The 115,343-nt window shown below is 63.3% G+C and carries 99 protein-coding genes, 1 tRNA gene, 1 pseudogene and 1 riboswitch (2 of these 102 running past the window's edge); of the genes and pseudogenes, 55 read left to right on the forward strand and 46 right to left on the reverse strand.

Going from position 1 to position 115,343, the window contains the following annotated elements:
• A protein-coding gene (locus tag R3355_RS06750; protein ID WP_318946660.1) for a sigma-E factor negative regulatory protein crosses the window boundary here: on the reverse strand, positions 1–353 show its 5' portion. Its footprint begins 238 nt before the window's first position; 353 of the gene's 591 nt are visible here — the first part of the coding sequence; the start codon lies at positions 351–353; its stop codon lies off the left edge, out of view.
• Positions 354–388: 35 nt separating this feature from the next.
• Complete coding sequence (rpoE, locus tag R3355_RS06755; RefSeq protein ID WP_318946618.1) at positions 389–970, reverse strand: RNA polymerase sigma factor RpoE; 582 nt, start codon at positions 968–970, stop codon at positions 389–391.
• Positions 971–1,349: 379 nt separating this feature from the next.
• On the opposite strand from rpoE, the gene nadB reads away from it, so the two are divergent.
• Positions 1,350–2,966, forward strand: a complete 1,617-nt coding sequence (gene nadB, locus R3355_RS06760; RefSeq protein ID WP_318946619.1) for an L-aspartate oxidase — start codon at positions 1,350–1,352, stop codon at positions 2,964–2,966.
• Here the strand turns inward: nadB and R3355_RS06765 are convergent.
• Together R3355_RS06765 and R3355_RS06770 are read right to left on the reverse strand one after the other, a co-directional pair.
• Positions 2,935–3,387, reverse strand: coding sequence for a protein YgfX (locus tag R3355_RS06765; RefSeq protein WP_318960585.1), 453 nt, complete (start codon positions 3,385–3,387; stop codon positions 2,935–2,937). The two genes, nadB and R3355_RS06765, sit on opposite strands and share 32 nt — an antisense overlap.
• Positions 3,371–3,625, reverse strand: coding sequence for a succinate dehydrogenase assembly factor 2 (locus tag R3355_RS06770; RefSeq protein WP_318946621.1), 255 nt, complete (start codon positions 3,623–3,625; stop codon positions 3,371–3,373). Before R3355_RS06770 ends, R3355_RS06765 begins: the two co-directional genes overlap by 17 nt.
• A gap of 205 nt (positions 3,626–3,830) precedes the next feature.
• Here R3355_RS06770 and R3355_RS06775 point away from each other — a divergent pair, with 205 nt between their 5' ends.
• Positions 3,831–4,772 carry a folate-binding protein YgfZ gene (locus R3355_RS06775; protein ID WP_318960586.1) on the forward strand — a complete coding sequence of 314 codons (942 nt, stop codon included), beginning with the start codon at positions 3,831–3,833 and terminating at the stop codon, positions 4,770–4,772.
• Between the two features lie 39 nt (positions 4,773–4,811).
• Positions 4,812–5,648 (forward strand): HDOD domain-containing protein, encoded by an 837-nt coding sequence (locus tag R3355_RS06780; RefSeq protein WP_318946623.1) that lies wholly within the window; start codon positions 4,812–4,814, stop codon positions 5,646–5,648.
• 117 nt (positions 5,649–5,765) lie between these two features.
• Here the strand turns inward: R3355_RS06780 and R3355_RS06785 are convergent, their stop codons facing one another.
• Both R3355_RS06785 and R3355_RS06790 read right to left on the reverse strand, forming a co-directional pair.
• Complete coding sequence (locus R3355_RS06785) at positions 5,766–7,157, reverse strand: sensor histidine kinase (protein WP_318960587.1); 1,392 nt, start codon at positions 7,155–7,157, stop codon at positions 5,766–5,768.
• A 17-nt stretch (positions 7,158–7,174) separates the two neighbouring features.
• A complete protein-coding gene (locus tag R3355_RS06790) occupies positions 7,175–7,846 on the reverse strand; it encodes a response regulator (protein WP_318960588.1) in 672 nt (223 codons plus the stop codon).
• A gap of 471 nt (positions 7,847–8,317) precedes the next feature.
• Between R3355_RS06790 and R3355_RS06795 the strand changes: the two genes are divergently transcribed.
• The 6 genes from R3355_RS06795 (at position 8,318) to R3355_RS06820 (ending at position 14,712) form a co-directional block, all read left to right on the forward strand.
• Entirely contained in the window at positions 8,318–9,583 is a 1,266-nt protein-coding gene (locus tag R3355_RS06795; RefSeq protein WP_318960589.1) for an OprD family porin, read from the forward strand.
• Between the two features lie 29 nt (positions 9,584–9,612).
• Entirely contained in the window at positions 9,613–10,593 is a 981-nt protein-coding gene (locus tag R3355_RS06800; protein ID WP_318960590.1) for a tripartite tricarboxylate transporter substrate binding protein, read from the forward strand.
• Positions 10,594–10,709: 116 nt separating this feature from the next.
• Complete coding sequence (locus R3355_RS06805) at positions 10,710–11,153, forward strand: tripartite tricarboxylate transporter TctB family protein (RefSeq protein WP_318960591.1); 444 nt, start codon at positions 10,710–10,712, stop codon at positions 11,151–11,153.
• Between the two features lie 2 nt (positions 11,154–11,155).
• Positions 11,156–12,664, forward strand: coding sequence for a tripartite tricarboxylate transporter permease (locus R3355_RS06810; RefSeq protein WP_318960592.1), 1,509 nt, complete (start codon positions 11,156–11,158; stop codon positions 12,662–12,664).
• Positions 12,657–13,688, forward strand: a complete 1,032-nt coding sequence (locus R3355_RS06815; RefSeq protein ID WP_318960593.1) for an AbrB family transcriptional regulator — start codon at positions 12,657–12,659, stop codon at positions 13,686–13,688. The genes R3355_RS06810 and R3355_RS06815 overlap by 8 nt, the downstream gene beginning before the upstream one ends.
• Before the next feature lie 127 nt (positions 13,689–13,815).
• Positions 13,816–14,712: a DUF6279 family lipoprotein gene (locus tag R3355_RS06820; protein WP_318960594.1), complete on the forward strand. Its 897-nt coding sequence runs from the start codon at positions 13,816–13,818 to the stop codon at positions 14,710–14,712.
• Here the strand turns inward: R3355_RS06820 and ung are convergent.
• Entirely contained in the window at positions 14,684–15,376 is a 693-nt protein-coding gene (gene ung / locus R3355_RS06825) for a uracil-DNA glycosylase (RefSeq protein WP_318960595.1), read from the reverse strand. The two genes, R3355_RS06820 and ung, sit on opposite strands and share 29 nt — an antisense overlap.
• 158 nt (positions 15,377–15,534) lie before the next feature.
• Between ung and R3355_RS06830 the strand changes: the two genes are divergently transcribed.
• The gene (locus tag R3355_RS06830) at positions 15,535–15,948 is read left to right on the forward strand and encodes a PaaI family thioesterase (RefSeq protein ID WP_318960596.1); all 414 of its coding nucleotides are present in this window, start codon (positions 15,535–15,537) and stop codon (positions 15,946–15,948) included.
• 59 nt (positions 15,949–16,007) lie between these two features.
• Here R3355_RS06830 and R3355_RS06835 read toward each other — a convergent pair whose 3' ends face one another.
• Entirely contained in the window at positions 16,008–16,889 is an 882-nt protein-coding gene (locus R3355_RS06835) for an AraC family transcriptional regulator (protein ID WP_318960597.1), read from the reverse strand.
• Positions 16,890–17,019: 130 nt separating this feature from the next.
• Here R3355_RS06835 and R3355_RS06840 point away from each other — a divergent pair, with 130 nt between their 5' ends.
• The 25 genes from R3355_RS06840 (at position 17,020) to R3355_RS06960 (ending at position 48,674) form a co-directional block, all read left to right on the forward strand.
• Positions 17,020–18,513 carry a CoA-acylating methylmalonate-semialdehyde dehydrogenase gene (locus R3355_RS06840; RefSeq protein ID WP_318946638.1) on the forward strand — a complete coding sequence of 498 codons (1,494 nt, stop codon included), beginning with the start codon at positions 17,020–17,022 and terminating at the stop codon, positions 18,511–18,513.
• A gap of 100 nt (positions 18,514–18,613) precedes the next feature.
• Entirely contained in the window at positions 18,614–19,861 is a 1,248-nt protein-coding gene (locus R3355_RS06845; RefSeq protein WP_318960598.1) for a substrate-binding protein, read from the forward strand.
• A gap of 6 nt (positions 19,862–19,867) precedes the next feature.
• Positions 19,868–21,034 (forward strand): isobutyryl-CoA dehydrogenase, encoded by a 1,167-nt coding sequence (locus tag R3355_RS06850; protein WP_318960599.1) that lies wholly within the window; start codon positions 19,868–19,870, stop codon positions 21,032–21,034.
• 126 nt (positions 21,035–21,160) lie between these two features.
• Positions 21,161–21,979 (forward strand): enoyl-CoA hydratase, encoded by an 819-nt coding sequence (locus R3355_RS06855; protein WP_318946641.1) that lies wholly within the window; start codon positions 21,161–21,163, stop codon positions 21,977–21,979.
• 86 nt (positions 21,980–22,065) lie between these two features.
• Entirely contained in the window at positions 22,066–23,169 is a 1,104-nt protein-coding gene (locus R3355_RS06860) for an enoyl-CoA hydratase/isomerase family protein (RefSeq protein ID WP_318960600.1), read from the forward strand.
• Between the two features lie 93 nt (positions 23,170–23,262).
• Positions 23,263–24,150 (forward strand): 3-hydroxyisobutyrate dehydrogenase, encoded by an 888-nt coding sequence (mmsB, locus tag R3355_RS06865; RefSeq protein WP_318960601.1) that lies wholly within the window; start codon positions 23,263–23,265, stop codon positions 24,148–24,150.
• 381 nt (positions 24,151–24,531) lie between these two features.
• Positions 24,532–25,311 (forward strand): peroxide stress protein YaaA, encoded by a 780-nt coding sequence (gene yaaA / locus R3355_RS06870; RefSeq protein WP_318960602.1) that lies wholly within the window; start codon positions 24,532–24,534, stop codon positions 25,309–25,311.
• Between the two features lie 619 nt (positions 25,312–25,930).
• Positions 25,931–27,241 carry a UDP-glucose/GDP-mannose dehydrogenase family protein gene (locus tag R3355_RS06875; protein ID WP_318960603.1) on the forward strand — a complete coding sequence of 437 codons (1,311 nt, stop codon included), beginning with the start codon at positions 25,931–25,933 and terminating at the stop codon, positions 27,239–27,241.
• A 132-nt stretch (positions 27,242–27,373) separates the two neighbouring features.
• Positions 27,374–28,861, forward strand: a complete 1,488-nt coding sequence (gene alg8 / locus R3355_RS06880) for a mannuronan synthase (protein ID WP_318960604.1) — start codon at positions 27,374–27,376, stop codon at positions 28,859–28,861.
• Positions 28,862–28,904: 43 nt separating this feature from the next.
• The gene (locus R3355_RS06885) at positions 28,905–30,071 is read left to right on the forward strand and encodes a PilZ domain-containing protein (RefSeq protein ID WP_318960605.1); all 1,167 of its coding nucleotides are present in this window, start codon (positions 28,905–28,907) and stop codon (positions 30,069–30,071) included.
• Between the two features lie 13 nt (positions 30,072–30,084).
• Positions 30,085–31,473, forward strand: coding sequence for an alginate biosynthesis TPR repeat lipoprotein AlgK (gene algK, locus R3355_RS06890; RefSeq protein ID WP_318960606.1), 1,389 nt, complete (start codon positions 30,085–30,087; stop codon positions 31,471–31,473).
• A 14-nt stretch (positions 31,474–31,487) separates the two neighbouring features.
• Positions 31,488–32,990, forward strand: a complete 1,503-nt coding sequence (locus R3355_RS06895) for an alginate export family protein (RefSeq protein WP_318960674.1) — start codon at positions 31,488–31,490, stop codon at positions 32,988–32,990.
• Between the two features lie 10 nt (positions 32,991–33,000).
• Positions 33,001–34,608 carry a mannuronan 5-epimerase AlgG gene (gene algG / locus R3355_RS06900; protein WP_318960607.1) on the forward strand — a complete coding sequence of 536 codons (1,608 nt, stop codon included), beginning with the start codon at positions 33,001–33,003 and terminating at the stop codon, positions 34,606–34,608.
• Between the two features lie 15 nt (positions 34,609–34,623).
• The gene (locus R3355_RS06905; protein ID WP_318960608.1) at positions 34,624–36,072 is read left to right on the forward strand and encodes an alginate O-acetyltransferase; all 1,449 of its coding nucleotides are present in this window, start codon (positions 34,624–34,626) and stop codon (positions 36,070–36,072) included.
• A gap of 7 nt (positions 36,073–36,079) precedes the next feature.
• On the forward strand, positions 36,080–37,177 hold the full coding sequence (locus R3355_RS06910) for a mannuronate-specific alginate lyase (protein WP_318960609.1): 1,098 nt from the start codon (positions 36,080–36,082) through the stop codon (positions 37,175–37,177).
• Positions 37,178–37,380: 203 nt separating this feature from the next.
• Positions 37,381–38,925: an MBOAT family protein gene (locus R3355_RS06915; RefSeq protein WP_318960610.1), complete on the forward strand. Its 1,545-nt coding sequence runs from the start codon at positions 37,381–37,383 to the stop codon at positions 38,923–38,925.
• Between the two features lie 12 nt (positions 38,926–38,937).
• Positions 38,938–40,080: an alginate O-acetyltransferase gene (locus R3355_RS06920; RefSeq protein ID WP_318960611.1), complete on the forward strand. Its 1,143-nt coding sequence runs from the start codon at positions 38,938–38,940 to the stop codon at positions 40,078–40,080.
• A 92-nt stretch (positions 40,081–40,172) separates the two neighbouring features.
• Positions 40,173–40,820 carry an alginate O-acetyltransferase AlgF gene (locus tag R3355_RS06925; RefSeq protein WP_318960612.1) on the forward strand — a complete coding sequence of 216 codons (648 nt, stop codon included), beginning with the start codon at positions 40,173–40,175 and terminating at the stop codon, positions 40,818–40,820.
• Positions 40,821–40,995: 175 nt separating this feature from the next.
• Positions 40,996–42,435 (forward strand): mannose-1-phosphate guanylyltransferase/mannose-6-phosphate isomerase, encoded by a 1,440-nt coding sequence (locus R3355_RS06930; protein ID WP_318960613.1) that lies wholly within the window; start codon positions 40,996–40,998, stop codon positions 42,433–42,435.
• 144 nt (positions 42,436–42,579) lie between these two features.
• Positions 42,580–43,044 (forward strand): multidrug transporter, encoded by a 465-nt coding sequence (locus R3355_RS06935; protein WP_318960614.1) that lies wholly within the window; start codon positions 42,580–42,582, stop codon positions 43,042–43,044.
• A 212-nt stretch (positions 43,045–43,256) separates the two neighbouring features.
• Entirely contained in the window at positions 43,257–44,087 is an 831-nt protein-coding gene (locus R3355_RS06940; protein WP_318960615.1) for an SDR family oxidoreductase, read from the forward strand.
• Complete coding sequence (locus R3355_RS06945; RefSeq protein ID WP_318960616.1) at positions 44,088–44,492, forward strand: hypothetical protein; 405 nt, start codon at positions 44,088–44,090, stop codon at positions 44,490–44,492.
• 101 nt (positions 44,493–44,593) lie between these two features.
• Positions 44,594–45,259 carry a DUF2459 domain-containing protein gene (locus R3355_RS06950; protein ID WP_318960617.1) on the forward strand — a complete coding sequence of 222 codons (666 nt, stop codon included), beginning with the start codon at positions 44,594–44,596 and terminating at the stop codon, positions 45,257–45,259.
• A 247-nt stretch (positions 45,260–45,506) separates the two neighbouring features.
• Positions 45,507–45,983, forward strand: a complete 477-nt coding sequence (locus tag R3355_RS06955; protein WP_318960618.1) for a cupin domain-containing protein — start codon at positions 45,507–45,509, stop codon at positions 45,981–45,983.
• A gap of 276 nt (positions 45,984–46,259) precedes the next feature.
• The gene (locus R3355_RS06960) at positions 46,260–48,674 is read left to right on the forward strand and encodes an EAL domain-containing protein (protein WP_318960619.1); all 2,415 of its coding nucleotides are present in this window, start codon (positions 46,260–46,262) and stop codon (positions 48,672–48,674) included.
• A gap of 93 nt (positions 48,675–48,767) precedes the next feature.
• On the opposite strand, the gene R3355_RS06965 is transcribed toward R3355_RS06960, so the two are convergent.
• The gene (locus R3355_RS06965; protein ID WP_318960620.1) at positions 48,768–49,667 is read right to left on the reverse strand and encodes a DMT family transporter; all 900 of its coding nucleotides are present in this window, start codon (positions 49,665–49,667) and stop codon (positions 48,768–48,770) included.
• Positions 49,668–49,974: 307 nt separating this feature from the next.
• Between R3355_RS06965 and R3355_RS06970 the strand changes: the two genes are divergently transcribed.
• Both R3355_RS06970 and R3355_RS06975 read left to right on the forward strand, forming a co-directional pair.
• Positions 49,975–50,394, forward strand: a complete 420-nt coding sequence (locus R3355_RS06970; protein WP_318960621.1) for a glycine zipper 2TM domain-containing protein — start codon at positions 49,975–49,977, stop codon at positions 50,392–50,394.
• A 342-nt stretch (positions 50,395–50,736) separates the two neighbouring features.
• On the forward strand, positions 50,737–51,207 hold the full coding sequence (locus tag R3355_RS06975; protein ID WP_318960622.1) for a hemerythrin domain-containing protein: 471 nt from the start codon (positions 50,737–50,739) through the stop codon (positions 51,205–51,207).
• A gap of 129 nt (positions 51,208–51,336) precedes the next feature.
• Here the strand turns inward: R3355_RS06975 and R3355_RS06980 are convergent, their stop codons facing one another.
• Together R3355_RS06980 and R3355_RS06985 are read right to left on the reverse strand one after the other, a co-directional pair.
• Positions 51,337–51,828: a hypothetical protein gene (locus tag R3355_RS06980; protein WP_318960623.1), complete on the reverse strand. Its 492-nt coding sequence runs from the start codon at positions 51,826–51,828 to the stop codon at positions 51,337–51,339.
• 99 nt (positions 51,829–51,927) lie between these two features.
• Positions 51,928–52,047, reverse strand: a complete 120-nt coding sequence (locus R3355_RS06985) for a hypothetical protein (RefSeq protein WP_413243487.1) — start codon at positions 52,045–52,047, stop codon at positions 51,928–51,930.
• 401 nt (positions 52,048–52,448) lie between these two features.
• A riboswitch (guanidine-I (ykkC/yxkD leader) is annotated at positions 52,449–52,562 on the forward strand.
• A 66-nt stretch (positions 52,563–52,628) separates the two neighbouring features.
• On the opposite strand from R3355_RS06985, the gene R3355_RS06990 reads away from it, so the two are divergent.
• From R3355_RS06990 to R3355_RS07045, 12 genes are all read left to right on the forward strand, one after another.
• A complete protein-coding gene (locus R3355_RS06990; RefSeq protein WP_318960624.1) occupies positions 52,629–53,696 on the forward strand; it encodes a putative urea ABC transporter substrate-binding protein in 1,068 nt (355 codons plus the stop codon).
• A 185-nt stretch (positions 53,697–53,881) separates the two neighbouring features.
• On the forward strand, positions 53,882–54,697 hold the full coding sequence (locus tag R3355_RS06995; RefSeq protein ID WP_318960625.1) for an ABC transporter permease: 816 nt from the start codon (positions 53,882–53,884) through the stop codon (positions 54,695–54,697).
• Positions 54,694–55,503: an ABC transporter ATP-binding protein gene (locus R3355_RS07000; protein WP_318960626.1), complete on the forward strand. Its 810-nt coding sequence runs from the start codon at positions 54,694–54,696 to the stop codon at positions 55,501–55,503. Before R3355_RS06995 ends, R3355_RS07000 begins: the two co-directional genes overlap by 4 nt.
• 10 nt (positions 55,504–55,513) lie before the next feature.
• Positions 55,514–56,242 carry an urea amidolyase associated protein UAAP1 gene (locus tag R3355_RS07005; RefSeq protein WP_318960627.1) on the forward strand — a complete coding sequence of 243 codons (729 nt, stop codon included), beginning with the start codon at positions 55,514–55,516 and terminating at the stop codon, positions 56,240–56,242.
• Between the two features lie 11 nt (positions 56,243–56,253).
• The gene (locus R3355_RS07010) at positions 56,254–56,889 is read left to right on the forward strand and encodes an urea amidolyase associated protein UAAP2 (protein ID WP_318960628.1); all 636 of its coding nucleotides are present in this window, start codon (positions 56,254–56,256) and stop codon (positions 56,887–56,889) included.
• A gap of 205 nt (positions 56,890–57,094) precedes the next feature.
• Positions 57,095–60,739, forward strand: coding sequence for an urea carboxylase (gene uca / locus R3355_RS07015; protein ID WP_318960629.1), 3,645 nt, complete (start codon positions 57,095–57,097; stop codon positions 60,737–60,739).
• A gap of 114 nt (positions 60,740–60,853) precedes the next feature.
• Positions 60,854–62,659, forward strand: coding sequence for an allophanate hydrolase (atzF, locus tag R3355_RS07020; protein ID WP_318960630.1), 1,806 nt, complete (start codon positions 60,854–60,856; stop codon positions 62,657–62,659).
• 220 nt (positions 62,660–62,879) lie between these two features.
• Positions 62,880–64,352, forward strand: coding sequence for a diguanylate cyclase (locus R3355_RS07025; protein ID WP_318960631.1), 1,473 nt, complete (start codon positions 62,880–62,882; stop codon positions 64,350–64,352).
• Positions 64,349–64,561: a cysteine-rich CWC family protein gene (locus R3355_RS07030; protein WP_318960632.1), complete on the forward strand. Its 213-nt coding sequence runs from the start codon at positions 64,349–64,351 to the stop codon at positions 64,559–64,561. Before R3355_RS07025 ends, R3355_RS07030 begins: the two co-directional genes overlap by 4 nt.
• A 2-nt stretch (positions 64,562–64,563) precedes the next feature.
• On the forward strand, positions 64,564–65,265 hold the full coding sequence (locus R3355_RS07035) for a pseudouridine synthase (protein ID WP_318960633.1): 702 nt from the start codon (positions 64,564–64,566) through the stop codon (positions 65,263–65,265).
• A gap of 400 nt (positions 65,266–65,665) precedes the next feature.
• Positions 65,666–66,550: an alpha/beta hydrolase gene (locus tag R3355_RS07040; RefSeq protein ID WP_318960634.1), complete on the forward strand. Its 885-nt coding sequence runs from the start codon at positions 65,666–65,668 to the stop codon at positions 66,548–66,550.
• A 94-nt stretch (positions 66,551–66,644) separates the two neighbouring features.
• Positions 66,645–66,718: transfer RNA gene (locus R3355_RS07045), tRNA-Gly, on the forward strand.
• 448 nt (positions 66,719–67,166) lie between these two features.
• Here R3355_RS07045 and R3355_RS07050 read toward each other — a convergent pair.
• Together R3355_RS07050 and R3355_RS07055 are read right to left on the reverse strand one after the other, a co-directional pair.
• A complete protein-coding gene (locus R3355_RS07050) occupies positions 67,167–67,928 on the reverse strand; it encodes an ABC transporter permease (RefSeq protein WP_318949839.1) in 762 nt (253 codons plus the stop codon).
• Positions 67,925–68,854 (reverse strand): ABC transporter ATP-binding protein, encoded by a 930-nt coding sequence (locus R3355_RS07055; protein WP_318960635.1) that lies wholly within the window; start codon positions 68,852–68,854, stop codon positions 67,925–67,927. The genes R3355_RS07050 and R3355_RS07055 overlap by 4 nt, the downstream gene beginning before the upstream one ends.
• A gap of 119 nt (positions 68,855–68,973) precedes the next feature.
• On the opposite strand from R3355_RS07055, the gene R3355_RS07060 reads away from it, so the two are divergent.
• Positions 68,974–73,494 carry a DEAD/DEAH box helicase gene (locus tag R3355_RS07060; RefSeq protein WP_413243488.1) on the forward strand — a complete coding sequence of 1,507 codons (4,521 nt, stop codon included), beginning with the start codon at positions 68,974–68,976 and terminating at the stop codon, positions 73,492–73,494.
• A 100-nt stretch (positions 73,495–73,594) separates the two neighbouring features.
• Here the strand turns inward: R3355_RS07060 and R3355_RS07065 are convergent, their stop codons facing one another.
• On the reverse strand, positions 73,595–74,485 hold the full coding sequence (locus R3355_RS07065) for a LysR family transcriptional regulator (RefSeq protein ID WP_318960637.1): 891 nt from the start codon (positions 74,483–74,485) through the stop codon (positions 73,595–73,597).
• A 143-nt stretch (positions 74,486–74,628) separates the two neighbouring features.
• Between R3355_RS07065 and R3355_RS07070 the strand changes: the two genes are divergently transcribed.
• Both R3355_RS07070 and R3355_RS07075 read left to right on the forward strand, forming a co-directional pair.
• A complete protein-coding gene (locus R3355_RS07070) occupies positions 74,629–76,056 on the forward strand; it encodes an MFS transporter (RefSeq protein ID WP_318960638.1) in 1,428 nt (475 codons plus the stop codon).
• A gap of 159 nt (positions 76,057–76,215) precedes the next feature.
• Positions 76,216–76,403 (forward strand): annotated as a pseudogene (locus R3355_RS07075) (transposase domain-containing protein); the annotation flags it as partial.
• A 182-nt stretch (positions 76,404–76,585) separates the two neighbouring features.
• Here R3355_RS07075 and rpoS read toward each other — a convergent pair.
• From rpoS to R3355_RS07120, 9 genes are all read right to left on the reverse strand, one after another.
• Complete coding sequence (gene rpoS / locus R3355_RS07080) at positions 76,586–77,590, reverse strand: RNA polymerase sigma factor RpoS (protein WP_318947280.1); 1,005 nt, start codon at positions 77,588–77,590, stop codon at positions 76,586–76,588.
• A 105-nt stretch (positions 77,591–77,695) separates the two neighbouring features.
• Entirely contained in the window at positions 77,696–78,556 is an 861-nt protein-coding gene (locus tag R3355_RS07085) for a peptidoglycan DD-metalloendopeptidase family protein (RefSeq protein ID WP_413243486.1), read from the reverse strand.
• A gap of 56 nt (positions 78,557–78,612) precedes the next feature.
• Entirely contained in the window at positions 78,613–79,551 is a 939-nt protein-coding gene (locus R3355_RS07090; RefSeq protein ID WP_318960639.1) for a DUF368 domain-containing protein, read from the reverse strand.
• Between the two features lie 26 nt (positions 79,552–79,577).
• Entirely contained in the window at positions 79,578–80,213 is a 636-nt protein-coding gene (locus R3355_RS07095) for a protein-L-isoaspartate(D-aspartate) O-methyltransferase (protein ID WP_318960676.1), read from the reverse strand.
• A 38-nt stretch (positions 80,214–80,251) separates the two neighbouring features.
• On the reverse strand, positions 80,252–81,001 hold the full coding sequence (surE, locus tag R3355_RS07100) for a 5'/3'-nucleotidase SurE (protein WP_318947283.1): 750 nt from the start codon (positions 80,999–81,001) through the stop codon (positions 80,252–80,254).
• On the reverse strand, positions 80,989–82,047 hold the full coding sequence (gene truD / locus R3355_RS07105; protein ID WP_318960640.1) for a tRNA pseudouridine(13) synthase TruD: 1,059 nt from the start codon (positions 82,045–82,047) through the stop codon (positions 80,989–80,991). The genes surE and truD overlap by 13 nt, the downstream gene beginning before the upstream one ends.
• Positions 82,044–82,517, reverse strand: coding sequence for a 2-C-methyl-D-erythritol 2,4-cyclodiphosphate synthase (ispF, locus tag R3355_RS07110; protein WP_318960677.1), 474 nt, complete (start codon positions 82,515–82,517; stop codon positions 82,044–82,046). Before ispF ends, truD begins: the two co-directional genes overlap by 4 nt.
• A gap of 152 nt (positions 82,518–82,669) precedes the next feature.
• A complete protein-coding gene (gene fghA, locus R3355_RS07115; protein ID WP_318960641.1) occupies positions 82,670–83,512 on the reverse strand; it encodes an S-formylglutathione hydrolase in 843 nt (280 codons plus the stop codon).
• Between the two features lie 41 nt (positions 83,513–83,553).
• Entirely contained in the window at positions 83,554–84,666 is a 1,113-nt protein-coding gene (locus R3355_RS07120) for an S-(hydroxymethyl)glutathione dehydrogenase/class III alcohol dehydrogenase (protein ID WP_318960642.1), read from the reverse strand.
• A gap of 254 nt (positions 84,667–84,920) precedes the next feature.
• Between R3355_RS07120 and R3355_RS07125 the strand changes: the two genes are divergently transcribed.
• On the forward strand, positions 84,921–85,811 hold the full coding sequence (locus tag R3355_RS07125; protein WP_318960643.1) for a LysR substrate-binding domain-containing protein: 891 nt from the start codon (positions 84,921–84,923) through the stop codon (positions 85,809–85,811).
• A 175-nt stretch (positions 85,812–85,986) separates the two neighbouring features.
• On the opposite strand, the gene ispD is transcribed toward R3355_RS07125, so the two are convergent.
• The 23 genes from ispD to rpsB form a co-directional block, all read right to left on the reverse strand.
• A complete protein-coding gene (gene ispD / locus R3355_RS07130) occupies positions 85,987–86,697 on the reverse strand; it encodes a 2-C-methyl-D-erythritol 4-phosphate cytidylyltransferase (protein ID WP_318960644.1) in 711 nt (236 codons plus the stop codon).
• A 175-nt stretch (positions 86,698–86,872) separates the two neighbouring features.
• Positions 86,873–87,151 (reverse strand): cell division protein FtsB, encoded by a 279-nt coding sequence (gene ftsB, locus R3355_RS07135; protein ID WP_318947289.1) that lies wholly within the window; start codon positions 87,149–87,151, stop codon positions 86,873–86,875.
• A 106-nt stretch (positions 87,152–87,257) separates the two neighbouring features.
• Positions 87,258–88,547, reverse strand: coding sequence for a phosphopyruvate hydratase (eno, locus tag R3355_RS07140; RefSeq protein ID WP_318960645.1), 1,290 nt, complete (start codon positions 88,545–88,547; stop codon positions 87,258–87,260).
• Between the two features lie 141 nt (positions 88,548–88,688).
• A complete protein-coding gene (gene kdsA / locus R3355_RS07145; protein ID WP_318947291.1) occupies positions 88,689–89,534 on the reverse strand; it encodes a 3-deoxy-8-phosphooctulonate synthase in 846 nt (281 codons plus the stop codon).
• Positions 89,535–89,538: 4 nt separating this feature from the next.
• Positions 89,539–91,170: a CTP synthase gene (locus R3355_RS07150; protein WP_318947292.1), complete on the reverse strand. Its 1,632-nt coding sequence runs from the start codon at positions 91,168–91,170 to the stop codon at positions 89,539–89,541.
• Positions 91,171–91,347: 177 nt separating this feature from the next.
• The gene (gene tilS / locus R3355_RS07155) at positions 91,348–92,664 is read right to left on the reverse strand and encodes a tRNA lysidine(34) synthetase TilS (protein WP_318960646.1); all 1,317 of its coding nucleotides are present in this window, start codon (positions 92,662–92,664) and stop codon (positions 91,348–91,350) included.
• A gap of 95 nt (positions 92,665–92,759) precedes the next feature.
• Positions 92,760–93,710: an acetyl-CoA carboxylase carboxyl transferase subunit alpha gene (gene accA, locus R3355_RS07160; protein WP_318947294.1), complete on the reverse strand. Its 951-nt coding sequence runs from the start codon at positions 93,708–93,710 to the stop codon at positions 92,760–92,762.
• A gap of 187 nt (positions 93,711–93,897) precedes the next feature.
• Positions 93,898–97,416, reverse strand: coding sequence for a DNA polymerase III subunit alpha (gene dnaE, locus R3355_RS07165; RefSeq protein ID WP_318960647.1), 3,519 nt, complete (start codon positions 97,414–97,416; stop codon positions 93,898–93,900).
• 120 nt (positions 97,417–97,536) lie between these two features.
• Positions 97,537–98,133 (reverse strand): ribonuclease HII, encoded by a 597-nt coding sequence (gene rnhB / locus R3355_RS07170; RefSeq protein ID WP_318960648.1) that lies wholly within the window; start codon positions 98,131–98,133, stop codon positions 97,537–97,539.
• Complete coding sequence (gene lpxB / locus R3355_RS07175) at positions 98,133–99,266, reverse strand: lipid-A-disaccharide synthase (protein ID WP_318960649.1); 1,134 nt, start codon at positions 99,264–99,266, stop codon at positions 98,133–98,135. The genes rnhB and lpxB overlap by 1 nt, the downstream gene beginning before the upstream one ends.
• Positions 99,267–99,269: 3 nt before the next feature.
• Positions 99,270–100,046, reverse strand: a complete 777-nt coding sequence (lpxA, locus tag R3355_RS07180; protein ID WP_318947298.1) for an acyl-ACP--UDP-N-acetylglucosamine O-acyltransferase — start codon at positions 100,044–100,046, stop codon at positions 99,270–99,272.
• Positions 100,043–100,483: a 3-hydroxyacyl-ACP dehydratase FabZ gene (fabZ, locus tag R3355_RS07185; protein ID WP_090500253.1), complete on the reverse strand. Its 441-nt coding sequence runs from the start codon at positions 100,481–100,483 to the stop codon at positions 100,043–100,045. The genes lpxA and fabZ overlap by 4 nt, the downstream gene beginning before the upstream one ends.
• Before the next feature lie 47 nt (positions 100,484–100,530).
• Positions 100,531–101,589, reverse strand: coding sequence for a UDP-3-O-(3-hydroxymyristoyl)glucosamine N-acyltransferase (lpxD, locus tag R3355_RS07190; RefSeq protein WP_318960650.1), 1,059 nt, complete (start codon positions 101,587–101,589; stop codon positions 100,531–100,533).
• 2 nt (positions 101,590–101,591) lie between these two features.
• The gene (locus tag R3355_RS07195; protein WP_318947300.1) at positions 101,592–102,095 is read right to left on the reverse strand and encodes an OmpH family outer membrane protein; all 504 of its coding nucleotides are present in this window, start codon (positions 102,093–102,095) and stop codon (positions 101,592–101,594) included.
• Positions 102,096–102,142: 47 nt separating this feature from the next.
• A complete protein-coding gene (gene bamA, locus R3355_RS07200; protein WP_318947301.1) occupies positions 102,143–104,503 on the reverse strand; it encodes an outer membrane protein assembly factor BamA in 2,361 nt (786 codons plus the stop codon).
• 106 nt (positions 104,504–104,609) lie between these two features.
• The gene (gene rseP / locus R3355_RS07205; protein WP_318960651.1) at positions 104,610–105,962 is read right to left on the reverse strand and encodes an RIP metalloprotease RseP; all 1,353 of its coding nucleotides are present in this window, start codon (positions 105,960–105,962) and stop codon (positions 104,610–104,612) included.
• Positions 105,963–106,032: 70 nt separating this feature from the next.
• Complete coding sequence (gene ispC / locus R3355_RS07210; protein WP_318960652.1) at positions 106,033–107,220, reverse strand: 1-deoxy-D-xylulose-5-phosphate reductoisomerase; 1,188 nt, start codon at positions 107,218–107,220, stop codon at positions 106,033–106,035.
• Complete coding sequence (locus R3355_RS07215) at positions 107,217–108,032, reverse strand: phosphatidate cytidylyltransferase (protein WP_318960653.1); 816 nt, start codon at positions 108,030–108,032, stop codon at positions 107,217–107,219. Before R3355_RS07215 ends, ispC begins: the two co-directional genes overlap by 4 nt.
• Positions 108,032–108,787: a polyprenyl diphosphate synthase gene (gene uppS / locus R3355_RS07220; RefSeq protein WP_318947305.1), complete on the reverse strand. Its 756-nt coding sequence runs from the start codon at positions 108,785–108,787 to the stop codon at positions 108,032–108,034. Before uppS ends, R3355_RS07215 begins: the two co-directional genes overlap by 1 nt.
• Positions 108,788–108,803: 16 nt before the next feature.
• Positions 108,804–109,361, reverse strand: coding sequence for a ribosome recycling factor (gene frr, locus R3355_RS07225; RefSeq protein ID WP_318947306.1), 558 nt, complete (start codon positions 109,359–109,361; stop codon positions 108,804–108,806).
• Positions 109,358–110,101: a UMP kinase gene (gene pyrH / locus R3355_RS07230; protein ID WP_172147861.1), complete on the reverse strand. Its 744-nt coding sequence runs from the start codon at positions 110,099–110,101 to the stop codon at positions 109,358–109,360. Before pyrH ends, frr begins: the two co-directional genes overlap by 4 nt.
• Before the next feature lie 194 nt (positions 110,102–110,295).
• On the reverse strand, positions 110,296–111,165 hold the full coding sequence (gene tsf / locus R3355_RS07235) for a translation elongation factor Ts (RefSeq protein WP_318947308.1): 870 nt from the start codon (positions 111,163–111,165) through the stop codon (positions 110,296–110,298).
• A gap of 176 nt (positions 111,166–111,341) precedes the next feature.
• Positions 111,342–112,091: a 30S ribosomal protein S2 gene (rpsB, locus tag R3355_RS07240; protein ID WP_318960654.1), complete on the reverse strand. Its 750-nt coding sequence runs from the start codon at positions 112,089–112,091 to the stop codon at positions 111,342–111,344.
• A gap of 271 nt (positions 112,092–112,362) precedes the next feature.
• Between rpsB and map the strand changes: the two genes are divergently transcribed.
• On the forward strand, positions 112,363–113,145 hold the full coding sequence (gene map, locus R3355_RS07245; RefSeq protein WP_318960655.1) for a type I methionyl aminopeptidase: 783 nt from the start codon (positions 112,363–112,365) through the stop codon (positions 113,143–113,145).
• Positions 113,146–113,177: 32 nt separating this feature from the next.
• On the forward strand, positions 113,178–115,343 hold the 5' portion of the coding sequence (locus tag R3355_RS07250; protein ID WP_318960656.1) for a [protein-PII] uridylyltransferase. It continues 537 nt past the right edge of the window; only the first 2,166 of its 2,703 coding nucleotides appear in the window; it begins with the start codon at positions 113,178–113,180; its stop codon lies beyond the right edge, outside the window.

The raw sequence follows: 115,343 nt of genomic DNA on the forward strand, positions 1-115,343 counted from the left end.
GCCAATTGCGTAGCTGCTACCTCATCCTGATTGTACAAGCGCACTCCGGCCAGAACGGCAACCGTAACAGAAGCAGCCACGGCGAAGCGACCAAGCGAACGCCACGGACCGCGAACGACCTTGCTCTGCACCGGCAACGCTTCGCTGGCCAACGCCGCAGACACGGCTGCAGCAATATCCAGACGCGGCTCCAGCAGTTCCTTGTGCATCACCGCACGAGCAATCTGATAGCGCGACCAGGTTGCACGCAACTCGGCGTCGTCGCTCGCACTGAGCACACGCCGCAGTTCCATTTCGTCCGCTTCATTATCCATAACTGCGGACAGCGATTCCTGCAGGACTTCACGACTCATGGCGGTTCCTCTCTTGGCTAGCGCCGCTGTCTTAATCAACTTTCCTGCAACAGGGGTTGCAAGCATTTATCTACGGCCTCACGAGCTCGAAAAATTCGCGAACGCACGGTACCGACTGGACACTGCATGACGTTTGCAATGTCCTCGTAACTCAGACCATCAAATTCACGCAAGGTTAGCGCCATACGCAAATCTTCTGGCAATTGCTGGATGGCCCGATGCACGGTGGCTTCGATTTCATCCCGCAACAGCAGTCGTTCCGGGGACTCAATGTCCTTGAGGGCGTGATCGCCATCATAGAACTCCGCATCCTCGGCACTTACATCACTCTCAGGCGGCCGCCGACCACGCGACACCAGATGATTCTTCGCCGTATTGATGGCAATGCGATACAGCCACGTATAGAACGCACTGTCACCGCGAAAATTCCCCAACGCTCGATACGCCTTGACGAAGGCTTCCTGCGCCACGTCTTGCGCTTCATGGGTGTCGTGCACAAACCGCACGATCAACCCGAGAATCTTGTGCTGATACTTCAGCACCAACAAATCGAATGCTCGCTTATCACCACGCTGTACGCGCTCGACCAGCTGCTGATCTTCTTCCTGAGCTAGCATCAACACTCCTCATTGAGTCCGAAGGAGTGCAGCGTCAGCCAATCAACCGGCTTGCCAAAATAGACTCGGACGTTGCGCAAAAGTTCTCCCCTTCAAACAAGCTTCCTGCAAAACGCTATATGTCTTGCACGGAGTGACGCAGCAGTGACCTGAAGCCCCTGCTGCGCAAATAGTCTTAGATCACCCATCTGCCAACAATTGAAAAGCCGATGAAAGCCCTCAACCTATCCGACAAACAAGCAGTGTCCCTCTGAGGGCGACCTCTTATTGAACCTTGGCGACTAAGAAAGTTCCCCAGCACCACGGTAGGTCATAAGCCGGCTATTGTGCCGCTCGCCCCCTCTATATACTAGGGGCCGCTTACCTGCAGGATCACGACATGAGCCAACACTACCAACACGACGTTCTGGTCATCGGCAGCGGGGCCGCCGGTTTGACGCTGGCGCTGACCCTGCCCGAGCACCTGCGCATTGCCGTGCTGAGCAAGGGCAACCTGGCCAATGGCTCGACTTACTGGGCCCAAGGCGGCGTGGCAGCGGTGCTGGACGACATGGATACCGTCGAATCGCATGTCGAGGACACCCTCAATGCAGGTGCCGGCCTGTGTCGCGAAGAAGCGGTGCGGTTCACCGTGGAGCATAGCCGAGAAGCGATTCAATGGCTGATCGACCAGGGCGTGCCCTTCACCCGCGACGATCAGACCGCCCACGAAGATGGCGGCTTCGAGTTTCACCTGACCCGCGAAGGCGGTCACAGCCACCGACGCATCATCCATGCTGCCGATGCCACCGGTGCGGCGATTTTTACGACCCTGCTCGAGCAAGCCAGGCAGCGGGCCAATGTCGAGCTGCTGGAACAGCGTGTTGCGGTTGATCTGATCACCGAGCGCAAACTCGGCCTCGATGGCCAGCGCTGCCTGGGCGCCTATGTACTGAACAGGACCAGCGGTGAAGTCGACACTTTCAGTGCGCGCTTCGTCATCCTCGCCACCGGCGGCGCGGCCAAGGTGTATCTGTACACCAGCAACCCGGACGGCGCCTGCGGCGACGGCATCGCCATGGCCTGGCGCGCCGGCTGCCGGGTCGGCAACCTGGAGTTCAACCAGTTCCACCCGACCTGCCTGTACCACCCGAAGGCCAAAAGCTTTCTGGTCACCGAAGCCCTGCGCGGCGAAGGCGCGCTGCTCAAACTGCCGGGCGGCGAACGCTTCATGCAGCGCTTCGATGCACGCGCCGAACTGGCCCCGCGCGATATCGTGGCCCGCGCCATCGACCACGAAATGAAGCGCCTCGGCGCTGACTGCGTGTACCTGGACATCAGCCACAAACCGGCCGACTTCATCAAGACACACTTCCCCACCGTGTATGAACGCTGCCTCGACTTCGGCATCGACATCACTCGCGAGCCGATCCCGGTAGTCCCAGCCGCGCATTACACCTGTGGCGGCGTAGTGGTCGAGCAGAACGGCGCTACCGACGTTCCCGGCCTCTATGCCATCGGCGAGACCAGTTTCACCGGCCTGCACGGGGCCAATCGCATGGCCAGCAACTCGCTGCTGGAGTGTTTCGTCTACGCCCGCGCGGCAGCGGCCGACATCATCCAGAAGCTCGGTGACGTGAGTGCGCCGAGCAACCTGCCGACCTGGGACGCCAGCCAGGTGACCGACTCGGATGAAGATGTAATCATCGCGCACAACTGGGATGAGCTGCGGCGCTTCATGTGGGACTACGTCGGCATCGTGCGCACCAACAAGCGCCTGCAACGCGCCGAACACCGGGTGCGCCTGCTCCTCGACGAGATCGACGAGTTCTATAGCAATTACAAGGTCAGCCGCGACCTGATCGAACTGAGGAACCTGGCCCAGGTGGCCGAACTGATGATCCGCTCGGCGATGGAGCGCAAGGAATCTCGCGGCCTGCATTACACCCTGGACTACCCGCAGCAGCTGCCCGAGGCCAAAGACACTATTCTGCAGCCACCCACCTACGGCGACTGAATTTCAGGCGCACGCGCAAGCGCCTGTGCATATCCCGCGGCAGGGCATCATGCGGGATGCACAGGCCGCGCACCCGGCGCTCACCCGCCAGGCGAAAGCGCAGTACCACAACCAGCGGCAACGCCAGGCTGTCGGGGCGCAACTGGATGACCTGCCAGCCGCCTGACGCACTCCACAACTGCCAGCCATCGGCCGTGCAGCGCAACCCGCCGAACGCCTGGGGCGCACTCAACAGGATATGCCGCGGCAATACCCAGACGGCATGCCCCAGGCACAGTAAGACGCCCAACGACAGCGCCCACAGCGGAATCTCGACCAGCGACAAGCTGAGCAGCGCTAGCGCCTGAACCAACCCGTAGAGCAGCAGCAAGCGCCGCGACGGCTGCCAGCGGCACTCGAAACTGTCACTTGGGCTGGACACGGTCCAGGATCATGCGAACCATGCGCTGCAGATCGGCATCTTCGGATTCGGCACGCTGCATGAACCAGCCGAACATATCCTGATCCTCACACTCGAGCAGCTTGCGGTAACACTCGCGGTCTTCAGCATCGAGGGTCGGATAGACCTCCTTGACGAATGGCACCAGCAGTACATCCAGTTCCAGCATGCCGCGGCGGCTGTGCCAGTAAAGGCGATTGAGTTCTGTCGAATCGACCATGGAGCGGTTCCTTGATAGAGCCTGGCGGGAGAAAGCGCCGCAGTATAACAGTCGGCCGCAAGACGGGTGGCCGCCCCCAGCAAGCCAATCCAGGGAGGTTCGCCTTCAAGCTTTTTCCTGGCTTTTGCACAAAGCCTGTAGCTTGAGGCTTGTGGCTGCTTTTATGATGACGCCCCTCACTTTCATCCAGCGATTGTTTATCCCTATGGCCGATTCCGCGTTTTTCTCCACCCTCAGCCACGAAGGCGTCCTCGCCGTTCGTGGTTCTGATGCGAGCAAATTCCTCCAGGGCCAACTGACCTGCAACCTCAATTACCTGAGCGATGTCAGCTCCAGCCTCGGAGCCCGCTGCACCCCCAAAGGCCGCATGCTGTCGAGCTTCCGCATTGTCAGCGTGGCCGACGGCTTCCTGCTGGCAATGGCCAGTGAACTGGTCGAGCCGCAACTGCTCGACCTGCAGAAGTACGCGGCATTCAGCAAGTCCAAGCTGATCGACGAAAGCGCCGACTGGGTGCGTTTTGGCCTGCATGACGGCGATGCCGCTCTGGCCAGCCTGGGCCTCGACCTGCCACGCCACGCCGACAGCGTGGCGCGAGCCAACGACCTGCTGGCGCTGCGTCTGAGCGACGGCCGCGCCGAACTCTGGGCACCGGCCAGCCAGGCCGAGAGCCTGCACACCCAATTGGCCGCACAGCTGGCGCACACCTCTCTCAATCAATGGCTACTGGCCCAGGTGCGCGCCGGTATCGGTCAGGTACTGGGCCCAACCCGCGAACTGTTCATCCCGCAAATGCTCAACCTGCAGGCATTGGGCGGTGTCAGCTTCAAGAAGGGCTGCTACACCGGCCAGGAAATCGTTGCGCGCATGCAGTACCTCGGCAAACTCAAGCGCCGCCTGTATCGCCTGGCGGTAGACGGCGAGCAACTGCCCGCACCGGCCACCGAACTGTTTTCCCCCGAGCGCAACAGCAGCGTCGGCGAAGTGGTGCTGGCCGCGCAGAGCGACAACGGCTTCGAGCTGCTGGCGGTATTGCTGGAAGACGCGGTCAGTGACGGACGCATTCACCTCGGCACCCCACAAGGCCTGCCACTCAGACTGCTGGATCTGCCCTACACCCTGGACAGCACCCGCGAAATCCAGCGTTAACCCCCTGCATCTGCAGCCGATTACCGAAGAGACCTGCCCATGAGCAAGCTTGCCGAGAAAGTCCAACAGGAACTGATCAAGGCCATCGACAACGATGACCTGGTACTGCCGACCCTGCCGGAAGTCGCCCTGAAAGTCCGTGAAGCGGCGGAAGACCCGGATATCGGCATTCCGCAGATCAGCAAGGTAATCGGCAACGATGCGGCGCTGACCGCCCGCATCATCAAGGTGGTGAACAGCCCACTGCTGCGCACCAACAAGGAAATCACCGACCTGCAGATGGCCGTCAGCCGCCTGGGCATCAACTACACCTGCAACCTGGCCACCGGCCTGGCGATGGAGCAGATGTTCCAGGCCACTTCGGACGTGGTCGACCGCAAGATGCGCGAAGTCTGGAACAAGAGCACGGAAATCGCCGGGATCTGTCACGTGCTGTGCAAGCACTACACCCGCTTGATGCCGGACCAGGCGACCCTCGCCGGCCTGGTGCACCAGATCGGCGTGCTGCCGATCCTCACCTACGCCGAAGACCACAACGAACTGCTGTCCGACTCGATCAGCCTCAACCACGTGATCGAGCAGATTCACCCACTAATCGGTGACAAGATCCTGCGCACCTGGGACTTCCCCGAACTGATCGCCATGGTGCCGAGCCAACACCTGGACTTCACCCGCGACAGTGCCAAGGTCGACTACGTCGACATCGTCCAGGTCGCCATCCTGCAAAGCTACCTGGGCAGCCAACACCCCTACACCCAACTGGACTGGAGCCAGATCCCGGCATTCCGCAAACTCGGCCTGGATCCGGGCCAGAACCTGAATGACGACGAAGATCTCTCCGCCGCCATGGAAGCGGCCATGGGCATGCTGCAGTAAAACGCAGATTCATGGGGCGGCTTGCGGGCCGCCTGGACGAGTGACGCCACGCCAAGGCAAGGTCACCGGCAGCTCGTCTCAGACGGGTGTGAACATCGAGCGTTCTGCTACAAACGCTCAGACAACCTCGCCGGCGAACTCGACGCGCACCAGCAACCCCTGCGGCTGGACCTGATGCAGGCTGATGCGCGCTTGATGGGCACGGCAGATCTCGCCGACGATGGCCAGACCCAGACCGGCGCCCGAACCCTGCACACCGCGCCGATAAAAACGCTCGAAGACCTTCTCGCGCTCCTCTGCGGGGATCCCCGGGCCATCGTCCTGGACCTCGAGGACGCCTGGTGCCAGCACCCGCAGGATCACGTTGCCCCCAGCCGGGGTATGCGCCAAGGCGTTATCCACCAGGTTGCACAGCAGCTCATTGAGCAGGGTCGGCTCGCCGCGCAGCCACACCCGCTGCTCGGCCTCCAACGCCAGGGCGACCCCGCGGGCATGGGCCAAAGGGGCCAAGGCCAACCCCAGCTCTCGGGCCAACTGGCTGAGATCCAGGCGTTGCGCGCCGCCTTCGGCGATCGCCCGCGCGCCGCTTTCGATGCGCGCCAGCGAGAGCAGCTGGTTGGCCAGGTGGGTCAACTTGTCGGTGTTCTGCGCGGCCTCTTCCAGAGTGCTGCGCCAAACGGCCGGCTCCTGCGCACGCAGGCCCAGCTCGACCCGCGCCTTGAGCGCCGCCAAGGGTGTGCGCAGTTCGTGGGCAGCTTCGGCGATAAATTGCGACTGACGCGCGAACAGGCCATGCAGACGCTCGTTGAACTGATTCAACGCATTCACCAGCGGGCGCAACTCGCGCGGCAGTTCGGCATCCGGCAGCGGCCGCAGATCGTCACTGGCGCGCGCGGCCACGCTGCGCCGCAGCGCCTCCAGCGGACGCAGGGTAGCGCTCACCGCCAGCCACACCAGGAGCAATGCGCTGCATGCCAGCAAGCCCATGCGCCACAGCGTGCCGACCAGCAACTCACGGATCATGCGTTCGCGCGCACCCAGGGTCTCGGCCACCCGGATCTCGGCGATGCCATTGAGCAGTGGCTCGCTGACCGGTTGCAGCAAGCTGACCACGCGCACGCCCTGGCGGCGATAGACGCCATCGTAGAAATGCGCCAGCGCCGGGTAATCGTCGGTGCGCGGGGTACCGGCAGGCGCAGCCGGCAGGTCTTCGTAACCGGACACCAGCTGCCCGCGCGGGTCAAGCACCTGGTAGTAGATGCGCCCGGCGCTGTCGTAGGCGAAGGTATCCAGGGCGACATAAGGCACATTGGCCTTGAGCCTGCCGTCATCGGCATACAGGCCCTGGGCAATCGCCCGCGCCGACGCCAGCAGGGTACGGTCATAGGCGGTATCGGCGGCGCGCCGGGCGCTCCAGTAGGCACTCAGACTGCTGACGAGCAGGATCAGCGCCAGCAACAGCGCCAGACGCCGCAGCAGCCGCCCGCGCAGGCTACCGATTTTAGCCATCCAGCCGCCTCCAGTACTCAGTCACCGACCGCCTCCAACAAATAACCCAGGCCACGGAAGGTGACGATGCGCGCGCCGCTACCCTCGAGCTTCTTGCGCAGGCGATGGACGTAGATCTCGATCGAATCGGCGCTGGCCTCCTCGTCCAGGCCGAACACCTGGGCCGCCAGTTGTTCCTTGCTCATCACCCGCCCCGGCCGGGCAATCATCGCCTCCAGCACCGCCTGCTCGCGGGAAGTCAGGCTGAGGCTTTCCCCCCGTGCGCTGAAGCGTCGGGTAGCCAGGTCGTAGACCAGTTCGCCACAGCGCTGCTGCTGTTCGCCGCCGAGTACGCTGCGCCGTAGCAACGCCTTGACCCGCGCCTCCAGCTCGCTCAGCTCGAAGGGTTTGGCCAGGTAGTCATCGGCGCCGAGGTTGAGCCCATGCACGCGATCCTTGACCTCGCCACGGGCCGTCAGCATCAGCACCGGCAGGGTCTTGCCGCGTGCGCGCAGACGCGCCAGCACCTGAAAGCCATCGAGGCGCGGCAAGCCGATATCGAGAATCGCCAGGGCGTACTCCTCGCTGGCCAGGGCCAGGTCGGCGGCCACCCCATCGTGCAGCACGTCCACCGTCCAGCCCGCGCCTTTGAGGGCCTGAGCCACGCTTGCCGCCAGTTGCGGATGGTCTTCGACCAGCAGAATTCGCACCGCCACCTCCCTCCGGGTTCGAGTCAACGGCCGCTATCGGCCACGCAGCCCGGGCCGCAGTTTACAGGCACGAGGCGCCCTGTGAATGGCCTTAATGCCGGCGACCAGCCGCCACGGCAAAACTTTGTGGCCTGCCATCCCTGGCGCCCACCCTGCGGGCCGTCGCAAGCGACGTCAAAAAACGCTCCAGGCGTTTTTTTGTGGCCTGCCATCCCTGGCATCCACCCTGCGGGCCGTCGCAAGCGACGTCCAAAAACCCTCCCGGCGTTTTTTGTGGCCTGCCATCCCTGGCATCCACCCTGCGGGCCGTCGCAGGCGACGTCCAAAATCGCTCCAGGCGTTTTTTTCAGCGCTGAAAGCTTGGCGAAAGCTTGACCTCATAGGATCAGTCCCAGGTGGCTCGATCCACCTACCTGAACGGTCCGTACAGTGGTGTGCGGCCGTGACAAAAACAACAATGGAGACCACCCGATGCCGATCGCATCCCGTCAGGCCCTGCTGCCTGCGAACCTGCTAAGCCTAGCCGTATCCGCGGCGCTGCTCGCGCCTGCCGCCCAGGCCGCTTTTGTCGAAGACAGCAGCGCCAACCTGGTCATGACCAATATCTACCTGAATCGTGATTTCCGCGAAGGCACTGGCCAGAACAAGCGCGAAGAATGGGGCCAGGGTTTCCTCCTCGACATCCAGTCCGGCTACACCGAAGGCACTGTCGGCTTCGGCCTCGACGCCCTGGGCATGCTCGGGGTCAAGCTCGACTCCGGCGGCGGGCGCACCGGCACCGACCTGTTGCCGGTGCAGGACGACGGCGGCACCCCGGACGAATTCAGCCGCCTGGGCCTGACCGCCAAGGTCAAGGCCTCCAACACCGAACTGCGCTACGGCTCGCACGTACCCGAACTACCGGTGGTCAAGGCCAGCGACAGCCGCCTGATGCCGCAGGTGTTCGAGGGCGGCCTGCTCACCTCCAGCGAGCTGGACGGCCTGACCTTCACCGGCGGACGCCTGGACAAGGTCATCGACCGCTCCTCGACCAACTCCGAGGATCTGCTGCTCAACAGCAAGAACAAGCGCTTCCCCGGCGGCGTGAGCGCCGATCACTTGGACCTGGCCGGCCTCGACTACCAGTTCAACAAGAACCTGAAAGGCCGCTACTTCTACGCTGAACTGGACGACATCTACCGGCAGAACTTCTTCAACCTGCTCGCCAGCTATCCAATGGGCGGCGGCACACTGGCCGCCGATCTGCGCCTGATGCTCAGCGACGACACCGGCGCGGCGAATGCCGGCGAGGTCGACAACCGCGCCCTGAACGGTGTGCTCAGCTACGCCCACAGCGGCCACAAGCTCAGCCTCGCCTACCAGAAAATGAGCGGCGACACCGGCTATGCCTATATCGACGGCAGCGACCCCTACCTGGTCAACTTCGTGCAGATCAACGACTTTGCCAACCCCGATGAGAAGTCCTGGCAGGCCCGCTACGACTACAACTTCGCGGCGCTCGGCCTGCCCGGCCTGAGCGTGCTCGCCCGCTACATCCGCGGCGACGATGCCACCGTGATCGGCAGCGACAAGAGCGGCGGCGAATGGGAACGCGACCTGGAACTCAAGTACGTGGTCCAGAGCGGCCCGGCGAAGAACCTCTACGTGCGCCTGCGCAACGCCAACTTCCGCTCCGACTTCGCCCGCGATGCAACCGAGAACCGCGTGATCGTCGGCTACACACTGCCGATTTGGTAATCCACAATAACAATCGAGAGGATTCAACCATGAAAACTGCCTTTACCCGTATCGCCCTGGCCACTGCCTGCATGGCCTTCGCCGGCCAACTGCTGGCCGCCGAACCCAAGCGCCCCGAGTGCATAGCCCCGGCCAAGCCCGGCGGCGGCTTCGACCTGACCTGCAAGCTGGCGCAAAGCGGCTTGAAAGACAGCGGCCTGCTGAAAGCACCGATGCGCGTCACCTATATGCCCGGCGGCGTCGGTGCGGTGGCCTATAACGCGGTGATCGCCCAGCGCGCCGATGATCCGGGCACCATTGTCGCCTTCTCCAGCGGCTCCCTGCTCAACCTGGCCCAGGGCAAGTTCGGTCGTTACGACGAAACCGGCGTGCGCTGGCTGGCGGCAGTGGGTACCGACTACGGCGCCATCACCGTGCGTGCCGACTCGCCCTACCAGAACCTCGACCAGCTGGTAAAAGCGCTGAAGAAAGACCCGTCGAGCATCGTCTTCGGCGCCGGCGCCACCATCGGCGGCCAGGACTGGATGCAGACCGCGCTGATCGCCCGCCTGGCCGGCATCGATCCGAAGAACCTGCGTTACGTCGCCTTCGAAGGCGGCGGCGAAACCCTCACCGCCATGCTCGGCGGCCACGTGCAGGTGACCAGCAGCGGCCTGGGTGAAGTCACCCCGCAACTGGAAGCGAAAAAGGTGCGCATCCTCGCGGTACTCTCCGATGAGCGGCTGCCGGGCAATCTCGCCGACATCCCGACCGCCAAGGAGCAGGGCTACGACATCAGCTGGCCGGTGATCCGCGGCTTCTATGTCGGCCCCGAGGTCAGCGACGAGCAGTACGACTGGTGGAAACAGCAGTTCGACACCATGCTCGCCAGCGAAGACTTCGCCAAGTTGCGTGAACAACGCGACCTGCTGCCGCTGTCGGTGACTGGCGACGAGCTGCAAGCCCTGGTCTTCAAGCAGGTCGAAGAATACAAGGTGCTGGCCGATGCCTTCGGCCTGATGCAGGAGTAAAACGCCACCGGCGCTTTGTGTAGGAGCCGGGGGGACGCTTAGCCCCCTGACTCCTACGTATGCACTTTGGCCTGCTTGAGCAAACCGGCACTCTTCGTGTCCCGAGGTAATCCTTTATGTACGTTCGCCTGTTCGCCGCGATCTGGCTGCTTTTCTGCGCCGGACTCGCCGTCCTTGCCTGGGGCTTCCAGGCGCCCTTCGCCTACGACCCGGTCGGCCCTCGCGCCTACCCCCTGCTGCTGCTGGCCTTGATGGCCGCGGGCTCGTTGTGGCTGCTGGTCAAGCCCGGCCTGCTCGAGCAGAAACTGGACATCTCCAGCGCCTTGCGCTCGCTGCTGTGCATGCTGACGCTGCTGGCTTACGCCCTGCTGTTCGAATCCCTGGGATTCATCATCAGCACCGCCCTGGGCACCTTCGCCCTCGGCCTGTTGTTCACCGGCCGCCTGCTGCCTTGCGCCATCAGCGGCGTGCTGATGGGCGTGCTGCTCTATGGCCTATTCGATTACCTGCTGGACGTGCCGCTGCCGCTGGGCCTGTTCGAAGCCTTTGTGGAGAACTGAAAATGGAAACGCTGAATTTCTTGATGCAGGGCTTCGAAGTCGCCACCCGCCCGGAAAACCTGATGGTCGCCCTGTTCGGCGCCTTCGTCGGCACCATCGTCGGCCTGCTCCCGGGCCTGGGCCCGATCAACGGCGTGGCGCTGCTGCTGCCGCTGGCCTTCGCCCTCGGCCTGCCGCCGGAAACCGCCCTGATCCTGCTGGCCGCCGTGTACCTCGGTTGCGAATACGGCGGACGTATCTCGGCCATTCTGCTCAACGTGCCGGGCGACGCCGCCGCGGTGATGACCACCCTCGACGGCTACCCGCTGGCCCGTCAGGGCAAGGCCGGGATCGCCCTGTCGCTATCGGCGGTCAGCTCCTTTATCGGCAGCATCATCGCCACCTGCGGCGTGGTGCTGTTCGCCCCGCTGCTGGCGAAATGGGCGGTGGCCTTTGGTCCTGCCGAATACTTCGTGCTGATGATCTTCGCCATCGCCTGCCTCGGCGGCATGGTCGGCGACAAACCGGTGAAGACCCTGATGGCGGCCCTGATCGGCCTGGCCCTGGCCACGGTCGGCGTGGATTCGACCACCGGGGTGTACCGTTTCACCTTCGGCAGCGTCAGCCTGTCCGACGGAATCCAGTTCATCATCGTGGTGATCGGCTTCTTCAGCGTCAGCGAAGTGCTGTTGATGCTGGAAAAAACCCACAGCGGGCAAAAAGCGGTGAAAACCAGTGGCCGCCTACTGTTCAACTTCAAGGAGTTCTGTTTCACCTTCTGGACCATGGTGCGCAGCGCCGTGGCCGGCTTCGTCATCGGCGTACTGCCAGGTGCCGGTGCGACCATCGCCAGCGCCATGACCTACATGAGCGAAAAGCGCCTGGCCGGCAGCTCGGGCAAGTTCGGCGAAGGCGACCTGCGCGGCCTGGCCGCCCCGGAAGCGGCCAACAACGCCTCGGCCTGTGGCTCGCTGATCCCCATGCTGACCCTCGGCGTGCCGGGTTCGGGCACCACCGCAGTGATGATCGGCGCCCTGACCCTGTACAACATCACCCCCGGCCCGCTGTTGTTCGAACAGCAACCGGATGTGGTCTGGGGCCTGATCGCCTCGCTGTTCATCGGCAACGTGATCCTGCTGGTGATGAACATCCCCCTGGTCGGCCTGTTCGCCCGCATGCTCAGCGTACCCAACTGGGTGCTGGTGCCGGCGATCACCGCGATCAGCATGGTCGGCGTCTATGCGGTGCACAGCACCACCTTCGATCTGGTGCTGATGATCGGCCTCGGCGTGTTCGGTTACATCCTGCGCAAACTGGAATTCCCGTTGTCGGCACTGATCCTCGGTTTCGTCCTCGGCGAGCTGATGGAAGATAACCTGCGCCGCGCCCTGTCGATCTCGGCGGGCGATCTGAACATCCTCTGGAGCAGCCCGATCAGCCTCGTTCTGTGGGCATTGACCGCACTGATGCTGGGCATGCCAGCCCTGCGTTGGTGGCGTGCACGGCGCACCGCTCAGGTCGCCAATGCTTAAGCTCTCCGCCCTGGCCCAGTGGCGTCGCTACTGGGCCACACCGCTGATCGGTCTGGTCGGCGGCTACCTGGCCAGCCTGATCGGCTGGCCTTTACCGTGGATCATCGGCTCGCTGCTGGCAGTCATCACCGCACGCTGCAGCGGCTGGCTGGTCACGGAAATACCCGGCGGCCGACAAACCGGGCAATGGCTGGTCGCCAGCGCCATCGGCCTGCACTTCACCAGCGAGGTGATGGCCGAGTTACTCGGCCATTTCGGCGTGATCCTGGTTGGCGCCCTGGCGACCCTGCTGCTCAGCTTGATCGGCATCGCCCTGTTGCGCCGCGCCGGGGTCGACCGTGCGACCGCGTTCTTTGCCAGCATGCCGGGCGGCGCCAGCGAGATGGTCAACATGGCGCAACGCCACGACGCCCAGGTCGCCCGCGTCGCAGCGGCGCACAGCCTGCGCCTGTTGCTGGTGGTGCTGCTGATTCCGGCCATCTTCACCTGGAGCCTGCCGCCCATCGACCCGCCACCCGCGGCGGCGGTGAGCGGGTACTGGCTGGCCATCCTGCTGCCGGCCGGCGCGCTGCTGGCACTGCTGTGGGGCAAACTCAAGCAACCCAACCCCTGGATGCTCGGCCCCCTGACGGTCTGCGCCATCGCCAGCGTCAGCTTCGACCTGCACATCGGTTTGCCGGACGGCCTCGGTCAGGTTGGCCAGTGGCTGATCGGCTGCGCCCTGGGCTGCCACTTCGACCGTGCGTTCTTTCGCAGTGCACCGGCCTTTCTCGCGCGCATCCTGCTGTTCACCCTGCTCGCCATGCTCAGCGCCGCGCTGCTGGCCAAAGGCCTCGGCTGGCTGGCCAGCGAAGACCAGACCTCGCTGATGCTCGGCATGATGCCGGGTGGCATCACCGAACTGTGCCTGACCGCCGAGGCCCTGCACCTGTCGGTGGCGCTGGTCACCGCGCTGCAGGTGCTGCGGCTGTTTCTGGTGATGTTCCTGGCCGAGCCGTTGTTCAGGCTATGGCAGCGCAGTTAGCCAATATTTCGACCACGTTTGGCCCGCCCCGCGCGGGCTTTTTTTTGCCGAATATTTCAACCCCGACGCGGTGCCTCGCACTTGGCCTACCCTGCAGTTTCCTCCTCGACTCGTTGAGGCAAAGCGCATGACCCTGCCGCGCTGGTTCCACCTGAGAAGCCTGCTCCTGCTGATTGCCCTCGGCATGCTGTTGGCCGCCTGCAGCCAGATCGGTCTGGTCTACCGCAATCTCGACTGGCTGATCCCCTGGCAGCTGGACGATTACCTGAGCCTGAATCGTGAACAGAAGGCCTGGCTCAAGCCGCGCCTGCAGGCCCATCTGGAGTGGCACTGCAGCAGCGAATTGCCGCGCTATATCGACTGGCTGCAACGCAGCGAAGCGCTGATCGAGCAGGCTCAGCCCAGTGCCAGCCAACTGAGCGAGCAGTTCGCCGAGCTGGACGGGGCATACAAGCGCATCAGCGGCGCAATTACCCCGACCGCCATCGAACTGTTGCAAAGCCTCAACCCCGGACAAGTCGCCGAGCTGTATGCCGCCATGGATGAAGACAACCGGGAGGATCGCCAGGACTACCTCGAACCGCCCCTGGCGGCCCAGATCAGCCGCCGCACCACGCGCATGCAGCAACGCCTGCGCCCCTGGCTTGGTCGGCTGAATGACGTGCAGCAGGCCCGTATCGCCGAGTGGGCGCATACCCAGGGCGAGCAGAATCGTCTGTGGCTGGACAACCGCCTGCGCTGGCAAACGGAATTTCGCGCGGCGCTCGATGCTCGGCGCAGTACCGAATTCCCCGCGCGCTTGACGCGCTTGCTGCAGGGGCGTGGAAGCGTCTACGAAGCCGACTCCCGCGCCGCCTACGCACGCTCGCGGCAAGCGCTGGCCGAGCTGCTCAGCGACCTGCTGGAAAGCGCCGACAGCAAACAGCGCGAGCGCCTGAGCACACGCCTGCGCGATCTGCGCCGCGACCTGACCCAGCTGGCCTGCGCGCCGCCGTCTAGAGTGGCGGCAGACGCCAGTCGATAGGCGTCATGCCGTGCTGCACGAGAAACTTGTTGCAGCGGCTGAAATGACCGTTACCGATAAAACCGCGATGGGCCGACAGCGGCGAGGGATGCGGCGAACACAGCACCAGGTGTTTGCTCGGGTCGATCAGGCGGGCCTTGCTCTGCGCATGCTTGCCCCACAGCAGAAAGACCAGGTGCTCACGCTGCTGACTGACCACCTCGATCACCCGGTCGGTAAATACCCCCCAGCCCTTGTCCGCATGGGAGCCGGCAATGCCGCGCTCGACCGTCAACGAGGTGTTGAGCAACAGCACGCCCTGCTCGGCCCAGTGCTGCAGACAGCCGTGCGCGGCGATGTCGATATTCAGGTCGCGCTTGAGTTCCTTGTAGATATTCAGCAACGACGGCGGCGTGGCCACCCCCGGCTGCACCGAGAAGCACAGGCCATGGGCCTGCTCCGGGCCGTGGTAGGGATCCTGGCCGATGATCACCACCTTGACCCGCTCCAGCGGCGTGGAGTTGAGCGCATTGAAGATCAGCGCACCTGGCGGATAGACCTCCTTGCCGGCGGCCTTCTCCTGGCGGAGGAAGTCGGCCAGCGCCTGCATATAGGGCTTGGCGAACTCCTCGCGCAAGGCCTCTTTCCAGCCCGCTTCGAGCTTGATGTTATCGGCGGAGGTCATGCCTGATTCCCTGGATTCGCGAACGAAAACGGCACGCTAGAGAAGCGCCAGGCGCAAGTCAAGACAAGCCTTGATGGACTGTCATCACCGGCCTGGATGCAGATTGCCGGATCACCCATGGCGACCAAGACTGAGAGCTTTCACTCAGGAGAAATGCCATGGACATGCCCACCGCCCTGACCCGCGAACGCCTGGAACAGGCCCTGGAGCAGTCGCCGTTCGCCCAGATGATCGGTTTTGCCTTAACCGGTTTCGCCCCCGGGCGCATCGAAATGACGGTGCTGCCGCGCCAGCAACTGACCCAGCACCACGGCTTCGTCCACGGCGCGGTGGTCGGTTTCATGATCGACAGTGCCTGCGCCTGGGCGGCGGCCAGCCTGGTCGGCGATGTGGTGACCAGCGAGTACAAGATCAACCTGCTGGCCCCGGCGATCGGCGACCAGCTGATCTGCCGCAGCGAAGTGATCAAGGCCGGCCAACGCCAGGTCGTCGCCCGCGCCGATGTATTCGCCCTGCGCGACGGCCAGGAAAAGATCATCGCCACCGGCCTGGCGACCATCGCCCGGGTATGACGGCCTCCCGTAGGAACGGGGACTAGGCGTCCCCCCCCGCTCCTACCCCCTAACGTCCGCTAGCCCTGGTGCAGCGCCCGGTAATGACTGGGCGCCATGCCCACCACTTTGCGAAACAGCCGCGAGAAATAGTAGACGTCCTCGTAGCCCACCTGTTCGGCGACCTGGCGGATGCCCTGCTGGCCTTCGTCGAGCAGGCGGCAGGCGTGGGCCATCTTCAGCTGGATGAAATCCTGGATAGGCGCATGGCCAGTCAGGGCGCGGTAGGTCTTGGCGAAGTGAAAACGCGACAACTTGAACTGCGCCGCCAGTTCGTCGAGGTTGAGCGAGCCATGCAGGTGGGCACGCATCACCGCCTGCACCGCATCGACGTCCAGCACTCGCCCCGATTTCAACTTGGCCCGCGCCGGCAGCACCGCCAGGGAGGCCAGCAGCGCCTGCAACTGGTGGGCGGCATAGATGAAGTGGGCCAGGTTCAGGCCCTGCTTGCGCAGATTGAGCAGCGCATCGAACTCGGCCAGCAGACGCGGTTGCACGCCGATGCGCCAGATCGGTCCCTTGCCCAACGGACGCAAGAACTCCGCCACCAACTCGCCATCGAAGTGCACCCAGTACAGCGTCCAGGGTTTGCCGGAATCCGCGCCATAGGCATGGGGAATGCCCTTTGGCAACAGCAGAAGATCGCCACCAGCGACAGCAATTCGTCCATCCCCTGTATCCAACCAGCCCTGACCGGCGCGGCAGTAGATCAGCAGATGATCCTCCGGCAGCGGCCGATTCATGCGGTGCCCGCCCGCCTCGGGATAGAACCCCAGCGCCAGCGGATAGCAGCCAGAAGCCAGTGGATGATGGCTCAGGATGCGACGCAGGCGTGGCGGGGTGATAAAGCGCACGCCGTTGGCCGGCAATGGCCAGTTCGATGTTTCAACCCTATCGTTCATGCGCTCTCCGATGACTCAACAACAAGATCGTCCATCCATTGACCAAGATCGTCAATCCACAAGCGCGCTTGACCCGGCTATAACACTAAACAACGACAGAGCCTGTCCCGGGCCGAAAGTGGAGAGTGCGATGAGCAAGGCAATCCCGCAGTTGATCGACGGTGAATGGCGCGAAAGCCATAGCCGCGAATTCATCGAAGTCACCGACCCGGCGACCCAGGAAGTGTTGGCCCTGGCGCCCAAAGCCACTGCCGAGGATATCGAAGCGGCCATCGCCAGTGCCAAGACAGCCTTCCTTGCCTGGCGCGAAGTGCCGGTGTCCGATCGCGCTCGACTGATGCTGCGTTATCAGCACCTGCTCAAGGAACACCACGACGAACTGGCGGAAATCCTCGCCAAGGAAACCGGCAAGACCCTGGCCGACGCCAAGGGCGATATCTGGCGCGGCATCGAGGTGGTCGAGCAGGCGGCCAATATCGCCAGCCTGATGATGGGCGAGACCATGGAGAACGTGGCCCGCGACATCGACACCGCCAGCTGGATCCAGCCGCTCGGGGTCTGCGTCGGCATCACCCCGTTCAACTTCCCGGCGATGATTCCGCTGTGGATGTTTCCCCTGGCCATCGCCGCCGGCAACACCTTTATCCTCAAGCCGTCCGAACAGGACCCCATGACCCCCAACCGCCTGGCCGAGTTGTTTATCGAGGCCGGCGCGCCCAAGGGGGTGCTGCAGGTGCTGCACGGTGCCCGCGAGGTGGTCGACAGCCTGCTCACTCACCCGGATATCCGCGCGATCTCCTTCGTCGGCTCGGTGCCGGTGGGCCAGCACATCTACCGCACCGGCACCGACCACCTGAAGCGCGTGCAGGCCTTCGCCGGAGCCAAGAACCATATGGTGATCATGCCCGACGCCAACAAGCTGCAGGTGCTGAGCAACCTGGTCGGAGCCAGTTGCGGCGCGGCCGGCCAGCGCTGCATGGCGATCAGCGTGGCGGTGTTCGTCGGCGAAGCGAAACAGTGGATCGACGAACTGCAAGCGCAGATGGCCGAGTTGCAGCCCGGCTACTGGACCGATGGCCATGCCGCCTTCGGCCCGCTGATCAGCCAGCAGGCCAAACAACGGGTACTACGGCTGATTGCCGAGGGCAAAGCCGAAGGCGCCGAGTGCCTGCTCGATGGCTCGCACTGCACGGTGCAAGGCTACCCGAACGGCAACTGGCTCGGCCCGACCCTGTTCCGCGGGGTGACAACCAAGATGGGGCTGTACCGCGAAGAGATCTTCGGCCCGGTGCTGGTGTGCATGGAAGTGGACAGTCTGGAAGAGGCGATCGAGCTGGTCAACGCCAGCCCCTACGGCAACGGCACCTCGATCTTCACCCGCTCCGGCGGCGCCGCCCGGCACTACCAGCACGCGGTGGAAGTCGGTCAGGTCGGGATCAACGTACCGGTGCCGGTGCCGCTGCCGTTCTTCTCCTTCACCGGCTGGAAAGGCTCGTTCTACGGCGACCTGCACGCCTATGGCAAACAGGGCGTGCGCTTCTATACCGAAACCAAGACCGTCACCACACGCTGGTTCGATGAGGATGCCGTGGCAGGAGCGAACATGACCATTCAGTTGAAATGAGAACGGCGTAGGCCCTGTTAGACCAATAGACGATCTCGACAATTAGTCTAACCGCGTAAAACTTCTCCTGACCCCAAAAACAAGAACAAGGAGAGCTGCCATGCCACGACTGACAACCACTCTGGCCCTCTGGGCCGGACTAACCGCCTGCGCGCAGGCCGCAGAGCCGATCACCCTCGGCCTCAACTACCCGCGCACAGGCCCCTATAAGGAAGAAGGATTGGCCCAGATGCGCGGCGCCTTGCTGGCCATCGACGAGCTCAACGCCCAGGGCGGCGTGCTCGGCCGCTCGCTGCGCCTGTCCAGCCGGGATAGCGCCTCGCGCCCGGCCAAGGCCGAGCGCAATGTCGACAAGCTGGCCAGCGAGGGCGCGGCCATGCTGTTCGGCGGTTCCTCCAGCGCGGTGGCGATCGCCTCCGGCCAACGCGCGGCCAAGCACGGCCTGCTGTATTTCGGCACCCTCACCTATTCCAACGACACCACCGGCAAGAATGCGCACCGCTATATGTTCCGCGAGTGCAACAACGCCTGGATGAGCGCCCGGGTGCTCGGCCAGTACCTGAACAAGCACCTGCCGGATCAACGCTATTTCTACGTGACCTCCGACTATACCTGGGGCCACACCACCGAAGACTCGCTCCGCCAGAGCACCGGCAGCATGGACAGCGGCAGCCATCCCGGCCTCAAGGTGCCCTTCCCGGGCGCGCGCCTGGCCGATTATATGGATGTGCTGAACCAGGCCGCGGCGAGCAACGCCCAGGTGCTGGCCTTGGTACTGTTCGGCGAAGACCTGGTGCGGGCCATGCGCATCGCCAAGGACCTCGGTCTGACCGAGCGCATGCAGATAGTGGCGCCCAACCTGACCCAGAGCATGGTCGAGCAGGCCGGCCCCGGCCTGATGGAAGGAGTGCTCGGCACCGAGCCGTGGACCTGGCGCGTGCCTAAACTGGAGCAATCCGCCCAGGGTGAAGCCTTCGTCAAGGCCTTCAGCGAGCGCTATGCGATGTACCCGTCCAGTTCCGCCGCCTCGGCCTACAGCATCGTCTATCAATGGGCCGATGCCGCACAGCGGGCCAAGAGCCTGGACAGCGAAGCCTTGATCAAGGCCCTGGAAGGTCACCGTTACCAGCTCCTCAAGGGCCCGCAAGAGTGGCGCGCCTTCGATCACCAGAACCTGCAGACGGTGTATGCCGTCAAGGTGAAGCCCCGCGCCGAAGTGCTCAAGGACCCACTGAGACAGGACTACTTTGAAATCGTCGATCGCCTCGACGCCAGCCAGGCGGCGCCCAGCCTGGCCGAATGGCAGGCCGAGCGACGCGCCGCCGGACAACCCCTGACCCTGCAATGAGGACTTATGGATTTCGAACTCAGCGATGAACAACGCCTGCTGGTCGACAGCGCCCGCGCTTTCGCCAGCCGCGAACTGGCGCCCCACGCCGCCGACTGGGATCGCGACCACCACTTCCCGCTGGAGGTGATCAAACAGGCTGCCGCGCAGGGCTATCTGGCCCTGTACCTCAAGGAAGACGACGGCGGTCTGGGCCTGTCACGGCTGTCGGCCGCGCTGATTTTCGAGCAACTGGCCGCCGGCTGCGTAGCCACCACGGCCTTCATGACCATCCACAACATGGCGACCTGGATGCTCGCGTCCTTCGCCGAGCAGGCGCTCAAGGACCAGTGGCTGCCCGGTCTGGTCAGCGGCGAACTACTCGCCTCCTACTGCCTGACCGAGCCGGATGCCGGTTCCGACGCCGCCCACCTGCGCACCCGCGCCAGACGCGACGGCGACGACTATGTACTCGATGGCAGCAAGTGCTTTATCTCCGGCGCCGGTTCGACCGACGTGCTGATCGTCATGGCGCGCACTGGCGAGGACAACGGTGCCAAGGGTATTTCCTGCTTCCTGGTGCCGGCCGATGCCGTCGGAGTGAAATACGGCCGCAACGAGCTGAAGATGGGCTGGCGCGCCCAACCGACCCGCACTATCACCTTCGAGGACGTGCGCATCCCTGCCGGCAACCGCATCGGCCCCGAGGGCAAGGGCTTCGTCTACGCCATGCAGGGCCTGGACGGCGGCCGTATCAACATCGCCAGTTGCTCGCTCGGCGCGGCCCAGGCGGCGCTGGAGCAATCGCTGCGCTACGTGGAGGAACGCAAACAGTTCGGCAAGCCACTGAGCGAGTTCCAGGCCCTGCAATTCAAGCTGGCCGACATGCTCACCGACCTCACTGCCAGCCGGCAGATGGTGCGACTGGCCGCGCACAAGCTGGATCGGCGGCACGGCGAGGCCAGCCTGTACTGCGCCATGGCCAAGCGCTTCGCCACCGATCACTGTTTTAACCTGTGCAACGATGCCCTGCAGCTGCATGGCGGCTATGGTTATCTGAACGACTACCCGCTGGAGCGCTGGGTGCGCGACAGCCGCGTGCACCAGATTCTCGAAGGCACCAACGAAATCATGCGGGTGATCATCGCCCGCCGCCTGCTCGAGCAGGACGGCATGCTTGATCGCCTGCTGTAGCTTTTATCCCCTCCCCCCTCCGGGGAGAGGGTTAGGGAGAGGGGAACACGCACTACCCTCACCCTACACGGGCCGCCCCAGCCCCTCTCCCAGAGGGAGAGGGGAGCACAATCTACGAGGACTGTTATGAGCCACGCCATCGAACCCTACCATCCCGGTGTTTTCGACCTGACCCACAAGATCACCGTGGAGAAACACGGCCATACCGCGCTGATTACCATCAATCACCCGCCGGCCAACACCTGGGATCGCGACTCGCTGATCGGTCTCAAGCAATTGATCGAGCACCTCAACCACGACGACGACATCTACGCTCTGGTGGTGACGGGCCAGGGCGGCAAGTTCTTCAGCGCCGGCGCCGACCTCAACCTGTTCGCCGATGGCGACAAGGCCCGCGCCCGTGAAATGGCCCGGCGCTTCGGCGAAGCCTTCGAGGCGCTACGCGATTTTCGCGGCGTGTCGATCGCCGCGATCAACGGCTACGCCATGGGGGGTGGCCTGGAATGTGCCCTGGCCTGCGACCTGCGAATCGCCGAACGCCAGGCGCAGATGGCCCTGCCGGAAGCCGCGGTGGGCCTGCTGCCTTGCGCCGGCGGCACCCAGCACCTGGCCTGGCTGGTCGGCGAAGGCTGGGCCAAGCGCATGATCCTCTGCGGCGAGCGCATCGACGCCGAAACCGCCCTGCGCATCGGCCTGATCGAACAGGTGGTCGACAGCGGCGAAGCCCGTGGCCATGCCCTGCTGCTGGCGGCCAAGGTCGCGCGGCAGAGCCCGGTGGCGGTGCGCACCATCAAACCGCTGATCCAGGGCGCCCGCGAACGCAGCCCGAGCACCTGGCTGAGCGAAGAACGCGAGCGCTTCATCGACCTGTTCGACGCCGACGATACCCGCGAAGGGGTAAACGCCTTCCTGGAAAAACGTGCGCCACAGTGGCGCAATAAATAACCCTAGGGTGGAAAACCGCGAAGCGTTTTCCACCACAAGAACCGGTGGATAGATAAAGCGTCATCCACCCTACGATGGACGCGAAGATGAATGTCACCTTTGAAGAACACCACAGCCTGCATGGCTTTCGCATCGGCATCGCCAGCCTGGATGCAGAAAAAAGCCTGAACGCCCTGACCCTGCCGATGATCGAGGCACTGGATGCCAAACTCGCGGCCTGGGCGGATGACCCGGCCATCGCCTGCGTGCTGCTGCGCGGCAACGGCGCAAAAGCCTTCTGCGCCGGCGGTGACGTGGTGCAACTGGTGCAGCAGTGCCGCGAACACCCCGGCGAAGTACCGCCCCTGGCGCGGCGCTTCTTCGCCGACGAATACCGCCTCGACCATCGCATCCACAGCTACCCGAAGCCCCTGATTTGCTGGGCCCACGGCCATGTGCTGGGCGGCGGCATGGGCCTGATGCAGGGCGCCGGCCTGCGCATCGTCACCCCATCGAGTCGCCTGGGCATGCCGGAAATCAATATCGGCCTGTATCCGGATGTCGGCGGCAGCTGGTTCCTCGCCCGCCTGCCGGGCAAGCTCGGGCTGTTTCTCGGCCTGACTGCCAGCAGTATCAACGCCCGCGATGCGCTGGACCTGGACCTGGCCGACCGCTTTCTGCTCGACAACCAGCAGGACGCCCTGCTCGAAGGGCTGGTGCAACTGAACTGGCTGGAGCAACCGCAGCGGCAACTGCACAGCCTGCTCAAGGCGCTGGAACACGAAGCCCGCGACGAACTGCCGGACGCCCAATGGCTACCACGCCGCGAACGCATCGACGCGCTGCTCGACCAGGCTGACCTGCCCAGCGCCTGGCGCGCCCTCACCGCCCTGCACAACGACAGCGACCTGCTCCTGGCGCGCGCAGCCAAGACCTTGGCCGCCGGCTGTCCGCTGAGCGCGCACCTGGTCTGGCAGCAGATCGCCCGCGCCCGCCACCTGTCAGTGGCCCAGGTATTCCAGATGGAATACGCCATGAGCCTGAATTGCTGCCGCCACCCGGAACTCCCCGAAGGCGTGCGCGCGCGCCTGATCGACAAGGACCAGGCCCCGCACTGGCACTGGCCGGATGTGGCGAGCATCCCCGCCGAGGTGATCGAGTCGCACTTCGAGGCCACCTGGGAAGGACCACATCCACTGGCGGATTTGTAACCGGCTGCAGGGTGCGCGGGGCCGCCCAGGCCGTGCGCACCACCCCATGGAAGCCCGGTGCGCACGGCGCACCCTACGAGGAGAACAACAACCATGTCCCAGATAGCGTTTATCGGCCTCGGCCATATGGGCCTGCCCATGGCCCGTAACCTGCTCAAGGCCGGCTTCAAGCTCAAAGTCTTCGACCTGGTGCAAGCTGCCATCGACGAACTGGCCAAGGAAGGGGCGCAAGCCGCCAGCAGTGCCACCGACGCCGTGCAAGGCGCCGACGTGGTGATCAGCATGCTGCCGGCCAGCCGGCACGTCGAAGGCCTGTACCTGGGCGACGCAGGCCTGCTCAACCTGCTCGAACCCGGCACCCTGGTGCTGGAGTGCTCGACCATCGCCCCGGAGTCGGCGCGCAAGGTGCATAAAGCCGCCGCCGACCACGCCATCGAACTGCTCGATGCGCCGGTTTCCGGCGGTACCGCTGGCGCCGCCGCCGGCACCCTGACCTTTATGATCGGCGGTCAGGCCAGCACCCTGGAAAAAGCCCGCCCACTCTTCGCCGCCATGGGCAGCAACATCTTCCACGCCGGCCCCGATGGGGCCGGCCAAGTGGCCAAGGTGTGCAACAACCAGATCCTCGCGGTGCAGATGATCGCCACCGCCGAAGCCATGGCCCTGGGCGTGGCCAACGGCCTGGAGCCGGCCGTGCTGGCCGAGATCATGCGGCAGAGTTCCGGCGGCAACTGGACCCTGGAGAAATACAATCCCTGGCCGGGAGTGATGGAGAATGCCCCGGCCTCCAAAGGCTACTCGGGCGGGTTCATGGCCGAGCTGATGGCCAAGGACCTCGGCCTGGCTCAGGAAGCCGCCCAGGTCACTGCCAGCAGCACGCCGATGGGCGCCCTGGCCCTGCAGATCTACCGCCTGCTGCTCAAGCAGGGCAAGGGCCAACAGGACTTCTCGGTGGTGCAGCAGCTGTTTGTCAGCGAGTAACCGCCGCAGGAGCGAATTGATCCGCGCCGCCCGAGAGTGCCCCCTCCCCCACGGCAAGGACGCCATGCTGCTCTCAGCAAACAACCCGGTGGTCAAGAACGCACCCAGCGTCCAGGAGGCCGTCGGAGAATAGCGGCCGTAGCTGGGGAAGACCGTGCTCCGAGATTTCGGTTTGAGGCGGCGGGCCGCCCCGCGAACAGTCGCTCTGCTTAACGAAGAAGAGCGCAAAAAATGCCCCTGCACCGAATGCAGCGGCTTTTGCACAGTAGGTCAGCCTGTTCTCGGACAGCCTCCCTGGCTCGGTTAAGGTTTCGTTGCGGCTCGCTTTGAAACCTCAACAGCCTCTAAAATCGCGACCATTACTTTAAGGAGCAGACCTGCATGCTGATGGTGATTTCCCCGGCCAAGACCCTCGATTACCAGACGCCGCCGGTAACCCAGCGTTATACCCAACCCGAGCACCTCGACCACGCCCAGGACCTGATCGCCCAACTGCGCGACTTCACGCCCATGCAGATTGCCGAACTGATGCACCTGTCGGACAAGCTCGCCGGCCTGAATGCCGCGCGCTTTGGCAGTTGGACCAGGACCTTCACCCCGCAAAACGCCAAGCAGGCATTGCTGGCGTTCAAGGGCGATGTCTACACCGGCCTCAACGCCGAAGATTTCAGTGAAGCCGATTTCGATTTCGCCCAGACCCACCTGCGCATGCTCTCCGGCCTCTACGGCGTGTTGCGCCCGCTCGACCTGATGCAGCCCTATCGCCTGGAGATGGGCACCAAGCTGGCCAACCCACGCGGCAACAACCTCTACGACTTCTGGGGTGAGCGCATCAGTGGCTGGCTGAATGACGCACTGGCCGCCCAGGGCGACGAGGTGCTGCTCAACCTCGCCTCCAACGAGTATTTCAGTGCAGTGAAACGCAAGGTACTCAATGCGCGAATCATCGACACCGAATTCAGGGACCTGAAAAATGGCCAGTACAAGATCATCAGCTTCTACGCCAAGAAGGCCCGCGGCCTGATGGCACGCCATGTGATCAAACAACGCCTGAGCGACACCGAGGGCCTCAAGGACTTCACCGCACAGGGCTACCGCTACTCGGCGGAGCACTCGAAAACCGACAAGCTGGTGTTTCTGCGCGACCTCCCGCAAGACTGATCCTGCCTCCCCCTCCCCCCCGCCACGGGCCGCCCGCACGGCCCGTGGACACCTGCCCAGCGGCAAGCAAATACCGGCACAAACAACCTGGTTAATTAATTAACACCTGTCACATTGAACTTTCCGAGCACTTAATACACCGCGCACGCATGGCAAATCCGTGATTATAGATTGCTATCAATTTGCAATTACTTGTCACCCCCCAAATAGCGCCTCCATTGAAAAAAAGGACGACCGGCAGGAACTATAAGAAAAACCGCACACTCTTACCGACGTAACATAATTATTCCATGCAACTTATGAGTGACCCAACCTGCCGCTAATTGTCGGACAGAAGTCCGCCGGGTTATTTCACTCAGATACATGTTGCCACGAGATTACAGGAGAACTTCTCACTGCTCGAATAATCCACTGAGACCCAAGAGCCAGAGCCTCTCAGGCCAGCAGCTCAGCAGCAGTACAGGGCAGATTTCATATTAAAAGCCCCCTTCAGGCCTCCTTTGCGGATGCCAGATATTTCTCATGCCTAAATTAATTCAGTCGCCCCGTCGACCTGAGTTGAATGAACGATCGTGGCCAATAAGCCACTATTAAATTGTGCAATAGACGAGGTAATACGATGCGAATCAGTATCTTTGGTTTGGGTTATGTGGGTGCCGTGTGCGCCGGTTGTTTATCGGCCCGCGGCCATGATGTGGTCGGCGTCGATATATCGGCCACTAAAATCGACCTGATAAACAATGGCAAGTCGCCAATAGTCGAACCCGGCCTGGAAGCGTTGCTGCAGCAGGGCCTGAACTCTGGTCACCTGCGCGGCACCACCGATGTCGCCGATGCTATTCGTGACACCGAGGTCTCGTTTATTTGCGTCGGTACCCCGAGCAAAAAGAACGGCGATCTGGAACTGGATTACATCGAAGGCGTGTGCCGCGAAATCGGCTTCGCCATGCGCAACAAGCCCGAACGGCATACCGTGGTAGTGCGCAGCACCGTGCTGCCGGGCACCGTGAAGAACGTGGTGATCCCGATCCTCGAAGACTGCTCGGGCAAGAAAGCCGGAGTCGATTTCGGCGTGGCGGTGAACCCCGAGTTCCTCCGCGAAAGCACCGCGATCCAGGACTACGACTTCCCGCCGATGACCGTGATCGGCGAGCTGGACAGCGCCTCCGGTGACCTGCTGGAAAGCATTTACGGCGAACTCGACGCGCCGGTCATCCGCAAGGACATCGATGTCGCCGAGATGATCAAGTACACCTGCAACGTCTGGCATGCGGCCAAGGTGACCTTCGCCAACGAGATCGGCAACATCGCCAAGGCGGTCGGGGTCGACGGCCGCGAAGTGATGGATGTGATCTGCCAGGATCACAAGCTCAACCTGTCCAAGTACTACATGAAGCCCGGCTTCGCCTTCGGTGGCTCCTGCCTGCCGAAAGACGTGCGCGCCCTGTCTTACCGCGCAGGCAGCCTCGACGTCGAAGCGCCGCTGATCGGTTCGTTGATGCGCAGCAACGTGGTCCAGGTGCAGAACGCCTTCGACATCATCTCCAGCTACAACAAGCGCAAGGTCGCCCTGCTCGGCCTGAGCTTCAAGTCCGGCACCGATGACCTGCGCGAGAGCCCGCTGGTGGAGCTGGCCGAGATGCTGATCGGCAAGGGCTTCGAGCTGAGCATCTACGACAGCAATGTCGAATATGCCCGGGTCTATGGCGCCAACAAGGACTACATCGAATCGAAGATTCCGCATGTCTCCTCGCTGCTCAACAGTGACTTCGATGCGGTAGTCGATAACGCCGAGGTCATTGTCCTCGGCAATGGCGATGTGCGCTTCGCGCCCCTGGCGCAACAGGCCCTCGACGGCAAGCACGTAGTCGACCTGGTCGGCTTCATGCCCACCGCCTCGCGCACCGGCTGCGAAGGCATCTGCTGGTAAACCCAGCCTGCGACAGGCCGTTGAAAAGCGGCAGTCGTTTTTCAACGGACTGGCAGCCAGTTGAGCCGAACCTTGGGCGCGCGAGCAGCACCCTCGCCCAAGGTTCCTCCGGCGCACACGATGGATATGCATATGCAAACAAACACGCTGAAGACCGGCCTCCTAGAGGCCGCAGGCTGGATGTTCTACCTATCACTGCTGATGTTGCTCGCGTTGGCGCTGCCCAGGAGCGTGTTCGACCCCGAGTCGCGCGACTACCTCCTGTTGATCGGCGCTGTGGGCATCTGGCGTTATTCCATGGGTGCGGTGCACTTTTTGCGCGGCACGCTGTTTCTCTATGTGGTGTACCCCTATTACCGCCGCAAGGTGAAAAAACTCGGCAAGGACGCCGACCCTTCTCAGGTGTTTCTGCTGGTTACCAGCTTCCGCATCGACGCGTTGACCACCGCCCAGGTGTACCGCTCGGTGATTCGCGAGGCGATTGACTGCGGTTACCCGACGACGATGGTGTGTTCCATCGTCGAGCTGTCCGATGAACTGCTGGTGAAAAACCTCTGGACCCGGATGAACCCGCCAGAGCACGTCAAGCTGGACTTCGTGCGCATCCCCGGCACCGGCAAGCGTGACGGCCTGGCCTACGGCTTTCGCGCCATCTCCCGACAGATGCCGGACGAGAACGCGGTGGTTGCGGTGATCGATGGCGACACCGTGCTCGGCGAGGGTGTCGTGCGCAAGACGGTGCCCTGGTTCAAGCTGTTCCCGAATGTCGGCGGCCTGACCACCAACGAGTTCTGCGAGGTACGCGGCGGCTACATCATGAGCGAGTGGCACAAGCTGCGCTTCGCCCAGCGCCACCTCAACATGTGCTCGATGGCGCTGAGCAAGCGGGTGCTGACCATGACCGGACGCATGTCGGTATTTCGCGCCGAGGTGGTCACCAACCCAGCATTCATTGCCGACGTGGAAAGCGATCACCTCGACCATTGGCGCCTGGGCCGCTTCCAGTTCCTCACCGGCGACGACAAGTCGAGCTGGTTCAGCCTGATGAGCCTGGGCTACGACACCTTCTACGTGCCGGATGCGGCGATCAATACGGTCGAGCATCCGCCGGAGAAGAGCTTCATCAAGGCCAGCCGCAAGCTGATGTTCCGCTGGTACGGCAACAACCTGCGGCAGAACGCCCGCGCCCTGCGCCTGGGCACTCGCCGCCTCGGCTGGTTCACCAGCGTGGTGTTGTTCGATCAACGGGTATCGATGTGGACCAGCCTGCTCGGCATGAGCGTGGCGATCATCGCCAGCATCAAGTACGGCGCCGGCATCCTCATCGCCTACCTGCTGTGGATCGGCCTGACTCGCCTGGCGCTGACCCTGTTGCTCAGCGTGACCGGCCACCGCATCGGCCCGGCGTACCCGATGATTCTCTATTACAACCAGATCGTCGGCGCGATGGTGAAGATCTACGTGTTCTTCCGCCTCGACCAGCAGTCCTGGACCCGCCAGCCGACCAAGCTCGATCGCGGCTTGTTGAGCTTCCAGCGGTGGTTCAACACCTGGTCTTCGCGCTCCATGACTTTTGCTGCTGCCAGCGTCTTTATCGCCACGCTTCTGGCGTTGGTGTGACCGGAACTCGACCGGAACCCTTTTCGAACAGGAAATTGCAATCATGAATACAGCCGTCAACGTCAATGTGGTCCATGAATCGGAAGCCCAGCGGCAACACGCGCGGGTCAAGATCCCGGCCGTGCTGCGCTACCTGACGAAAAACCGCGAACGCGTCGACCAGCCCATCGGCGACATCTCGGCCGGCGGCTTCTGCTTCAGCGCCGGCAAGGTGCCGGTGCAGGTCGGCGACTTTCATAAGGGTCGTCTGCAGTTCAAGCTGGACAGCCTCGACCTGGCCATCGACATCGAATTCCAGGTACGTTCGGTGAATGCCGACGACGGCCGCGTCGGCTGCCAGTTCCATAACATCAAGCCACGCGAGCAGGCCACCCTGCGCTACCTGATCAGCGCCTTCCTCGGCGGCGAACTGGTCAGCGCCGGTGACCTGCTGAGTACCCTGCAGCGGGAAAACTTCACCAAGGCGCGCAAGAATGGCGCCGGCGGCTCCGGCATGGGCGTGTTCGGCCGGTTCAAGGCCGTGACCTTCAGCCTGGCGATCTTCCTGGTTGGTCTGGCCGCCTTCGGCTATATCTTCAAGTCGGTCTACGGCATCTACTTCGTCACCCACGCCGAATCGGGCATGGTCAACGTATCCAGCCTGCAAGTGACCATGCCGCGCGAAGGCATGGTGCAGAGCCTGATCGAGCCGGAGGCCATCGTCGCGAAAGGCGCGCCCATTGCCACCTTCTCCGCCAGCATGCTGGAGATGCTCAAGGGTCACCTGACCGATGAGCAAATGACCCCGGAGAATGTCGAAGAGCTGTTCGGCAAGCAAATGAAAGGCACCCTGACCAGCCCGTGCGACTGCAAGGTGGCCCGTCAGCTGGTGGCCGACGGTCAGTTCGCCGCCAAGGGCGATGTGATCTTCGAACTGGTGCCGCAGAACACCAAGGCCACGGTGCTGGCCAGCTTCCCCTACCGCAACTTCGCCCAGGCTCGCCCGGGTAGCCGCGCCAGCTTCTGGGTGGCCGGCGAAGACAGCCCCCGCTACGGCGAGATCGTCAGCAGCAGCCTGCACGAAGGCGGCCTGTCGGCGGATATCCGCGTGATCATCGAACCGGAGCAGAAACTCAACAGCAGCCTCGCCGGCCAGCCGGTCGAAGTCATCCTCGATCGCGGTCCGTCGTTCGACTGGCTGCTCGACAAAGCCCTGGCGAAAGGTCTCTAAGGAGGATTCAGCAATGGCGACTATCGCCCCCCGTCTCATGCATGCCGCGCCCCTGCTGGCGCTTTCCCTGGCCGTGACCCTCGCCGGTTGCGCCGGGCTGCCGGACGAGCGCCTGGCCGCCGAAGCGCTGAAGCGTGGCGACACCAGCATCGCCGAGCAGAACTACCGCCAACTGGCAGAGTTGGGCTACACCGATGCGCAGGTCGGCCTGGCCGACCTGCAAGTCGCCGGCGGCACGCCGCAAGACCTGGAAAAGGCCGAGCAGACCTACCGCCTGGCCCTGGACGAGTCGCCGCGGGCCAAGGCGCGCCTGGGCAAGTTACTCGCGCGCAAGGTCAATCCCAGCCAGGCCGAGCGCCTTGAAGCGGCCGAATTGCTGAATGACGCATTCACCGCGGGTGAACCGAGCAGCCTGCTGCCGCTGGTCATGCTCTACCTGCAATACCCACAGGATTTCCCCGGTATGAACGTCCAACAACGCATCTCCACCTGGCGCCAGCAAGGCCATATCCAGGCCGATCTGGCACAAGTCCTGCTCTATCGCACCCAGGGCAACTACGACCAGCATCTGGACGAAATCGAACAGATCTGCCAGGGCCTGATCGCCGAGGCCGATGTCTGCTACGTCGAGCTGGCCACCGTGTACCAGAAGCAAGGCCAGGCCGACAAACAGAAGGCCCTGCTGCAGCGCCTGATGGCGGGCTACCGCAGCGCTGCCGTGGCCCCGCAGCGGGTGGATGCCGTCGCCGACGTGCTGGCCGACGCCGAACTGGGTACGCCGGACGAAGGCAAAGCCCAGGAACTGCTCGAAACCATCGCCCCGGACTATCCGGCCGCCTGGGTCAGCCTGGCGCGCCTGCTCTATGACTACCCGGGCCTGGGCGACATCGAGACCATGATGGGCTACCTCGACAACGGCCGTGCCGCGGCGCTGCCGCGTGCCGAACTGTTGCTCGGCCGGCTCCACTACGAAGGCAAGCTGGTACCGCAGGATCCGCAAAAGGCCGAAGAGCATCTGCGCAAGGCCGCGCCCAGTGAACCCAGCGCCAACTACTTCCTCGGCCAGATCTACCTGCGCGGCTATCTCGGCGAGGTCTATCCGCAGAAAGCCCTCGACCACCTGCTCAGCGCCGCCCGTAACGGCAAGCTCAGCGCCGACTTCGCCCTCGCCCAGATGTACTCGCAGGGCAAAGGCATACGTCCGGACCCGGTCAACGCCTTCGTCTTCAGCCAACTGGCGCTGCCGAAGAACACCCCGCGAGCCATCGAACTGGCGCGGCAGATCGAGCAACAACTGCAACCGGCCCAACGTACCCGCGCCGAGCAACTGCTGCGCGATGAACGCCAAGTGCGCGGCAACGCCTTGCAAGCCCAAGCCTCATTACAGGCGCAAACCCAATGAACAAGGACTACGCGATGAAACTCAACAAGATCAGCGCAGGCCTGGGCCTGAGCGTGTCATTACTCTCCGCCAGCCCGGTATGGGCGGTACAGATGAGCGACGACAACTTCGGCCTCGACATCAAGATCACTGCGCAATCGGAAGATGACCGCGACCTCGGCACCCGCGAAGGTGGCGACGTCAACGGTATCGGTGTCGACCTGCGCCCCTGGCTCTACGGCCAGCGCGGTGACTGGAGCGCCTTCGCCATGGGCCAGGCGGTAGTCGCCAGCGACATTATCGAGACCGACACCCTGGAGTCTTCCGACCCCGAGCTGGCCGGCGACTCCCAGGCCGATGGCCGCGAGCGGAAGAAGAACTACCTGGCCCTGCGCGAATTCTGGGTCGACTACGCCGGCCTCACCGACTACCCCGGCGAACACCTGCGCCTGGGCCGCCAGCGCCTGCGCAACGATGACAGTCAATGGCGCGATACCAATATCGAAGCGCTGAACTGGACCTTCGACACCACCCTGCTGCGTGCCAGCCTCGGCGCCGCGCAACGATTCAGCGACTACCGCACCGACCTCGACGAACTGGCGCCGGAAGACGAGGATCGCCTGCATCTGTTCGGCGATGTCGCGACCCAGTGGCGACCGGGCCATTGGCTCGGCCTCAGTGCCCATCACTCACGCGATGACGGCAAGCTGGCCAATCCCGGCGAACCGATCGACTCCCTGGACAAGCGCGCTACCGGCGAGCTGACCTGGCTCGGTGTGCAAGCCCATAGCGATGCCTACAACTTCCGCAACCAGAAGCCGGTCAATTACTGGGCCAGCCTCACCTCGCTGACCGGCGATCGCGAAGACCTGACGCGCGGCATCGACAACGGCCAGGAAATCGCCACCGGCAAGAACAGCGACAGCGTCAGCGCCTGGGGCACCGACCTGGGTCTGCGCTTTCGCCTGGATCCCAACTGGCAAGTCGGCGGCGCCTACGCACGGGGCAGCGGCAGCGGCGATGACGACGGCAACGGCACGGGCAGCTATCGCCAGACCGGCCTGCAAAGCAACCGCTCCGCCTTCACCGGCACCCGTACCAGGGTCCATCGCTACGGCGAGGCCTTTCGCGGCGAGCTGAGCAACCTGCAGTCGGCCACCCTGTTCGGCTCCTGGCAGCTGGCCGAGGACTATGACGCCAGCCTGGTCTACCACAAGTTCTGGCGGGTCGATGACCAGCAGCAGATCGGCCGGAGCGGGATCAACGCGCGTATCGATGATCCCCTGCATGACGGCATCGGCACTGTGCCCCAGGTGGACCTGATCGATGGCGAGAAAGACATCGGCCAGGAGCTCGACCTGGTGGCCACCAAGTACTTCAAGCAGGGCCTGCTGCCTGCTTCGATGAGCCAGGCGATCGACGAGCCGGCAGCCCTGGTGCGCTTTCGTGGTGGCGTGTTCAAGCCCGGCGATGCCTACGGCAACGACAGCGACTCGCTGATGCATCGCGCCTTCGTCGACGTCATCTGGAAATACTGAGGACAACGCCATGAAGCAACGACCAGGCAAACTCAAACAAGGCTGTGCAGCAGGTCTGCTCTGCAGCGGCCTATTGCTTGGCGCGCTGCAGCTGGCGGCGCCCTGGGTGCAAGCGGCGCCGGCGCTCGAGGGCGACAAGACGACGACCAGGGCACTCAAGGCAACCAGCAACTACACGGTGACCAGCGTACCCGTCGAGCAGCTGCATCTGGATGAGCCCACGCTGCCCGATCTCAGCGGCTACACCGCGGCCGCCGTGGAGGCCAAGATCGAGCGCAAGCCCGGCGGCAAGGTGGTGGTGCGGCGCATGCTGCGGCAGGACGCGCTGAAGGACTTCATCGGCGGCAACGAACGCCTGCGTGAATGGATCAAGCGGCAGAACGGCATGCCCCATGCGATCTTCATCGAGGGCGGCTATGTCACCCCGCAGGACATCGCCAAGGCCCTGCCGGACAGCCAATTCAGCGAGGTCGAGCCGGGTGTTTACCTGGCGCGCCTGCCGATCGTCGTGGCCCAGGGCGCGACTCTGCACGTGGGCAAGGACACCGAGGAACTGCGCCTGTCCCAGGAGCGCGGCAGCTTTATGGTCAACGATGGCCAGCTGTTCTTCACCGACACCAAACTCACCGGCTGGCGCGAGGCAGACGACGGCCCGGCCAGCTTGCGCGATGGCAACGGTAACGAGTTCCGCCCGTTTCTAGTGTCCTGGGGCGGCAGCGAGCTGTATATCTCGGGCAGCGTATTCACCAGCCTGGGCTACAGCAACAGCAAGTCCTATGGCGTCAGCATCACCCAGTACACCCCCGGCATGCAGGCCCGCCTCAAGCGTGCGGAACCGACCGGCTGGCTGATCGACTCGGAGTTCGTCGACCACTGGTACGGCTTCTACTGCTATGAAGCCGCGAACGTGGTGATCAAGGGCAATACCTACCGCGACAACATCGTCTACGGCATCGACCCGCATGACCGTTCCCACGGCCTGATCATCGCCGAGAACACCGTGCACGGGACCAAGAAGAAGCACGGCATCATCATTTCCCGCGAGGTCGATGACAGCTGGATCATCAACAACAAGAGCTACGACAACAAGCAATCGGGCATCGTCCTCGACCGTAACAGCGTGCGCAACCTGGTGGCCTACAACGAGGTGTACCAGAACCACAGCGACGGCATCACCATCTACGAGAGCTCGGACAACCTGCTGTGGGGCAACAAGGTGTTGAACAACGCCCGCCACGGCATCCGTCTGCGCAACAGCACCAATATTCGCCTGTACGAGAACATCTCGGCGGCCAATGGACTGACCGGCATATACGGCCACATCAAGGATCTCTCCGACACCGACCGCGACCTCGGGCTCGACCCCTTCGACACCGAAGTGTCGCTGATCCTGGTCGGCGGCAAGCTCGCCGCCAACGGCTCCAGCCCCCTGAACATCGACTCGCCGCTGTCCGTGGAGTTGTACCGCGTGGACATGCTCGCGCCGAGCAAGAGTACCGGCATCAGCTTCTCCGGCATCCTCGGTGAACGCCAGGATGAAATTCTCGACATGCTGGTGCGACGCAAGCTGGCCGTTCTCATCGACCCGGTCGAGAACCAGGCCGACCTGCACAACTAATTTGAGGCAGTTTCTATGAAAGTGCGTGATAGCAAATGGATTGGCCTCTGCCCTCTGGCGGCGGCGATCTGCCTGGCCGCCTCGGGGCTGCAGGCTGAAGAACAGGCCAAGGCTCCGCTATACCAGGTGGAGGACTGCTGCTCCCTGTGCCCGGCGGCCCATGACGCCAGCCGGTACACCACCAATTACATGAAGAACTTCACCACCCTGATCGATGCGCAGGACGCCTGGCTGTTCCGCACCCAGGAAGACCTGCGCACCGAGTTCGGCACCACCGCCGAGGGTTACCGCATGCTCAAGCAGCTGAGCGATGCCTTCAAGAGCCGGGGCGTGGAGCTGGTGGTGGTCTATCAACCGACCCGTGGCCTGGTCAACCGCAGCAAGCTCAAGCCTGAAGACCAGGGCCGTTTCGACTACGACCTGGCGCTGCGCAACTATCGCCAGGCCCTGGCCCGCTTCGAGGAGATCGGCCTCAGGGTACCCGACCTCTCGCCGCTGACCGACGAGCAGGAAGAGCAGCCCTTCTATTTCCGCCGCGACCAGCACTGGACCCCCTACGGCGCCGATCGCACGGCGCGTCTGGTGGCCGAAACGGTCAAGCGCATCCCCGCTTTCGAGGAGATCCCGCAGAAGGAGTTCGTCAGCCAGCGCATCGGCCTGATGGGCAAGACCGGCACCATGCAGAAGGTGGCGACCCAGCTCTGCGGCACCGTCTATGCCCCCCAGTACGTCGATCAGTTCGCCACCGAGCCCAAGGACGAGAGCGGCAGCGACGAACTCTTCGGCGACAGCGCGACCCCGCAGATCACCCTGGTGGGCACCAGCCACAGCGGCCCGAACTACAACTTCGGCGGCTTTCTCGAACAGCACATTGGCGCCGACGTGCTCAACGTCGCCTTTGCCGGCGGCGGCCTGGAAGGCTCGATGCTGGAATACCTGGGCAGCGATGAGTTCCAGAAAAGCCCGCCGAAGGTGCTGATCTGGGAATTCTCGCCGCTCTATGACCTGGCCTCGGACAAGATCCACCGGCAGATGATGGCCATGCTGGGCAACGGCTGCGAGGGCAAGGAGGTCCTGCTCTCGAGCAAGACCAAGCTGCACCCGGGTGCCAACGAGGTGCTGGTCAACGGCGAGGGGCAACTGCTGACCCTGCCGAGCAAGCGCCACCAGGTGGACATCCGCTTCAGCGATCCCTCGGTAAAAACCCTCGAGGCCACCCTTTGGTATCTCACCGGACGCCGCGAAAAGGTCAAGCTCGAGAAGCCCAACACCGACGACACCGACGGCCGTTTCGCCTTTGAAATGCGCGATGAAAGCGACTGGGCCGACCTGAACTTCTTCGCCCTGGAAATCATGGCGCCAGCGGGCACCGGCGAGCCGCTCGAGGTGGAGGTGCAGATTTGCAAGCGCAACGACTTCTCCAGCCCGGCGAAGCTCACCGCACAAGCTGCAACCGACTCCTGAGGTACCTATGCTGATACGCAAACTGACCCTGCCCTGCCTGTTCGGCGCCATGCTCCTGGCCTCCGCCAGCCATGCCGCCCTGCGCCCGCCGCAGGGCTATTACGCGCCGGTGGAAACCCGCAAGGGCGAGCCGAAAGCCTGCCCCAGCGTACCCACGCCTTACACCGGCACGCTGAAATTCACCAGCAAATACAAGGGCTCGGACAAGGCCCGCGCGACGCTGAACGAAAAAGCGGAAAAGGCCTTTCGCAAGCAGACCGCTGGCATCACCCGCCTGGAAAAGGACTTCAACAAGCAGGTCATGCACTACCTGCGCGACGGCCAACCGGAGCAGCTGGCGTGTGCCATGAACTGGCTGAGCAGCTGGGCCGAAGCCGATGCACTGCTCTCCACCGACTACAACCATACCGGCAAGTCGATGCGCAAATGGGCGCTGGGCAGCATGGCCGGCGCCTACCTGCAGCTGAAATTCTCCGAATCCAAGCCGCTGGCCGCCTACCCGCAGCAAGTCCAGGTGATCGAGTCCTGGTTCGCCAAACTGGCCGACCAGGCGGTGAAAGACTGGAGCGACCTGCCGCTGAAAAAGATCAACAACCACTCCTACTGGACCGCCTGGTCGGTGATGGCGGCTGCCGTGGCGCTCGACCGCCGCGACCTGTTCGACTGGTCCGTCGAGCAGTTCCGCGTGGCCGCCAACCAGGTCGATGAAGACGGCTTCCTGCCCAATGAAATCAAGCGCAAGCACCGGGCGCTGGCCTACCACAACTATGCCCTGCCGCCGCTGGCGATGATCGCCAGCTTCGCCCAGGCCAACGCCGTGGATCTGCGTCCGGAAAACCAGGGCGCGCTCAAGCGCCTGGCCGAACGGGTACTGGACGGGGTGAATGACCCAGACGACTTCGCCAGCAAAACCGGCGAAAAACAGGACATGGAAGACCTGAAAAAGGACAACAAATACTCCTGGCTGGCGCCCTATTGCACGCTTTATGCCTGCCCGGCCGACACCGAGGAGCTCAAGCAGGATATGGGCCCGTTCAAGACCTTCCGCCTCGGCGGCAACGTGACCCGGGTGTTCGAGCCGCAGAAACCGGACAGCGACAGCTGATTACATGGAAGGGTTGAGCCAAGCAATGCCCACAGCTGCGGCGCTGTGACGAGAACGTCGATGGGTATCGCTTCGCTCAACCCATCCTAGCAATAGCGGCAACCTGCAAGTCTGTATACGAACGCTGAAACAGCCTCCCGCGTGCGGGGGGAAAGGGGGGCTTGCGAGCCTCTGAAGAGTGGTTATTCAACGGAGATCTACGGATGGTCTTTTCATCCAACGTATTCCTGTTCCTGTTCCTGCCGATCTTTCTCGGCCTGTATTACTTGAGCAGCAATCGCTATCGCAACCTGCTGATCCTCATCGGCAGCTACGCCTTCTACGCCTGGTGGCGAGTGGATTTCCTCCTGCTGTTCGTCGCGGTCACCCTGTGGAACTACGGTTTCGGCCTGCGCATCCATCGCGCCGGAATACGCAGCAAGGCGGCGCAACGCTGGGTGATCTGGGGCGTAGCCGGCAACCTGGCGACCCTGGGTTACTTCAAGTACGCCAACTTCGGGGTGGAGAACATCAACAAGGTGCTGGAAGGCGCCGGCTTCGAGCCGTTCCTGCTGACCCATGTGATCCTGCCGATCGGCATCTCCTTCTATATTTTCCAGTCGCTCAGCTACCTGATCGACGTGTACCGCGGCGACACCAAACCCACGGAAAACCTGATCAATTTCGCTGCCTTCATCGCCCTGTTCCCGCAACTGATTGCCGGGCCGGTGCTGCGCTACAAGGATCTCGCGGACCAGTTCACCGACCGCACCCACAGCCTCGACAAGTTCTCCGAAGGCGCCACCCGCTTCATGCAGGGCTTCGTCAAGAAGGTGTTCATCGCCGACAGCCTGGCACCGCTGGTCGACCACCTCTTTGCCCTGCAAGACCCCAGCACCGGCGACGCCTGGCTGGGCATGATCGCCTACACCGCGCAGCTGTATTTCGACTTCTCCGGCTACAGCGACATGGCCATCGGCCTGGGTCTGATGATGGGTTTCCGCTTTATGGAAAACTTCAACCAGCCCTATATCAGCCAGTCGATCACCGAGTTCTGGCGGCGCTGGCACATCAGCCTGTCGACCTGGCTGCGCGACTACCTGTACGTGCCGCTGGGCGGCAACCGCAAGGGCACCTTCAACACCTACCGCAACCTGTTTCTGACCATGCTGCTCGGTGGCCTGTGGCACGGCGCCAACTGGACCTTCCTGATCTGGGGTGCCTGGCACGGCATGTGGCTGACGATCGAACGCCTGTTCGGGGTGAACGCCGCGCCCAAGGTGATCAATCCGCTGAAGTGGCTGCTGACCTTCTTCCTGGTGATGCTCGGCTGGGTGATCTTCCGCGCCGAGAACCTGGACATCGCCTGGCGCATGTACAGCGCCATGTTCAGCCCGGCGATCTTCAGCAGCCAGGGCTGGCAGCTCAGCGAACTGGGCAGCGCCAGCATCAGCGACCTGCAAGTCGCCACCCTGGTACTGGCCTATGCGGTCATGGCCTTTTGCGGCTTGCGCCAGTTCTACCGCCACAAGGCGCCGGATGCCCGCGCCGATGGGCCGGCGACCGACCTGTCGCGCATGGTCAAGGCCGTGCCTGGCGATGAGCAGGGACTGGTGGTCGGCAGCGGCGGCGTGCTGGTGCAACAAGCCACCTGGAGCGCCGCCATGCCGCGCTACCTGGTACGTGGCGCGTTGCTGCTGCTGTTCTGCGCCTCGCTGTTGAAGCTCTCGGCGCAGAGCTACTCCCCCTTTCTTTATTTCCAATTCTGAATGAGGCCGAGCATGACGCGTCCATTACGCAAACTCTACGTCGCCCTGTTCCTCGGCGTGCTGACCCTGCTGCTGCTCTGGTCCATGCGCGGAATCCTGAGTTACCAGGCCCCCAACCAGTTCAGCGTGCTCGACGGCAACCTGGCGACGAACTTCGAGAGCCATTACGACAAGCAATTCCCGATCAAGCAGATCGGCACCAACCTCTGGGCCGCGCTGGATTATGTGCTGTTCAACGAAGGCCGCCCCGGCGTGGTGATCGGCAAACACGACTGGCTGTACTCGGATGAAGAGTTCAACCCGGTAGCCGGTGGCCAACAGCACCAGCGCGACAACCTGGCGCTGATCCAGGGCGTGCGTGACCAACTGGCGCAACGCAATGTGCTGTTGCTGCTGGCGATAGTGCCGGCCAAGTCGCGCCTGTACCCGGAGCACGTCGGCGACAACCGTATCAGCAGCCAGCGCGTGGATCTCTATCAGCGCTTCCACAGCAAGGTGCGCAGCGCCGACATCGCCGCGCCGGACTTGCTCGCCAGCCTGCAGGCCGAGAAGAGCAGCGGTCAGCTGTTTCTGCGCACCGACACCCACTGGACACCACTGGGCGCGGACCTGGTCGCGCGCCAACTGGGTGAGACCGTAAAGCGCTCGCTCGCCCTGAACGGCGAACCCCAGGAGTTCGTCACCGAGGCAACCAAACAGAAACCACTGCTGGGTGACCTGACCAGCTTCCTGCCACTGGCGCCGCTGTTCGAGCAGCTGATGCCCGAACCCGACCAGTTGCAGCAGTACCAGACCCGTCTGGCGGACGAGGCCGGCGGCAGCGATGCGCTGTTCGCCGACAGCGACATCCCGGTGGCGCTGGTCGGCACCAGTTACAGCGCCAACCCCAACTGGAATTTTGCCGGCGCCCTGCGCCAACACCTGCAACGCGACCTGAGCAACCACGCCGAAGACGGCCAGGGACCGGTAGTACCGATGCTCAAGTACCTGCAAAGCGACGAGTTTGCCGACGCCCCGCCGCAGTTGGTGATCTGGGAATTCCCCGAACGCTACCTGCCGATGGCCAACGACCTCGGCGACTTCGATCCGGACTGGATCGCCGAACTGAAAAGCAACAGCAGCAAGCAACGCCTGGCCAGCCGCAACAGCCATTGAATCGGCCCTGCGCTGGCGAGGCTTCACCCGAACATGATCGACAGATCACTTTGTTAAATCACAACTTTGTTAAATCACATGGAGCACTACCCATGAACAGACAAACCAAATGCAGCTGGATGTCCTACGCCTGTGCCCTCGCCCTGAGCGTCGGCGCCCTCCATGCCCAGGCCGGCGACGGCGCCCTCTATGCACCGAGCGCGCCCAAGGGATCGGCCTTCGTGCGCGCCTACAACGCCGGCAACAGCGAGCTCAGCGTCAGCGTCGGCAACACCGAGCTCAGTGACATCGCCCCGCTGGGCTCCAGCGACTTCAGCTATCTCCCGGCCGGCAGCTACAGCGCCAAGGTCGGCAGCAGCACCCTGCCGGTGAAACTCGACGCCAACCGCTACTACACCCTGGTCGACCAACCGGGTAGCGAACCCAAGCTGGTGTCGGAAGCCGCATTCACCAACAAGCAGAAGGCCATGCTGCGGGTGCAGAACCTGTCCGACAGCACCCTGAGTCTGAAGACCGCCGACGGCAAGGCCGCGGTGGTCGAGAAAGTCGCCCCGGATGGCAACGGCGAGCGCGAGGTCAACCCGGTCAAGATCAGCCTGGCGCTGTTCGATGGCGACAAGAAGATCAGCGACCTCAAGCCCGTAGCCCTGGCCCGCGGCGAGGTGGTCAGCCTGTACATCACCGGCAAGGGCAGCCAGCTCTCGCCGGTGTGGGTCAAGCGCCCAGCCAAGGACGAGTAAACACCCGAACAACAGCCAAGATCGGCAATAGACCGACATGCAAATAGCGCCTTCATGAGGAGGCGTATTGGAGTGATGCCCCCAGTGCTGTTCGTTCAGCCTGGGTAACTGGGCAACCCCCGCCAGCGGGCGGGACACGTCCAACCAAATGCATAAACGCTTTAGGAGTACCAACATGATTCCAGTAATTCTTTCCGGTGGCAGCGGCTCGCGTCTTTGGCCCCTCTCGCGCAAGCAGTTCCCCAAGCAGTTTCTCGCCCTCACCGGCGAAGACACCCTGTTCCAGCAAACCATCAAGCGCCTGGCCTTCGACGGCATGCAGGCGCCGCTGCTGGTATGCAACAAGGAACACCGCTTTATCGTCCAGGAACAACTGCACAGCCAGCAGTTGGCCACCCAGGCGATCCTGCTCGAACCCTTCGGCCGCAACACCGCGCCAGCGGTGGCCATCGCCGCCATGAAGCTGCTCGCCGAAGGCCGCGACGAACTGTTGCTGGTCCTCCCCGCCGACCACGTGCTCGAGGACCAGCAGGCATTCGAGGACGCCCTGATGCTGGCCAGAAAAGCCGCAGAAAGTGGCGAAATGGTGCTGTTCGGTATCCCCGCTGTGCGTCCGGAAACCGGCTATGGCTACATCAAGTCGGTAGCCGACGCGGCGTTGCCTGAAGGCGTGATTCGCGTGCAGTCTTTCGTCGAGAAACCCGATGAAGCCCGCGCCCGTGAATTCGTCGCCTCGGGTGACTACTTCTGGAACAGCGGCATGTTCCTGTTCCGCGCCAGCCGCTACCTGGAAGAGCTGAAGAAACACGACGCCGACATCTACGACACCTGCCTGCTGGCGCTGGAACGTAGCGAAGTCGAGGATGACGTCATCAATATCGACGCCGCCACCTTCGAGTGCTGCCCGGACAATTCCATCGACTACTCGGTGATGGAAAAGACCACCCGCGCCTGCGTGGTGCCGCTCAATGCCGGCTGGAACGACGTCGGTAGCTGGTCGTCGATCTGGGACGTGCACGAGAAGGACCGCCACGGCAACGTCACCAAAGGCGATGTCATGGTGCACAACAGCCGCAATTGCCTGGTGCACGGCAACGGCAAGCTGGTCTCAGTGATCGGCCTGGACGACATCGTGGTGGTGGAAACCAAGGACGCCATGATGATCGCCCACCGCGACCACGTGCAGGACGTCAAGACCGTGGTCAACCAACTCAACGAGCAAGGCCGCAGCGAAACCCAGAACCATTGCGAGGTCTATCGGCCGTGGGGCTCCTACGACTCGGTGGACATGGGCGGTCGCTTCCAAGTCAAGCATATCTCGGTCAAGCCGGGTGCCACCCTGTCCTTGCAGATGCACCACCATCGCGCCGAACACTGGATCGTGGTCTCCGGCACCGCCGAGGTGACCTGCGGCGACAATGTGTTCCTGCTCACCGAAAACCAGTCCACCTACATTCCGATGACCGCGGTGCACCGCCTGAGCAACCCCGGCAAGATCCCCCTGGAAATCATCGAGGTGCAATCGGGCAGCTACCTCGGTGAAGACGACATCGAACGCCTGGAAGATGTCTACGGCCGCAGTGAGTCAACCCCGCTGAGCATCGTCGCCAACTGAGTCGACTTTTAACCCGCAGCAAACAGACGCCGGCCCTTGCTACAGCAAGGGCCGGCGTTGCTTTTTCCGGCCTGAGCCAGCACGGCGCATATCGCCCCGGCCTTGTGTAGGATAGGGTCCTGTGTTCTCCACCAAGGCCCCCCTATGTTATTCGGCGCGATACTGGTTCTGAGCTGGCTGGTCCTGCTGATCCGCTACCCGAGCAAAGCCCTGCCTATCTCCCTCGCCGCACTGATCGGCCTGGGCCTGGTGGCCAGCTGGGTGCTCTGGCAGGAAAGCCGCGAGACGCGCCACCTGGCGCACCTGCAGCTACGCCTGGTCTACGACCCGCAAGGCTGCCCGGCCAATCGCCCGCTGGCCCTGACCCTGAAGAACGGCAGCAGCGCCGCGCTGCTCGAACTGCGCTGGCAGATCGCCGCCTACCGCCCCGGCGACAGTGCCAACCTCGCCGAACGCCTCTACGAATCGCCCCGCTACAGCGGCCCCGGCGAACTGCTGCCCGGCGCCACCTGGCAAGACTGCCTGCCCCTGCCGACCCTGCGCAGCGGCTACCGCGCCAGCACCCTGGAATTCCGTGCCGAACGCCTGCAAGGCAGTTTCAGTCGCTGAAAAACTACCTGCGTTGGCAATACTGCGTTAAAAACAGGCTCGGCAAGCCGCTTGCGGCTAACGCGCTTCAGCGCGGCCCGCAGGGCGAGCGAAGCGAGTAATGCTAATTTACAGCAGTAAACTCCGCTTCCTCGCCTGTTTTCGCCTTGTCTTGCCTGCCTCGCCTACGTTTTTTAGCGGCCCCTAATACTTATAACAACGAGGATGCCCGCATGACCCAGCCCACCGTCCTGATCACTGGATGCTCCAGCGGCATCGGCCGCGCCCTGGCCGACGTCTTCCAACAGGCCGGCTATCAGGTGTGGGCCACGGCCCGCAAAGAGGCCGACCTCGCCACCCTCGGCGCGGCCGGTTTTACCGCGGTGCAACTGGACGTCAACGACGGCCTGGGCCTGGGCCAACTGGCCGAACGCATGCAGGCGGAGGTCGGCGGCCTGGACGTACTGATTAACAACGCCGGTTACGGTGCCATGGGGCCGCTGCTCGATGGCGGCGTCGAGGCCATGCGCCGGCAGTTCGAGACCAATGTGTTCGCCATCGTCGGCGTGACCCGGGCGTTCTTTCCACTGCTACGGCGCAACAAGGGCCTGGTGGTGAATATCGGCAGCGTCTCCGGAATTCTGGTTACGCCCTTCGCCGGCGCCTACTGCGCCTCGAAAGCGGCGGTGCATGCCCTCTGCGATGCCCTGCGCCTGGAGCTGGCGCCCTTCGCCATCGAGGTGATGGAGGTGCAGCCCGGTGCCATTGCCTCCAGTTTCGGCGCCAATGCCAGTCAGCAGGCCGAGCAGTTAATCGATGAGGCCTCGCCCTGGTGGCCGCTGCGCGAGGGAATTCGCGCCCGTGCCCGCGCCTCCCAGGACAACCCCACCCCCGCCAGCCACTTCGCCCGCAACCTGCTCGCCGCCGTGCAACGCGACAAGCGCCCACGCCTGTTGCGCCTGGGCAATGGCAGCTGCGTCCTGCCGCTGATGGCGGCGCTGTTGCCGAAAAGCCTGCTCGAGGCTGTACTGAAAAAACGCTTCGTGCTGAACCGGAGCCTCTGAATGCCACCCTCGACCGATCTGACCCCAAGCCCTGTCGCTGTGCCCGTGGCCCGCCTGGCTCTGGCGGGCGTGGCGGCGGTGATCGTGCTCAATCTGCTCCTGCGCACCTTCGTCAGACTCGGCGGCCTGCTGACGACCCTGCTGATCGCCGCCTCGGTCGCCGCCGCCATGGCCCTCTGGTTTGCCGCTCGCCAGCGCCGCGCACCACTGCCCAGCGAACGGCGGCACCTGGTCTGGCTCTATGGCGGCGTCCTGGCGCTGCTCTATCTCGGCCTGCTGGCCATGATGGCGCTCAAGGACGAGCCCAGCCCGATGGGCATGCTGATCTTCGCCCTGCACTACCTGTGCTACCCGCTGTTCGCCCAACTACTGTTCTCCGCGCGGATCTTCCCGCGACGGCGCTAGGCGCCTGTCGAGCGATGTGGACAACCACGGCGGAGCCCGCACCGCGCTCCAGCTTCTATGCTGACTAGAGTTCCCATCAGCCGCTCAATAGGCCATCGCGTATGCGCATCGCGCTGCTGCTCCTCAGCCTGGTCCTGTTCGGCTGCGCCAGCGCGCCGGCCCCGTCGGCGCTGCAGCACACGGGCGGCGAGTGGCGGACCCTGTATGTGGTGAATCACGGCCTGCATACCGGGCTGGTGATCGACCGCGCCGATCTGCTCGAGGTCCTGCCTGGCCTGGCCGAGGCGTTCGGCGGGGGCGACTTCATTGAACTCGGCTGGGGCGACGAGGATTACTACCGCGCCGCACAACCCACTTTCGGCATGGCTGTACAGGCCTTGTTCTGGCCAACCGCCAGCGCGTTGCATGTGCTCAGGATCGACGGCGACCCCAGACAGGTCTTCGCCGGCCGCGAACTCATCGGAATCCGGGTGGCCGAGGACGGCTACCGGCGACTGCTCGGGTTCGTCGCCGCCCGTTTCGCCCGCTCGAGCGCAGGCGCTCTCTCCGAACTCGGCCCTGGCCAGTTTGACGACAGCCGCTTCTACCGGGCCGAGGGCCGTTACTCCATGCTCTACACCTGCAATACCTGGGTCGCCGAGGCGCTGGCCATCAGCGGCTGCCCGCTGGCGTTCGCCTCGGCGGCGACCGCGGGCCAGGTGATGAGTCGCCTGCGCCAGGCGACAACGGCTGGCGCAGCTTGCCTGGCCCGCCCCCTGAGGTCATAGCCAATTACTTTAAGCCTGTTCCAAATGGCCATAAGCGCGCGCCCACCCTCGACTATCGTCACAGTATCCTCCTCTTGCGCAGGGTCGCTGTGCCCCCGCACCAGTCGTTCACCGCGCGCGGACCGGATCCCAGGTTGGTGGCGGCCGCAGCCGACGCGGCGCCAGGTCGTTCACTTGGTTTCTTCGGCCAACCGCTGTTGCGCAGGGTTGGTACCCCGCGTTGTTCAATCGAACCAAGGAGACTGCGATGAAGCCCCTCAAAAGCGTCTTTATTCCACTGGCATTGCTGAGCGCAGCGCTCATGGCATCTGCCGCCTGGGCCGAGGAGGCGGCACTGATTACCGCCACGCCTGACAAACTCCAATGGACCCCCGCGCCGTCGGTGGGACCCGGCGCGATGATCGCCGTGATCGAAGGCGACCTGAAAGCGGCCGAGCCCTATACCTTCCGCTTGAAGGTGCCGGCGAACTCGACCATCGGCGTGCATACCCACCCGGTGGCCGAGCGGGTGACGGTGCTCTCGGGCACCTTCTATTTCGCCACCGGCGACAAAGCCGACCCGGCCATGACCAAGGCCTACCAGCCGGGCGACATCCTGATCATCCCCGCCGACATGCCAATGTACGCCTCCACCAAGGACCAGGAAGTCGTGGTTCAGTTGCACGGAACCGGACCCTGGGGCCTCCACTACCCCGACCCGGCGGACGACCCGAGAAACCAGTAGCACCGAGGTGCGCCCGGCCGTTGCCGCGTGCTCGCCTCGGCGCGGCAACAGCGGCAGAAAAAGCTCCGCCCCGTGCGGTGAACGCCCGCCCCGGGAGCCGGTCTAACAGGCACCAGACCCAAAGCTCGTCGTCATGGCTCTTGGGCAATTTCTGGCGTACGACCAAGCGTGATCCGCTACCTGCTTGCGCGAAGCGCATGCCAGGCAGTGCCGCATCCCGCAAGCGACTATTGGCTTTATACTCAATGCAGGTCGTGCATGAGTCGGAGGCGAGCCATGCCAGCGCCAACCCACCAAGAGCATCAATGCCTCAACCGCGCGCTGCGCACCCTGAGCGGCTGCAACCGGGCACTTCTGCGCGCCGAAGACGAGGCAACCCTGCTCCAGGACATCTGCCGGGTCATAGTCGAACAGGCCGGTTACCGCATGGCCTGGGTCGGCCGCGCCGAGCGGGACGCGGCCAAGACGGTCACCGCGGTGGCGCACGCCGGGGTCGAGCAGGCCTTCGTCGACTCGCTGAACATCTCCTGGGCCGACAACAAGCGCGGGCGCGCCGCCACCGGCACGGCGATCCGCACCGGCCAGCCAAGCCTGGCGCGCAATCTGCTGACCGACACCCGCACCCTGCCCTGGCGCGAGGGCGCAATCAAGCACGGCATCGCCTCGTTTCTGTCGCTGCCGCTACGGGTCGAGGGCGAGATCTTTGGTGCCATCGGCATCGGCGCCCCGGACCCCGATGCCTTCGGCCCTCAGGAGCTGGAGCTGCTGAGCGAGGCCGCCGAGGACCTGGCGTTCGGTCTCCAGGCCCTGCGCATCAAGGCGCGGCGCGCCCAGGCCGAGCAGGAGATCCAGCGCCTCAACCGCGCCCTGTCGACGCGGGTGGCGGTCAACCATGCGCTGATCCACGCCAGCGACGAGCCCTCGTTGCTAAAGGAAGTCTGCCGGGTACTGGTGGCTGAATGCGGCTATCGCCTGGCCTGGGTCGCCTATCTCCAGGACGACCCCGCCGAGCCGGCACGCCACGTCGCCTACGCCGGCGACGATCACGGTTACCTGGCTCGTGTCGAGGCCTGGGCCGGCAGTGCCGAGGGCAAGGCCTACATCCAGCGATTCGATGCCCAGCTCGTGGCCGGCCGGCCACTGGTCATCCGCAACCTCCTCGATGAACCGGTAGAGACGCTAAAAGACATCGCCATCGAGCACGACATTACCGCGGTCATCGTGCTGCCGCTGCGGGTCGAAGAAGTGCTGGTCGGCAAGCTGGTGATCACGGCCGCGGAGAGCGACGCCTTCGACGAGAAGGAAGTCGACCTGCTGTTCGCCACCGCCAACGACCTGGGTTTCGGCATCGCCACCCTGCGTACCCGGGCCCGGGCGCTACAGGCCGAAGCAACCATCAGGCGCATGGCTTATACCGACGAACTGACCGGCCTGCCCAACCGTCTGCGCCTGCGCGAACTGCTGGAGAACGCGATCAGCGAGGCCAGGCAGGAGCGCTGGGCACTCGGCCTGTTACAACTGGAGGTTGGCCGCAGCCAGGCGATCAGCGAGGCCCTTGGCTACCGCGAAGGCGACCGCCTGCAGCAGGCCATCGCCGCACGCCTGGTCCAGGCGGTGGGCGCGAACAACACGGTGGCGCGGATCGGCGAGTGCGAATACGCCGTGTTGATGCCCAGCGGAGGTGCCGAACAGGCCTCGCAGTTGGCGCAGAAGATCCTGGTGGCGCTGTACGAACCAATCGACCTGTCCGGACTTTACCTCGACGCCCGCGCCAGCATCGGTATCGCCCTCTACCCCGGCCACGGTACCGACCCGGACGCCCTGATCCGCCGAGCCGCCAGCGCCATGGAGCAGGCCAAGCGCTCCAGCAGCGGCTATGCGCTGTTCCAGGGCGGCCTTGATCGCGAGTGCGCCCAGCACCTGACCCTGATGAGCGAACTGCGCCGGGGGATCGACGGCAACCAACTGCTGCTGTATTACCAGCCGAAGCTGCAGATCGCCACCCATACGGTGTGCGGCAGCGAAGCCCTGGTGCGCTGGCAGCATCCGCAGCACGGCCTGCTACCGCCCAACGACTTCATCAAGTTGGCCGAGAACGCCGGGCTGATCACCCCGCTCACTTACTGGGTGCTGGACGCGGCGCTGGGTCAGAGCTATGCCTGGCATCAGGAAGGCGACCATCGACCGATCTCGGTCAACCTGTCGGCGCACGACCTGCGCGACCCCACGCTGATCGAACGGATTCGCGGCGCCTTCTCGACCTGGGGCGCCGAGCCCGACTGGATCGAGTTCGAACTGACCGAAAGCGCGCTGATGGAGGACCCGGTGGCGGCGCGGGAGACCCTGACCCAACTGAGAAACCTCGACAGCCGCCTGACCATCGATGACTTCGGCACCGGCTACTCCTCGCTGGCCTACCTGCAGAAGCTGCCGGTGAATTCGCTGAAGATCGACCAGTCCTTCGTCATCCCCATGCTCAGCGACGACGATGACTCAGCGAAGATCGTGCGCTCCATCGTCGAACTGGCGCACAACCTCGACCTCGAGGTGGTCGCCGAGGGCGTGGAAAACCAGGAAACCCTGAACCGTCTGGGCGACTTCGGCTGCGACATCGCCCAGGGCTTCTCGATCAGCCGACCGCTCCCCGGGGACAGCTTCCGCGCCTGGGAAGCGCTGTCGACCTGGCACTGACCCACGCAGGAGCCGCCACGCCATCCCGTAGGGTGCGCGGGGCCGCCGAGGCCGCGCGCACCACCGGTCAAGACGTTCGTCACCTCTGGCCATTCAGCCCGTGGCTCGCGCCAGCCGCGGCACGGCTTTCGGTTTGCGAAACACCAGCACGTTGCCGAGCATCACCAACAGCAGGCCGAACAACGCCGGCGCGGTCCACTGGTAGCCCTCGACGAACACCGAGATATTCAGCGCCACCACCGGGAACAGCACCGTGCAGTAGGCCGCCCGCTCCGGCCCCATGCGCCCGACCAGGGTCAGGTAGGCGGTAAAACCGATCACCGAACCGGGAATCGCCAGGTACAACAACGAACCGACATAGCGCGTGCTCCACTCGAAGCCGAACGGCGTACCCATGACCAGACAGATCACCACCAGCATCGAGGCACCGTAGAGCATGCCCCAGGCGTTGGTGGTCAACGGCTTGAGGCCGGCCTTCTGTTGCAGGCTGGAAAGCAGGTTGCCGGCGGAAAAGCACAGGGTGCCGAGCAGCGACAAACCAACGCCCAGCAGGGTTTCCCGACTGGCCGCATGCCCGGCCAGCTCGGGCCAGAACAGCAGACCGAGACCCGCCAGGCCCAGGGCCCCGCCGGCCAGAACATTGGCGGCGATCTTCTGCTTGAAGAACAGTCGAGCATTCAGCGCATTCCACAAGGTTGCCGTGGAGAAAATCACCGCGATCAGCCCGCTGGGGATCCACTGACTGGCAGTGTAGAAACACAGGAAGTTGATGCAGAACAGACACAAGCCCTGGATCAGGCAGATCACCTGGCCACGCCCGTCGAGCTTCTGCAGGCGGCCGCTGAGCAGCAACACGGCGAACAGCACCACGGCGGCCAAAGCGAAGCGATAGGCAATCGAGGCGGCAATCGCCACCTCGCCCATCTGCAGCTTGATGGCGATCCAGGTGGTGCCCCAGATCAGCACGGTCAACAGGTATAACGACAGGTTCATCGGACGACTCCCAGTGGATGCTGGAAGTCTGCGCCGCACCCGGGGCTGGCGCTTGCATAAAGCTGCGGGTTTTGCAGGGCAACGGCAGAAACATCCGATCCACTCACATGTGCGCTGGCGCACCGACCGCGAGTGGCAGTGCGCCCAGTCTGAATCCAGTACTGCCTGGCGGACTTTTCTCTTCGGCCGTGGTCAATAGCAAGAGGCCGCCGGTAAAAGGCAGCACAAGAGGATATTGGTTATGACGACAATGAACAGATTCGGCCCCCTGCTCGGATTGGCCGGTGTCCTTGCACTCAGCGCGTGCATGTCCACGCCCCCGCCCGCTGCGCCCTACCCGCAGGACCCGTACCAGGGTAGCGCGGCACCAGGCGGCATCTATTCCGGCTACGGCCGAGTGGAGTCGATTGACAGCGCCCCGCAGGACTATCAGGGCGTCGGTGGAACCGGCATCGGCCTGGGCTCCGTGGCAGGAGCGGTGATCGGCGGCGTGGCAGGTCACCAGGTAGGCTCGGGCAGCGGCAACACGGCGGCGACTATCGCCGGAGCGGCAGGCGGTGCCTACATCGGCCACCAGCTGGAGAAACGTAACCAGACGGCGAGCGCCTACCGGATAACCGTGCGCATGGAAAACGGCGCCTATCAAACACTGACCCAGCCAAGCATCGGCGACCTGAGAGTCGGCGACCGCGTGCGCATCGAGAATGGTGCCCTGCAGCGCTACTAGTGTCGCGACACCGATCAAGCTGCGCTTAAACGGTCTCTCGTAGATAGGGTAGGCGTACGCTGCCGATAGCGATCGGTCCAGCAAGACCCGTTGCGCCGTAACCATCATCGGCGCAACGCCGGATGTCGTTTGGTGGGGGACGTTACTACTGCGCCGGCTTTAGTGTGGAGACGCTTGGTCCGCAGACACCCAACCAGGAGACACCCAGTGGCTGCTCGACAACCCCCGCCGAGCGGCGTGACGGACTCTGCAACCTCAATCTCATCGGATTTCGGCCAGCGGCTTTCGCCTGTCCTAAGCTGTACTAAACGGCACCAGGGCATTCGCCTGTGAGGACTGACTATGCACCCCTTGCTAGAGGAGCTTCACCACTACCACCAGAATATTTCCACCACCATCGATCAGATGAAAGGTCTGCTCGGCAAACTGGAAAATGATGCTGGCGACGCTGCCGATCGGCAGCAGCTTTTTGCGCTCCTGGAATCTCTGCATGGTGAAGCCGAGACCCGGCACCACCAGAACGAAGAACTTATTCGCCGCCTGCTGCTAACCACCCGCGCGCCCACGAATCCGCGCGTGCAGGAAATAGAGCGCGACCATCAGGGCTTTTCCCGGATTGCCGCCCAACTCAAGGCGCTCGAGCACTCGAGCCTTACGCCGAAAGAAATAGCCACCTTCATCGAGGATTACATCAGCAAGTACTACGACCACCTGGACAGCGAGGAGCATATCTTCTTCCCCCTGGCGGATGAATGGCTAAGTGACAAGCAATGGCAGGAGATCAAGCAACAGTGGCAGAGACCGACACCTTGACGAGCCGGAGTACGATTGCAGGGCCACCTACAGGCTCAATTTCCAGCGGTTATGAAAATCTCGAGCGCCGTCGCGGGCGCCTGGAGGCGGGCGTTTGTTCACAACGTCCCCAAGGCCCGGCAACAGCCCCTAATTGTGTCGACGCTCCCCTCCGCGCCGATTGTCACTGCGCGAGCGCTGGTCCTGCCGCTGGTACTTCGGTGTACGCCCTTGCTGCTTGAAATGCTGGCCACTCCACCCCTCGCGCGGTTGCTCTGCGCGATAGTCGTGGCGGCGTTGATCACGGCGCCCGTCATGGCGCGGCGCTGATCGACGGTCCTGGTTGTAGTAACGCGACTGGGTGGCCGGCAGATAACGACGCTGGTCATGCCGGGGAGCCTCATGACGACGCCGGTCATGACGTTTGCCATAACTACGCGTGTCATAACTGGGGATGGCGCGGCGACGGTCGTCGCGGTAATGCCGCGGTGCGACATACACCGGGTAGCGCTGCACCTGATAGTGCCCAGCCGAATAATGGCGGTCATAACCCGAATAGCGGTGGCCATAACCGTCGCCATAGACCGCACAGCCGGTTAAAAACAGCCCCAACAGCGCAATAAGCATGGGTTTATAGGGCATTGCGACCTCCACAGGTTCGAAAAGAGGAAGGCCAGCGACTGCTGGCCTTCAATGCACTCTCATATTTTTTGACCGCCACCCAAGGGTGAAAGTGCCGAACTAGCAGCGGCCTTTCTTGGCCTGTCCCGGTGGGCAATGTGGCGGACCGCCGCCACTGTCACCAATATCGATGCCGATACCAGGCAAGCGCAGACTGCACGCCTGCAAGGTGACGGCCATGATCGCGATGAGGAGCACGCTCAAGCAGGCTCTCATCAGCAGCCCTCCTGCATACGGCTACAACCGCCAAGCAACAACACTAAGACCATCACCGTTAAACCACGCATTGGCACACTACTCCCTGGATTTACCGCAGGCCTGAAGCACTCCGGTCGATGCTGCGTCGCAGCAATTACCTCTTTTGACACTGCATGCAGCCAGACGTTCGCGCCCCGCAATACAGCATGCCGCGGCAATCGCGCACCTTCATGGGGCACACCATGTGCCGGCAATACCGAACCAGCCACTGCAACCCGCATGGTAGAGCGGCTGGCAGAACTGGCACGATGTTCGCTTAGTCTCAGGTGTGCAGGAATTCCCCGTAGCGCACTCGGTGCTACGGGATCGCGGCACCACAATTTGCAATAGCCGACTAGGGTTCCGGCTCGTTCGATGCGAAAGGCATGGGCGAGTGACTGGTCCGAGAGTTGGCGACCTCCTTCGAGGTTACACGGCGGGATAAAAGCCCGGGAGAACGCGCCCCAGTAGTGGGGAGACCGCCGCGCACTCCTGCCCGCCCTTTCTCGAACTGGAGGTTCCTTATGCGTACGCCCCGTCTGTGCTCCGTTCTCGCCGCCGGCCTTGCCGCCGTCATCAGCCTCAATAGCCACGCCGCGCCGAAATCCGACTTCAGCGTCTGCTGGACCATCTATGCCGGCTGGATGCCCTGGGAATACGGTGCGGCCGAAGGCATCGTCGACAAGTGGGCGAAAAAGTACGACATCAGCATCGATGTGGTGCAGATCAACGATTACGTCGAATCGATCAACCAGTACAGCGCCGGCCAGTTCGACGGCTGCAGCATGACCAATATGGACGCCCTGACCATCCCGGCAGCCGGCGGCATCGACTCCACCGCACTGATCATCGGCGACTTCTCCAACGGCAACGACGGCATCGTGCTCAAGGGCGAGAAGAAGACCCTGGGCGACCTCAAGGGCCAGCCGGTCAACCTGGTCGAGCTGTCCGTCTCCCACTACCTGCTGGCTCGCGGCCTGGAAAAAGCCGGCCTCAGCGAGAAGGACCTGAGCGTGGTCAACACCTCGGATGCCGATCTGGTGGCGGCCTTCGCTACCTCCGACGTCAAGGCCGTGGTCACCTGGAACCCGCTGCTGGCCGAAATCGAAGCCACGCCAAACGTGACCAAGGTGTTCGACTCCAGCCAGATCCCCGGCGAAATCATCGACCTGATGGTGGTCAACAGCGCCACCCTGCAAGACAACCCGGCCTTCGGCAAAGCCCTGACCGGCGCCTGGTACGAAATCATGGCGACCATGAGCGCCGACACGGCTGCCGGCAAAGCGGCCCGCGAACACATGGCCAAGGCCTCCGGCACCGACCTGGCCGGTTACGAAGCGCAACTGGCGGTGACCAAGATGTTCTATTCGGCCAAGGATGCCGTGGCGTTCGCCAACAGTCCCAAGCTGCCGGCGACCATGAGCAAGGTGGCCAGCTTCTCCTTCAGCCACGGCCTGCTCGGCGAGGGCGCGCAAAGTGCCGACGCCATCGGCATGAGCTTCGCCCGCGAAGTGGTGACCGGCGACAAGGCCAACCTCAAACTGCGCTTCGACCCTTCGTTCATGCAGATGGCCGCCGACGGAAAACTGTAACCGGACGCCTTCGCGTAAACGGCCCCTCGTAGGGTGGATGACGCTTCACCCATCCACCACGCGGCCTCATGGTGGATGAAAAAAGCGTCATCCACCCTACGCACTGACGCCGTAGGGTGCGTTGCACGCACCGAACACTGTTCATGGTGCGCACGGCGCACCCTACGTCAGCAATGAGGTAAGCAATGCGCCTGATCAACCGTCACCCCGAGCGCAGCGGTCGTTTCATGCTGGTCCTGCTGCCCTTCGCCCTGCTGCTGTTCGCCTACTTCATGAGTTCGGCCCAGCGTCTGGCGGACAACCCCAACGACAAGCTGCTGCCCAGCGCCACGCAGATGGTCGCGGCGGTCGATCGTCTGGCCTTCACCGAGGACAAGCGCAGCGGCAAGTATCTGTTCTGGCAGGACACCGGCGCCAGCCTGAAACGCCTCGGCATGGGCCTGGGCATCGCTGCCGTGGTCGGATTGTGCCTGGGCATCGCCGCCGGCAGCCTGCCGCTGTTCAGTGCGCCGCTGTCGCCGCTGCTCACGGTGCTGTCGATGGTCCCACCCCTGGCGATTCTGCCGATCCTGTTTATCAGCTTCGGCCTCGGCGAACTGTCCAAGGTGATGCTGATCGTCATCGGCATCACCCCGGTGCTGGCCCGCGACCTGGAACAGCGCGCCCGGGAGATTCCGCCGGAATTGCTGATCAAGGCGCAGACCCTGGGGGCCAGCACCTGGACCCTGATCCTGCGGGTGGTCCTGCCGCATATCATGCCGCGCCTGCTGATCGCCCTGCGCCTGGTGCTCGGCTCGGCCTGGCTGTTCCTGATCGCCGCCGAAGCCATCGCCAGCACCGATGGGCTGGGTTACCGGATCTTCCTGGTGCGCCGCTATATGGCGATGGACGTGATCCTGCCCTACGTGGCCTGGATCACCCTGCTCGCCTGGCTGATGGACCTGAGCCTGCGCCAGCTCACCCGCCTGGTCTTCCCCTGGTACGAAGGAGCCAAGGCATGAGCGATAAAACAAGCAGCGCCTTCATTCAAGTCAACAACGTCTGGCAGGAGTACGGCGATCAGGTGGTATTGGAACGCCTGAACCTGAACATCAGCGAAGGAGAATTCTGCACGCTTGTAGGAGCCTCCGGCTGCGGCAAGTCGACCTTTCTGCGCCTGCTGCTGGGTCAGGAACGCGCCAGCCGCGGCGAGATCCTGCTGGCCGGCGAACCACTCGCAGCCGAACCGGATAGCAGCCGCGGCGTGGTGTTCCAGCGTTACTCGGTGTTCCCGCACCTGAGCGTGCTGGACAACGTCGCCATCGGCCTGGAGTTGCCACGCTCGCCCCTGCTCGGCCGCCTGTTCGGCAAGGCCAAACGCGAGGCCCGCGAACAGGCCGCGCAGATGCTGAGCAAGGTTGGCCTCGGCCACGCGCTGGACAAATACCCGGCGCAGCTGTCCGGCGGCATGCAGCAACGCCTGGCGATTGCCCAGGCGCTGATCATGCAGCCGCGGGTGTTGCTCCTCGACGAGCCGTTCGGCGCCCTCGACCCGGGTATTCGCAAGGATATGCATGCACTGCTGCTGGACCTCTGGCGCGAAACCCGGCTGACCGTATTCATGGTCACCCATGATCTGAGCGAAGGCTTCAGCCTCGGCACCCGCCTGCTGGTGTTCGACAAGGTCCGCGTCGATCCGCACGCGCCGAATGCCTTCGGCGCGCGCATCACCTACGACATTCCACTGAACAGCGACCGTCGCGCCACTCGCGCGGCAGTCGAGGCGTTGCCGCCGCACATCACCGGCAACCTGCAACCTGCTGCGTAAGGAGCACCCGATGACTGCCTCACTAACCCTGCGCCCCACGCTCTATGAAGAGCTGCTCCCCGGCGGCGGCCACACTTCCTTCGTGCTCAAGCGCGGCCAGTTGCTGCGCCTCAGCGACCTCGAAGGCGGCGCCAACGTCGGCCTGCTGCTGCTCAACGCAGCCGAGAAAAGCGAACGGCTGAACCTGCCAGACAGCCTCAAGTGCCAGCACACCGCCAAGCTGACTGCCGGCCACTGCCTGTACTCGGACATGGGCCGGGTGCTCGCCGCCATCACCGCCGACACCTGCGGCTGGCACGACAGCTTCGGCGGTGTACTGAACGCCGACGAGGTCGCCGAGAAATACGGACAGGGCCGCTACCAGGAGCTGCGCAACGGCTTCTTCCGTAATGGCGTGGACAACCTGCTGGTGGAAATGGGCAAGTGGAACCTGAACATTCAGGACCTGCTGATGTGCCTCAACCTGTTCAGCAAGGTCACCGTGGACGGCGACGGCGGCCTGCAGTTCCAGCCGGGCAACTCCAAGGCCGGTGACTACATCGAGCTGTACGCGCCGATGGACTGCCTGGTGGTGCTCAGCGCCCTGCAACACCCCATGGACCCAAACCCCGACTACGCGCCCAAGCCGGTGCAGCTCAGTTGGCACAAGGTCGACAGCGACGGCATCAGCGTGCTGTGCCGCACCTCGCGCGAGGAAAACGCGCGCGGCTTCCACAACACCGAACGTCTGTATATCTGAGGGTTGCCGAGATGAATCTGACCCATAGCGACAAGCACCCCGAAGCGGCCGTGTACCGTGCCACCATCGCTGCCGGCGAGCCCTTCCTCTGCGAAGTGAAGGCCGGGCAGACCCTGCGCCTGCTCGACCTGGAAGGCAATCAGGCGGTCGACACCCTGTTCTACAGCGCCAGCAACCCGCGCGAGCGTTACGACGTGCAGCGCACCCTGCGCAAACAGAACAACGTCTACCTGACCACCGGCAGCGTGCTCTATTCCAACCTGGGCAACCCGCTGCTGAGCATCGTCGCCGACACCTGCGGCCGCCACGACACCCTCGGCGGCGCCTGCGCCCAGGAGAGCAACACGGTCCGCTACGCCCTGGACAAGCGCTACATGCACAGCTGCCGCGACAACTTCCTGCGCGCCAGCCTGCACGACGGCCGCCTGAACAAGGCCGACGTCAGCGCCAACATCAACTTCTTCATGAATGTGCCGGTGACCCCGGAAGGCGGCCTGACCTTCGAGGACGGCATCTCCGCGCCGGGCAAATACGTCGAGCTCAAGGCGCATATGGACGTGATCGTGCTGATCTCCAACTGCCCGCAGCTGAACAACCCCTGCAACGGCTACAACCCGACTCCGGCCGAGGTGCTGGTGTGGGAGTGAAGGCAGCGACCAGCCCGTAGGGTGGATCGGGGCGCGTAGCTGTCGCTTTTTACATCCACCAGCTTTTAATGGATGGCTACCCCGTGGAAAACGCTTCGCGGTTTCCCACCCTACGAATAGCCGCCCCACCTGATTTTCAACCACGGACGACCGTGGTGCAGACGACTACCGGCGGGACGGCTCGCCATTTTCGGGGACTCCTCGAATGTTCACCAAACTGCTGATCGCCAACCGCGGCGCCATTGCCTGCCGCATCCTGCGCACCTTGCGTGCCCTCGACGTGCCAGGCGTGGCCGTCTACTCCGAAGCCGACGCCGCCAGCCTGCATATCCAGCAGGCGGACGAGGCGCACAGCCTGGGCGAAGGCCCGGCCGCGGGCACCTACCTGCAGGTCGAGAAGATTCTCGCCGTGGCCAAACAATCCGGTGCCCAAGCCATCCACCCTGGCTATGGCTTCCTTTCCGAGAACGCCGCCTTCGCCGAAACCTGCGAAGCCGCGGGCATCGCCTTTGTCGGTCCGACACCGGAGCAACTGCGGGTCTTCGGCCTCAAGCACACCGCCCGCGCCTTGGCCAAACAGCATGGCGTGCCGATGCTCGAAGGCACCGAGCTGCTGGAAAACCTCGACGCTGCCTTGATCGCTGGCGAGCAAGTCGGTTACCCGGTGATGCTCAAGAGCACCGCTGGCGGAGGCGGCATCGGCATGCGCGTATGCCATAGCGCCGAGGAACTGATCGAGGCCTTCGAAGCGGTCAAGCGCCTGGGGCAGAACAACTTCAGCGACAGCGGCGTATTTATCGAGAAATACATCCAGCGCGCTCGCCATCTGGAAGTGCAGGTATTCGGCGACGGCAAGGGTGAGGTTATCGCCCTGGGTGTGCGCGACTGCTCGGTGCAGCGGCGCAACCAGAAGGTGCTGGAAGAAACCCCGGCTCCCAACCTGCCTGCCGGCATGGCCGAAGAGCTGTGCGCGGCGGCGATCAAGCTGGCCAAGGCGGTGGATTACCGCAGCGCCGGCACCGTCGAGTTCGTCTACGACAGCGAGGCGGCGCACTTCTACTTTCTCGAAGTGAACACTCGTTTGCAGGTCGAACACGGCGTCACCGAACAGGTATGGGGTGTCGACCTGGTGCGCTGGATGATCGAACTGGCGGCCGGTGACCTACCGCCTTTGGCCGAATTGGCCAAGAACCTGAAACCCAGCGGCCATGCGATCCAAGCTCGGTTGTACGCCGAAGATCCGGGCCGCAACTTCCAGCCCAGCCCCGGTCTGCTTACCGCCGTGGATTTCCCGGTGACCGATGGCAAAAATCTGCGTATCGACACCTGGGTCGAGGCCGGTTGCGAGATCCCGCCCTACTTCGACCCGATGATCGCCAAGGTCATCGCCTGGGCCGCGACCCGCGACGCCGCCAGCGCCGCGCTGGATCAGGCCCTGGCCGATACCGTCCTTTATGGCGTGGAAAGCAACCGCGATTACCTGCGGCAAATTCTGGTCGATGCGCCCTTCGCCAGCGGCGAGCCCTGGACCCGCTGCCTGGAAGGCTTGAGCTACCAAGCCACGACCTTCGAGGTGCTCAGCGCCGGCACCCAGACCAGCGTGCAGGACTTCCCCGGTCGCCTCGGCTACTGGGCGGTCGGCGTGCCACCGTCCGGGCCGATGGACGACCGCGCCCTGCGCCTGGGCAACCGCCTGCTGGGCAATGCCGAAGGCGCCGCCGCCCTGGAAATCACCATGAGCGGCCCGAGCCTGCGCTTCAACACCGACGCGGTGGTGGCGGTGACCGGCGCAGCAATTCCGCTTAGCGTCGACGGGGTTGAACAACCGCTGAACACCGCCCTGCTGATCGAGGCCGGCAGCACCCTCAGCCTGGGCACCATCGCAGGCAGCGGCGCACGCAGCTATCTGTGCCTGCGCGGCGGCCTGCAGGTGCCGGATTATCTGGGCAGCAAAAGCACATTTACCCTCGGCCAGTTCGGCGGCCACGGCGGCCGCGCCCTGCGTGCCGGCGATGTGCTGCACCTATTACCGCTCGCCGATAACGCTGCCGGCGCGCAACTGCCCGCCGAGCTATGCGCCGCGCTGCCGGCCGTGCGCGAAATCCGCGTGATCTACGGCCCCCATGGCGCGCCTGAGTATTTCACCCCAGCTTATATCGACACCTTCTTCGCCACCGCCTGGGAAGTGCACTTCAACTCCAGCCGTACCGGCGTGCGCCTGATCGGTCCGAAACCCGAGTGGGTACGCGACAGCGGCGGCGAAGCCGGCCTGCACCCCTCCAATATCCACGACAACCCCTACGCCATCGGTGCGGTGGACTTCACCGGCGACATGCCGGTGATCCTCGGCCCCGACGGCCCGAGCCTGGGCGGCTTCGTCTGCCCGGTGACGATCATCGAGGCCGATCTGTGGCAGCTGGGGCAGCTCAAGGCCGGCGATAAAGTCCGCTTTGCACCGGTTAGCATTGAGGCTGCACGGCTACTGGCCAAAGCCAAGAACCTTGAGTGCGCTGACCTGCGTGGGAGGGGCTTTAGCCGCGAAAATGCTGTCGTTCCTATCGCGGCTAAAGCCCCTTCCACAACATCCTCAACAGCGCTGACCTCGCCCATCGTCCTCGATATCGGCGAAGCCGATAAACGCCTGGTCGCGCGCCTGTCCGGCGACACCCACCTGCTGCTGGAGATAGGCGCGCCTGAGCTGGACCTGGTGCTGCGCTTTCGCGGCCACGCGCTGATGCAGGCCCTGGAGGCCAAGCAACTCGATGGCGTGATCGACCTGACGCCGGGCATCCGCTCGCTGCAGGTGCACTACCAGCCGGAAACCCTGGCCCTCAACGACCTGCTCGACATCGTCGCCGGCGAATGGGACGCGGTGTGCGCCGCCCAGGACCTCAAGGTGCCGTCGCGCATCGTCCACCTGCCGCTGTCCTGGGATGACCCGGCCTGCCAGCTCGCGATAGAGAAGTACATGACCACAGTGCGCAAGGACGCGCCCTGGTGCCCGAGCAACCTGGAGTTCATCCGCCGGATCAACGACCTGCCCAACCTCGACGAGGTCTACCGCACGGTGTTCGAGGCCAGCTACCTGGTCATGGGCCTGGGTGACGTCTACCTCGGTGCGCCGGTGGCCACGCCACTGGACCCACGCCATCGTCTGGTCACCACCAAGTACAACCCGGCGCGCACCTGGACCGCGGAAAACTCGGTGGGTATCGGCGGCGCCTATATGTGCGTGTATGGCATGGAAGGCCCCGGCGGCTATCAGTTCGTCGGCCGTACCCTGCAGATGTGGAACCGCTACCGCGAAGTGGCGGCCTTCGACGGCAAGCCCTGGCTGCTGCGCTTCTTCGACCAGATCCGTTTCTACCCGGTGAGTGCCGACGAGTTGCTACAAATCCGCCGCGATTTCCCCCTGGGCCGCTACAACTTGCGCATCGAGCACAGCGAACTGCACCTGGCCGACTACCAGGATTTCCTCGTCGAGCAAGCCGAGGACATCGCCGCCTTCCGCGCCCAGCAACGCGGCGCCTTCGACGCCGAGCGCCAACGCTGGATCGAGTCCGGCCAGGCGCATTTCGACAGCGAGGAAGTCGCCCCCGACCTGGGCGAGGACGCACCACTGGGCAACGGCCAGCACGGCATCGAAAGCCATATCGCCGGCAACCTCTGGCAGGTGCAGGTGGCCGTAGGCGACCGGGTCAAGGCCGGCGATGTGCTGGTGATCCTCGAGTCGATGAAGATGGAAATCCCCCTGCTCGCCCCGCGTGATGGCCTGGTCAGCGAGGTACGTGTGCAACCCGGCTCACCGGTACGCGCCGGCCAGCGCGTGGTGGTTTTGCAAGAAGCATAAAACCGTAGGGTGGATCACGCTTCACCGATCCACCAAGCGGCCACCCCAATTGCGATGCCACGGCATCGACGGTGGATGGATAAAGCGCCATCCACCCTACAGAGGACGCTACCTATGCAACACGAATTCGATCTCCGCCTCGACGCACTAAAAGCCGCCTACCTGGCCGGCAGCACCACCCCGCGCCAGCTGATAACAGCCCTGCGCGAGCAGGCCGCGGCACTTAATCCCGAGTTCAATCTGTTGATCCATCTACTGACCGAAGCGGAGCTGGAACCCTATCTCGCCGCGCTGGACGGCAAGTCGGCGAAGGATCTGCCACTGTACGGCGTGCCCTTCGCCATCAAGGACAACATCGACCTGGCCGGCATCCCCACCACCGCCGCCTGCCCGGCCTTTGCCTACACGCCGGAGCAGAGCGCGACCATCGTCGAGCAACTGATCGCCCTCGGCGCCGTGCCGCTGGGCAAGACCAACCTCGACCAGTTCGCCACCGGCCTCAACGGTACCCGCTCGCCCTACGGCGAATGCCGCAACAGCGTGCACCCGGACTATCCGTCCGGCGGCTCCAGCGCCGGTTCATCGCTGGCCGTGGCCCTCGGCCTGGCCAGCTTCGCCCTGGGCACCGATACCGCAGGCTCCGGCCGGGTGCCGGCGGCGCTGAACAACCTGATCGGCCTGAAAGCCAGCAAGGGACTGATTTCCACCGCCGGGGTGGTGCCGGCCTGCCGCACCCTGGACTGCGTGACCTTCTTCACCGCCACGGCCCGCGAGGCCAGCCAGTTGCTGGCCCTGACCGCCAAACTCGACCCGCACGATGAATACAGCCGGGCCAACCCGCAGTGGAACGATGGCGGCGCCTTCGGCACAGTGCGACCGGGCTTTCGTTTCGGCGTGCCCAAACAGCTGGAATTCCTCGGTTGCGCCGAGAGCCCGGCGCTGTTTGCTGCCACCGTCGAACACTTGCAAGCCCTCGGCGGCGAGGCGGTGGAGATCGACTTCGCACCCTTCCTCGAAGCCGCGCGGTTGCTCTACGAAGGGCCCTGGGTGGCGGAACGCTACAGCGTCGCCGGCGAGCTGATCGAAGCCCAGCCCGACGCGGTACTGCCGGTGATCAAGGCGGTACTCGAGCAAGCCCCGGGCACCAGCGCCGTCCAGCTGTTCCGCGCCCAGTACCGATTGCAGGCGCTGAAAGCCCTGTGCGACCGCATCATGAGTGATCTCGACTGCGTGCTGACCCCGGCCTACCCGCGCCCGGTGACCCTCGCCGAGCTGCACGCCGAGCCGGTCAAGCGCAATGCCGACCTGGGCTACTACACCAACTTCATGAACATGCTCGACTACGCCGCCGTCGCGGTGCCGGCGGGCTTTATGCAAAACGGCCTGCCCTGGGGCGTGACCCTGTTCGGCCGCGCCTTTACCGACCAGTACCTGCTCAGTCTGGCCGATGGCCTGCAGCGCCAGCATGGCCTGCCGTTGGCCGGCGGCCATCCCCTGGAGCCGAGTGCGCCGAGCAGCGCCGCGCGCAACGACCGCGCACGCCTGGTGGTCTGCGGTGCGCACCTGGATGGCTTGCCGCTGAACTGGCAACTCAAGCAGCGCGGCGCCAAGCTGATCCAGGCCACCCAGAGCTCGGCCGACTATCGACTGCATGCCCTGGCCGGCGGCCCGCCCTTTAGGCCCGGTATGGTTCGGGTCGCCGAGGACGGCGTCGCCATCGCGGTGGAAGTCTGGGAGCTGCCGAGCAGCGAGCTGGGCTCCTTCCTCACCGGTATCCCGGCGCCGCTGGGCCTGGGCAAGGTGCAGCTGGCCGATGGTCGCTGGGAGAGCGGCTTCATCTGCGAACCCTACGGTCTAGAAGGCGCCGAGGACATCAGTCACTTCGGCGGCTGGCGTGCCTATATGCAGAGCAGGCAGTAACCCGTGCAGGCGCCGGGGCGAGGCCTAGTCCTCGCTGGCGATCCAGCGGCCTTGGCAGGGAGTGAAGGCCGAAACCCTGCACACCGGCTCCTGCACATCCCCCTCAGGCATAAGCGCAACTGCCGGGATACCCAGCCACTATCGTCTAACGTTGCCAGCCGGTGACGCCATGTCAATTGCACGCTAGCATGGCGCCATTATTTCGCGAGCAGAACCGTGCATGCCGTCCATCCACTCGACCACCAGTCAACGTCCTCTGGTCCTCCTGCTGCTGGTATTGCTCGGCTGCGGCTTCCTCGCCACCTCGCTGGCCAGCTACTACGCGGCGCTCGACTCGATCCGCGACAACATCGTCAACACCGAACTGCCGCTGACCTCGGACAACGTCTACTCGGAGATCCAGAAGGACCTGGTCACACCGGTGCTGATCTCTTCGATGATGGCTCGCGATACCTTCGTCCGCGACTGGGTGATGAGCGGCGAGCAGGACGTCGCCCAGATGACCCGCTACCTGCGCGAGGTGCAGGAGCACTATGGCGCCGTGACCAGCTTCTTCGTCTCCGACAAGACCCATACCTACTACCAGGCCAAGGGCGTACTCAAGAGTGTCGTCGCCCAAGAGCCGCGCGATAGTTGGTACTTCCGCGTGCGCGACATGCAGGAACCCTACGAAATCAATGTCGATGTCGACATGGCCAACCAGGATCGCCTGACCGTATTCATCAATTACAAGGTGTTCGACTACGACAAGCGCTTTATCGGCGCCACCGGCGTCGGCCTGACCGTAGACGCGGTGGTCAAGCTGATCGATGACTATCAGGCGCGCTATGACCGCAGCGTGTACTTCGTCGACACCGACGGTCGCATCGTGCTTACCGGCGCTACTGGCGGACCAATGGGCGCCAAGGTCGGCCAGGCGCTCAGTGAAGTCGCGGGGCTGGAAGAACTCCAGGCAAAACTGCCACAGCCGCAAACCGGCGACTTCGAGTATCAGGAACAGGGCCGCGGCCACTTTCTCAATGTGCGTTTCATTCCCGAGCTGGATTGGTACCTGTTCGTCGACAAGCACGAAACCGGGGCACTGGCCGGTATTCGCCAATCGCTATACCTCAACCTGCTGATCTGCCTGGTGGTCACCGCCATCGTCCTGACCCTGGTCAACATCGCCCTGCGTCGTTACCAGGCGCGTATCGCCGCCCTGGCCACCACCGACCAACTCACCGAGTTGCTCAATCGGCGTGGCTTCGACCTGCTGGCCAACCAGGCGATCCAGGAAGCGCGGCGCAATCCCAGTCCACTCTGCGCCCTGCTGCTCGACCTCGACAATTTCAAGGACCTCAACGACAGCCACGGCCATCTGGCCGGTGACGAAGTGCTGCGCGGCTTCGCCAACAAGCTGCGCGACAACCTGCGCCAGTCCGACATCATCTGCCGCTGGGGCGGTGAAGAATTCATTCTCCTGCTCAAGGACACCTCGCCCGAGCAGGCGCGCCTGCTCGCCGAAAAAGTCCGCCAGCAGACCGAGCAAGGCGGCTTCAGCTACAAAGGTGCCGGTCTGCACATCACCACCAGCATTGGCCTGGCCGAACTGAACCCGGACGACTCGCTGAGCGAGCTGCTCGCCCGTGCCGACCGCGCCCTCTACCGCGCCAAACAGTCCGGGCGCAACCGCACCTGCGAAGCCAGCGCATGAATCCCAGTCATTGCCCGCGCTGTGGGCAGCGCAACCAGTGCGCCCAGGCCGAGTCCGCGACGCCCGTGACCGACTGCTGGTGTTTCAGCGCAGGTATCGACTCCGAGGTGCTCGACAGCCTGCCGCCCGAGCAGCGCAACAGCGCCTGCCTGTGCCCGCGCTGCGCCCGGGGCTTGGCACCGAGCACAACGCCGCCAAGCGCCGACTAGCCATGCGCCTTGACCGTTTCCTCAGCAACCTGCCGCGCTTCAACCGCCAGGACGTGCGCCTGCTGCTCGCCAGTGGCCGGGTGCGCGTGGATGGCCAGGTCAGTCGCGACAGCCGCGACGACGTGCGGGTCTTCAGTCGCGTCGAGCTGGATGCTGAGGTGCTGCAGGCCGGCAAGGCCGCACGCTACTTCATGCTGCACAAACCGATTGGCGTGGTCAGCGCCACCGAACATCCCGAGCACCGCACCGTGCTCGACCTGCTCGACGAGCCGGACAAGCAGGAGCTGCATCTGGCCGGGCGCCTCGACCTCAACACCAGTGGTCTGCTGCTGATCACCAATGACGGCCAGTGGTCGCGCCGGGTGACCGCACCGACTGGCAAACAAGCCAAGGTCTATCTGGTCGATACCGAAGACCCGATCGACCCGTCCTGCATCGAGGTCTTCGCCCGCGGTCTGTACTTTCGCTTCGAGGATCTGCTGACCCGCCCCGCCGAACTGCAGATCCTCGCCCCGCGCCAGGCCCGCCTGACCCTCTACGAGGGCCGCTACCATCAGGTCAAGCGCATGTTCGGCCACTTCCAGAACAAGGTCGTCGGTTTGCACCGTCTCAGCATGGGCGCGATCCAGCTCGATGAACGACTTTGCCCCAGTCAGTACCGCGCCCTGACGGCCGAAGAAATCGCCAGCTTCTGCCCTGACTGACGCCGATTTAGCGATGAGTCACACCCTTAGCACGCTAACCGATAAACGGTAGTGCACTAACCAAATAAAGCCTTGCCAGCATCAGAGGCCACTGCTTAAATCCACCCATAAGGTCTTGATGTGACCAGCCAGTCACGGAAAGCCATCTAAGCGTTCTTTTGGTTACTTGCGCTCTGCGCGAAAGGGTTCCTGCCTGGTAACACGACATCGCTCCAGCCCCGTGAAAAGGCTGGTGCGAATGCTCTATTTCAGCCCTGACCGATTGAAAAATAATTCTTATAAAAACCTCCAGCCTGACATTCGCTTGTCATGTCCAGGCGCTTTGCTATCTGTCCTACTTGCCCGGTAATCGGCCCCGCCCCGCCGCTTGCCACGCTCAACTTGCGCCTGGAGAAACAACATGCAGCCAACCATCGCTGTCATCGATATTCACGGAACTTACAAGGTTCACACCGAGTTTTACTCCAGCCCCAGCGCCCGCAAGACCATCATCCTGGTCAACGGGTCACTGTCGACCACTGCCGCATTCGCACAGACGGTCAAATACCTGAATACCCAATTCAACGTGGTGCTCTACGATCAGCCCTACTCCGGCCAATCGAAGCCGCACAACTGCCACAACCAGCCGCTGACCAAGGAAGATGAAGCGCGCATCCTGCTGGAGTTGATCGAGCACTTCAAAGCCGACTACCTGCAGTCGTTCTCCTGGGGTGGCGTCGCCGCCATGCTGGCCCTGGCGCAGCGTCCGCCGCGCATCGAAAAAGCGGTGATCGCCTCGTTCTCGCCGCTGATCAATGCGCCGATGCGCGACTACCTGGAAAAAGGCATGACCACTCTGCAGGCCGTGGATGGCGTAGGCCTCGGCCACCTGGTCAACAACACCATCGGCAAGCACCTGCCGTCGCTGTTCAAGCGCTTCAACCATCGTCACATCAGCAGCCTGGACGAACACGAATACCGCCAGATGCACGCCCATATCGACCAGGTCGTGCACCTGGAAACCCATTGCGAGATGGAATGCCTGGCCGGCATCGACATTCCAGTGCTGTTCGTCAATGGCGAGCACGACGAATACACCTCGGCCGAAGACGTGCGCGTGTTCGCCGAACACCTCGGCGACTGCAAGTTCGCCGTCATCGACAATGCCGGGCACTTCCTCGACATGGAACACAAAGCCGCGTGGCAGCAAAGCAGCGAAGTGCTGCTGGGCTTCCTGCAAAGCCAACCGCAGCGCCAAACCGGCTACCGCGCGCAGGTAGACATGCAGCATGCGCTGTCCGTATGAACCACAGCCGGCCCCATCCGCACCGAGTTGCAGGAAAAAGCACTCGGCGCGGACTTCATTTCAGTCGCGACTTCCGGTATAAAGGCTCCCCCAAGCGGGCGTCGTATAATGGCATTACTCCAGCTTCCCAAGCTGATAACGAGGGTTCGATTCCCTTCGCCCGCTCCAGTCTTATATTCCGACATGCCCAGGCATGCAGCGGAAGCCCCTGAAAACCGGCCCTTGAGCCGGTTTTCTTGTTTCTGGGCACTCCATTTGATTGGTCCAGCCCGTCATGCTTAGCCATTTGGCTGACCCCAAAGCCGCTCGCACACCGACTCTTCAACGTGCTGACCGCTATCTGCTCCTGGTTCAGGGCTGATGATCAGTTGGGTATCGAAGACATCGTCTCTGGGCACTCGTACTGCGACTGCTTGACTGCCGTACTTCCACATATTCACCACTCATTTGTATGTCCGCTTTCGCTCCGGGTCGGGCCTCCTGCAGGCTGTGCTGCGCCGGGCGGCATGGAGCATCGCTGAGAGGCTGTGAAAAAACGCCCACCTGCCGCGACTCACGTTGCGCTACGCGGCTGCTTTGTGGGCGGACCGCCCCCGGCGCGATGCCTGGCGGTCGTTCAGCTCTTCAGTCGATAACCGGTCTTGAAGATCCAGCCGACGATGAGCACGCACAGCAGCAGGAAAGCGAAGATCATGCCCAGGCTGAGCGCCACGTCGACATCGGAGACGCCGTAGAAGCTCCAGCGGAAGGCGCTGATCAGGTACACCACCGGGTTGAACAGGGTCACCGTCTGCCATGCCGGCGGCAGCATGCTGATCGAGTAGAAGCTGCCGCCGAGGAAGGTCAGCGGGGTGACGATCAGCGCCGGGACTATCTGCAACTTCTCCCAACCGTCGGCCCAGACACCGATGATGAAGCCGAACAGGCTGAAGGTCAGCGCGGTGAGCACCAGCAGGGCCAGCATCCAGAACGGATGGAGGATCTGGTAGTCGACGAACAGCCGCGCGGTGACCAGGATCACCAGGCCCAGCACGATCGACTTGGTTGCCGCCGCACCGACGTAGCCGATGAGGATCTCCAGGTAGGACACCGGCGCCGAGAGCAGCTCGTAGATGCTGCCGGAATACTTGGGCATGTAGATGCCGAACGAGGCGTTGGAGATGCTCTCGGTGAGCAGCGCCAGCATGATCAGCCCCGGCACGATGAAGGCGCCGTAGCTGACGCCCTGGATCTGGGTCATGCTCGCGCCGATGGCCGAGCCGAACACCACGAAGTACAGCGAGGTGCTGATCACCGGGGTGGCGATGCTCTGCAACAGGGTGCGCCAGGTGCGCGCCAGTTCGAACAGGTAGATGGCGCGGATCGCGTAGAAATTCATGCGCGGGCCTCCCGCACCAGGTTGACGAAGATTTCCTCCAGCGAGCTCTGGCTGGATTGCAGGTCCTTGAAGTCGATGCCGTGCTGGGCCAGGTCCTTGAGCAGCTCGGCGATGCCGGTGTGTTCGCGCTGGGCGTCGAAGGTGAACACCAGGGCATGGCCCTCGTCCGCCAATTCCAGGCGGTGGCCATCCAGCTCTGCCGGCAGACTGGCCAGCGGCTGCTGCAGCTGCAGGGTCAGCTGCTTCTTGCCGAGCTTGTGCATCAGCACCTGCTTGTCCTCGACCAGAATGATCCGGCCCTGGCTGATCACGCCGATGCGGTCGGCCATTTCCTCGGCCTCCTCGATGTAGTGGGTGGTGAGGATGATGGTCACCCCGCGTGCGCGCAGGCCGCGGACCATGTTCCACATGTCGCGGCGCAGCTCGACGTCGACCCCGGCGGTGGGCTCGTCGAGAAACAGGATCTGCGGCTCGTGGGACAGCGCCTTGGCGATCATCACCCGGCGCTTCATGCCTCCGGACAGTTCCATGATCTTGGCGTCGCGCTTGTCCCACAGCGACAGGTCGCGCAGCAGCTGTTCCAGGTAGGCGGGATCGGCCTTCTTGCCGAACAGCCCGCGGCTGAACTTGACCGTGGCCCAGACGGTTTCGAACACGTCACTGACCAGTTCCTGGGGCACCAGGCCGATCTGCGCCCGCGCCGCGCGGTAGTCCTTGATGATGTCGTGGCCGTCGACCAGCACCTTGCCGCTGCCCGGGTTGACGATGCCGCAGATGATGCTGATCAGGGTGGTCTTGCCGGCGCCGTTGGGGCCGAGCAGGGCGAAGATCTCGCCCTTGCGGATATCCAGGTCGATGCTGTGCAGCGCCGGATGGCCGGAGGCGTAGGTCTTGCTCAGTTGCTGGATGGATATCACCGGTTGCACGGGAGGGCCTTGCTGGGAAAAAGAAACACAGAGTGAATGAAAACGGGCGCGGGGTGAAGCCGGTACCGCATGCACCGGCCGACGATGGGCGGCCCTTGAGGCGAAATCGCCACGCTAGCATGATGGACGGCATGAACCCTACCCCTGCCAATTCAGGTTCGGCCGACACTGCGCTGGCGGCCTTTCATCCCGCGGTCGCCGCCTGGTTCCACCAGCGCTTCGGTGCGCCGACGCCGGCGCAGGTCGCGGCCTGGCCGGCGATCGGCGCCGGCCGCTCGACCCTGGTGGCCGCGCCCACCGGCTCGGGCAAGACCCTGACCGCCTTCCTCGCCGCCATCGATGCGCTGGTGCGCGAAGGCCTGGCCGCCGGCGGCGAGCTGGAGGAGCGCTGCAGCGTGGTCTACGTCTCGCCGCTCAAGGCGCTGTCCAACGACATCCGCCTCAACCTCGAGGAGCCGCTGGCCGGCATCCGCGCCGAACTGCAGCGCCAGGGTCTGGCCGATGTGCAGATCCGCAGCGCGGTACGCACCGGCGACACCACCCCGGGCGAGCGCCTGGCGATGCGCAAGCGGCCGCCGCATATCCTGGTGACCACCCCGGAATCGCTCTACGTGCTGCTCGGCTCAGAATCCGGACGGGAAATGCTCAGCGGCTGCCGCAGCCTGATCGTCGACGAGATCCACGCCATCGCCGGCAGCAAACGCGGCAGCCACCTGATGCTCAGCATCGAGCGCCTGGAGGCGTTGTGCCAGGCACCGCTGGTGCGCATCGGCCTGTCCGCCACACAGAAACCGCTGGAGGCGGTGGCGCGCTTTCTGCTCGGCAGCCAGGGGGCGTTGCCGGACACCGAAGCAGCGCAAACGTCGGCGGACACCTGCCATATCGTCAACATCGGCTACACCCGCAGCCGCGACCTGGCCATCGAAGTCCCGCCGGTACAGCTGGAAGCGGTGATGAGCAACGAGGTCTGGGACAAGGTCTACGACCGCCTGGCCGAACTGGCCCGGCAGCACCGCACCACCCTGGTGTTCGTCAACACCCGGCGCCTGGCCGAGCGCGCCTGCCGCCACCTGGCCGAGCGCCTGGGCAGCGCCGCGGTCGCCGCCCACCACGGCAGCCTGGCCAAGGAGCTGCGCCTGGACGCCGAGCAGCGCCTCAAGCGCGGCGAGCTGCGGGTGCTGGTGGCCACTGCCTCGCTGGAACTGGGCATCGACATCGGCGAGGTCGAGCTGGTCTGCCAGCTCGGTTCGCCGCGCAGCATCGCCGCCTTGCTGCAGCGGGTCGGCCGTTCCGGCCACAGCGTCGGCGGTACGCCCAAGGGCCGGCTGTTCCCGCAGTCGCGCGACGAGCTGATCGAGTGCGCCGCCCTGCTCGACTGCGTGCGCCGCGGCGAGCTGGACGCCCTGGTGATCCCGCGGGCGCCGCTGGACGTGCTGGCCCAGCAGATAGTCGCCGAGGTGGCCTGCCGCGAGTGGCGCGAGGACGACCTCTACCGCTTGCTGACCCGCGCCGCGCCCTACATCGGCCTGCCGCGCGCGACCTTCGACGCCCTGCTGAAGATGCTCGCCGAGGGCTACAGCGGCCGCCGCGGGGTGCGCGCCGCCTACCTGCACCGCGATGCGGTCAACCATCGCCTGCGCGGCCGCCGCGGCGCCCGGCTGACCGCGCTGACCAGCGGCGGCACCATTCCCGACAGCGGCGACTACAGCGTGCTGCTGGAACCCCAGGGCCTGCCGATCGGCACCCTCAACGAGGACTTCGCCATCGAGAGCATGGCCGGCGACATCTTCCAGCTGGGCAATCAGTCCTACCGCATCCTGCGCATCGAGCCGGGCAAGGTGCGGGTCGAGGATGCCCGTGGCCAGTCGCCGACCATCCCCTTCTGGCTCGGTGAGGCGCCGGGCCGCAGCGACGAGCTGTCGGTTGCGGTGGCGCGGCTGCGCGAGCAGATCGAACAGCTGTTGAGTAGGGTGGAAAACCGCGAAGCGTTTTCCACCGAGGCGGACTCCGCTGATAGGTGTTCTGCCCTCCTCCCCAGCCCCTCGCCATCGGCATCCATACAGTCGTCTCCCGTAAATGGGATGGGGCAGCAGATCGATACAGCGGTCGAGTGGCTGGTAGTGACCATCGGCCTCAGCGAGCCGGCGGCGCTGCAGATCGTCGACTACCTGGCCCGTGCCCGCGCTGCCCTCGGCGGCCTGCCGACCCAGCGGCGGCTGGTGATGGAGCGCTTCTTCGACGAATCCGGCGGCATGCAGCTGATCATCCATGCGCCCTTCGGCAGCCGCCTCAACCGCGCCTGGGGCCTGGCCCTGCGCAAGCGCTTCTGCCGCAGTTTCAACTTCGAGCTGCAGGCCGCCGCCACCGAGGACGCGCTGATCCTCTCGCTGTCGACCAGCCACAGCTTCCCGCTCGACGAGGTGTGGCGCTATCTGCATTCCAACAGCGCCGAGCAGCTGCTGATCCAGGCCGTGCTGGATGCGCCGCTGTTCGCCGTGCGCTGGCGCTGGAACGCCGGTGTCGCCCTGGCCCTGCCGCGCTTCGCCGGCGGGCGCAAGGTGGCGCCGCAGTTGCAGCGCATGCGCAGCGAAGACCTGCTGGCCACGGTGTTCCCCGACCAGGTGGCCTGCCTGGAAAATATCGTCGGCGAACGCGAGATCCCCGACCACCCACTGGTGGCGCAGACCCTCGACGACTGCCTGCACCAGGCCATGGACTGCGAGGCCTGGCTGGCCCTGCTGCGGCGCATGGAGGCCGGCGACATCGAGCTGCTCGCCCGCGACCTGCCGGCGCCCTCGCCACTGGCCGCGGAAATCCTCAACGCCCGGCCCTACGCCTTCCTCGACGACGCGCCACTGGAGGAACGCCGCACCCAGGCGGTGCAGAACCGGCGCTGGTCCGAGCCGACATCCAGCGACGACCTCGGCGCCCTGGATGCCGAGGCCATCGAAGCGGTGCGCCAGGAGGCCTGGCCCGAGGTGCGCGATGCCGACGAGATGCACGAGGCGCTAATGAGCCTCGGCGCCATCAGCCAGGCCGAGGCGCAGGACAATCCCGGCTGGCCGGCCTGGCTGGCGCAGCTGGCCAAGGGCAAGCGCGCCACCTGCCTGCAGCTCGATGGCGCGCCGGCGTTGTGGCTGGCGGCCGAACGCCTCGGCCAGTGGCAGGCGCTGCATCCAGACGCTTCGTGCAAGCCGGCCATTCGGGCGCCGGACGGCTTCGACGCGCCCTGGACGGCCGAGGCGGCCCGGGTCGAGCTGATCCGCGCCCGCCTGAGCGGCTTCGGCCCCCTGCCCTTGCCACGGATCGCCGCCGACCTGCGCCAGGATGAGTCGGCGATCAACCTCGCCCTGCTCGCCCTGGAGCGCGAGGGCTATGTGCTGCGCGGGCGTTTTTCGCCAGACGGTCTGGAAGAAGAGTGGTGCGAGCGCCACCTGCTGGCGCGCATCCACCGCTATACGGTGGGGCGTCTGCGTCGCGAGATAGAGCCGGTGGAGCGCGCCGATTTCATGCGTTTCCTGTTCGACTGGCAGCGCGTGGCGCCGGCCAACCGGGTGCGCGGCGCCGAAGCCCTAGCCGGCATACTGGGCCAGCTGGAAGGCTTCCAGGCCGCGGCCGGCGCCTGGGAAAGCGAAATCCTGCCGAGCCGGGTCAGTGACTACGGGATCAACTGGCTCGACGACCTGTGCCGCTCCGGGCGCCTGGTCTGGTGCCGCCTGGCCGGGCGCAGCCGCGCCGCTGGCGGCCCGCTGCGCAGCACGCCGATCGTGCTGCTGCCGCGCAAGCAGCTGGGCCTGTGGCGCGCCTGCCTGGGCCAGGCGCCGGCGGCCGAACCCTCGCCGCGCGCCGAACGCCTGCGCCAGGTGCTGGCCAGCCAGGGCGCGCTGTTCTTCGACGAACTGCAGGAACAGGCACACCTGCTGCGCAGCGAGCTGGAGGATTGTCTCGGCGAGCTGGTCGCCCTTGGCCTGGCCAACGCCGACAGCTTCGCCGGCCTGCGCTCGCTGCTGTTGCCCGCGGCCAAACGCAGCCAGCAGCAACGCCGCGCCCATCGCGCCCTGGCCAATATGCAGGACGCCGGACGCTGGGCCCTGCTGCGCGGCCGCGGCGAGGAAGCCGAGAACAAGCCGAACGCCGAGGCCCTGGAACATGTCGCGCGCACCCTGCTGCGCCGCTACGGCGTGGTCTGCTGGCGCCTGCTCGAGCGCGAGGCCGACTGGCTGCCGTCCTGGCGCGAGCTGCTGCGGGTCTACCAGCGCCTGGAAGCACGCGGCGAGATCCGCGGCGGGCGCTTCGTCGCCGGCGTGGTGGGCGAACAGTTCGCCCTGCCGGAAGCCGTCGCCCTGCTGCGCGAGGTGCGCAAGCGCCCGGCCGACGGCAGCCTGATCGGCCTGTCCGCCTGCGACCCGCTGAACCTGCTGGGCACCCTGCTGAACGGTAACAAGGTGCCGGCGCTGGCCGGCAACCGCCTGCTGTATTGCGACGGCGTACCGGTGGCGAGCCTGGTCGCCGGCAAGATCCAGCTGCTGCAGGAGACCGACACCTTCACCGCCGGGCAATGGCAGGCCGCGCTGATCCGCCAGCCGGGACTGCCCGCCCCCCTGAGCCACCGCCCGCACCGCGTTGGCTCGCCGCCCTGACAGGGTTCGCCTGGCCCTGCAGGAGCCGGCTTGCTCGTCATTCACCAGCGTTCAGCTTAATTCGCAGGCTTATGCAGATCGCCTGGAGCCGAGCTGCTGCCTACTGGGCACAAACCTCCCGCAGGCACCCCCGCAACCAGCGATGCGCCGGGTCGGCATCCATCCGCGGGTGCCAGAGCATGGCGACCGTGAATGCCGGCAGGGCGACCGGAAGAGAAAAGCTGTGCATGCCGGCGCGCAGGCTGGCGGTGTGCCGTTCGGGAACGCTGACGATCAGGTCGGTGGCGCGGATCAGCGCCAATGCAGTGGAAAATCCAGCGACCATCGTCACAACTTCCCGCGCAAGGCCGAGCGATTTCAGGGCCTCATCGATAGGGCCCTTGTCGAGCCCGCGCCGGGAAACGTAGATGTGCCCGCCAGCCGCATAACGGGCGGGCGTGACCTCGCCCAGACTCAGCGGGTGGCCCACGCGCACGACGCCGATGAAGCGGTCGCGGAACAAGGCCTGGGTGCGCAACTCCGGACTGGCGTCCTGACCCACGACACCGGTTTCCAGATCAACGGTGCCGTCGCGCAGGGGCGAGCTGTCTTTATCCGGCTTTTGCATAAAGCACAGGCGTACGCCAGGCGCTTCCTTTGCAATGCGCGCAATCAGCGCCGGCCCGAAGTTCTCGGCAAAGCCTTCGCTGCTGCGCAGGGTGAAGGTTCGCACCAGCTGTTTCAGGTCGATCTGCGCGGCAGGGCGGAGCACCGCTTCGGCGTCCTGCACCAGTTGCGCGACGCGCTCGCGCAGTGCGAGTGCTCGGGGCGTGGGCACGAGGCCGCGCCCGGCCCGGACCAACAGCGGGTCGCCGGTGGTTTCGCGCAGGCGCGCCAGCGCCCGGCTCATCGCCGAGGGGCTCAGCCGCAAGCGCTTGGCGGCGCGCGCCACGCTGCCTTCCGCGAGCAGCACATCGAGGGTGACCAGCAAGTTGAGATCGGGAGTGGACATATTTCGCCTCTGGCACGGCGTGATTTTGATCAGGCGTTAAACGCATCAATAACCTGCAAATGCTGCGTCTTCCGCCAGGTTACCCGCGGGCGTAGATTTCTGACAGCTCCGTTTCGGGAGCTGCCAGAAGACAGGAGGGCGTGATGAAGCCGGTTATCGCAGGGCAAGGTGAGGCCATAGAAGGAAGTGCGCAACGGACACCATCGATTCGGCTGGCGCTCGCCAGCCTGTCGCTATCCATGTTGCTTTCTTCGCTTGGCATCAGCATCGCCAATGTCGGCTTGCCGACATTGGCCCAGGCGTTCGACGCCTCCGTCCAGGACGTGCAGTGGGTGGTTATCGCCTATCTGCTCGCCATCACCGCCCTGATCGTCAGCGTCGGCCGGTTCGGCGACCTGATTGGCCGTCGACGCCTGTTTCTGGCGGGAATCTTCCTGTTCACTCTGGCCTCGGCGCTGTGCGCTTTCGCGCCCACGTTGTGGCTGCTGATCGGCGCGCGAGGGCTGCAGGGGCTCGGCGCGGCGATCATGATGGCCCTGACCATGGCCTTTGTCGGAGAGACGGTGGCCAAGGCCAAGACCGGCAGCGCCATGGGCTTGCTGGGGACTATGTCGGCGATTGGCACCGCGCTGGGGCCATCGCTCGGTGGCGTGTTGATCGCCGGGTTCGGCTGGCAGGCAATATTCCTCATCAGCGTGCCGCTGGGTACCCTGACGTTGCTGCTCGCGCAGCGCTACTTGCCCGCCGATCGCCACACGCCGAAGGCCGGGCGTGGCGGCTTCGACCCGCTGGGAACGCTGCTGCTGGCGCTGACGCTCGCGGCCTATGCACTGGCCATGACCATGGGCCGTGGCCTCGATATGACTCTATTGTTGGCTGCATGCATCGGTGCCGGCCTGTTCGTGTTCGTCGAGGCGAGGGTCGCATCACCGCTAATTCGTTTGGCAATATTCCGCGATCCACGACTGAGTGGCAGCCTCGCCATGACCGCGCTGGTGTCGACGGTGATGATGGCGACGCTGGTGGTCGGACCTTTCTATCTATCGGATGGGCTTGGACTCGACGCCGCCCGGGTGGGGCTGGCCTTGTCGGTCGGGCCGTTTGTATCGGCATTGACGGCCACGCCCGCCGGGCGCCTCGCGGACCGTTTTGGCGCGCGCCGTATGACGACGGTGGGGCTTACAGGCATGGCGACCGGCTGCCTGTTACTGGCGGTGCTGCCGGAGACGCTCGGTGTGGGCGGCTATATCGCCCCCCTTGTCGTCGTCACCATCGGCTATGCGCTGTTCCAGACGGCCAACAACACCGCGGTGATGAGCGATATCGGCGCAGACCAGCGGGGCGTCATCTCCGGCATGCTCAACCTGTCGCGCAATCTGGGGCTTATCACCGGGGCATCCGCGATGGGCACGGTGTTCGTGCTCGCCTCGGCGACGGGCGATATCGCCATGGCGCATCCCCAGGCCGCTGCCAATGGTATGCGGATTACCTTCGCCGTCGCCCTGGCGCTGATCGCCGCTGCGCTGGCCATCGTGTTTGCAAGCCACGGACAGGCCCGCAGGATAGGGTGAGCGCGCCGGGCTCATGAGCATCCGCAGGGGGTCAGGGGGCAGGTCTAGCCTTTTGCTTATGAAAGAAGGAGGGCGCCCGTTTATTCGCATGGCCCCGAGCCAGAATGATGAGCCGAATGACCCATTGCTTCTGGCCGAACCCAACCAGTCATACCAGCCGAGCACATTCCACAAGAATGGATCGAAACGGCTGCGACACTGGTCGGACAGGCTGCCATTCGGCGCCGCTTACAGTCGGATATGCTCTATGGCTCATGGTTGGCATGGCGTTTTTCCAGAGTGCGCCGAATAACCAAGTCGCTCGTCACTTCAACACCTGCGCCAATGACGCAATGCTGGCCAAAAGCGCGCGCTGACAATCCCAGCCCAGGCTCAAGGAGCTGCGCCGCTACCCATAACAATACGCCCCAATCGGACAGCCCCAGGGGCGGGGGTAAATATATCCAAGACCGCTCCGGTAGATCGCAACGCTGTTCCACTCAAGGGAACAGCATTGGAACCGGGCTGGACTTAGTACTGCATGCAGGCGTTACTGGAACAGGGCGTCACTCGAAAGACCGTTCTTTTCCAGAATCTCGCGCAAGCGTTTGAGCGCCTCGACCTGAATCTGCCGAACCCGCTCACGGGTCAGACCAATTTCCTGGCCGACTTCCTCCAGGGTGCAGCTCTCATGACCGCGCAGACCAAAGCGCCGGATCACCACTTCCCGCTGCTTGTCGGTCAACTCGGACAGCCATTGATCGATGCTTTGCGAAAGGTCGTCGTCCTGCAGCAGTTCGCACGGATCGGTCGGCCGGTCATCGGTCAGGGTATCGAGCAGGGTTTTGTCGGAGTCCGGGCCAAGCGAAACATCCACCGAAGAAACCCGCTCATTCAAGCCGAGCATGCGCTTGACCTCACCCACGGGTTTTTCCAGCAGGTTGGCGATCTCTTCAGCAGAAGGCTCATGGTCGAGTTTCTGGGTCAACTCGCGCGCCGCGCGCAGGTAGACATTGAGTTCCTTGACCACGTGAATCGGCAATCGAATGGTACGGGTCTGATTCATGATCGCCCGTTCGATGGTCTGGCGGATCCACCAGGTCGCATAGGTCGAGAAGCGGAAACCACGCTCCGGGTCGAACTTCTCGACCGCACGGATCAAACCGAGGTTACCTTCCTCGATCAGGTCGAGCAGCGACAAACCGCGATTGACATAGCGGCGGGCGATTTTCACCACCAGGCGCAGGTTGCTTTCGATCATGCGCTTACGCCCAGCCGGATCGCCCTTCTGCGCCAGACGCGCAAAGAACACTTCCTCTTCAGGGCTAAGCAGGGGGGAAAAACCGATTTCGTTGAGATACAACTGAGTGGCGTCGAGCGCCCGGGTGTAATCGATGTACTTGTGCTGCTTGCTGCCGGATTGCTTGGCTTTAGTACGAGTGATTGGCGTTTCAGCCTTTTCATTCGATACATCGTTCAGAACGATGCTCGGCTCCATCAGGAGCATCTCATCGTCGACGTCAAACTCCGGCGCTTCTTTTGGATTGAGTGCCATTATTGTTGTCCCTTGCTGAGTTCGACAGCAAGCCCGGGTGGCACCTATCTCCCTGGCAACACCTGAGCCCGTCCCTCCCACGCAATGGAACAGACGAGCGACAGATCAACGGCGTGGCAAGTATTGCAGCGGATCTACAGGTTTTCCCTGCCGGCGAATTTCAAAATGAAGCTTCACCCGGTCGGCTCCCGTGGACCCCATCTCGGCAATCGTTTGCCCTGCTTTGACCTGCTGTCCCTCCTGAACCAGCAGCCTGCGGTTGTGTCCGTAGGCACTTACGTAGGTATCGCTGTGTTTGATGATCAGTAACTCGCCGTAGCCCCGTAAACCACTCCCGGCGTACACCACTGAGCCATCAGATGCAGCCAAAACAGGCTGTCCCAAATCACCGGCGATATCAATGCCTTTATTCAAACTACCGTTTGAGGAAAAACGTCCGATGACCACACCGCTGGCAGGCCAGGCCCAGCCTGACGCTGAGCGCTTTACCGGTTGCACCGCAGTGGTCGCCCGGGTTGCCTTGATTGGCACCGTGGCCTGAACCTGCGGCCGTGCAGCAGGGGCCTGAATCGGCGCAACCGGGCGACCGACAGGTGCCGGCCGGGTCACCGCTGGCGCGACGGCAACCGCAGGCGCACGCGCCGACTGACGACCGCCGAAGCGAATCTCCTGACCGACCCGGATCAGGTACGGCGGGACAATGCCGTTGCGGGCGGCCAGGGCTTTCCAGTCCCAGCCGAAGCGAAAGGCGATCGAATAGAGGGTGTCGCCGCGTCGTACCACATAGTGGCCGCTGGTCACCGGTTGACGCTGTTGTAGCGCACTCCGGTTATTGCGATCGACGACCTGCACCCCCCCTGATGGCGGGCTGGCGCAACCAGCCAACAGCGCGCCAATCACCAGGCCGGTTAACAGACTCCGAGTGCTACTGCTGCAAAATCGCGGTTGAATGGCAGTGAAACTCACCCATGTCTCCCTTTCTGGCTAGTGGCGTCTGCAGCTGGGCGGGTATTGTGCCGCAATTATTCGGCGCAGCCAGCGCTTTGCTGACGACGACCGGCCAGCCACTCCAGCCCAAGCACCAGCAGCACCCCGCCCAGGGCCAAAAGAATAGCCAGGAGCAACTGTGGATCCTGGCCGCTGATCTCGGCGAAACGCCCCGGCAAGAGGTTGGCCTGCAGCAGCGGTACTGACTCGCCGTGGCGGTCGGTGTGCCAGGTCAGGGTTTCTTTCCACGGCCAGAGTTTGTTCAGCGAGCCGAGCATCAACCCCGTCAACAACGCCAGGGTCAGGTCACGCCAACGCACCAGCAACCAACGCAGCAACCCGGCAAAACTGACGATACCGACCAGGCAGCCACCGGCAAAGAGTGCCAGCACGTTGATATCCAGAGCTTTTACCGCCCCGAGAATGAAGGGATACAGACCCAGCAGCAGCAGGATGAAGCTACCGGAAATACCCGGCAGGATCATCGCGCAGATGGCAATCGCACCGGCGCAGAAAATACTCAGCGAACCAGTGCCCCACTGCACGGGTGAGGCCACCGTGATCCAGTAGGCGAAGGCCGCCCCCATGGCGAAACTGACGAAACGACTCCAGTTCCAGCGCTGAATTTCGCGGGCTACCAGGTGCGAAGACACCAGAATCAAGCCGAAAAAGAACGACCACACCGGGATCGGATGCTCGGCCAGCAGGAAGGTGATGACCCGCGCCAGACTGAGCACACTGGTCAGAATGCCGGCCAACAGCACCAGCAGGAAGGTCGCGTTGGCCGCCTGCCAGGCGGCGAGGATACGACCGCGCACGAGCAGGCCCAGCGCGGCGGGCACGCTGGCGATCGAACGCAGCAGTTCATCGTAGATGCCGCTGATAAAGGCGACGGTGCCGCCGGAAACGCCAGGCACCACATCGGCCGCGCCCATGGCGATGCCCTTGGCGAAAAGCAGGATATGTTTCTTCATGGATCCTTCCAGGTAAACAATAAAGATCAGGCCAGGGGGCCATTGAGCAAGGGAACGAAACGCACGGAATCCAGCACATGCCTGGCAAATCCCTGTTCCTCACGGACGATCAGCAGCAGCTGCTGCACATCGCCGGCACCGACGGGAATCACCAGGCGCCCGCCCGGCGCCAACTGATCGAGCAGGGCCTGGGGCACTTCGCTGGCGGCAGCGGTGACGATGATGCCGTTGTAGGGTGCCAGGGCCGGCCAGCCCTCCCAGCCATCGCCCCAGCGGAACACCACGTTGCGCAGGTTCAGCTCGGTCATGCGTTCCTTGGCCCTGTCCTGCAGCCCCTGAATGCGCTCGACGCTGAATATCCGCTCGACCAGCTGGGCGAGAATGGCCGTCTGATAACCGGAACCTGTACCAATTTCCAGCACCTTGTCCAGGGGACCGGCGGCCAGCAACAACTCGCTCATACGCGCCACCATGTAGGGCTGCGAGATGGTCTGGTTGTGGCCGATCGGCAGTGCGGTGTCTTCGTAGGCGCGATGGGCCAGGGCTTCATCGACGAACAGATGCCGCGGCGTGCGGCGGATCGCCTCCAGCACCTGGGCATTGGACAGCCCTTCTTCGTACAGCCGCTGAATCAGCCGCTCGCGAGTCCGCTGCGAGGTCATGCCGATACCGCGATGCAGTTCGTCTTGCTCACGCCTCATCAGAGCAAGCCCTCCAGCCAGGGTTGCAGGCTGCTGAGACCGTCCTGGAAGGTACGATCGAGCTGCAAGGGCGTAACGGAGACGAAACCCTGCATCACCGCATGGAAATCCGTGCCCGGGCCACCGTCCTCGGCATCGCCGGCGACCGCAATCCAGTAGCCTTCCTTACCGCGCGGATTGATCACCTTGACCGGAGCTGCCGCACGGGCGCGATGGCCCAGGCGAGTCAGCTGGATGCCACGGATGTGTTCCAGCGGCAGGTTGGGGATATTCACGTTGAGCACGGTACGCGGCGGCAGATCCAGCTGTTCATGAGCCTCCACCAGCTTGCGCGCGAAGTAGGCCGCGGTCGCCAGATTATCCGGCTGGCGTGAAAGCAGGGAGAACGCAAACGCCGGACGGGACAGGAAGCGCCCTTCCAGCGCGGCGGCCACCGTGCCGGAATAGAGCACGTCATCGCCCAGATTGGCGCCCAGGTTGATACCCGCCACCACCAGATCGGCGACGTTCGCCAGCAGCCCGTTCAAGCCCAGGTGCACACAGTCGGTGGGCGTGCCGTTGAGGCTGATAAAACCGTTGGGCAAGGTGCAAGGGTGCAGTGGACGGTCGAGGGTCAGCGAACTGCTGGCGCCACTTCTGTCCTGATCGGGTGCGATCACCGCGCACTCGGCATAATCGGCCAGGGCAGCATGCAGCGCGGCAAGGCCCGGCGCGGCCACGCCGTCATCGTTGGAAATCAGAATACGCATGGGTTGTCCGTCTGCCCTGCAGGCAACAGATCGACAAGCTCGCGCACCAAGACGGTGGCAAAGCATCCAGCCGGCAGGACGAATTCCAGTTGCAGAATGTCAGGCTCTGGATAATGCCACGTCAAACCGCCGATGGGGAGGCGCAGGATACGCCGCTCGTGCGTCATGCCCGCTTCTGCCAACCAGTCGACCAGGGCGCGCTCATCCTCGGCGACCTGCTGCTCCAGGTCCTGGGCGACTCCGCCAGCTGTCGAGACACCCGCGCCCCACAAGGGTCCGGTCGGGTGCAGGTCGAGAATCGCCAGGCGTGGATCGCTGCACTCGGCCTCTCCAGCCGGGAAAAAGCTGCGGCTATCGGTAAAGGCCAGTAGGTCGCCGGGCAATGCCTGATTCCAGGTGCCCGCCGCCACGCGCTCGGCCAGCACCCGATTGAACAGGAAGCTGCGCGCCGCCGAGAGCACGCGCGAACGCACGTTGCGCTGCTCGGGCAAGCTCTGGCGCTCGGCGAAATGCCGCGCATGGGCGATATTGCCGCCCTCGAAGCCAAAGCGTTGCGAGCCGAAGTAGTTGGGAATGCCCTGGGCGGCTATCTGCGTCAGGCGCAGTTCCAGCGCATCGCGATCCACATCCAGCTGGGTCAGGCGCAGAGTGAAGCCGTTGGCCGCATGCGCACCCCGCTGCAATTTACGCGAATGACGCACCTGTTTGAGAATGCTCAGGCTGGCGTCCTCGGCGGCGCCCAGAACCGGATCGGCCTTGCCCGGCAGGTGCAGACTGAACCATTGGCGGGTCAACGCCTGGCGATCCTTGAGGCCGGCATAGCTGATCATGCGCAGCGGCACGCCAGCGGCGCGGGCGATACGCCGCGCGGCGTCCTCGGTGTTCAGGCCGCGCTTTTCCACCCAGAGCCAGAGGTGCTCACCCTCACCGGCCAGGGGAATATCCAGCACCTCGTCGACCTGGAAGTCTTCCGCCACGGCCTTGAGCACAGCCGTACCGCACGGCTCGCCGTGGCCGCGGGGACCGAGCAACTCGAGCTCGTTCATCGGGCCACCAACAGCGCGACAGCATGCACCGCGAGGCCTTCTTCGCGGCCGGTGAAGCCGAGTTTCTCGGTGGTGGTGGCCTTGACATTGACCGCATCCAGCGCCACCTGCAGATCCTCGGCGATCAGAGCGCGCATGGCCTCGATGTGCGGCGCCATCTTCGGCGCCTGGGCGACTATGGTGGCGTCGACATTAGCCACCTGCCAGCCTTTGGCTTGCAGCAAACCCAGGACATGGCGCAGCAGCACGCGGCTGTCGGCGCCCTTGAAGGTCGGGTCGGTATCGGGGAAGTGCTTGCCGATATCGCCCAGGGCCGCGGCGCCGAGCAAGGCATCGGCGAGCGCATGCAGCAGCACATCGCCATCGGAATGAGCGATCAGCCCGCAACTGTGGGGAATCCTTACGCCGCCCAGGGTGATGAACTCGCCCTCAGCGAAACGGTGCACGTCGTAACCGTGGCCAATACGCATAGTGCTCTTCATGGAAAATCAGGCCCTGAAAAAGTCAGGGCGTGATTCTACATGCAGGAGCCTGACTGTAGGGTGCGCCGTGCGCACCGACAATCGGCCAGCACCACGGCGAACAATCTTTACGCAACCGCCGAGCGGTGTGTACCGCACTCCTACGCCAGCGCCTGTGCATGATGGCGCAGGTGGTCCTCGATAAAGCTGGCGATGAAGTAGTAGCTGTGGTCATAGCCGGGTTGCAGGCGCAGGGTCAGCGGATGCTTCGCTGCTTGCGCTGCATTCTTCAGGGCATCCGGTTTGAGCTGGCCCTCGAGAAAATCATCACGATCGCCCTGATCGATCAGGATCGGCAAGCGCTCGGTCGCATCGGCAATAAGCGCACAGGCATCCCATTCGCGCCAGCGCGAACGTTCATCGCCGAGGTAGCGGGAAAACGCCTTCTCGCCCCAGGGGCAGTTCGACGGATTACCGATAGGCGCAAAGGCCGACAACGACTGGTAACGTCCCGGATTGCGCAAGGCGCAGACCAGGGCGCCATGGCCACCCATGGAATGGCCGCTGATGCCACGCCTGGCCGAGACCGGGAAATTGCCCTCGATCAGCGCCGGCAACTCCTGCACCACGTAGTCGTGCATGCGGTAATTGCGCGCCCAGGGTTCTTGCGTGGCGTTCAGGTAGAAGCCGGCGCCCAGACCGAAGTCCCAGGCGCCCTCCGGGTCGCCCGGGACATCAGGCCCACGCGGACTGGTGTCCGGCGCCACTATGATCAGGCCCAGTTCGGCGGCCAGCCGGTGTGCGCCGGCCTTCTGCATGAAGTTCTCGTCATTACAGGTCAGCCCGCTCAACCAGTAGAGCACCGGCAGCTTGGCGCCCTGCTCGGCCTGCGGCGGCAGGTAGACGGCGAATACCATGTCGCAGTTGAGCGTGCTCGAGCGATGTCGGTAACGCTTGTGCCAGCCGCCGAAGCTTTTCTGGCAAGACAGATTTTCCAGAGTCATAACGTCCCCGTAGGGTGCGCCGCGCGCACCACAACAAATCATTAGAAGTGAATGACGGTACGGATGCTCTTGCCTTCATGCATCAAATCGAAGGCCTGATTGATGTCTTCCAGCGGCATGTTGTGGGTAATAAAGGTATCCAGGGGGATTTCGCCCTTCTGCGCCTTCTCCACATAGCTCGGCAGTTCGGTGCGACCTTTCACCCCACCGAACGCCGAACCGCGCCAGACCCGTCCGGTGACCAGCTGGAACGGACGGGTGGAGATTTCCTGGCCGGCGCCAGCCACACCTATGATGGTCGACTCGCCCCAGCCTTTGTGACAGCACTCCAGCGCGGCGCGCATCAACTGCACATTGCCAACGCATTCGAAGGAGTAATCCACCCCGCCATCGGTCATTTCGACTATGACGTCCTGGATCGGCTTGACGAATTCCTTCGGGTTGACGCAGTCGGTCGCCCCCAGTTGCCGGGCAATCTCGAACTTGGCCGGGTTGATGTCGACAGCGATGATCCGCGCGGCCTTGGCCATCTTCGCGCCGATGATCGCCGCCAGGCCGATGCCGCCCAGGCCGAAGATCGCCACGCTGGCGCCCTCCTCGACCTTGGCGGTATTCAATACCGCGCCGATGCCGGTGGTGACGCCACAGCCGAGCAGGCAGACCTTGTCCAGCGGCGCATCCTGGGGAATCTTGGCCAGGGAAATTTCCGGCAGCACGGTGTATTCGGAGAAGGTCGAGCAGCCCATGTAGTGATAGATCGGCTGGCCCTGATAGGAAAAGCGGCTGGTGCCGTCCGGCATCAGGCCCTTGCCCTGGGTGGCGCGCACCGCCTGACAGAGGTTGGTCTTGCCGGATTTGCAGAATTTGCACTGGCGGCATTCGGCGGTGTACAGCGGAATCACGTGGTCGCCGATAGCCAAGGAGGTCACGCCCTCGCCGATCGCCTCGACGATGCCGCCGCCTTCATGCCCGAGGATGCAGGGAAACACCCCTTCGGAATCCTCACCGGAGAGGGTGTAGGCGTCGGTGTGGCACACGCCGGTGGCGACGATGCGCACCAGCACCTCACCGGCCTTCGGCGGCTCGACATCCACTTCGACGATTTGCAGCGGTTGGTTGGGGGCAAAGGCTACCGCAGCACGTGATTTGATCATGATCGCTCTCCGACGGGATATAACAGTGGCGAAGAGTGTAGATCACCCTTTAGTGAGTAATAATCGACGTTATGGCAAAACATTATTGCCATACAGGGATAATCAATCACAACAGGATTAGAATCCCTCGATCGCCAGGCAGCAGCCATTCTCGAATACGCTCCCGGCATTTTTTCCTACTCCTCCACCCATGGCTTGCCGCACTTCCCACATCCATGCGGGTCGCAAGCTGACGCCTAACAAGGAACAGAACCATGAATCGCTGGGAAGGCCTGGATGAATTCGTTGCGGTGGCCGAGTGCGGCCAGTTTACCGCCGCCGCCGAACGCCTTGGCCTGTCCTCCTCGCAGGTCAGCCGCCAGGTCGCCCGCCTGGAAGAGCGCCTGCAAACCCGCCTGTTCTACCGCAGCACCCGGCGCGTGGCACTGACCGAAGCAGGGCAAACCTTCCTGCAACATTGCCAACGCCTGCAGGATGCCCGCGAAGAAGCCCTGCGCGCGGTCGGCGACCTCGGCAGCGAACCCAAGGGACTGCTGCGCATGACCTGCGCGGTGGCCTACGGCGAGCGCTTTATCGTGCCCCTGGTGACGGACTTCATGATGCGTCACCCGCAACTGCGGGTGGACATAGAGCTGAGCAATCGCAACCTGGATCTGGTCCACGAAGGCCTGGACCTGGCCATTCGCCTGGGCCGCCTGCAGGATTCGCGGCTGGTCGCCACCCGCCTGGCGCCCCGGCGCATGTATCTGTGCGCCGCGCCAGACTATCTGCAGCACTACGGCCGCCCGCACAGCCTGTCGGAACTCGGCCGGCACAACTGCCTGATCGGCAGTTCGGATACCTGGAGTTTCCAGCTCAACGGCCGCGAAGCCGCGCAACGGGTGCAAGGCAACTGGCGCTGCAACAGCGGCCAGGCGGTGCTCGATGCGGCCTTGCGCGGCCTTGGGTTGTGTCAGTTGCCGGACTACTACGTGCTCGAGCATTTGCGCAGTGGCGCCCTGGTATCCCTGCTGGATAACCAGCAGCCACCCAACACCGCAGTCTGGGCGCTCTACCCCCAGCAACGGCATCTGTCGCCGAAAGTGCGGCAACTGGTGAACGCGCTGAAAGCCGGGCTGGCGCAGCGCAGCGAATACAATCCCTGATGGCCGCGGCCCGCAGGATGGCTTCATCCGGAGATGGCTGAGGCGCCTGCAAATTGACCCGCTGTCAGCAGAACAAACGCGCCGTAACCCATCATCGATAGAGGTCCTGACATCGGCTACAGGCATACACCACCTGATGGGTATCGCTGCGCTCAACGCCATCCTGAAGGCGAGTTCAGCGGCGCCCGGCCCAGTGCAGGCGCAGCCAGTCGAGGTCTTCGGGCCGGGTCACCTTGAGGTTATCGGCGCGGCCCTCGATCAGGCGCGGTGCCTGCCCGAGCCATTCGACAGCCGACGCCTCATCGGTAATCGCCACCTCGGCCGCCAAAGCCTCTGCCAGCGCACGGCGCAACAAGCCGAGGCGGAACATCTGCGGCGTATAGGCCTGCCAGATCAGCGAACGATCGACGGTCTGCAGCACCCGCCCATCAGCTCCGGCCCGTTTCAAGGTGTCGCGCACAGGCACCGCGAGCAGACCGCCGACCGGATCATCGACCAGCTGCGCGAGCAGCAGATCCAGATCCGAGCGGGCCAAATTGGGCCGCGCCGCATCATGCACCAACACCCAGTCGCCATCCTGCGCACCCAGCTCGCTCAGGCGCTGCAAACCATTGAGCACTGAATCCGCACGCTCGCGGCCACCCTCGGCGCGAGCTATTCGCGGATCCTGCGCACAAGCCAGGTTTGGCCAGCAGGGATCATCCAGCGCCAGACTGACCACCACGCCGTGCAATTGCGGGTGATCGAGAAAACAGGCCAGGCTGTGCTCCAGGATGGTTTTACCGGCCAATTCCAGGTATTGCTTGGGCCGGTCGGCACCCATGCGGCTGCCAACCCCGGCGGCGGGGATCAGAGCCCAGAAATGCGCTAATGCGGAAGTTTTCATTCGCTCAACCAGTGTCTCGACATGACTAATCTGTCGCTTTGCGTGGGAGCGGACTGGCGGGGGTTACGCTTCAGCCGCGATATTGTCAGCGCCCTCAGGGTCAATCGCGGCTAAAGCCCCTCCCACAAAGAACTGGCGTTTAACCGGCATTTCAACCTTGTCGTGACACTGGTGGTCATTCGGTCAGTTGGTAGAGCGTCTCGCCCTCTTTGACCATGCCCAGCTCATGACGAGCGCGCTCCTCGACGGTTTCCATACCTTGTTTCAGCTCCATGACTTCCGCTTCGAGAATCCGATTGCGCTCCAGCAGGCGCTGATTCTCACCCTGCTGATCGGCAATCTGCTGCTTCAGGCCGGTGACCTGAGCCAGGCTGCCATCGCCCACCCACAGGCGATACTGCAAGCCAACCAGCAGCAGGATCAGGACAACTAACAACCAATAAGGACTACGCATGACAGTAGAAGCATCCGAACGAAAAGAGGGGCGACTCGCGCCGCCCCTCTTTTACCATGACTCGAGCGCTCACTGAAAACGTCGCGAGCGAAGCCCGCAAGCGTTTTCAGCCACGGAATTCGGCACGGCCGCGATAGACCGCCCTGCCGGCCAACTGCTCTTCGATGCGCAGCAATTGGTTGTACTTGGATACCCGGTCGGAGCGGCACAGCGAGCCGGTCTTGATCTGGCCGGCGGCAGTACCCACAGCCAGGTCGGCGATGGTCGAGTCTTCGGTTTCGCCGCTGCGGTGCGAGATCACCGCACTGTAGCCGGCCGCCTTGGCCATCTGGATGGCTTCCAGGGTCTCGGTCAGGGTGCCGATCTGGTTGAACTTGATCAGGATCGAATTGGCGATGCCCTTGTCGATGCCTTCCTTGAGGATCTTGGTGTTGGTCACGAACAGGTCGTCGCCGACCAGCTGCATCTTGCCACCGAGCTTGTCGGTATGGACTTTCCAGCCGGCCCAGTCGGACTCGTCCATGCCGTCTTCGATGGAGATGATCGGATAACGTTCGGCCAGACCGGCCAGGTAATCGCTGAAACCGGCGGCATCGAAGACTTTGCCTTCGCCGGCCAGGTCGTACTTGCCATCGGTGAAGAACTCACTGGAAGCGCAATCCAGGGCCAGGGTGACGTCGTCACCCAGGGTGTAGCCTGCATTGGCCACGGCTTCGGCAATGGCGGCCAGGGCGTCTTCGTTGGAGGCCAGGTTCGGTGCGAAACCACCTTCATCACCCACCGAGGTGCTCAGGCCACGGGCTTTGAGCACCGCCTTGAGGTGATGGAAGATCTCGGTACCCATGCGCAGCGCTTCGGCGAAGGTCTTGGCGCCGACCGGCTGAACCATGAACTCCTGGATGTCGACGTTGTTGTCGGCATGCTCGCCACCGTTGATGATGTTCATCATCGGCACCGGCATGGAGTAGACGCCCGGGGTGCCATTGAGGTTGGCAATGTGCGCGTACAGTGGCAGGTCGTTGTCCTGAGCGGCGGCCTTGGCCGCGGCCAGGGACACTGCGAGGATAGCGTTGGCGCCAAGCGTGGCCTTGTTCTCGGTACCGTCGAGGGCGATCATCGCACGGTCCAGAGCTTGCTGATCGAGCGGGTCCTTGCCCAGCAACAGCTCGCGAATCGGCCCGTTGATGTTGGCCACGGCCTTGAGCACGCCCTTGCCCAGATAACGGCTCTTGTCGCCATCACGCAGTTCCAGCGCTTCGCGCGAACCGGTGGACGCACCGGACGGCGCGCACGCGCTGCCGATGATGCCGTTATCGAGAATCACGTCGGCTTCCACTGTCGGGTTGCCACGGGAATCGAGAACCTCACGGCCTTTGATGTCGACGATCTTTGCCATTGCGTTTAGCACTCCAAAAAGTTGACGAAAACAGTACCGCCAGTGACTGGGCTCATGCCGCCTGCAAGGTCGGCAGGCGACAGATAACTGACCGCGTAGTCAGATTATGCCCGGACGGCACTTTACCGGAGAAAAGCCGTTTCAGGCAGTCTCAATCGGCGCAAAACTCTTGATCAGATCATCCAGCTGCTTGAGCTGGGTGAGGAAGGGTTCCAGCTTGTCCAGGCGCAAGGCACAGGGACCATCGCACTTGGCGTTGTCCGGATCCGGATGCGCTTCGAGGAACAGCCCGGCCAAGCCCTGGCTCATGCCGGCCTTGGCCAGGTCGGTGACCTGGGCACGCCGGCCACCGGCCGAATCGGCACGCCCACCCGGCATCTGCAGGGCATGGGTAACGTCGAAGAACACCGGGTAGCGGGTCTGCTTCATGATGCCGAAGCCGAGCATGTCCACCACCAGATTGTTGTAACCGAAGGAGCTGCCGCGCTCGCAGAGGATCAGCTGATCGTTGCCGGCTTCGACACACTTGGCCAGGATGTGTTTCATCTCCTGGGGCGCGAGGAACTGGGCCTTCTTGATATTGATCACCGCACCGGTCTTGGCCATGGCCACCACCAGGTCGGTCTGCCGCGAGAGAAACGCCGGCAACTGGATGATGTCGCACACGTCCGCCACCGGCTGCGCCTGCTGCGGTTCGTGCACGTCGGTGATCACCGGCACGCCGAAGGTCTGCTTGATCTCTTCGAAGACCTTCATGCCCTCTTCCAGGCCCGGGCCACGGAAGGAGGTCACCGAGGAACGGTTGGCCTTGTCGAAGCTGGCCTTGAAGACATAGGGAATACCGAGCTTCTCGGTAACCCGCACGTATTCTTCACAGGCCCGCATGGCCAGATCGCGCGACTCGATGACGTTGATGCCGCCGAACAATACAAAAGGTTTGTCGTTGGCGATCTCGATGCCGCCAACCTTGATGATCTTCTGGGTCATGTCCTTATGCCTTCTTCGCGTGCTGCGCCAGCGCGGCGTTGACGAAACCGCTGAACAACGGATGGCCGTCGCGCGGCGTCGAAGTGAACTCCGGGTGGAACTGGCAGGCGACGAACCACGGGTGATCCGGCGCTTCCACCACTTCGACCAGGGCGCCGTCGCCTGAACGGCCGGTGATCTTGAGGCCAGCCTCGACCAATTGCGGCAGCAGGTTGTTGTTCACTTCATAGCGATGGCGATGACGCTCGACTATCACGTCCTTGCCGTAGCACTGATGCACTTGCGAGCCGCTCAGCAGTTGGCAGTCCTGAGCCCCGAGGCGCATGGTGCCGCCCAGGTCGGAGGCATTGTCGCGCTGCTCGGTGACGCCGGTGGCGTCCTGCCACTCGGTAATCAGGCCGACCACCGGATGAGTGCTGCTGGCGTCGAACTCGGTGGAGTTGGCATCGCTCCAGCCCAGCACATTGCGGGCGAACTCGATCACCGCGACCTGCATGCCGAGGCAGATGCCCAGGTAGGGAATCTTGTTCTCGCGGGCATACTGCACGGCGATGACCTTGCCCTCCACGCCACGCAGACCGAAGCCGCCGGGCACCAGGATGGCATCGACGCCTTCGAGCAGGGCGGTGCCCTGGTTCTCGATGTCCTCGGAATCGATATAGCGCAGGTTGACCTTGGTGCGGTTCTGGATGCCGGCATGGCTCATCGCTTCGATCAGCGACTTGTAGGCATCCAGCAGCTCCATGTACTTGCCGACCATGGCGATGGTGACTTCATGCTCCGGGTTGAGCTTGGCGTCGACCACCCGCTCCCACTCGGACAGATCGGCACCGCCGCACTCCAGGCCGAAGCGCTCGACGACGAAGTCATCCAGGCCCTGGGCATGCAGCACACCCGGGATCCGGTAGATGGTGTCGACGTCTTCCAGGGAAATCACCGCACGCTCTTCGACGTTGGTGAACAGGGCGATCTTGCGCCGCGAGGAGATATCCACCGGATGGTCGGAGCGGCAGATCAGCACGTCCGGCTGCAGGCCGATGGAACGCAATTCCTTGACCGAATGCTGGGTCGGCTTGGTCTTGGTCTCACCGGCAGTGGCGATATAGGGCACCAGGGTCAGGTGCATCAGCATGGCGCGTTTGGCACCCACTTCCACGCGCAACTGGCGGATGGCCTCGAGGAACGGCTGCGACTCGATGTCACCGACCGTACCGCCGATCTCGACCATGGCCACGTCGGCATCGCCGGCGCCCTTGATGATGCGGCGCTTGATCTCGTCGGTGATGTGCGGGATGACCTGAATGGTCGCGCCCAGGTAATCGCCACGGCGCTCTTTGCGCAGCACGTGTTCGTAAACCCGGCCGGTGGTGAAGTTGTTGTCCTGGGTCATGGTGGTGCGGATGAACCGCTCGTAGTGACCCAGATCGAGGTCGGTCTCGGCGCCGTCATGGGTGACGAACACCTCACCGTGCTGGAACGGGCTCATAGTGCCCGGGTCGACGTTGATATAGGGATCCAGCTTGAGCATCGTGACCTTCAGGCCCCGCGCCTCCAGGATAGCCGCCAATGAAGCCGAGGCGATGCCTTTCCCCAATGAAGAAACAACACCACCCGTGACGAAGATGAAGCGCGTCATGAAAAACCCTAGAAGTCTGCGTTTAGGCGGTCAGCGCCGCCGGGGAAAGCGAAGGAAGGCCGAAGCCACAACTACGAACATGCCGTAATTGGCAAGCTGCTGCCGACTCCATTCTCTTGACGAAAAGGGGTCTGCAAAAGCTCTAGTAAGACGGGAGCGTAGTCTACCGGAAAGGCCTTAGCAGCTCAAACCTTGATCATTCATCGGTGGCCGCCAACTGAGTTGCCATTGGCCATCACCCACCCCATCCAGACCGGCAAGATTGGCCACGGCGCGCAGTTCGCCATTGCACAGCAACAGGGGCAAGCGCGGACGGACAAACGCCGGCACATGGCGCTCGTTGAGCAAGCGCTTCAAATCGCGATGCCCGCGCCCGGCCAGGCTCATCACCTCGCCGCCCTGGCGATAGGCCAAGCGCCAGTCGCCGGCAGGCAAGCGGCCTTCGATGCGCACGCAGCCATTGCCTGCCAGCGGCAACCAGCGCCCAGGCGCGAGCCGAACCTCAGGCGCTGGCGGCACGCGCAGCCAGTCGCCGCTGAGCCACCACAACCGCTGGTCGGCTCGGCGCAATTCGCCTGCCGCCAGACGCCAGATCGGGGTGGCGTCACCGGCCGCATCGCGCAGCGCCTGCCAACCGGCCCAGTGTTCGCTGTCCGGCATCGGCGTCAGGCGGCGCAGCCAGTAGCGCAAGGCGTTGCGCTGACGAGCATCGCTCAACGCCCGCAACGGCACCAGGGACAGGCTCGGCAGATCGAGCCAGGTATGTTCGCAGGATGCCTGCGCCGCCTGCAGGTCCTGCTGCGCCAGCTCATCGAGCAGTTGCCCAGCCTCGCCCAGATGCTCGGCGGCACGGGCAAGACTGGCGGTCGCCTGCGGCCAGCGCCTGGCGAGTAACGGCAAGACCTGATGACGCAAGTAGTTGCGCGAGAAGCGGCTATCGGCATTCGACGGATCCTCCACCCAGCGCAGCCGGTGCTCGTCGGCATAGGCCTGCAACTCGGCACGGGAACAGCTCAACAGCGGTCGCAGCAGGTGTCCGGCACCGAGCGGCCGACTCGCCGGCATGGCCGCCAAGCCCTGCACGCCGGCGCCGCGCAGCAGGCGAAACAGCAAGGTCTCCGCCTGGTCGTCGCGATGCTGCGCCGCCAGCAAAACCTCGCCAGGAGCAAGCAGCGTGCAAAAAGCCGCATAGCGTGCCTGCCGCGCGGCGCGCTCGATGCTGGCGCCCGGCTGCACCTGCACATAGTCCACCTGCAGCGGCACACCCAGCGCATCACACAAGCGACGGCAAGCCGCCGGCCAGCTATCGGCAAGCGCCTGCAGGCCGTGATGAATATGGATGGCGGAAAGCGGCGGTAACGCCTCGCGTTGCGCGAGACTGGCCAGCAGATGCAGCAGCACGGTTGAATCCAGACCACCGGAAAGCGCGATATGCCAGGCCGGCGCATCACGCCAGGGAAGCAGAGCCTTCAACACGCGGGATTCGAGGGACATAGTCACAATTTCGGGCTGGGCGGGGCGGGCGGCGATCCGCCCGCACCAACACAGACGCAGGATGGGTGAAATGTTCACCCATCCTACAGCAGCCGTCAGGCGATGCCGTAGCTCATCAGGCGCTCATAGCGACGAGCCAGCAACTCGGCCGTGTCGAATTTGCGCAACATGCTCAACTGCGCAGCCAGCTCCTGACGAACCGATTCGGCGGCAGCGACGGGATCGCGATGGGCGCCGCCCAATGGCTCGCCAATCACCTGATCGACAATGCCCAGGCCCTTCAGGCGCTCGGCCGTGATACCCATGGCCTCCGCGGCATCCGGGGCCTTGTCTGCGGTTTTCCACAGAATCGAGGCGCAACCTTCCGGCGAAATCACCGCGTAGGTCGAGTACTGCAGCATATTCAGCTGGTCGCATACGCCAATCGCCAGAGCACCGCCGGAACCACCCTCACCAATCACGGTGGCGATGATCGGGGTTTTCAGACGCGCCATCACCCGCAGATTCCAGGCTATCGCCTCGCTCTGCCCACGCTCTTCGGCGTCGATCCCCGGGTAGGCGCCCGGGGTGTCGATAAAGGTCAGGATCGGCATCTTGAAGCGCTCGGCCATTTCCATCAGACGACAGGCCTTGCGGTAACCTTCAGGGCGCGGCATGCCGAAGTTGCGGCGGACTTTCTCGCGCACCTCACGACCCTTCTGATGGCCGATGACCATCACCGGCTCACCGTCCAGACGGGCGACACCACCGACTATCGCCGGGTCGTCGGAGAAATGCCGATCGCCGTGCAGCTCGTCGAACTCGGTGAAAATATGCTGCAGGTAGTCGAGGGTATAGGGGCGCTGGGGATGACGAGCCAGCTTGGCGATCTGCCAGCTGCTCAGGTTACCGAAAATGCTTTCGGTCAGAGCACTGCTCTTGTCCTGCAGGCGGGCGATCTCATCGCTGATGTTCAACGAGTTGTCGTTACCGACCAGGCGAAGCTCTTCGATCTTGGCTTGCAGGTCGGCGATCGGCTGTTCGAAATCGAGAAAATTCGGGTTCATAGTCATCCGTCTTGCGTCGACGGCCATGCGGCCGGGGAGCTGTATCCGTTTCGCGCCCTACCTTATAGGAACAGGCGCATTCAGGTCGACACTCGGGCCGGGATAAAAGTCACCGAAACCCGGCGATTTACCCACAATTCAAACCACAAGTGCCGCAACCAACACATGAGGCCAGGGCCTCACAAATTCAGCGGTAGTGCAGAAAGACGTTGTCTCGCCCGAACTGGTCACGCAATGTCTGAATCAGACTGTCCGCCGGATCGATTCGCCAGCCTTCGCCAAACTGCAGCATGGCCCGCGCATCCTCACCGGTGTACTCCAGAGTGATCGGGCAAGCGCCGCGATGGCGCTTGCACACATCCGCCAGCCAGCGTAACCGATCGCCCTTCAAGGCGCTGCCGGCAATCTTCAGGCGCAGGCTGTCGGCCAGCCCGGTTCGCGCCTCCTCCAGGCTCATCACGCGCTTGGCCCGCAAGCGCAGGCCGCCGGAAAAATCGTCGTTGCTCACCTCGCCCTCGACCACCACCAGGGCATCGCTCTGCAACAGCGCCTGATTGCTGGCGAAGGCTTCGGCGAACAACGATGCCTCGATGCGGCCCGAACGGTCATCCAGGGTAATGAAACCCATCTTGTCGCCCTTCTTGTTTTTCATCACCCGCAGATTGACGATCAGGCCAGCAACCGTCTGATCGCCACGCGCCGGCTTGAGGTCGATGATCCGCTGGCGGGCAAAACGTCGCACCTCGCCTTCGTATTCGTCGATCGGATGACCGGTCAGGTACAGGCCGAGGGTATCCTTCTCACCTTTCAGGCGCTCCTTGAGCGACAGCTCACGGGCCTTGCGGTGATTGGCATAGACATCGGTGTCGGCATCGGCGAATACCCCGCCGAACAGATCCATATGGCCGCTGTCATGACTGCGCGCGGTCTGCTCGGCCGCCTGCACCGCCTCTTCCATCGCCGCCAGCAGGACCGCACGGTTACGATCGATATTGGCCTTGTAGGCTTTGATTTCTTCGTGGAAATACGGTCCCAGGCGATCCAGGGCGCCGCCGCGAACCAGCGCGTCCAGGGTGCGCTTGTTGATGCGCTTGAGGTCGACTCGCGAGCAGAAGTCGAACAGATCCTTGAACGGACCATCCTTGCGCGACTCGACGATGGCCTCGACCGGCCCCTCGCCGACCCCCTTGATCGCACCCAGACCGTAGATGATCCAGCCTTCATCGTTGACCGTGAACTTGAATTCGGAAATGTTCACATCCGGCGCATCGAGACGCAGCTTCATGCTGCGGCACTCCTCGATCAGGGTCACGACCTTGTCGGTGTTGTGCATATCCGCCGACAACACCGCGGCCATGAAGGCGGCCGGATGGTGCGCCTTGAGCCAGGCCGTCTGGTAAGAGAGCAGGCCATAAGCGGCCGAGTGCGACTTGTTGAAGCCGTAACCGGCGAATTTTTCCACCAGATCGAAGATGTTGCCTGCCAGCTCGCCATCGATGCCGTTATTCGCGCAGCCCTCGATAAAGCCGCCGCGCTGCTTGGCCATCTCCTCGGGCTTCTTCTTGCCCATGGCGCGGCGCAGCATGTCCGCCCCGCCGAGGGTGTAGCCGGCCATGACCTGGGCGATCTGCATCACCTGTTCCTGGTACAGGATAATGCCGTAGGTGGGCTTGAGCACCGGCTCCAGGCCGGCGTACTGGTAGTCCTGATGCGGGTAGGAAATCGGCTCGCGGCCGTGCTTGCGGTTGATGAAGTCATCCACCATGCCCGACTGCAACGGGCCCGGACGGAACAGTGCCACCAGGGCGATCATGTCTTCCAGGCAGTCCGGCTTGAGCTTCTTGATCAGCTCCTTCATGCCGCGCGACTCGAGCTGGAACACCGCGGTGGTCTCGGCCTTCTGCAGCATCTGGAAGGTCGGCTTGTCGTCCAGCGGAATGAAGTCGATGTTCAGGTCCGGCAGGCCCTGCTTGGCCTGCTCGCGATTGATCGTCTCCATCGCCCACTTGATGATGGTCAGGGTGCGCAGGCCGAGGAAGTCGAACTTGACCAGACCCGCGGTTTCCACATCGTCCTTGTCGAACTGGGTAACCAGGCCACCACCCTCGTCATCGCAGGCGATCGGCGAGAAATCGGTGAGTTTGGTCGGTGCGATCACCACGCCGCCGGCGTGCTTGCCGGTGCCGCGGGTGATGCCTTCGAGCTTGCGCGACATTTCCCAGATTTCCCGGGCATCCTCGTCGACCTTGAGGAAGTCGCGCAGCGGCTCCTCCATCTCGTAGGCCTTCTCCAGGGTCATGCCGACTTCGAAGGGGATCATCTTCGACAGGCGGTCGGCCAGGCCATAGGACTTGCCCTGGGCCCGCGCCACATCGCGCACCACCGCCTTGGCCGCCATGGTGCCGAAGGTGATGATCTGGCTGACCGCGTTACGTCCGTATTTCTCGGCCACGTAATCGATGACCCTATCGCGCCCGTCCATGCAGAAGTCGACGTCGAAGTCGGGCATGGAGACCCGTTCGGGGTTGAGGAAGCGCTCGAACAGCAGGTCATAGGCCAACGGGTCGAGGTCGGTGATCTTCTGCACGTAGGCCACCAGCGAACCGGCACCCGAACCCCGGCCGGGGCCGACCGGCACGCCGTTGCTCTTGGCCCACTTGATGAAGTCCATGACGATCAGGAAGTAACCGGGGAAGCCCATCTGAATGATGATGTTCAGCTCGAAATTCAGCCGATCGATGTAGACCTGCTTCTTCGCGTCGTAGTCCGGCGTGTCCTTGGGCAGCAGCACTGCCAGGCGCTCGTCGAGGCCGTCGAAGGAGACCTGGCGGAAGTACTCATCCATGGTCAGGCCGGCCGGCACCGGGAAGTCGGGCAGGAAGTACTTGCCCATCTGCACTTCGATATTGCAGCGCCGGGCGATCTCCACGGTATTTTCCAGCGCCTCCGGCAGGTCGCTGAACAGCTCGGCCATCTCTTCCGGGGTCTTCAGGTACTGCTGATCGGAGTAGCTGCGCGGCCGCCGTGGATCGTCCAGGCTGCGGCCCTCGCCGATGCACACGCGGGTCTCGTGGGCGGCGAAGTCGTCCTGCTTGAGGAAACGCACATCATTGGTCGCCACCAGCGGCGCGCCGACCCTGGCCGCCAGATCGACCGCCAGGTGCAGGTATTCTTCGTCGTTGACCCTGTTGGTGCGCTGCACCTCCAGGTAGAAGCGCTGTGGAAACACCTGCAGCCACTCACGCAACAGGGTTTCGGCCTCGGCCAGGTCGCCATTCAACAGAGCCTGACCGACCTCGCCTTCCCGGGCCCCGGACAGGGCGATCAAGCCCTCGGCGGCGGCCTTGACCCAGTCGCGCTGGATGATCACCTGGTCGTTGCTTTGCCCCTCGGTCCAGCCGCGGGAAACCAGCTCGGTGAGATTGCGGTAGCCCTTGGGGTTCATCGCCAGCAGGGTCAGGCGCGAAAGCGGGCCATCTTCGTCGGCGCTGGCCAGCCAGATATCGGCCCCGCAGATCGGCTTGATCCCGCCGCCCATGGCCGCCTTGTAGAACTTCACCAGCGAGCACATGTTGCTCATGTCGGTGACCGCCACCGCTGGCATGCCCACACTCGCCACGGCCTTGACCAGCGGCTTGACCCGCACCAGACCATCGACCAGGGAGAATTCGGTGTGCAGACGCAGATGGACGAACGAAGCAGTCATGGCAGTTCCATACAAAACACAAAAACGACAGGACGAGGATTGTACAGCCTTCGCAGCGGCAAGCTGCAAGCCGCGGGCAAGACATGGAACATCAAGCAGACGGTCGACAGAAGAGCGCTACTAGTCCGCCAGCAACGCGCGTACCGGGGCGAACGAGCGCCGGTGAATCGGCGTCGGACCCAGGCGACGCAGGGCCTCCAGATGCACGGCAGTGGGGTAGCCCTTGTGCCCGGCGATGCCGTAGCCGGGGTACTGCACATCGAGCAGCTGCATCTCACGATCGCGGCTGACCTTGGCCAGTATCGAGGCGGCGGCGATCGCCGGGACCTGGCTATCGCCCTTGACCACCGCCGCGCTCGGCACCTGCAGGATGGGGCAGCGATTGCCGTCGATCAGTGCCAGCCGCGGCATGACAGACAAACCTTCGACCGCGCGCTGCATGGCCAGCATGGTCGCGTGAAGAATGTTCAGGCGGTCGATTTCTTCTACCTCGGCGCGGGCGATGCACCAGGCCAGGGCTTTCTCGCAGATTTCATCGAAAAGCTTCTCGCGCCGTGCCGCGCTGAGCTTCTTCGAGTCATTGAGCCCCAGAATCGGTCGCAACGGATCGAGGATCACCGCAGCGGTCACCACAGCGCCGCACAGCGGGCCACGGCCGACCTCGTCGACGCCGGCGACCAGCTCCTGCACCTGACTGAAATCCAGACCCAGCTGCATCAGGCCTGCCCCACCAGCTTGAGCACGGCGTCGGCCGCCTGGGCCGAGGCATCACGGCGCAGAGCCCGATGGATCACATCGAAACCCTCGGTCTGTACTTCACCGTCATCGAGCAAAGGTGCCAAGGCCTGGGCCAAGGCTTCCGGGGTTGCCGCATCCTGAATCAGTTCGGGCACCAGCAAGCGCTCGGCCAGCAGGTTGGGCAGCGAGATATAGGCACTGCTGACCAGGCGTTTGAGAATCAGGTAGGTCAATGGCGCGACCTTGTAGGCCACCACCATTGGCCGCTTGTACAGCAGGGCTTCCAGGGTGGCCGTACCCGAAGCGATCAGCACCGCATCACAGGCCGCCAGGGCATCATGGGAGCGACCATCGAGCAGGGTCAGGGGCAAGTCACGCCCGACCAGCATCTGCTCCAGCTGCACACGGCGCTCGGGACTGGCGCACGGCAAGACGAAACGGATGCCCGGACGCAAGGTGCGCAAACGCACCGCCGCATCAAGAAACAGCGCACCCAGACGCGCCACCTCGCCGCCCCGGCTGCCCGGTAACAAGGCCACCACGGTACTGTCCTGCGGCAAATCCAGGGCCTCGCGCGCCGCCGCCCGGTCGGCCTGCTGAGGAATCGCATCGGCCAATGGATGACCGACGAAACGCACCGGCACCTGATGGGCATCGTAGAACTGCGCCTCGAACGGAAACAGGCACAGCATCAGGTCGCAGGCGTCACGAATCTTCAACACGCGTTTCTGTCGCCAGGCCCAGACCGAGGGACTGACGTAGTGCACGGTCTTGATCCCGGCACGGCGCAATTTGAGTTCGAGTCCCAGGTTGAAATCCGGCGCATCGATACCGATGAACACGTCCGGCTTGGCGCCGACCAGGGTCTTGAGCAGGCACCTGCGCCGCACCAGCAACTCCGGCAGGCGGCCGAGCACTTCGACCAGGCCCATCACCGCCAGACGCTCCATGGGAAAATAGCTGTTCAGGCCCTCGGCCTGCATCAGCGGGCCGCCGACACCGATGAATTCGATCTGTGGATGACGAGCCTTCAAGGCCTGAATCAGGCCGGCGCCGAGAATGTCGCCGGAGGCTTCGCCAGCCACCAGCGCGACGCGCAATAGATCCGCCATAAACTAGCGGGTAATGCCGCGATTGGACGCCTGGATCGAGTCGCGGAACACCGCAACCTCGGGAAACTGCAGAGAAGGCTCCACCAGCTCTGCCAAGGCTTCTTCGATGGTCAAGCCCTGGCGATACACGGTCTTGTAGGCGCGGCGCAGCGCCTGGATCGACTCGGCACTGAAGCCGCGACGGCGCAAGCCTTCGAAATTCATACTGCGTGCTTCCGCCGGATTGCCGGAAACCGTGACGTAGGCTGGTACATCCTTGCCAATCGCGCTGCCCATGCCGGCAAAGCTGTGCGCGCCGATATGGCAGAACTGATGCACCAGGGTGTAACCGGACAGAATCGCCCAGTCACCGATGTGCACGTGGCCCGCCAGCGCGACATTGTTGACCAGGATGCAATGGTTACCGACCACGCTGTCATGGCCGATGTGCGCATAGGCCATGATCAGGTTGTGGTCGCCCACGGTGGTCTCGTCACGGTCCTGGATGGTGCCCCGGTGCATGGTGACACCTTCGCGAATGATGTTGTGATCGCCAATCACCAGACGTGTCGGCTCGCCCTTGTACTTGCGGTCCGGCGTGTCCTCGCCCAGCGAGGAAAACTGATAGACGCGATTGTGCTTACCAATTCTGGTTGGCCCCTTGATGATCACATTGGGCCCAAGCACAGTACCCTCACCGATTTCCACATCTGGCCCAATGATCGACCAAGGGCCGACGACGACGTCGTCGGCCAGCTTGGCAGAGGGATCGATGATGGCGCGAGGGTCAATCAAACTCATAGTTTGCGTTCCGCACAGATGATTTCAGCCGAACATACTTCCTTGCCGTCGACACTGGCCCTGCACTCGAACTTCCAGATACTGCGTTTGTTACTCAGGTGGCGGGCCTCGAGGATCAATTGATCGCCCGGTACCACCGGCTGACGAAAGCGCAGTTTGTCCGAGCCGACGAAGTAATACAGAGTACCGTCAGTGGGCTTCAAGCCCATCATCTTGAAACCGAGAATACCGGCCGCCTGGGCCATTGCCTCGATGATCAACACGCCGGGCATGATCGGATGCTGGGGAAAATGCCCATTGAAGAATGGCTCATTGATGCTGACATTCTTGTGGGCACGAATGCACTTGCCCTCTACATCCAGATCCACCACCCGATCGACCAGCAGGAACGGGTAACGATGCGGCAGGTACTCACGTATTTCGTTGATGTCCATCATGTCCAGAGAAGCCTGTAATAAAAAGAGAAGAGCGCGGCATAACCGGCTCAGGCATCAGATGAGGCATTTCCGCTGGAGGTCACGGCAGCCAGTTGTTTTTCCAACTGCTGCAGTCGCCGCGCCATGTCGTCCAACTGACGAATTCGCGCCGCGCTCTTCCTCCACTCGCCTGCAGGCTGCATGGCGGTGCCGGAAGAGTAAGAACCTGGTTCGGTGATCGAACGGGTCACCATGGTCATGCCTGTGACGAAGACGCCGTCGCAGACTTCGATGTGGCCGACCATGCCGACGCCACCGGCGATCATGCAGTTTTTGCCGATTTTGGTGCTACCAGAAATGCCCGCACAGCCGGCCATGGCCGTGTTGTCGCCGATCTGCACGTTGTGCGCGATCATGATCTGGTTATCCAGCTTGACCCCGTTACCGATTAGCGTGTCGGCCAGCGCCCCGCGGTCGATGGTGGTGTTGGCGCCGATTTCGACGTCATCGCCAATCACCACGCCACCGATCTGGGCAATCTTCTGCCAGACACCCTTCTCGTTGGCGAAGCCGAAGCCCTCGCCGCCGATCACCGCCCCCGACTGGATTACCACCCGCTTGCCGATGCGCACATCGTGATACAGGGTGACCCGCGGCGCGAGCCAGCCACCCTCGCCGACCACCGAACGCGCCCCGATCACGCAATGTGCACCGATCGTCACGCCGGCACCGATCTGCGCGCCGCCCTCGATCACCGCGCAAGCACCGATGCTGGCACTGGCATCCACCTGCGCATCATCGGCAACCCATGCGCTTGCATGCACACCGGCCGCTGCCCGTGGCTTGCGATCGAACAGATGGGAGAGCTGCGCATAAGCCAGGTAAGGATTAGCCACAACCAAGGCGTTGCCGCTGTAGCTCTCGGCATCGGCGGCGGTCAGCAAGACCGCGCCGGCACGACAATCGGGCAGGTATTTGCGGTACTGCGGATTAGCCAGAAAACTCAGCTGATCGGGGCCGGCCTCCTGCAAGGTGGCCAAACCGCTGATCGCTTTATCGGCGGTGCCACGCAAGGTGGCACCCAGACGCGTGGCCAGCTGGCCAAGGGTAAAACCCGGAGCCTTCATGATCAGCGCAGCTGATTCATGCGCTCGATAACCTGCAGAGTGATGTCGAACTGAGGTTTGACATCGATCACCGCGCCGCGCTCGAGTACCAGGTCGAAGCTGCCTTTCTTGATCACTTCTTCCACGGCCTTATCCAGGTTCGGCTTGAGCTTTTTCAGCATCTCGCGATCGGCAACAGCCTTGGACTCGTTCAGCTCCTTGGATTGGAACTGGAAATCGCGGGCTTTCTGCTTGAATTCCAGCTCCAGGCGCTCACGCTCGGCGGTCTGCATCTTGTCGCCATCTTTGACGATGCGATCCTGAATGCGCTTGGCATCGCCTTCCAGGGTCTTGAGCTTGTTCAGCTGCGGACCGAATTTCTTCTCGGCATCGACCGCATAGCGCTTGGCCGCATCGGACTCGAGCAGGGCCATTTGGTAATTGAGTACCGCTATTTTCATTTCGGCGAATGCTGGGGTCGCCAGCAAGGCCACGCTTAACAGAACCAGATGAGTCAACTTACGCACGGTGCAACTCCTGCAAAAACTGTTGTCGTTGTTCGGTCATCAGACGCTTAGAACGTCTGACCGAGGGAGAACTGGAAGACCTGGGTATCGGCGTCGTCCGGTTTGACGATCGGCATGGCCAGGCTGAAACTCAAAGGGCCCAGAGCAGTGATCCAGGTCAGGCCGACACCCACGGAACTGGCGAGACTGCCTGCATCCAAACTACAGCTGTCGCTAAGAGCTTCCTGACTGGCACTGCAGTTGCTATCGAACACATTACCCACATCCCAGAACAGCGCGGTACGCAGCGAGCGCTGATCCTTGACGAACGGCATCGGGAACAACAGCTCGACGCCGCCCTGGATCAGCACATTACCACCGAACGGCAGTGGATCCTGATCAGGATCGGCCTGAGTGCCCGGATTGACGCCCGTGCTCGGAGTGCTGCGCGGCCCCAGGCTGCTGTCCTCGAAACCACGCACCGAACCGAAGCCACCGGCGTAATAGTGCTCGTAGAACGGCAGCTCGGTGGTCGAGCCGTAGCTGTCGGCGAAGCCCAGCTGGGTGTGGAAACGCAGGGCGTAGCTGTCGCCCAGCGGCTTGAACACCTGGCCACGGTAGTCGACCTTGTAGAACGACAGGTCGCTGCCCGGCACCGTGGTTTCCAGCACCAGGCTCTGCGAGTGACCGCGAGTGGCCATCACGCCGCGGTTGAGGGTCGATTCCGACCAGCCCACCGAGGCCTTGAGGTTCAGGTAACTGTCACCTTCCTGCTGGATGAAATCGAAGATCTCATCGACCGTGAAGATGCCGGTGCTGATGTCGTCCTGCTGCACGGTCAGACCGTAGGTCAGGCGCGAGGTATCGCTGATCGGGTAACCGATGCTGGCGCCAACCCCATAACTGTCCACCGCATAGCTGGAGACATCGGTGTCGAGTTCGTCGTAGTCGGTGGTGCGGTAGAAGGCGTTGTAGCCCAGGCTGACGCCGTCGGCCGTCCAGTAGGGGTCGACGAAACCGAAGTTGTAGCGTTCCTGGTATTCGCTGCGGGTCAAACCAACGCTGACCTTGTTACCGGTGCCGAGGAAGTTGTTCTGGGTGATCGAGCCACCGAGGATCAAACCGGCGTTCTGGGCGAAACCGACGCTGGCTGTGATCGAGCCGGACGCCTGCTCTTCAACGCTGTAGTTGACGTCGATCTGGTCGTCGGTACCCGGCACTTGCGGGGTTTCGACGTTGACTTCCTTGAAGAAGCCCAAGCGCTCCAGGCGGGTTTTCGACTGATCGATCAGGTAGGTCGAAGCCCAGCCGCCTTCGATCTGGCGCATTTCACGGCGCAGCACTTCATCTTCGGTCTTGGTGTTGCCGCGGAAGTTGACGCGATTGACGTAGGCGCGCTTGCCCGGATCGATGACGAAGGTAATGGACACCGTATTGTCTTCGTCATGGGCCTCCGGCACGCCGTTGACGTTGGCGAAGGTGTAGCCCTCGTTACCCAGGCGACGGGTGATCAGCTCGGAGGTCGTGGTCATCACCTTGCGCGAGAACACCTGACCTTCCTTGGCCAGCAGTAATGCCCTGATGTCCTCTTCCGGCACTTTCAGGTCGCCGCTGAGCTTGACCTCACGCACGCTGTACTTCTCGCCCTCATCGACGTTGACGGTGATATAGACGTGCTTCTTGTCCGGGGTAATGGACACCTGGGTCGAGGAAATATCCATGTTGATGTAGCCACGATCCAGGTAATAGGAACGCAGACGTTCCAGGTCACCGGAGAGCTTTTCGCGGGCATATTTGTCGTCGTTCCGGAAGAACGACAGCCAGTTGCTGGTCTTCAGTTCGAACAGATCGAGCAGGTCTTCGTCGGCAAAGACGCTGTTACCCACCACGTTGATGTGCTGGATGGCGGCGACCGTGCCTTCGTTGATGTTGATCTTCAGCGCCACGCGGTTACGTGGCTGCGGGATCACTTCGGTTTCGATTTCGGCCGAATAACGCCCCTGGGCCACATATTGGCGCTGCAGCTCGTTACGCACGCCTTCGAGGGTGGCGCGCTGGAAAATCTCGCCCTCCGCCAGCCCGGACTGGTTCAGCCCCTTGAGCAGGTCTTCGCTACTGATGGCCTTGTTGCCTTCGATCTCGATGCCGGAAATCGAAGGGCGCTCCACCACGGTAATGACCAGCACGTCACCATCGCGACCGAGCTGGATATCCTGGAAGAAACCTGTTTTGAACAGGCCACGAGTCGCTTCCACCAACGCACGGTCATCAGCCTCTTCACCGACATTGAGCGGCAAGGCACCGAATACGCTGCCCGCAGACACACGCTGCAGGCCATTGACGCGAATATCGGAGATGGTGAAGGACTCGGCGTGAACTTCGGCGATCATCAATGCGGCAAGCACCGCAGGTAGCAGCAGACGTTTCATGAAGTCCTTTCTTATTCCAACTGACGATAAAAAATCTGCCGCCCGAGGCGACAGTTTTGTAATTCAGTAGCGTTGTAATTCAGTAGCGCTGAAACTCAGCAACTGCTTACAGACGACCCAGGTCGTTGATCAAGGCCAATAACATCACCCCGACCACCAAACTGATACCAATCTGCATCCCCCAACCCTGCACCCGCTCCGACAGTGGACGACCACGCACCCACTCGACCAGGTAATAAAGCAGATGTCCCCCATCCAACACAGGGATCGGCAGCAAATTGAGAACCCCCAGACTTATGCTCAAGTAGGCAAGGAAGTTGAGAAAATCCCCCAAACCCGACTCGGCCGAAGCGCCCGCCACTTTAGCAATGGTTATCGGCCCGCTCAAGTTTTTTACCGAGAGCTCGCCAAACAGCATCTTCTTCAGTGAATCGAGGGTCAGCAGACTCATCGTCCAGGTGCGCCGAAAGCCCTCAGCCACGGCCTCCAACGGCCCGAAACTGACCTCACGCAACATCTCTGCCGGCCACTCGACACCTTCAACGCCGGCGCCCAGATAACCCGTACGAGTCTCGCCCTCGCCGCGCGCGGCAAGGGTCACAGCCACTTCTCTATCCTGCCCGTCACGCGCGACCGTCAAGATTACGGACTCAGCAGGCATGGCCTGCACGCGATCGACCAACTGTTGCCACTCGCCCAGCGGCTCGCCATCGAGCATCAGCAGACGATCACCAACCTGCAGTCCCGCGGCCTGCGCCGGACCTTTCGGATCGAGCTGCGCCAGCACCGGCACCAATGCCGGGCGCCAAGGGCGAATACCAAGGGCGGCGATCGGATTGGGTTCCTCGACGCCCCTGAGCCAATCCTTCAACGCAATTTGCCGCGGACTGTCGGCCGTGGACCCCTGATCGCGAACATTGACACTCAAGGTGCCACTTTCACCGAGGCGCCGCACCAATTGCAGATTGACCGCCGCCCAGCCAGTGGTCGGCTCGCCATTCACCGCAACGATTTCCTGCCCCACCTGCAAGCCGGCATCCGCCGCCAGACTGCCAGTCTCCACCGCACCGATGACCGGACGCACCTGCTGACTGCCGAGCATCGCCACCGCCCAGAAAAACACCAGGGCCAGCAGGAAGTTGGCAACCGGCCCCGCCGCCACTATGGCAATCCGCTGGCGTACGCTCTTGCGATTGAACGACTGATCGAGCTGCCCGGGCGGCACATCGCCTTCGCGCTCATCGAGCATCTTGACGTAGCCGCCCAGGGGAATCGCGGCGATGACGAACTCGGTACCCTGACGATCATGCCAGCGCAGCAGCGGCGTACCGAAGCCCACGGAGAAACGCAGAACCTTGACCCCGCAGCGGCGCGCCACCCAGAAGTGACCGAACTCGTGAAAAGTAACCAGCACCCCCAACGCAACCAGGGTACCGACAATCATGTAGAGCGCACTCATCTAGCTTCTCCGCAACTGGGGCTGTGCTAGCAGCAAATGGCAACCAGCACCGGAACTCTGCGCGCGCCTGTCAACCATGCCTATTCAGCCAATTCCCGGCAAGCTCACGCGCTCGACGATCCGCCGCCAGGACTGCATCCACACTTTCGACCGCAACACCCGGCTCGGCGTTCAGCACGGCATCTATGATACTCGCGATCTCGGGAAAGCGAATGCGCCGCTCGAGAAAGGCCGCCACCGCCACCTCATTGGCCGCATTGAGCATGGCCGGCACACTGCCGCCCGCCTCGGCCGCCTCGCGCGCCAATCGCAAGCAGGGAAAGCGCTGCTCGTCCGGCGCCTGGAAGTCCAGCCGGGCGATGGCGAACAGATCCAGCGGCGCCACACCCGAAGCGATGCGCTCCGGCCAGGCCAGGGCATGGCTGATCGGTGTGCGCATGTCCGGGTTACCCAGCTGCGCCAACACCGAACCATCGACATAGTCGACCAGCGAATGAATCACGCTCTGCGGATGGATCACCACCTCGACCTGCGCCGGCTTGGCATCGAACAGCCAGCAGACCTCGATCAACTCGAGACCCTTGTTCATCATGCTCGCCGAATCCACCGAGATCTTGCGCCCCATCGACCAGTTGGGATGGGCACAGGCTTGCTCGGGAGACACCTCGTGCAACTGCGCCAATGGCGTTTCGCGGAACGGACCGCCGGATGCGGTCAGCAGAATCCGCCGCACACCCACCTGCGCCAACCCGCGGGCATAATCGCCGGGCAAGCACTGGAAGATCGCATTGTGCTCGCTGTCGATGGGCAGCAAGACCGCGCCGCTGCGCCGTACCGCCTCGATAAACAGAGCGCCGGACATCACCAGCGCCTCCTTATTGGCCAGCAGGACCTTCTTGCCCGCCTCGACCGCCGCCAGCGTCGGCTTGAGCCCAGCCGCACCGACGATCGCCGCCATCACCGCATCCACCTCGGGATGGGCGGCCACTTCGCACAGCCCCCCTTCGCCGAACAGCACCCGCGTCGCCAGCCCCGCGGCCTGCAAAGCGTCCTGCAGGTGGCGCGCCGAGCGCTCATCCGGCACCACGGCGTAGCGCGGCCGGTAAATCAGGCACAGCGCTTCCAGCTCAACCAGGCGACTGAAGCCGGACAAGGCAAATACCTGATAACGCTCTGGGTGCCGGGCGATCACATCCAGGGTGCTGAGGCCGATGGAACCCGTGGCACCGAGCACCGTAATCTGCTGCAACTGGCTCACAGGACACCCCAACCGGCCAGCCACAACAGCGCGGCGAACATCGGAATGGCGGCGGTCAGGCTGTCGATGCGATCGAGCACCCCACCATGCCCCGGCAACAGATTGCTGCTGTCCTTGAGCCCGGCCTGACGCTTGAACATGCTCTCGGTCAGATCGCCAACCACCGAAATCGACACCACCAGCGCCGCACCCGCCAGCGCCAGAAACAACTCATTGGCAAACCAGCCCTGGTAGAGGCCGACCGCCAGGGTAATCAGCAAACTGGCAAACAGGCCGCCTGCCGCGCCCTCCCAGCTCTTGCCCGGACTGACCCGCGGCGCCAGCTTGCGCTTGCCGAAGGCCTTGCCGGTGAAATAGGCACCGATGTCCGCCCCCCAGACCAGCACCATCACCGCCAGGATCAAGCCATTGGCCGAGGGCCACTGCTTGAACAGCACCAGACCTTGCCAGGCCGGCAGCAGGATCAGCAGACCGATCAACAACCTGGCCGGCAGCCCGACCCAATAACGACTACTGGCCGGGTAGCTCAGCACCAGCGCAGTGGCCAGCACCCACCAGGCAACACCGAGCAACAGCAGCCAGGGCGCCAAGGCAGGCAATTGATAGAGGCCGAACAGCAGCGCAGCGACGCTGGCGGCATAGGCTACTCGCAGCGGCTGTCCAGCCAGGCCCGCCAGGCGCGCCCATTCCCAGGCACCCAGACTGACCACAGTGCCGATAAACAGCGCAAAAGCCGCCCCATCGAGCAGGAAGAACCCGCACAGGGCGATGGGCAGTAATACCAGCGCAGTAATGATCCGCTGTTTAAGCATCAGGCACGTGCCTCGGCATCGACCTGTTCGGCGGATTTACCAAAACGCCGCTGGCGCCTGGCGTAATCCGCCAAGGCCTTGCGCATGGCATCGTGCTTGAAATCCGGCCAGAACAGATCAGAGAAATACAGCTCGCTGTAGGCCAACTGCCATAACAGGAAATTGCTGATGCGATGTTCGCCACCCGTACGAATGCACAGATCGGGCAAGGGCAAATCACCCGTCGCCAGACAGCTCTGCAACAGCTCGGGGGTAATGTTTTCAGGCCGCAAGTGCCCACCCTGAACCTCACGAGCCAGACGCTGCGCCGCCTGCGCGATATCCCACTGCCCACCATAGTTGGCGGCAATCTGCAGGATAAAACGCTTATCGCCAGCGGTCAGGGCCTCCGCCTCACGCATGGCAGCCTGCAGCTCCGGGTGGAAGCGCGAGCGATCGCCGATGACGCGCAGACTGATGCCGTTGTCGTTGAGCTTCTTCGCCTCGCGACGCAGCGCACCGAGGAACAACTCCATCAGCGCGCTTACCTCGTCGGCCGGGCGCTGCCAGTTCTCACTGGAGAAGGCAAACAGGGTCAACACCTCGACTCCGGTCTCGGCGCACACCTCGATGACCGCGCGCACCGCATCGACACCGGCCTTGTGCCCGGCAATCCCCGGCAACAGGCGCTTGCGCGCCCAGCGGTTATTGCCGTCCATGATGATCGCCACATGACGTGGCACGGCCACCTTAGCGCCGCCTATGGTCTTGTGCATGAGGATCTCCTGACCGCTAAACGGCCATCAGATCCGCTTCTTTCTGTTTCACGGCCACTTCGATTTCCGCCACGAACTTGTCAGTCAGTTTCTGGATATCATCGGCGGCGCGCCGCTCTTCGTCTTCGCTGATTTCTTTCTCTTTGACCAGATCCTTCAGCTGACTCAGGGCGTCACGACGGATATTGCGCACCGCGATGCGGCCATCTTCCGCGGCATCACGCGCCTGCTTGGTGAAGCCCTTGCGGGTCTCTTCGGTCAGCGCCGGCATGGAAATCAGCAGCAGCTCGCCCAGGTTGGTCGGATTGAAGCCCAGACCGGAACTCTGGATCGCCTTGTCGACAGCAGCCAGCATGCCGCGCTCGAACGCCACCACCTGCAGGGTGCGGGAATCCTTGACGGTTACGTTGGCCACCTGATTCAAGGGGGTATCGGCACCGTAGTAAGGCACCATCACGCCACCCAGAATGCTTGGGTGAGCCTGGCCGGTGCGAATGCGACTGAAAGCATGGATCAGCGAATCCAGGCTCTTCTGCATGCGTTCCTGGGTGTCCTTCTTGATCTCGTTGATCATTTTTCACTTTCCTCGATCAGAGTACCTTCGGCGCCGCCCAGCACGATATTCAGCAGGGCACCGGGTTTATTCATATTGAAGACGCGCAACGGCATCTTGTGATCGCGACACAGGCAGATGGCCGTCAGATCCATTACGCCGAGCTTGCGATCCAGCACTTCATCGTAAGTCAGGTGATCGAATTTCTCCGCATGCGGATCCTTGAACGGATCGGCGGTGTACACCCCGTCCACCTTGGTCGCCTTCAGCACCACGTCGGCATCGGTCTCGATGGCCCGCAGGCAGGCAGCCGAATCGGTGGTGAAGAACGGATTACCGGTGCCAGCGGCGAAGATCACCACCTCACCGGTTTTCAGATGACGTAGCGCCTTGCGTCGGTCGTAGTGATCAGTCACCCCAACCATGGAAATCGCCGACATCACGATTGCCGGGATATTCGAACGCTCCAGGGCATCGCGCATGGCCAGGGCGTTCATTACGGTGGCCAGCATGCCCATATGGTCACCGGTGACCCGATCCATGCCGGCCGCGGAGAGCGCCGCACCACGAAACAGGTTGCCACCGCCGATGACCAGACCGACCTGCACGCCGATCCCCACCAACTGGCCAACTTCCAGGGCCATGCGATCGAGCACCTTGGGATCGATGCCGAAATCTTCCGACCCCATCAGGGCCTCGCCGCTGAGTTTGAGCAGAATGCGCTTATAGCGCGGTTGACGACCACTCACCTGCTGAGCCATTACCAGTCTCTCCTGCGGCGTTTGAATGCTTTACGCGCCTTGCGGCACGGATTTATCGAGCGCGTTGACAACACCCGAAGCCCTTTGGGCAACACCTACCATCAGCGCACCAAACAGCTTGCTCACCCTCAATTTGACAAAGAGGCCGCGCGCATAAGCGGGCAGCCTCTTCGGGGCGACAACTATAAAGCGTCTTACTGCTTGCTGGCAGCCAGTTGTGCAGCAACTTCTTCAGCGAAGTTGTCTACCGGCTTCTCGATGCCTTCACCAACCTGGAAGCGAGTGAAGGAAACGATTTCGGCACCGGCCTTCTTGGCCAGCGCACCGACCTTGATTTCCGGATCCTTGACGAAGGATTGCTCAACCAGGCTGGCTTCAGCGAGGAACTTTTGAATACGGCCACCCACCATCTTCTCGACGATTTCAGCCGGCTTGCCCTTGATCTTGTCTTCGTTGAGGCTCATGAACACGGCTTTTTCGCGCTCGATCGCTTCGGCGGAAACTTCGCTAGGCAGCAGGAATTCCGGGTTGCTGGCAGCCACGTGCATGGCGATGTCCCGGGCCAGATCAGCGTTACCGCCGTTAAGGACCACAACCACACCAATCTTGTTGCCGTGCAGGTAAGCACCAACCACGTCGCCTTCAACGCGAGCCAGGCGACGAATGTTGACGTTCTCGCCTACTTTGGCCACCAGGGCCAGACGCGCTTCTTCCTGAGCGGCAATCAGCGGCGCCGCATCGGCCAGCTGGTCAGCAAAGGCCTTTTCCAGGCTGCTGTTGACGAACGCCTTGAAATCGTCCTGCAGCGCCAGGAAGTCGGTTTGCGAGTTGACTTCGAGGATCACGGCCGACTTGCCGTCTTCGGCAACCTTGACCGCGATAGCACCTTCGGCAGCGATGTTGCCTGCCTTCTTGGCGGCCTTGATCGCGCCGGAAGCACGCATGTCATCAATGGCTTTCTCGATGTCGCCGCCAGCCTTGGTCAAGGCCTTTTTGCAATCCATCATGCCTTCGCCAGTACGCTCACGCAGCTCCTTGACTAATGCCGCAGTAATCTCTGCCATTTCAAATTCCTCTTGGATAGGTTGTTAACCATTCCACCCGCCTGAACGGGCGATCAATTCTGTAAACACATTACCCGGACTCGACGCACAGCAACCGGCCGACAATGGTTTTCAAAGTGGCAAAAAGGGGGCCTAGCCCCCTTTTTGCGCAGCGAGTAACGCTTGGCGCTTACCGCTTAGCCCTGAGCCGCTTCGGCTGCAGGTGCTGCCGGGGCTTGCTCGACGAATTCGTCGGTGCCGCCGGTGTTGGTGCGACCGCGAACTACCGCGTCAGCCATGGCGCCCATGTACAACTGGATGGCGCGAATGGCATCGTCGTTACCCGGGATGATGTAGTCAACGCCTTCCGGGCTGCTGTTGGTATCGACGACGCCGATAACCGGGATGCCCAGCTTGTTGGCTTCGGTGATAGCAATACGCTCGTGGTCAACGTCGATCACGAACATCGCGTCCGGCAGACCGCCCATGTCCTTGATACCACCCAGGCTGCGATCCAGTTTCTCCAGATCGCGGGTACGCATCAGGGCTTCTTTCTTGGTCAGCTTGGTGAAAGTGCCGTCCTGAGCCTGAACTTCCAGATCACGCAGACGCTTGATCGAAGCGCGAATGGTCTTGTAGTTGGTCAGCATGCCGCCCAACCAGCGATGATCGACGTACGGCGAGCCGCAGCGAGCCGCTTCTTGAGCAACGATCTTGCCAGCGGAACGCTTGGTACCAACGAACAGAATCTTGTTTTTGCCCGAAGCCAGCTTCTCAACGAACGACAGCGCGTCGTTGAACATCGGCAGGGTTTTTTCAAGGTTGATGATGTGGATCTTGTTACGCGCACCGAAAATGTACTTACCCATTTTCGGGTTCCAGTAACGGGTCTGGTGACCGAAGTGCACACCGGCCTTCAGCATATCGCGCATATTGACTTGGGACATGATAGTTCCTTGATAAGTCGGGTTAGGCCTCCACGCATCCCAATCTCCAACCCTCGCACGTGGCGAAAGGCACCCAGGAAATCGTGTCGATACGTGTGTGGATTAGAGCTCCCGGACAGACAGCCCGTAAAGCGGCGCGTTTTATACCATAAAAGGCAGCAGCAAGCTACAGGCTTCAAGCACCAAACTGACAACCCCGCGCTGCAGCTTATGGCTTGCGGCTTGAAGCTGTTAAGATGTTGCCCTTTCCGTTCGCGCCCGAGAGCTGTATATGACCGTCACCATCAAATCCCCCGCAGAAATCGAGAAAATGCGCGTGGCAGGCCGCCTGGCTGCCGACGTACTGGAAATGATCGGCGAACACGTCAAGCCCGGTGTCACCACTGAAGAACTGGATCGCCTCTGCCATGACTACATCGTCAATGTGCAGCAGGCCATCCCCGCGCCCCTCAACTACAAGGGCTTCCCCAAGTCGATCTGCACCTCGGTCAACCATGTGGTCTGCCACGGCATCCCCAACGAGAAGCCGCTGAAAGAAGGCGACGTGCTGAACATCGACATCACCGTGATCAAGGACGGCTATCACGGCGACACCAGCAAGATGTTCATGGTCGGTAAGGTGCCGGAGTGGGCCGAGCGCCTGGCCAAGATCACCCAGGAGTGCATGTATAAAGGCATCCAGCTGGTGCGTCCCGGCACCCGCCTGGGCGACATTGGCGAAGTGATCCAGAAGCACGCGGAGAAGAACGGCTTCTCGGTGGTGCGCGAGTACTGCGGCCATGGCATCGGCGCGGTCTTCCACGAAGAACCGCAAGTCCTGCACTACGGCCGCGCCGGCACCGGCATGGAACTCAAGGAAGGCATGACCTTCACCATCGAACCGATGATCAACCAGGGCCGCGCGGAAACCCGCCTGCTCGGCGATGGCTGGACCGCGATCACCAAGGACCGCAAGCTCTCGGCACAGTGGGAACACACCATTCTGGTCACCGCCGACGGCTACGAGATCTTCACCCTGCGCAGCGACGACACCATCTCCCGCACGTCGGCCTGATGATCGCCACCCCTATAAAGGAAGATCGCCGCATGCCGCAGGTAGACTCCGAGCTGTTCGACCGCGGGCAATTCCAGGCCGAACTGGCGCTGAAGGCCAGCCCCATCGGCGCCTTCAAGAAGGTCATCCGCCGCGCCCACGAGGTGCTCGACGCGCGCTTCAAGGAGGGTCGCGAGGTGCGCCGGCTGGTCGAGGATCGCGCCTGGTTCACCGACCAGATCCTGCGCGAAGCCTGGGATCGCCTGGAGTGGAGCGAAGACGCCGACATCGCCCTGCTGGCGGTGGGCGGCTATGGCCGCGGCGAACTGCACCCCTACTCGGACATCGACCTGCTGATCCTGCTCGACAACGCCGACCACGAAACCTTCCGCGAGCCGATCGAACGCTTCCTCACCCTGCTCTGGGACATCGGCCTGGAGGTCGGGCAAAGCGTGCGCTCGGTCGACGAGTGCGCCGAAGAAGCCCGCGCCGACCTGACGGTAGTCACCAACCTGATGGAAAGCCGCACCATTGCTGGTCCCGAACGCCTGCGTCAGCGCATGCAGGACGTCACCAGCACCGCGCAAATGTGGCCGAGCAAGCAGTTCTACCTGGCCAAGCGCAAAGAGCAGCGCGCCCGCCATGCCAAGTACAACGACACCGAGTACAACCTCGAACCCAACGTAAAGGGTTCGCCGGGCGGCCTGCGCGACATCCAGACCATCCTCTGGGTCGCCCGCCGGCATTTCGGCACCTTGAATCTGCACGCCATGGTCGGCCAGGGCTTTCTCCTGGAAAGCGAGTACGCCCTGCTGGTGTCCAGCCAGGACTTCCTGTGGAAGGTGCGCTATGCCCTGCACATGCTCGCCGGCCGTGCCGAAGACCGCCTGCTGTTCGACCACCAGCGCGAGATCGCCCGCCTGCTGGGCTATGAAGATGGCGACGCCAAACTGGCGATCGAACGCTTCATGCAGAAGTACTACCGGGTGGTGATGGCCATCGCCGAGCTGAGCGACCTGATCAATCAGCACTTCGAGGAAGAAATCCTCCGCGCCGGCCAAAGCGGCCAGGCGCAGCCACTCAACAGTCGCTTCCAGCTGCGCGACGGCTATATCGAAGTCACCCACCCCAACGTCTTCAAACGCACGCCCTTCGCCATTCTGGAAGTCTTCGTGCTGATGGCCCAGCACCCCGAAATCAAAGGCGTGTGCGCCGACAGCATTCGCCTGTTGCGCGATCACCGTCATCTGATCGATGACGAGTTCCGCAATGACATCCGCAATACCAGCCTGTTCATCGAGCTGTTCAAGACCCCGCAGGGCATCCACCGCAACCTGCGCCGCATGAACCGCTATGGCATTCTCGGGCGCTACCTCCCCGAGTTCGGCGATATCGTCGGGCAAATGCAGCACGACCTGTTCCACATCTATACGGTCGATGCGCACACCCTCAACCTGATCAAGCACCTGCGCAAATTCAAGTGGACGGAACTGACCGAGAAGTTCCCCCTGGCCAGCAAGCTGATCGGCAAGCTGCCCAAGCCCGAGCTGATCTACCTGGCCGGGCTTTACCATGACATCGGCAAGGGTCGCGGCGGCGACCACTCCGAACTGGGTGCGGTGGACGCCGAGGCCTTCTGCGTGCGCCATCAGCTGCCCAACTGGGACAGCAAACTGATCGTCTGGCTGGTACGGAACCACCTGATGATGTCGACCACCGCCCAGCGCAAGGACCTCTCCGACCCCCAGGTGATCTTCGATTTCGCCCGCTTGGTCGGTGACCAGACGCGCCTGGACTACCTCTACGTGCTGACCGTGGCCGACATCAACGCCACCAACCCCAGCCTGTGGAACTCCTGGCGCGCCAGCCTGCTGCGCCAGCTCTACACCGAGACCAAGCGCGCCCTCAACCGCGGCCTGGAGAATCCGCTGGATCGTGAAGAACAGATTCGCCTGACCCAGAGCGCCGCCCTGGACATCCTGGTGCGCGGCGGCACCGACCCGGACGAGGCCGAACAGCTGTGGTCGCAGCTCGGCGACGACTACTTCTTGCGCCACACCGCCGGCGACGTGGCCTGGCACGCCGAGGCGATCCTGCAGCACCCCTACGACGGCAATCCGCTGGTGCTGATCAAGGAAACCACCCAACGCGAATTCGAGGGTGGCACGCAGATCTTCATCTACGCCGCCGACCAGCACGACTTCTTCGCCGTGACCGTG

The sequence above is a fragment of the Pseudomonas sp. genome (assembly GCF_033723075.1).
Taxonomy (GTDB): domain Bacteria; phylum Pseudomonadota; class Gammaproteobacteria; order Pseudomonadales; family Pseudomonadaceae; genus Aquipseudomonas.

Excerpts from the sequence above, each read along its gene's own strand:
- rpoE (WP_318946618.1), bottom strand. The coding sequence starts at position 970 with ATGCTAGCTCAGGAAGAAGATCAGCAGCTGGTCGAGCGCGTACAGCGT.
- nadB (WP_318946619.1), top strand. The coding sequence starts at position 1,350 with ATGAGCCAACACTACCAACACGACGTTCTGGTCATCGGCAGCGGGGCC.
- R3355_RS06770 (WP_318946621.1), bottom strand. The coding sequence starts at position 3,625 with ATGGTCGATTCGACAGAACTCAATCGCCTTTACTGGCACAGCCGCCGC.
- R3355_RS06775 (WP_318960586.1), top strand. The coding sequence starts at position 3,831 with ATGGCCGATTCCGCGTTTTTCTCCACCCTCAGCCACGAAGGCGTCCTC.
- R3355_RS06780 (WP_318946623.1), top strand. The coding sequence starts at position 4,812 with ATGAGCAAGCTTGCCGAGAAAGTCCAACAGGAACTGATCAAGGCCATC.
- R3355_RS06785 (WP_318960587.1), bottom strand. The coding sequence starts at position 7,157 with ATGGCTAAAATCGGTAGCCTGCGCGGGCGGCTGCTGCGGCGTCTGGCG.
- R3355_RS06795 (WP_318960589.1), top strand. The coding sequence starts at position 8,318 with ATGCCGATCGCATCCCGTCAGGCCCTGCTGCCTGCGAACCTGCTAAGC.
- R3355_RS06800 (WP_318960590.1), top strand. The coding sequence starts at position 9,613 with ATGAAAACTGCCTTTACCCGTATCGCCCTGGCCACTGCCTGCATGGCC.
- R3355_RS06805 (WP_318960591.1), top strand. The coding sequence starts at position 10,710 with ATGTACGTTCGCCTGTTCGCCGCGATCTGGCTGCTTTTCTGCGCCGGA.
- R3355_RS06810 (WP_318960592.1), top strand. The coding sequence starts at position 11,156 with ATGGAAACGCTGAATTTCTTGATGCAGGGCTTCGAAGTCGCCACCCGC.
- R3355_RS06815 (WP_318960593.1), top strand. The coding sequence starts at position 12,657 with ATGCTTAAGCTCTCCGCCCTGGCCCAGTGGCGTCGCTACTGGGCCACA.
- R3355_RS06820 (WP_318960594.1), top strand. The coding sequence starts at position 13,816 with ATGACCCTGCCGCGCTGGTTCCACCTGAGAAGCCTGCTCCTGCTGATT.
- ung (WP_318960595.1), bottom strand. The coding sequence starts at position 15,376 with ATGACCTCCGCCGATAACATCAAGCTCGAAGCGGGCTGGAAAGAGGCC.
- R3355_RS06830 (WP_318960596.1), top strand. The coding sequence starts at position 15,535 with ATGGACATGCCCACCGCCCTGACCCGCGAACGCCTGGAACAGGCCCTG.
- R3355_RS06835 (WP_318960597.1), bottom strand. The coding sequence starts at position 16,889 with ATGAACGATAGGGTTGAAACATCGAACTGGCCATTGCCGGCCAACGGC.
- R3355_RS06840 (WP_318946638.1), top strand. The coding sequence starts at position 17,020 with ATGAGCAAGGCAATCCCGCAGTTGATCGACGGTGAATGGCGCGAAAGC.
- R3355_RS06845 (WP_318960598.1), top strand. The coding sequence starts at position 18,614 with ATGCCACGACTGACAACCACTCTGGCCCTCTGGGCCGGACTAACCGCC.
- R3355_RS06850 (WP_318960599.1), top strand. The coding sequence starts at position 19,868 with ATGGATTTCGAACTCAGCGATGAACAACGCCTGCTGGTCGACAGCGCC.
- R3355_RS06855 (WP_318946641.1), top strand. The coding sequence starts at position 21,161 with ATGAGCCACGCCATCGAACCCTACCATCCCGGTGTTTTCGACCTGACC.
- R3355_RS06860 (WP_318960600.1), top strand. The coding sequence starts at position 22,066 with ATGAATGTCACCTTTGAAGAACACCACAGCCTGCATGGCTTTCGCATC.
- mmsB (WP_318960601.1), top strand. The coding sequence starts at position 23,263 with ATGTCCCAGATAGCGTTTATCGGCCTCGGCCATATGGGCCTGCCCATG.
- yaaA (WP_318960602.1), top strand. The coding sequence starts at position 24,532 with ATGCTGATGGTGATTTCCCCGGCCAAGACCCTCGATTACCAGACGCCG.
- R3355_RS06875 (WP_318960603.1), top strand. The coding sequence starts at position 25,931 with ATGCGAATCAGTATCTTTGGTTTGGGTTATGTGGGTGCCGTGTGCGCC.
- alg8 (WP_318960604.1), top strand. The coding sequence starts at position 27,374 with ATGCAAACAAACACGCTGAAGACCGGCCTCCTAGAGGCCGCAGGCTGG.
- R3355_RS06885 (WP_318960605.1), top strand. The coding sequence starts at position 28,905 with ATGAATACAGCCGTCAACGTCAATGTGGTCCATGAATCGGAAGCCCAG.
- algK (WP_318960606.1), top strand. The coding sequence starts at position 30,085 with ATGGCGACTATCGCCCCCCGTCTCATGCATGCCGCGCCCCTGCTGGCG.
- R3355_RS06895 (WP_318960674.1), top strand. The coding sequence starts at position 31,488 with ATGAAACTCAACAAGATCAGCGCAGGCCTGGGCCTGAGCGTGTCATTA.
- algG (WP_318960607.1), top strand. The coding sequence starts at position 33,001 with ATGAAGCAACGACCAGGCAAACTCAAACAAGGCTGTGCAGCAGGTCTG.
- R3355_RS06905 (WP_318960608.1), top strand. The coding sequence starts at position 34,624 with ATGAAAGTGCGTGATAGCAAATGGATTGGCCTCTGCCCTCTGGCGGCG.
- R3355_RS06910 (WP_318960609.1), top strand. The coding sequence starts at position 36,080 with ATGCTGATACGCAAACTGACCCTGCCCTGCCTGTTCGGCGCCATGCTC.
- R3355_RS06915 (WP_318960610.1), top strand. The coding sequence starts at position 37,381 with ATGGTCTTTTCATCCAACGTATTCCTGTTCCTGTTCCTGCCGATCTTT.
- R3355_RS06920 (WP_318960611.1), top strand. The coding sequence starts at position 38,938 with ATGACGCGTCCATTACGCAAACTCTACGTCGCCCTGTTCCTCGGCGTG.
- R3355_RS06925 (WP_318960612.1), top strand. The coding sequence starts at position 40,173 with ATGAACAGACAAACCAAATGCAGCTGGATGTCCTACGCCTGTGCCCTC.
- R3355_RS06930 (WP_318960613.1), top strand. The coding sequence starts at position 40,996 with ATGATTCCAGTAATTCTTTCCGGTGGCAGCGGCTCGCGTCTTTGGCCC.
- R3355_RS06935 (WP_318960614.1), top strand. The coding sequence starts at position 42,580 with ATGTTATTCGGCGCGATACTGGTTCTGAGCTGGCTGGTCCTGCTGATC.
- R3355_RS06940 (WP_318960615.1), top strand. The coding sequence starts at position 43,257 with ATGACCCAGCCCACCGTCCTGATCACTGGATGCTCCAGCGGCATCGGC.
- R3355_RS06945 (WP_318960616.1), top strand. The coding sequence starts at position 44,088 with ATGCCACCCTCGACCGATCTGACCCCAAGCCCTGTCGCTGTGCCCGTG.
- R3355_RS06950 (WP_318960617.1), top strand. The coding sequence starts at position 44,594 with ATGCGCATCGCGCTGCTGCTCCTCAGCCTGGTCCTGTTCGGCTGCGCC.
- R3355_RS06955 (WP_318960618.1), top strand. The coding sequence starts at position 45,507 with ATGAAGCCCCTCAAAAGCGTCTTTATTCCACTGGCATTGCTGAGCGCA.
- R3355_RS06960 (WP_318960619.1), top strand. The coding sequence starts at position 46,260 with ATGCCAGCGCCAACCCACCAAGAGCATCAATGCCTCAACCGCGCGCTG.
- R3355_RS06965 (WP_318960620.1), bottom strand. The coding sequence starts at position 49,667 with ATGAACCTGTCGTTATACCTGTTGACCGTGCTGATCTGGGGCACCACC.
- R3355_RS06970 (WP_318960621.1), top strand. The coding sequence starts at position 49,975 with ATGTCCACGCCCCCGCCCGCTGCGCCCTACCCGCAGGACCCGTACCAG.
- R3355_RS06975 (WP_318960622.1), top strand. The coding sequence starts at position 50,737 with ATGCACCCCTTGCTAGAGGAGCTTCACCACTACCACCAGAATATTTCC.
- R3355_RS06980 (WP_318960623.1), bottom strand. The coding sequence starts at position 51,828 with ATGCCCTATAAACCCATGCTTATTGCGCTGTTGGGGCTGTTTTTAACC.
- R3355_RS06985 (WP_413243487.1), bottom strand. The coding sequence starts at position 52,047 with ATGGCCGTCACCTTGCAGGCGTGCAGTCTGCGCTTGCCTGGTATCGGC.
- R3355_RS06990 (WP_318960624.1), top strand. The coding sequence starts at position 52,629 with ATGCGTACGCCCCGTCTGTGCTCCGTTCTCGCCGCCGGCCTTGCCGCC.
- R3355_RS06995 (WP_318960625.1), top strand. The coding sequence starts at position 53,882 with ATGCGCCTGATCAACCGTCACCCCGAGCGCAGCGGTCGTTTCATGCTG.
- R3355_RS07000 (WP_318960626.1), top strand. The coding sequence starts at position 54,694 with ATGAGCGATAAAACAAGCAGCGCCTTCATTCAAGTCAACAACGTCTGG.
- R3355_RS07005 (WP_318960627.1), top strand. The coding sequence starts at position 55,514 with ATGACTGCCTCACTAACCCTGCGCCCCACGCTCTATGAAGAGCTGCTC.
- R3355_RS07010 (WP_318960628.1), top strand. The coding sequence starts at position 56,254 with ATGAATCTGACCCATAGCGACAAGCACCCCGAAGCGGCCGTGTACCGT.
- uca (WP_318960629.1), top strand. The coding sequence starts at position 57,095 with ATGTTCACCAAACTGCTGATCGCCAACCGCGGCGCCATTGCCTGCCGC.
- atzF (WP_318960630.1), top strand. The coding sequence starts at position 60,854 with ATGCAACACGAATTCGATCTCCGCCTCGACGCACTAAAAGCCGCCTAC.
- R3355_RS07025 (WP_318960631.1), top strand. The coding sequence starts at position 62,880 with ATGCCGTCCATCCACTCGACCACCAGTCAACGTCCTCTGGTCCTCCTG.
- R3355_RS07030 (WP_318960632.1), top strand. The coding sequence starts at position 64,349 with ATGAATCCCAGTCATTGCCCGCGCTGTGGGCAGCGCAACCAGTGCGCC.
- R3355_RS07035 (WP_318960633.1), top strand. The coding sequence starts at position 64,564 with ATGCGCCTTGACCGTTTCCTCAGCAACCTGCCGCGCTTCAACCGCCAG.
- R3355_RS07040 (WP_318960634.1), top strand. The coding sequence starts at position 65,666 with ATGCAGCCAACCATCGCTGTCATCGATATTCACGGAACTTACAAGGTT.
- R3355_RS07050 (WP_318949839.1), bottom strand. The coding sequence starts at position 67,928 with ATGAATTTCTACGCGATCCGCGCCATCTACCTGTTCGAACTGGCGCGC.
- R3355_RS07060 (WP_413243488.1), top strand. The coding sequence starts at position 68,974 with ATGATGGACGGCATGAACCCTACCCCTGCCAATTCAGGTTCGGCCGAC.
- R3355_RS07065 (WP_318960637.1), bottom strand. The coding sequence starts at position 74,485 with ATGTCCACTCCCGATCTCAACTTGCTGGTCACCCTCGATGTGCTGCTC.
- R3355_RS07070 (WP_318960638.1), top strand. The coding sequence starts at position 74,629 with ATGAAGCCGGTTATCGCAGGGCAAGGTGAGGCCATAGAAGGAAGTGCG.
- rpoS (WP_318947280.1), bottom strand. The coding sequence starts at position 77,590 with ATGGCACTCAATCCAAAAGAAGCGCCGGAGTTTGACGTCGACGATGAG.
- R3355_RS07090 (WP_318960639.1), bottom strand. The coding sequence starts at position 79,551 with ATGAAGAAACATATCCTGCTTTTCGCCAAGGGCATCGCCATGGGCGCG.
- R3355_RS07095 (WP_318960676.1), bottom strand. The coding sequence starts at position 80,213 with ATGACCTCGCAGCGGACTCGCGAGCGGCTGATTCAGCGGCTGTACGAA.
- surE (WP_318947283.1), bottom strand. The coding sequence starts at position 81,001 with ATGCGTATTCTGATTTCCAACGATGACGGCGTGGCCGCGCCGGGCCTT.
- truD (WP_318960640.1), bottom strand. The coding sequence starts at position 82,047 with ATGAACGAGCTCGAGTTGCTCGGTCCCCGCGGCCACGGCGAGCCGTGC.
- ispF (WP_318960677.1), bottom strand. The coding sequence starts at position 82,517 with ATGCGTATTGGCCACGGTTACGACGTGCACCGTTTCGCTGAGGGCGAG.
- fghA (WP_318960641.1), bottom strand. The coding sequence starts at position 83,512 with ATGACTCTGGAAAATCTGTCTTGCCAGAAAAGCTTCGGCGGCTGGCAC.
- R3355_RS07120 (WP_318960642.1), bottom strand. The coding sequence starts at position 84,666 with ATGATCAAATCACGTGCTGCGGTAGCCTTTGCCCCCAACCAACCGCTG.
- R3355_RS07125 (WP_318960643.1), top strand. The coding sequence starts at position 84,921 with ATGAATCGCTGGGAAGGCCTGGATGAATTCGTTGCGGTGGCCGAGTGC.
- ispD (WP_318960644.1), bottom strand. The coding sequence starts at position 86,697 with ATGAAAACTTCCGCATTAGCGCATTTCTGGGCTCTGATCCCCGCCGCC.
- ftsB (WP_318947289.1), bottom strand. The coding sequence starts at position 87,151 with ATGCGTAGTCCTTATTGGTTGTTAGTTGTCCTGATCCTGCTGCTGGTT.
- eno (WP_318960645.1), bottom strand. The coding sequence starts at position 88,547 with ATGGCAAAGATCGTCGACATCAAAGGCCGTGAGGTTCTCGATTCCCGT.
- kdsA (WP_318947291.1), bottom strand. The coding sequence starts at position 89,534 with ATGACCCAGAAGATCATCAAGGTTGGCGGCATCGAGATCGCCAACGAC.
- R3355_RS07150 (WP_318947292.1), bottom strand. The coding sequence starts at position 91,170 with ATGACGCGCTTCATCTTCGTCACGGGTGGTGTTGTTTCTTCATTGGGG.
- tilS (WP_318960646.1), bottom strand. The coding sequence starts at position 92,664 with ATGTCCCTCGAATCCCGCGTGTTGAAGGCTCTGCTTCCCTGGCGTGAT.
- accA (WP_318947294.1), bottom strand. The coding sequence starts at position 93,710 with ATGAACCCGAATTTTCTCGATTTCGAACAGCCGATCGCCGACCTGCAA.
- dnaE (WP_318960647.1), bottom strand. The coding sequence starts at position 97,416 with ATGACTGCTTCGTTCGTCCATCTGCGTCTGCACACCGAATTCTCCCTG.
- rnhB (WP_318960648.1), bottom strand. The coding sequence starts at position 98,133 with ATGCAGCTGGGTCTGGATTTCAGTCAGGTGCAGGAGCTGGTCGCCGGC.
- lpxB (WP_318960649.1), bottom strand. The coding sequence starts at position 99,266 with ATGGCGGATCTATTGCGCGTCGCGCTGGTGGCTGGCGAAGCCTCCGGC.
- lpxA (WP_318947298.1), bottom strand. The coding sequence starts at position 100,046 with ATGAGTTTGATTGACCCTCGCGCCATCATCGATCCCTCTGCCAAGCTG.
- fabZ (WP_090500253.1), bottom strand. The coding sequence starts at position 100,483 with ATGATGGACATCAACGAAATACGTGAGTACCTGCCGCATCGTTACCCG.
- lpxD (WP_318960650.1), bottom strand. The coding sequence starts at position 101,589 with ATGAAGGCTCCGGGTTTTACCCTTGGCCAGCTGGCCACGCGTCTGGGT.
- bamA (WP_318947301.1), bottom strand. The coding sequence starts at position 104,503 with ATGAAACGTCTGCTGCTACCTGCGGTGCTTGCCGCATTGATGATCGCC.
- rseP (WP_318960651.1), bottom strand. The coding sequence starts at position 105,962 with ATGAGTGCGCTCTACATGATTGTCGGTACCCTGGTTGCGTTGGGGGTG.
- R3355_RS07215 (WP_318960653.1), bottom strand. The coding sequence starts at position 108,032 with ATGCTTAAACAGCGGATCATTACTGCGCTGGTATTACTGCCCATCGCC.
- uppS (WP_318947305.1), bottom strand. The coding sequence starts at position 108,787 with ATGCACAAGACCATAGGCGGCGCTAAGGTGGCCGTGCCACGTCATGTG.
- frr (WP_318947306.1), bottom strand. The coding sequence starts at position 109,361 with ATGATCAACGAGATCAAGAAGGACACCCAGGAACGCATGCAGAAGAGC.
- pyrH (WP_172147861.1), bottom strand. The coding sequence starts at position 110,101 with ATGGCTCAGCAGGTGAGTGGTCGTCAACCGCGCTATAAGCGCATTCTG.
- tsf (WP_318947308.1), bottom strand. The coding sequence starts at position 111,165 with ATGGCAGAGATTACTGCGGCATTAGTCAAGGAGCTGCGTGAGCGTACT.
- rpsB (WP_318960654.1), bottom strand. The coding sequence starts at position 112,091 with ATGTCCCAAGTCAATATGCGCGATATGCTGAAGGCCGGTGTGCACTTC.
- map (WP_318960655.1), top strand. The coding sequence starts at position 112,363 with ATGACCGTCACCATCAAATCCCCCGCAGAAATCGAGAAAATGCGCGTG.